General features: G+C 70.6%; 89 protein-coding genes, 1 pseudogene and 1 riboswitch (1 of these 91 cut by a window edge). Of the genes and pseudogenes, 41 read left to right on the top strand and 49 right to left on the bottom strand.

Annotated elements, in window-relative coordinates:
- Window positions 1-388, bottom strand: a pseudogene (locus ABE438_RS14425) (hypothetical protein); the annotation flags it as partial.
- 171 nt (window positions 389-559) lie between these two features.
- Here ABE438_RS14425 and ABE438_RS14420 point away from each other — a divergent pair.
- A complete protein-coding gene (locus tag ABE438_RS14420) occupies window positions 560-1,009 on the top strand; it encodes a nucleoside deaminase (RefSeq protein ID WP_346503329.1) in 450 nt (149 codons plus the stop codon).
- 270 nt (window positions 1,010-1,279) lie between these two features.
- Window positions 1,280-1,693 (top strand): peptidoglycan L,D-endopeptidase MepK, encoded by a 414-nt coding sequence (locus tag ABE438_RS14415; RefSeq protein ID WP_346503328.1) that lies wholly within the window; start codon window positions 1,280-1,282, stop codon window positions 1,691-1,693.
- A 21-nt stretch (window positions 1,694-1,714) separates the two neighbouring features.
- On the opposite strand, the gene ABE438_RS14410 is transcribed toward ABE438_RS14415, so the two are convergent.
- Window positions 1,715-2,464 (bottom strand): sulfite exporter TauE/SafE family protein, encoded by a 750-nt coding sequence (locus ABE438_RS14410; RefSeq protein WP_346503327.1) that lies wholly within the window; start codon window positions 2,462-2,464, stop codon window positions 1,715-1,717.
- A gap of 120 nt (window positions 2,465-2,584) precedes the next feature.
- Here ABE438_RS14410 and ABE438_RS14405 point away from each other — a divergent pair, with 120 nt between their 5' ends.
- Complete coding sequence (locus tag ABE438_RS14405) at window positions 2,585-3,373, top strand: ArsR/SmtB family transcription factor (protein ID WP_346503326.1); 789 nt, start codon at window positions 2,585-2,587, stop codon at window positions 3,371-3,373.
- On the opposite strand, the gene ABE438_RS14400 is transcribed toward ABE438_RS14405, so the two are convergent.
- The 3 genes from ABE438_RS14400 to purD form a co-directional block, all read right to left on the bottom strand.
- Window positions 3,333-4,199 (bottom strand): patatin-like phospholipase family protein, encoded by an 867-nt coding sequence (locus ABE438_RS14400; protein ID WP_346503325.1) that lies wholly within the window; start codon window positions 4,197-4,199, stop codon window positions 3,333-3,335. The two genes, ABE438_RS14405 and ABE438_RS14400, sit on opposite strands and share 41 nt — an antisense overlap.
- A 55-nt stretch (window positions 4,200-4,254) precedes the next feature.
- Window positions 4,255-5,166, bottom strand: coding sequence for an alpha/beta fold hydrolase (locus ABE438_RS14395; RefSeq protein ID WP_346503324.1), 912 nt, complete (start codon window positions 5,164-5,166; stop codon window positions 4,255-4,257).
- A 108-nt stretch (window positions 5,167-5,274) separates the two neighbouring features.
- A complete protein-coding gene (gene purD, locus ABE438_RS14390) occupies window positions 5,275-6,555 on the bottom strand; it encodes a phosphoribosylamine--glycine ligase (protein WP_346503323.1) in 1,281 nt (426 codons plus the stop codon).
- Between the two features lie 182 nt (window positions 6,556-6,737).
- Here purD and xseA point away from each other — a divergent pair, with 182 nt between their 5' ends.
- Window positions 6,738-8,255, top strand: coding sequence for an exodeoxyribonuclease VII large subunit (xseA, locus tag ABE438_RS14385; RefSeq protein WP_346503322.1), 1,518 nt, complete (start codon window positions 6,738-6,740; stop codon window positions 8,253-8,255).
- Window positions 8,256-8,352: 97 nt separating this feature from the next.
- Window positions 8,353-9,138, top strand: a complete 786-nt coding sequence (locus tag ABE438_RS14380; protein WP_346503321.1) for an SGNH/GDSL hydrolase family protein — start codon at window positions 8,353-8,355, stop codon at window positions 9,136-9,138.
- 10 nt (window positions 9,139-9,148) lie between these two features.
- Here ABE438_RS14380 and ABE438_RS14375 read toward each other — a convergent pair whose 3' ends face one another.
- Window positions 9,149-10,006 carry a dienelactone hydrolase family protein gene (locus ABE438_RS14375; RefSeq protein WP_346503320.1) on the bottom strand — a complete coding sequence of 286 codons (858 nt, stop codon included), beginning with the start codon at window positions 10,004-10,006 and terminating at the stop codon, window positions 9,149-9,151.
- 191 nt (window positions 10,007-10,197) lie between these two features.
- On the opposite strand from ABE438_RS14375, the gene ABE438_RS14370 reads away from it, so the two are divergent.
- Window positions 10,198-10,419 carry a DUF2093 domain-containing protein gene (locus ABE438_RS14370; RefSeq protein WP_346503319.1) on the top strand — a complete coding sequence of 74 codons (222 nt, stop codon included), beginning with the start codon at window positions 10,198-10,200 and terminating at the stop codon, window positions 10,417-10,419.
- A 19-nt stretch (window positions 10,420-10,438) separates the two neighbouring features.
- Here the strand turns inward: ABE438_RS14370 and lpxK are convergent, their stop codons facing one another.
- The 5 genes from lpxK to ABE438_RS14345 form a co-directional block, all read right to left on the bottom strand.
- Window positions 10,439-11,476, bottom strand: coding sequence for a tetraacyldisaccharide 4'-kinase (gene lpxK / locus ABE438_RS14365; protein WP_465248621.1), 1,038 nt, complete (start codon window positions 11,474-11,476; stop codon window positions 10,439-10,441).
- Window positions 11,477-11,478: 2 nt separating this feature from the next.
- A complete protein-coding gene (locus tag ABE438_RS14360; protein ID WP_346503317.1) occupies window positions 11,479-12,780 on the bottom strand; it encodes a 3-deoxy-D-manno-octulosonic acid transferase in 1,302 nt (433 codons plus the stop codon).
- Window positions 12,777-13,511, bottom strand: coding sequence for a lysophospholipid acyltransferase family protein (locus ABE438_RS14355; protein ID WP_346503316.1), 735 nt, complete (start codon window positions 13,509-13,511; stop codon window positions 12,777-12,779). Before ABE438_RS14355 ends, ABE438_RS14360 begins: the two co-directional genes overlap by 4 nt.
- A 21-nt stretch (window positions 13,512-13,532) precedes the next feature.
- Window positions 13,533-13,775, bottom strand: coding sequence for a DUF4170 domain-containing protein (locus tag ABE438_RS14350; protein ID WP_346503315.1), 243 nt, complete (start codon window positions 13,773-13,775; stop codon window positions 13,533-13,535).
- A 188-nt stretch (window positions 13,776-13,963) separates the two neighbouring features.
- Complete coding sequence (locus ABE438_RS14345; protein WP_346503314.1) at window positions 13,964-14,791, bottom strand: 3'(2'),5'-bisphosphate nucleotidase CysQ; 828 nt, start codon at window positions 14,789-14,791, stop codon at window positions 13,964-13,966.
- A gap of 246 nt (window positions 14,792-15,037) precedes the next feature.
- Between ABE438_RS14345 and ABE438_RS14340 the strand changes: the two genes are divergently transcribed.
- Window positions 15,038-15,553, top strand: coding sequence for a DUF6101 family protein (locus ABE438_RS14340; RefSeq protein WP_346503313.1), 516 nt, complete (start codon window positions 15,038-15,040; stop codon window positions 15,551-15,553).
- Between the two features lie 15 nt (window positions 15,554-15,568).
- Here ABE438_RS14340 and ubiA read toward each other — a convergent pair whose 3' ends face one another.
- Both ubiA and ABE438_RS14330 read right to left on the bottom strand, forming a co-directional pair.
- A complete protein-coding gene (ubiA, locus tag ABE438_RS14335; protein WP_346503312.1) occupies window positions 15,569-16,519 on the bottom strand; it encodes a 4-hydroxybenzoate octaprenyltransferase in 951 nt (316 codons plus the stop codon).
- A 25-nt stretch (window positions 16,520-16,544) separates the two neighbouring features.
- A complete protein-coding gene (locus tag ABE438_RS14330) occupies window positions 16,545-17,012 on the bottom strand; it encodes a hypothetical protein (protein WP_346503311.1) in 468 nt (155 codons plus the stop codon).
- 168 nt (window positions 17,013-17,180) lie between these two features.
- On the opposite strand from ABE438_RS14330, the gene ABE438_RS14325 reads away from it, so the two are divergent.
- The 4 genes from ABE438_RS14325 to ABE438_RS14310 all read left to right on the top strand — a co-directional run bounded on the left by ABE438_RS14325 (window position 17,181) and on the right by ABE438_RS14310 (window position 21,152).
- A complete protein-coding gene (locus ABE438_RS14325) occupies window positions 17,181-17,927 on the top strand; it encodes a 16S rRNA (uracil(1498)-N(3))-methyltransferase (protein WP_346503310.1) in 747 nt (248 codons plus the stop codon).
- 166 nt (window positions 17,928-18,093) lie between these two features.
- Window positions 18,094-19,266, top strand: coding sequence for a carboxylate-amine ligase (locus ABE438_RS14320; protein WP_346503309.1), 1,173 nt, complete (start codon window positions 18,094-18,096; stop codon window positions 19,264-19,266).
- 221 nt (window positions 19,267-19,487) lie between these two features.
- Window positions 19,488-20,879: a glutamate--cysteine ligase gene (locus ABE438_RS14315; RefSeq protein WP_346503308.1), complete on the top strand. Its 1,392-nt coding sequence runs from the start codon at window positions 19,488-19,490 to the stop codon at window positions 20,877-20,879.
- A gap of 96 nt (window positions 20,880-20,975) precedes the next feature.
- Window positions 20,976-21,152 (top strand): Flp family type IVb pilin, encoded by a 177-nt coding sequence (locus ABE438_RS14310; RefSeq protein ID WP_346503307.1) that lies wholly within the window; start codon window positions 20,976-20,978, stop codon window positions 21,150-21,152.
- 54 nt (window positions 21,153-21,206) lie between these two features.
- Here the strand turns inward: ABE438_RS14310 and ABE438_RS14305 are convergent, their stop codons facing one another.
- Window positions 21,207-21,437, bottom strand: a complete 231-nt coding sequence (locus tag ABE438_RS14305; protein WP_346503306.1) for a hypothetical protein — start codon at window positions 21,435-21,437, stop codon at window positions 21,207-21,209.
- Between ABE438_RS14305 and ABE438_RS14300 the strand changes: the two genes are divergently transcribed.
- Genes ABE438_RS14300 through ABE438_RS14290 form a run of 3 tightly spaced genes read left to right on the top strand, consistent with a single transcriptional unit; the run spans window position 21,436 to window position 23,488 of the window.
- Window positions 21,436-22,449 (top strand): TadE/TadG family type IV pilus assembly protein, encoded by a 1,014-nt coding sequence (locus ABE438_RS14300; protein WP_346503305.1) that lies wholly within the window; start codon window positions 21,436-21,438, stop codon window positions 22,447-22,449. The two genes, ABE438_RS14305 and ABE438_RS14300, sit on opposite strands and share 2 nt — an antisense overlap.
- 35 nt (window positions 22,450-22,484) lie before the next feature.
- Window positions 22,485-22,955, top strand: coding sequence for a TadE/TadG family type IV pilus assembly protein (locus ABE438_RS14295; protein WP_346503304.1), 471 nt, complete (start codon window positions 22,485-22,487; stop codon window positions 22,953-22,955).
- On the top strand, window positions 22,952-23,488 hold the full coding sequence (locus ABE438_RS14290) for a TadE/TadG family type IV pilus assembly protein (protein ID WP_346503303.1): 537 nt from the start codon (window positions 22,952-22,954) through the stop codon (window positions 23,486-23,488). The genes ABE438_RS14295 and ABE438_RS14290 overlap by 4 nt, the downstream gene beginning before the upstream one ends.
- A 12-nt stretch (window positions 23,489-23,500) precedes the next feature.
- On the opposite strand, the gene ABE438_RS14285 is transcribed toward ABE438_RS14290, so the two are convergent.
- Window positions 23,501-24,382 carry a LysR substrate-binding domain-containing protein gene (locus tag ABE438_RS14285; protein WP_346503302.1) on the bottom strand — a complete coding sequence of 294 codons (882 nt, stop codon included), beginning with the start codon at window positions 24,380-24,382 and terminating at the stop codon, window positions 23,501-23,503.
- Window positions 24,383-24,537: 155 nt separating this feature from the next.
- Here ABE438_RS14285 and ABE438_RS14280 point away from each other — a divergent pair, with 155 nt between their 5' ends.
- The gene (locus ABE438_RS14280) at window positions 24,538-24,945 is read left to right on the top strand and encodes a DUF1127 domain-containing protein (protein WP_346503301.1); all 408 of its coding nucleotides are present in this window, start codon (window positions 24,538-24,540) and stop codon (window positions 24,943-24,945) included.
- Window positions 24,946-25,016: 71 nt separating this feature from the next.
- Here the strand turns inward: ABE438_RS14280 and ABE438_RS14275 are convergent, their stop codons facing one another.
- On the bottom strand, window positions 25,017-25,925 hold the full coding sequence (locus tag ABE438_RS14275; RefSeq protein WP_346503300.1) for a DUF937 domain-containing protein: 909 nt from the start codon (window positions 25,923-25,925) through the stop codon (window positions 25,017-25,019).
- A gap of 56 nt (window positions 25,926-25,981) precedes the next feature.
- A complete protein-coding gene (locus tag ABE438_RS14270; protein WP_346503299.1) occupies window positions 25,982-27,337 on the bottom strand; it encodes an MATE family efflux transporter in 1,356 nt (451 codons plus the stop codon).
- A gap of 218 nt (window positions 27,338-27,555) precedes the next feature.
- Between ABE438_RS14270 and ispH the strand changes: the two genes are divergently transcribed.
- From ispH to ABE438_RS14250, 4 genes are all read left to right on the top strand, one after another.
- Window positions 27,556-28,533: a 4-hydroxy-3-methylbut-2-enyl diphosphate reductase gene (ispH, locus tag ABE438_RS14265; protein WP_346503298.1), complete on the top strand. Its 978-nt coding sequence runs from the start codon at window positions 27,556-27,558 to the stop codon at window positions 28,531-28,533.
- 7 nt (window positions 28,534-28,540) lie between these two features.
- Window positions 28,541-29,506, top strand: a complete 966-nt coding sequence (locus tag ABE438_RS14260) for a homoserine kinase (RefSeq protein WP_346503297.1) — start codon at window positions 28,541-28,543, stop codon at window positions 29,504-29,506.
- Window positions 29,507-29,597: 91 nt separating this feature from the next.
- Window positions 29,598-30,044 (top strand): ribonuclease HI, encoded by a 447-nt coding sequence (gene rnhA / locus ABE438_RS14255; protein WP_346503296.1) that lies wholly within the window; start codon window positions 29,598-29,600, stop codon window positions 30,042-30,044.
- 82 nt (window positions 30,045-30,126) lie between these two features.
- Window positions 30,127-30,942, top strand: a complete 816-nt coding sequence (locus ABE438_RS14250; RefSeq protein ID WP_346503295.1) for a hypothetical protein — start codon at window positions 30,127-30,129, stop codon at window positions 30,940-30,942.
- Window positions 30,943-30,985: 43 nt separating this feature from the next.
- Here the strand turns inward: ABE438_RS14250 and ABE438_RS14245 are convergent, their stop codons facing one another.
- From ABE438_RS14245 to ABE438_RS14235, 3 genes are all read right to left on the bottom strand, one after another.
- Complete coding sequence (locus ABE438_RS14245; protein ID WP_346503294.1) at window positions 30,986-31,435, bottom strand: GNAT family N-acetyltransferase; 450 nt, start codon at window positions 31,433-31,435, stop codon at window positions 30,986-30,988.
- A gap of 148 nt (window positions 31,436-31,583) precedes the next feature.
- Complete coding sequence (locus tag ABE438_RS14240; RefSeq protein WP_346503338.1) at window positions 31,584-32,069, bottom strand: peroxiredoxin; 486 nt, start codon at window positions 32,067-32,069, stop codon at window positions 31,584-31,586.
- Window positions 32,070-32,119: 50 nt separating this feature from the next.
- Window positions 32,120-32,956 (bottom strand): protein-disulfide reductase DsbD domain-containing protein, encoded by an 837-nt coding sequence (locus ABE438_RS14235; protein ID WP_346503293.1) that lies wholly within the window; start codon window positions 32,954-32,956, stop codon window positions 32,120-32,122.
- 244 nt (window positions 32,957-33,200) lie between these two features.
- Between ABE438_RS14235 and ABE438_RS14230 the strand changes: the two genes are divergently transcribed.
- Window positions 33,201-33,812 carry a YqgE/AlgH family protein gene (locus ABE438_RS14230; RefSeq protein ID WP_346503292.1) on the top strand — a complete coding sequence of 204 codons (612 nt, stop codon included), beginning with the start codon at window positions 33,201-33,203 and terminating at the stop codon, window positions 33,810-33,812.
- A 93-nt stretch (window positions 33,813-33,905) separates the two neighbouring features.
- Here ABE438_RS14230 and ABE438_RS14225 read toward each other — a convergent pair whose 3' ends face one another.
- The 12 genes from ABE438_RS14225 to coxB form a co-directional block, all read right to left on the bottom strand.
- Window positions 33,906-36,779: an EAL domain-containing protein gene (locus ABE438_RS14225; protein ID WP_346503337.1), complete on the bottom strand. Its 2,874-nt coding sequence runs from the start codon at window positions 36,777-36,779 to the stop codon at window positions 33,906-33,908.
- 130 nt (window positions 36,780-36,909) lie between these two features.
- Complete coding sequence (locus ABE438_RS14220; protein ID WP_346503291.1) at window positions 36,910-37,515, bottom strand: GNAT family N-acetyltransferase; 606 nt, start codon at window positions 37,513-37,515, stop codon at window positions 36,910-36,912.
- Window positions 37,516-37,519: 4 nt separating this feature from the next.
- Window positions 37,520-38,869, bottom strand: a complete 1,350-nt coding sequence (locus tag ABE438_RS14215) for a M16 family metallopeptidase (RefSeq protein WP_346503290.1) — start codon at window positions 38,867-38,869, stop codon at window positions 37,520-37,522.
- Entirely contained in the window at window positions 38,866-40,281 is a 1,416-nt protein-coding gene (thrC, locus tag ABE438_RS14210) for a threonine synthase (RefSeq protein WP_346503336.1), read from the bottom strand. Before thrC ends, ABE438_RS14215 begins: the two co-directional genes overlap by 4 nt.
- 91 nt (window positions 40,282-40,372) lie before the next feature.
- A complete protein-coding gene (locus tag ABE438_RS14205; RefSeq protein WP_346503289.1) occupies window positions 40,373-41,155 on the bottom strand; it encodes an SURF1 family protein in 783 nt (260 codons plus the stop codon).
- Entirely contained in the window at window positions 41,152-41,526 is a 375-nt protein-coding gene (locus ABE438_RS14200; protein ID WP_346503288.1) for a DUF983 domain-containing protein, read from the bottom strand. The genes ABE438_RS14205 and ABE438_RS14200 overlap by 4 nt, the downstream gene beginning before the upstream one ends.
- Before the next feature lie 74 nt (window positions 41,527-41,600).
- On the bottom strand, window positions 41,601-42,458 hold the full coding sequence (locus ABE438_RS14195) for a cytochrome c oxidase subunit 3 (protein WP_346503287.1): 858 nt from the start codon (window positions 42,456-42,458) through the stop codon (window positions 41,601-41,603).
- Window positions 42,459-42,505: 47 nt separating this feature from the next.
- Complete coding sequence (locus ABE438_RS14190; RefSeq protein ID WP_346503286.1) at window positions 42,506-43,087, bottom strand: cytochrome c oxidase assembly protein; 582 nt, start codon at window positions 43,085-43,087, stop codon at window positions 42,506-42,508.
- Window positions 43,088-43,091: 4 nt separating this feature from the next.
- Window positions 43,092-43,286 (bottom strand): hypothetical protein, encoded by a 195-nt coding sequence (locus ABE438_RS14185; RefSeq protein WP_346503285.1) that lies wholly within the window; start codon window positions 43,284-43,286, stop codon window positions 43,092-43,094.
- Entirely contained in the window at window positions 43,283-44,239 is a 957-nt protein-coding gene (locus tag ABE438_RS14180; RefSeq protein WP_346503284.1) for a heme o synthase, read from the bottom strand. Before ABE438_RS14180 ends, ABE438_RS14185 begins: the two co-directional genes overlap by 4 nt.
- Before the next feature lie 144 nt (window positions 44,240-44,383).
- Complete coding sequence (gene ctaD / locus ABE438_RS14175) at window positions 44,384-46,012, bottom strand: cytochrome c oxidase subunit I (protein WP_346503283.1); 1,629 nt, start codon at window positions 46,010-46,012, stop codon at window positions 44,384-44,386.
- Window positions 46,013-46,068: 56 nt separating this feature from the next.
- Window positions 46,069-46,953, bottom strand: coding sequence for a cytochrome c oxidase subunit II (gene coxB / locus ABE438_RS14170; protein WP_465248620.1), 885 nt, complete (start codon window positions 46,951-46,953; stop codon window positions 46,069-46,071).
- A 380-nt stretch (window positions 46,954-47,333) separates the two neighbouring features.
- Between coxB and ABE438_RS14165 the strand changes: the two genes are divergently transcribed.
- The 7 genes from ABE438_RS14165 (at window position 47,334) to ABE438_RS14135 (ending at window position 54,837) form a co-directional block, all read left to right on the top strand.
- Window positions 47,334-47,843 (top strand): invasion associated locus B family protein, encoded by a 510-nt coding sequence (locus ABE438_RS14165; RefSeq protein WP_465248619.1) that lies wholly within the window; start codon window positions 47,334-47,336, stop codon window positions 47,841-47,843.
- Window positions 47,840-48,490: a hypothetical protein gene (locus tag ABE438_RS14160; protein WP_346503282.1), complete on the top strand. Its 651-nt coding sequence runs from the start codon at window positions 47,840-47,842 to the stop codon at window positions 48,488-48,490. The genes ABE438_RS14165 and ABE438_RS14160 overlap by 4 nt, the downstream gene beginning before the upstream one ends.
- A 62-nt stretch (window positions 48,491-48,552) precedes the next feature.
- A riboswitch (glycine riboswitch) is annotated at window positions 48,553-48,652 on the top strand.
- 160 nt (window positions 48,653-48,812) lie between these two features.
- Window positions 48,813-49,967 carry a glycine cleavage system aminomethyltransferase GcvT gene (gene gcvT / locus ABE438_RS14155; RefSeq protein WP_346503281.1) on the top strand — a complete coding sequence of 385 codons (1,155 nt, stop codon included), beginning with the start codon at window positions 48,813-48,815 and terminating at the stop codon, window positions 49,965-49,967.
- Window positions 49,968-49,996: 29 nt separating this feature from the next.
- Window positions 49,997-50,371, top strand: coding sequence for a glycine cleavage system protein GcvH (gene gcvH / locus ABE438_RS14150; RefSeq protein WP_346503280.1), 375 nt, complete (start codon window positions 49,997-49,999; stop codon window positions 50,369-50,371).
- A gap of 160 nt (window positions 50,372-50,531) precedes the next feature.
- Window positions 50,532-51,872, top strand: a complete 1,341-nt coding sequence (gene gcvPA / locus ABE438_RS14145; RefSeq protein WP_346503279.1) for an aminomethyl-transferring glycine dehydrogenase subunit GcvPA — start codon at window positions 50,532-50,534, stop codon at window positions 51,870-51,872.
- Window positions 51,872-53,443, top strand: coding sequence for an aminomethyl-transferring glycine dehydrogenase subunit GcvPB (gene gcvPB / locus ABE438_RS14140; RefSeq protein WP_346503278.1), 1,572 nt, complete (start codon window positions 51,872-51,874; stop codon window positions 53,441-53,443). Before gcvPA ends, gcvPB begins: the two co-directional genes overlap by 1 nt.
- A gap of 131 nt (window positions 53,444-53,574) precedes the next feature.
- Window positions 53,575-54,837, top strand: coding sequence for a L,D-transpeptidase family protein (locus tag ABE438_RS14135; protein ID WP_346503277.1), 1,263 nt, complete (start codon window positions 53,575-53,577; stop codon window positions 54,835-54,837).
- A 118-nt stretch (window positions 54,838-54,955) separates the two neighbouring features.
- On the opposite strand, the gene ABE438_RS14130 is transcribed toward ABE438_RS14135, so the two are convergent.
- From ABE438_RS14130 to ABE438_RS14095, 8 genes are all read right to left on the bottom strand, one after another.
- Window positions 54,956-55,432 (bottom strand): F0F1 ATP synthase subunit B family protein, encoded by a 477-nt coding sequence (locus ABE438_RS14130; RefSeq protein WP_346503276.1) that lies wholly within the window; start codon window positions 55,430-55,432, stop codon window positions 54,956-54,958.
- Window positions 55,433-55,442: 10 nt separating this feature from the next.
- Complete coding sequence (locus ABE438_RS14125) at window positions 55,443-56,054, bottom strand: F0F1 ATP synthase subunit B family protein (protein WP_346503275.1); 612 nt, start codon at window positions 56,052-56,054, stop codon at window positions 55,443-55,445.
- Between the two features lie 83 nt (window positions 56,055-56,137).
- Complete coding sequence (locus ABE438_RS14120; protein ID WP_346503274.1) at window positions 56,138-56,365, bottom strand: F0F1 ATP synthase subunit C; 228 nt, start codon at window positions 56,363-56,365, stop codon at window positions 56,138-56,140.
- Window positions 56,366-56,429: 64 nt separating this feature from the next.
- Entirely contained in the window at window positions 56,430-57,191 is a 762-nt protein-coding gene (locus ABE438_RS14115) for a F0F1 ATP synthase subunit A (protein WP_346503273.1), read from the bottom strand.
- Between the two features lie 46 nt (window positions 57,192-57,237).
- Window positions 57,238-57,588 carry an AtpZ/AtpI family protein gene (locus tag ABE438_RS14110; RefSeq protein WP_346503272.1) on the bottom strand — a complete coding sequence of 117 codons (351 nt, stop codon included), beginning with the start codon at window positions 57,586-57,588 and terminating at the stop codon, window positions 57,238-57,240.
- Between the two features lie 221 nt (window positions 57,589-57,809).
- The gene (locus tag ABE438_RS14105; RefSeq protein ID WP_346503271.1) at window positions 57,810-61,265 is read right to left on the bottom strand and encodes a chromosome segregation SMC family protein; all 3,456 of its coding nucleotides are present in this window, start codon (window positions 61,263-61,265) and stop codon (window positions 57,810-57,812) included.
- Between the two features lie 56 nt (window positions 61,266-61,321).
- Window positions 61,322-61,942 (bottom strand): DsbA family protein, encoded by a 621-nt coding sequence (locus ABE438_RS14100; protein WP_346503270.1) that lies wholly within the window; start codon window positions 61,940-61,942, stop codon window positions 61,322-61,324.
- Between the two features lie 73 nt (window positions 61,943-62,015).
- Entirely contained in the window at window positions 62,016-62,522 is a 507-nt protein-coding gene (locus tag ABE438_RS14095) for a DUF721 domain-containing protein (RefSeq protein ID WP_346503269.1), read from the bottom strand.
- A 198-nt stretch (window positions 62,523-62,720) separates the two neighbouring features.
- Between ABE438_RS14095 and ABE438_RS14090 the strand changes: the two genes are divergently transcribed.
- Together ABE438_RS14090 and mutY are read left to right on the top strand one after the other, a co-directional pair.
- Entirely contained in the window at window positions 62,721-63,707 is a 987-nt protein-coding gene (locus tag ABE438_RS14090) for a sensor domain-containing protein (protein WP_346503268.1), read from the top strand.
- Complete coding sequence (gene mutY, locus ABE438_RS14085; RefSeq protein WP_346503267.1) at window positions 63,704-64,771, top strand: A/G-specific adenine glycosylase; 1,068 nt, start codon at window positions 63,704-63,706, stop codon at window positions 64,769-64,771. Before ABE438_RS14090 ends, mutY begins: the two co-directional genes overlap by 4 nt.
- 22 nt (window positions 64,772-64,793) lie before the next feature.
- On the opposite strand, the gene ABE438_RS14080 is transcribed toward mutY, so the two are convergent.
- From ABE438_RS14080 to ABE438_RS14070, 3 genes are all read right to left on the bottom strand, one after another.
- Window positions 64,794-65,996: a site-specific DNA-methyltransferase gene (locus ABE438_RS14080; protein ID WP_346503266.1), complete on the bottom strand. Its 1,203-nt coding sequence runs from the start codon at window positions 65,994-65,996 to the stop codon at window positions 64,794-64,796.
- A 275-nt stretch (window positions 65,997-66,271) separates the two neighbouring features.
- The gene (locus ABE438_RS14075) at window positions 66,272-66,892 is read right to left on the bottom strand and encodes a ribonuclease HII (RefSeq protein ID WP_346503265.1); all 621 of its coding nucleotides are present in this window, start codon (window positions 66,890-66,892) and stop codon (window positions 66,272-66,274) included.
- Window positions 66,893-66,983: 91 nt separating this feature from the next.
- Complete coding sequence (locus ABE438_RS14070; protein WP_346503264.1) at window positions 66,984-68,162, bottom strand: PA0069 family radical SAM protein; 1,179 nt, start codon at window positions 68,160-68,162, stop codon at window positions 66,984-66,986.
- Window positions 68,163-68,284: 122 nt separating this feature from the next.
- Between ABE438_RS14070 and ABE438_RS14065 the strand changes: the two genes are divergently transcribed.
- Window positions 68,285-68,779, top strand: coding sequence for a glycosyltransferase family A protein (locus tag ABE438_RS14065; RefSeq protein WP_346503263.1), 495 nt, complete (start codon window positions 68,285-68,287; stop codon window positions 68,777-68,779).
- A gap of 30 nt (window positions 68,780-68,809) precedes the next feature.
- Here ABE438_RS14065 and ypfJ read toward each other — a convergent pair whose 3' ends face one another.
- Both ypfJ and ABE438_RS14055 read right to left on the bottom strand, forming a co-directional pair.
- A complete protein-coding gene (ypfJ, locus tag ABE438_RS14060) occupies window positions 68,810-69,685 on the bottom strand; it encodes a KPN_02809 family neutral zinc metallopeptidase (protein WP_346503262.1) in 876 nt (291 codons plus the stop codon).
- Between the two features lie 174 nt (window positions 69,686-69,859).
- Window positions 69,860-70,654: a uracil-DNA glycosylase gene (locus ABE438_RS14055; protein ID WP_346503261.1), complete on the bottom strand. Its 795-nt coding sequence runs from the start codon at window positions 70,652-70,654 to the stop codon at window positions 69,860-69,862.
- 176 nt (window positions 70,655-70,830) lie between these two features.
- On the opposite strand from ABE438_RS14055, the gene ABE438_RS14050 reads away from it, so the two are divergent.
- The 3 genes from ABE438_RS14050 to ABE438_RS14040 all read left to right on the top strand — a co-directional run bounded on the left by ABE438_RS14050 (window position 70,831) and on the right by ABE438_RS14040 (window position 75,716).
- A complete protein-coding gene (locus tag ABE438_RS14050; protein WP_346503260.1) occupies window positions 70,831-72,510 on the top strand; it encodes an electron transfer flavoprotein-ubiquinone oxidoreductase in 1,680 nt (559 codons plus the stop codon).
- Window positions 72,511-72,964: 454 nt separating this feature from the next.
- Complete coding sequence (locus ABE438_RS14045; protein WP_346503259.1) at window positions 72,965-74,740, top strand: tetratricopeptide repeat protein; 1,776 nt, start codon at window positions 72,965-72,967, stop codon at window positions 74,738-74,740.
- 106 nt (window positions 74,741-74,846) lie between these two features.
- Complete coding sequence (locus ABE438_RS14040) at window positions 74,847-75,716, top strand: 4-(cytidine 5'-diphospho)-2-C-methyl-D-erythritol kinase (protein ID WP_346503258.1); 870 nt, start codon at window positions 74,847-74,849, stop codon at window positions 75,714-75,716.
- Window positions 75,717-75,730: 14 nt separating this feature from the next.
- Here ABE438_RS14040 and ABE438_RS14035 read toward each other — a convergent pair whose 3' ends face one another.
- The gene (locus ABE438_RS14035; RefSeq protein ID WP_346503257.1) at window positions 75,731-76,747 is read right to left on the bottom strand and encodes a polyprenyl synthetase family protein; all 1,017 of its coding nucleotides are present in this window, start codon (window positions 76,745-76,747) and stop codon (window positions 75,731-75,733) included.
- Window positions 76,748-76,816: 69 nt separating this feature from the next.
- Between ABE438_RS14035 and ABE438_RS14030 the strand changes: the two genes are divergently transcribed.
- Both ABE438_RS14030 and ABE438_RS14025 read left to right on the top strand, forming a co-directional pair.
- Entirely contained in the window at window positions 76,817-77,149 is a 333-nt protein-coding gene (locus ABE438_RS14030; protein WP_465248618.1) for a putative signal transducing protein, read from the top strand.
- Complete coding sequence (locus tag ABE438_RS14025) at window positions 77,142-77,927, top strand: tRNA1(Val) (adenine(37)-N6)-methyltransferase (protein WP_346503256.1); 786 nt, start codon at window positions 77,142-77,144, stop codon at window positions 77,925-77,927. Before ABE438_RS14030 ends, ABE438_RS14025 begins: the two co-directional genes overlap by 8 nt.
- Here the strand turns inward: ABE438_RS14025 and ABE438_RS14020 are convergent, their stop codons facing one another.
- A complete protein-coding gene (locus tag ABE438_RS14020) occupies window positions 77,928-78,212 on the bottom strand; it encodes a hypothetical protein (protein WP_346503255.1) in 285 nt (94 codons plus the stop codon).
- Between the two features lie 73 nt (window positions 78,213-78,285).
- Window positions 78,286-78,576: a hypothetical protein gene (locus tag ABE438_RS14015; RefSeq protein WP_346503254.1), complete on the bottom strand. Its 291-nt coding sequence runs from the start codon at window positions 78,574-78,576 to the stop codon at window positions 78,286-78,288.
- Between the two features lie 240 nt (window positions 78,577-78,816).
- On the opposite strand from ABE438_RS14015, the gene ABE438_RS14010 reads away from it, so the two are divergent.
- The 6 genes from ABE438_RS14010 (at window position 78,817) to upp (ending at window position 85,737) form a co-directional block, all read left to right on the top strand.
- Window positions 78,817-79,722, top strand: coding sequence for a glycine--tRNA ligase subunit alpha (locus tag ABE438_RS14010; RefSeq protein WP_346503332.1), 906 nt, complete (start codon window positions 78,817-78,819; stop codon window positions 79,720-79,722).
- A complete protein-coding gene (gene glyS, locus ABE438_RS14005; RefSeq protein WP_346503253.1) occupies window positions 79,722-81,860 on the top strand; it encodes a glycine--tRNA ligase subunit beta in 2,139 nt (712 codons plus the stop codon). The genes ABE438_RS14010 and glyS overlap by 1 nt, the downstream gene beginning before the upstream one ends.
- A 332-nt stretch (window positions 81,861-82,192) precedes the next feature.
- Window positions 82,193-82,354 carry a Thivi_2564 family membrane protein gene (locus ABE438_RS14000; RefSeq protein WP_346503252.1) on the top strand — a complete coding sequence of 54 codons (162 nt, stop codon included), beginning with the start codon at window positions 82,193-82,195 and terminating at the stop codon, window positions 82,352-82,354.
- Window positions 82,355-82,487: 133 nt separating this feature from the next.
- Entirely contained in the window at window positions 82,488-83,750 is a 1,263-nt protein-coding gene (locus ABE438_RS13995) for a GTP cyclohydrolase II (RefSeq protein WP_346503251.1), read from the top strand.
- A gap of 86 nt (window positions 83,751-83,836) precedes the next feature.
- Window positions 83,837-85,054, top strand: coding sequence for a URC4/urg3 family protein (locus tag ABE438_RS13990; RefSeq protein WP_346503250.1), 1,218 nt, complete (start codon window positions 83,837-83,839; stop codon window positions 85,052-85,054).
- A 41-nt stretch (window positions 85,055-85,095) separates the two neighbouring features.
- Window positions 85,096-85,737 (top strand): uracil phosphoribosyltransferase, encoded by a 642-nt coding sequence (upp, locus tag ABE438_RS13985; protein WP_346503249.1) that lies wholly within the window; start codon window positions 85,096-85,098, stop codon window positions 85,735-85,737.
- A gap of 70 nt (window positions 85,738-85,807) precedes the next feature.
- Here upp and ABE438_RS13980 read toward each other — a convergent pair whose 3' ends face one another.
- Window positions 85,808-86,217 carry the 3' portion of an ureidoglycolate lyase gene (locus ABE438_RS13980; RefSeq protein ID WP_346503248.1) on the bottom strand. 112 nt of this gene lie beyond the right edge of the window, so the window shows 410 of its 522 coding nt (coding positions 113-522); its start codon lies off the right edge, out of view; it ends in the stop codon at window positions 85,808-85,810.

The following is an 86,217-nucleotide window of genomic DNA, read 5'->3' as shown; positions in this document are numbered from 1 at the left end:
GGCCGCGCTCACCGCCGCTGCGCGGCGGCCGGGCCGGGCGCTCGCCGCCGCCATAGCCGCCCTCGGAGCGTCCGGTACGCGCCGGGCGCGCGCCCTCGTCGCGGTCCTGCCGCGGCCTGTCGCCATCCTTGCGCGGGAAGCGGCCGGGGCCGGCCGGGCGCTCGCCGAAGCGCTCGCGCGCGGGACCACGCTCGCCATCGGGGCGGAAGCGCGGTGGGCCGTCGCGGCGGGGCCGCTCGTCGCCGTCGCGGCCGCGCATCGGAGGACGGCCGGGGCCGCGTGCGCCGGGGCGACCGTCGCGCGGGCCTCCGTCGCGCCCGCCGCCGCCCTTGCCGCCACCGCCGCCCTTGCGCGGTCCCCGGTTCTTCTGGTTGTTGTCGTCGCTCATGATGGCTCCAGCGAGCGGGCGCGTCGCCAGAGGCGCCGCTTGCGCGGGCCGGGACGCTCGTCGTCTCGAAATCAGGTCGTAGCCGGCGCTTGTAGCAGGGCCGGCGCCGCGCCGCGAGCGGCAAAAGACGAGGCTGCGATGGTATCCGTCGACGCAGAGCGCATCGATCCCATGTCCGCAGCGCCTGCGCCGATGGCACTCGCCATGGCGGAGGCGCGGGCGGCGGCGGGGCGCGGCGAGGTGCCGGTCGGCGCGGTGGTGATGCGCGAGGGGCGCGTGCTGGCGCGCGCCGGCAACCGCACGCTCGAACTGAAGGACCCCACCGCCCATGCCGAGACGCTGGCCATCCGCATGGCCTGCGAGGCGATCGGCTCCGAGCGGCTGATCGGCTGCGATCTCTATGTCACCCTCGAGCCGTGCCCGATGTGCGCGGGCGCCATCTCCTTCGCCCGCATCCGCCGGCTCTATTTCGCCGCCTCCGACCCGAAGGGCGGTGCGGTCGAGAACGGCGTGCGCCTCTATGCCAGCCCGAGCTGCCATCACGCGCCCGAGGTCTATGGCGGGCTGAGCGAGCGCGAGGCGGCCGATCTGCTGCGCGAGTTCTTCCGCGAACGCCGGTGACCCTTACGGCGCGCGGCCGGATGTTCATCGATTCGATGTATTCGGCGCGTTTGACGCTTCCGCGTGGAAGACGATCGTTCTATTTTTTAGTTGATTTCGGTGAATTGGCGCGTTCGTAAGATGTAATCGGAAAGTCCGGTTTCTATGCTGGCGGCGTGCCATGTTTTCGCCTTTTGCGATGCGTAGATGCCTCGGCGCGTTGCTGGGCCAGACCAAGGATTGGTGGTTCCGGTATCCCCTCCCATCTCTGGTCATCGGTTCAGTACAGTCATGCGTCATGTTGCGTCGGTCGCGGTCATCGCGGCCTTCTGGTCCACTGCGTCCCTTGCCAACCTCCCGCTCGAGAAGATCGCGTTCCAGCCCCAGGTGAAGGGGCTCGCCTGCCTCAAGCCCGAGACGCTGGCGATGCTGAAGGAACTGATCGAGCGGATCGGCCCGATCCAGATCACCTCGACCTGCGGCGGGCGCCATGCCCGCAACTCCCTGCACTACAGCGGCAAGGCCGTGGATTTCCGGCCGCTCGGCACCTCGCCGCGCAAGGCGGCCGCCGTGGCGCGCTCCATGGCCAGCATCGGCGGCGTCGGCGCCTATTCGAACGGGCTCGTCCATGTCGACGTCGGCGAGCGCCAGGCCAACTGGTACGGCCACAAGCGCAGCCGCCGCGTCGCCTATGCCCGCCGCTGAGGCGGGCGCTCAGGCGGGCGCTCAGGCGGCCTGAAGCGTCGCCCGCGTCACCAGATAGACGCCGAGCGCCAGCAGGGCCGCGAAGAAGCAGAGCCGGAAGGTCGCGGGCGAGATGCGCGCCCGCAGCATCTGGCCGGCCCAGAGTCCGGCCAGCGCCGGCAGCAGGGCCAGCCCCGAGGCGCCGGCGACGTGCCAGTCCAGCGCACCGGCGCCGATCAGGCCGAGCGAGAGCGCCAGCGTCGAGACGAGGAATGACAGGCCGAGCGCCTGCACCATCTCGTCCTTGTCGAAGCCCAGCGCCTGCAGATAGGGCACGGCCGGCAGCACGAAGACGCCGGTCGCGGCGGTGGCGACGCCCGTCAGCACCCCGACCAGCGGGCCGAGCCAGGCCTCCCAGCCGGCCGGCACGCGCAGCTTCGCCGCCTTGAGGCCGACCAGCGCGTAGAGGATAAGCGCCAGGCCGAGCCAGAGCGTCGCCGAGCCGTCCCTGGCCTTCTCCAGCAGGCCGGCCCCGGCCCAGGTGCCGACGCAGGTTCCGGCCAGCATCGGCCAGAGTCGCCGGGCGATCGCGGGCAGCTTGGGCCCGAGCAGCTGCCAGCTATTCGTCACCAGGTTCGGGATCACGAGCAGGGCCGCGGCCTGGGCCGGCGACATCAGCACGCCGAGCAGGCCGACCGCGATGGTCGGCAGGCCGAGCCCGATCACGCCCTTGACGAAGCCGGCCAGCACGAAGATCGCGCCGATGACGAGGAACTGCGTGCTCTGGTCCATGTCGCGTCCCGCCTCGCCGTCCGGCCGCTCTTCGTCTCGCGATCCCTCTCTTGCCAGCCGCAGCGCGCCCTGTCTGCCGCGGACACTACGGCCGGCGCCGTAGTGTCCCTGCTTGCCCGCATGAGCGATCGCGCCATGATGGCGCTCTCATCGGAGGATCAGGCCATGGCGGCCGACGGCCCCTATCTCGCGCAGATCGCGCATCTGGTCGGCGATCCGGCCCGCGCCAACATGCTGCAGGCGCTGATGGACGGGCGGGCGCTCACCGCGAAGGAGCTCTCCTTTCTCGCCGGCGTCGCGCCGCAGACCGCGAGCGGCCATCTCGCGCGCCTGCTGGAGGGCGGCCTGCTCGCCGTCGCGGCGCAGGGGCGCCATCGCTATTTCCGCCTCGCCGGACCCGAGGTCGCGGCCGCGCTCGAAGGCATGATGGTGCTGGCGGCCGGGCAGGCGGGGCGCCGCCGCCTGACGGTGCGCGTCGAGGCCGATCTCGCCCGCGCCCGCACCTGCTACGACCATTTCGCCGGCCGCCTCGGCGTCGCGATCCACGACGCGTTGATGGCGCAGGGCCATCTCGTCGCCGCCGGCGATGGCTACGGCTTGTCGGCAGGCGGGCGCGAGGCCTTCGCGGCGCTCGGCATCGATCCGGATGTGGCGCGCGGGCGGCGCGCGCCGCTGCGCCCCTGCCTCGACTGGAGCGAACGCCGCCCGCATCTGGCGGGCTCGCTTGCCGCCGCGCTGGCCTGCCGCTGCTTCGAGGCCGGCTGGGTGGTGCGGCCGCGCGAGGGCCGGGCCGTGACGCTGACGCCGGCCGGGCGCGCCGCGCTCTCGGCCGCGCTGCCGGGCTTCCGCTGCGAGGATGCCGACGCGGTCAGCCAGCCCGTTCCAGAGCCTCGCCGAGCTTACGCCTGACCTCCTCGCGGACGGGTGCCGCCGCGTCGAGGATCGCCCTGGCGCGGAAGAAGTCGAGCCCGCCGAAGCCGTCGCCGCCGGCCCGGATCAGCAGGTCGGGCGGGCGGCGCTCGACCATGCGCTGCACCAGCGCGCGCGTCAGGATCTGCGAGACGCCGGCGATCGCCTCGAGCGGTTCCGGCACGCGGCTGTCGCTGATCGTGGCGGGCGCACTGGTATCGACCGCCAGCACCAGCCGGCCGGGCCCGAGCAGCCGGTCATAGGGCAGGGGATTGACCGCGCCGCCGTCGATCAGCACGCGCCCGCCGATCGTCACCGGCCGGACCAGGCCGGGAATGGCCAGCGAGGCGGCGACGGCAGGTGTCAGCGGGCCGGTGCCGAGCACCACCTCCTCGTGCAGGTGATAATCGGTCGCCACGGCGAGGAAGGGGATGGCGAGGTCCTCGAACCGGTCCGGCACTGCGCTCGGCCAGAACAGGTCGAGCAGGCGCTCGCCGTCGAGCAGCACCGGATTGCCGAAACCGCGCCAGAGATCGGCGAACTTGCCGACGCGCGCCTCCAGGAGCCGCGCGATCACCCGGGCGCGGTCGCGGAAGGTCGCCTCGACATGGGCGCGCAGCTCGGCGCCCGAGAGGCCGGCCGCATAGGCGGCGCCGATGATCGCGCCCATGGAGGAGCCGGCGATCAGCGCCGGCCTGACGCCGAGATCGTCGAGCGCCTCGAGGACGGGGATATGGCTCAGGCCGCGCGCGCCGCCGGAGCCGAGCACCAGCACGATCTCGGGCGTCTGACGAGCGGGGGAGGGCGTGTCGGGTAGGCTCGGCATGGCTCGCTTCTGGCGCGCGGCGATGGCTGCAGGATGACAGCGCCGGCGGCGGCCGTCAGTCCGCGGCGGCGAGGAAGGGCTCGACGGCGGCCAGCGTGTCGGCCGGGTTCTCCTCGGGGAGGAAATGGCCGCTGGCGATCGCCTGCCCCTGGGCCTGCGGCGCGAAGCTGCCGCGCCAGATCGCGAGCGGGCTCTCGCCCTTGGCCGGAATGCCGGCCTCGCCCCAGAGCACCAGCACCGGGCAGGCGATCTTGCGCCCGGCGTCGAGGTCGGCCCGGTCATGCTCGACATCGGTGGTGGCGCCGGCGCGATAATCCTCGCAGGCGGCATGGATGCGCGAGGGATCGTTGAACGAGTCGATATAGGAGCGTAGCGCCAGCGGGTGGAACGCCTTCAGCTCCTTGGCGCGCGTCCAGCTTGCGATGGTGTGGTCGAGCCAGCCGGCCGGATCTGCCTGGATCAGCTTCTCGGGGATGGGCTCGGGCTGGGCCAGGAAGGTCCAGTGATAGACCTGCATGGCGCGCGCCGCGTTCATGCCCTCCCACATCGCGATGGTGGGGATGATGTCGAGCAGCACCAGCCGCGCGACGCTGCCCGGCTCGTCGAGCGCCAGCCGGTAGCCGACGCGCGCCCCGCGATCGTGCCCGACCACGGCGAAGCGGACATGGCCGAGCGCCCGCATCAGCGCGATGATGTCCTGGCCCATGGCGCGCTTGGTGTAGGTCTCGCGGCCGCCGTCGCCATGCGGCGCCGACGACCAGCCATAGCCGCGCAGGTCCGGGCAGACGACGGTATGGGTCCTGGCCAGCGCTACCGCCATGACGTGCCATTCGGCATGGGTCTGCGGGAAGCCGTGGATCAGCACCACAGGCGGGCCCTCGCCGCCGACGCGCGCGAAGATGCGCCCCGCCGGCCCGTCGATCCAGCGCGCCTCGAAGCCGGGAAACAGCGTGTCGAGATTGGTCATGGCGGCGTCGCTCCCTCTCCGGTTTTGCGCCAGTCTAGAGCACGGCGCCGCAAAGTGGATCGGGGTTTTCCGGCATGGCCGCCGCGCGAAACCGCAGGGCGGCGCGGCTCAGCCCTCTTGCTCGCGCCGCACCGCCTGCCAGCCGATGTCGCGCCGGCAGAAGCCGCCCGGCCAGTCGATCGCGTCGACCGCCTCATAGGCGCGCTGCTGCGCCTCGGTGATGCTGGCGCCGAGCGCCACGACGTTGAGCACGCGCCCGCCGCTGGCCACGAGATCGGCACCCTTCAGCGCGGTGCCGGCATGGAAGACCATGACCTTGTCGCGGGCCTCGGCCTTGTCGAGGCCGCGGATCACGCTGCCCTTCTCGGGCGCCGCCGGATAGCCCTTCGCCGCGAGCACCACGGTCAGCGCCGCCTCCTGCGACCAGCGCAGATCGATCGAGCCGAGCACCCCGTCGCAGGCGGCGATCAGCGCCGGCAGGATGTCGCTCTTGAGGCGCGGCATCAGCACCTCGCATTCCGGATCGCCGAAGCGGACATTGTATTCGATCAGTTTCGGGCCCTGCTCGGTGATCATCAGCCCGGCGAAGAGCACGCCCTTGAACGGCGTGCCGCGCTGGGCGAGGCCGGCCAGCGTCGGGCGCACGATCTCGGCCATGACGCGCTCTTCCATCGCCGCGGTCATCACGGGTGCGGGCGAATAGGCACCCATGCCGCCGGTGTTCGGCCCGGTGTCGCCGTCGCCGACGCGCTTGTGGTCCTGCGCCGAGGCGAGCGCCAGCGCATGCGTGCCGTCGCAGAGCGCGAAGAAGCTCGCCTCCTCGCCGATCATCCACTCCTCGATCACCACCTCGGCGCCGGCCTCGCCGAGCCCGCCGGAGAACATCATGGCGAGCGCCTCGTCGGCCTGCTCGCGGGTCTCGGCCATCACCACGCCCTTGCCGGCGGCGAGGCCGTCGGCCTTGATCACCAGCGGCGCGCCCTTCTGCGCGACGTAGGCCTTCGCCGCGGTCTCGTCCGAGAAGCGGGCGAAGGCGGCGGTGGGAATCGCGAACTCGGCGCAGAGCTCCTTGGTGAAGCCCTTCGAGCCTTCGAGGCGGGCTGCGGCGGCGGACGGGCCGAACGCCTTGATGCCGGCGGCGGCGAGATCGTCGACGATGCCGGCGACCAGCGGCGCCTCCGGGCCGACGACGACGAAGTCGATCGCCATCAGCCGGCAGAAGGCGATGACGGCCTGATGGTCGGCGACGTCGACGACGACGTTCTCGCCGCAGGCGGCGGTGCCGGGATTGCCCGGCGCGATGAAGAGCTTGTCGCAGAGCGGCGAGGCCGAGATCGCCCAGGCGAGGGCATGCTCGCGGCCGCCGGAACCGATCAGGAGAATCTTCATCGCAGCCTCGTTCCGCTCGAAATTTGGGTGGCGCCGGCCGCATCGCCTCCGCCCGGCTTGCGCGCGAGCGCCCGGACGAGGGCGGGGCCGGGCGCGCCGCCGCGTCTGAGCCAGCGCAATAGCGGCCGCGGGCTGCGGGGGCAACGCTTCTGCCGGCGCCCGCCTGCGATTAAGCTTCGGCCATGGACAGCGAATCGTCAGTTCCCGCCGGCAATGCGCCGGAATGGTCGGTCTCGGACCTCTCCGGCGCGCTGAAGCGCACGCTGGAGGACGCCTTCGGCTTCGTGCGCGTGCGCGGCGAGATCTCGGGCTATCGCGGCCCGGTCGCCTCCGGCCATGTCTACTTCTCGCTGAAGGACGCCAACGCCAAGATCGACGCGGTGATCTGGAAGGGCGTGTTCGGCCGGCTGCGCACCAAGCCCCAGGAAGGGCTGGAGGTCATCGCCACCGGCAAGATCACCACCTTCGCCGGCAAGTCGAGCTACCAGATCATCATCGACTCGCTGGAGCCGGCGGGCATCGGCGCGCTGATGGCGCTGCTGGAGGAGCGCCGCAAGCGGCTGGCGGCCGAGGGCCTGTTCGCCGCCGAGCGCAAGCGGCCCATCCCCTTCCTGCCGCGGGTGATCGGCGTCGTCACCTCGCCGACCGGCGCGGTGATCCGCGACATCCTGCACCGGCTGGAGGACCGTTTCCCGCGCCATGTCCTGGTCTGGCCGGTGCGCGTGCAGGGCGAGACCAGCGCCGCCGAGGTCGCGGCCGCCATCGCCGGCTTCAACGCCCTGCCGGAGGGCGGGCCGATCCCGCGGCCGGACGTGATCATCTTGGCGCGCGGCGGCGGCTCGCTCGAGGATTTGATGGGCTTCAACGAGGAGGCCGTGGTGCGCGCAGCCGCCGCCTCGACAATCCCGCTGGTCTCCGCGGTCGGCCATGAGACCGACGTCACCCTGATCGACCATGCCGCCGACCTGCGCGCCCCGACGCCGACCGGCGCGGCCGAGAAGGTCGTGCCGGTGCGTGCCGAACTGCTCGCCCTCGTCGCCGATCTCGCGCGCCGCCATCGCGACGGCATGCTGCGCCTCGCCGACCGCCGCCGGGCCGATCTGCGGGCGCTGGCGCGCGCCTTGCCGGCGCCCGAGGCGCTGCTCGCCGGCCCGCGCCAGCGGCTCGACCTCGCCGCCGCCAAGCTCGGCCCGGCCTTGGCACGCAATGCCCGCGTCCACGAGCAGCGTCTCGCCCAGCTCGACCGGCGGCTGCACGGCCAGTCGCCGGCGGCACGCCTCGCCGCCCATGCCGAGCGGCTCGACGGTCTCGGCAAGCGCCTCGCGGCGGCGCGCGCCAATCTGGTGCAGCGCCAGCGCGACCGTGTCGCCCGCGCGGCCGATAGGGTCGAGGCGGTGGCCGGCCGGGCCGAGGCCGCCTTCGCCCGCCAGGTCCAGCGCCGGCGCGACCGGCTCGATTCGCTCTGGGCGCTGGCGTCCTCGCTCGGTCCGCAGGCGGTGCTGGCGCGCGGCTATGCGCTGGTGCGCGACGAGAGCGGCACGCTGCTGCGCAGCGCCGCCGCGGCGCGCCCCGGCATGGCGCTGAGCGTTGCCATGGCCGATGGCGCCTTCGGCGTCGTCGTGCCCGGCGGCGGCGCCCCGCCGGCCCGTCCCTCGGTGCGAAAGCCGTCGTCCGGCGGGACGCAGGGCGACCTGTTCTGAGCATGATAGCGGCCGGCGAGGGGCTTTTCCGGCCGTTCAGGAGGCATTCAGGAAACGCCCGCTAAGCGACGATGATCGCGGTTGGGGGATGCCCTAGATGCGGACTTGGTTCCGGACGGCCCATGCCTGTGCCTTCGCCTGCGCCGTCCTCCTGCTGGGACCGCTGTTCGCGTCTTCCTCCGCCATGGCGGCGTCCTTCGTCTGCCGTCCACGCCCCATCATCGCGGCCGATCCCGCTGCGGGTTCGGTGGCGACCGGCTGGCAGGGCGTGGTGCGGCCGCTGCGCATCCTCGCCATCGGCTCGTCCTCGACCGAGGGCGTCGGCGCCAGCGGCGGCGACAAGACCTATCCGGCGCGCCTGGCCGTGCTGCTGCGCGACGGGCTCTCCGGCCGCCAGATCGACATGGTCAATGCCGGCATCGGCGGCGAGATCGCGCCGCAGACCCTGCAGCGCCTCAAGGCAGCGCTCGCCGCTTCCCGCTACGATCTGGTGATCTGGCAGGTCGGCACCAACGACGCGGTCACCGGCGGCGACCTCGAAGCCTTCCGCAAGCTGGTCGCCGACGGCATCGGCGCGGCCAGGGCGGCCGGTACTCGCATGGTCGTGCTTGACCCGCAATTCTATCCCGGCATCAAGGAGACGGCGCGCTATCGCAGCTATGTCGAGGCGATCGCCGAGATCGCGCGCGGCGCCGGCGTGCCGGTGCTGTCGCGCTATGCCGCGATGCGCGAATGGTACGAGCGTGACGCGGAGGGCTTCATGGCCGCGCTCGCCGGCGACCGGTTCCACATGAGCGATGCCGGCTATGCCTGCCTCGCCCAGGACATCGCGATGTCGCTGCTCGGCAACCGGCCGACCGTCGCGGTCGCCGCTGGCGAATAGCGCCGCGGCCTCAGGGCGCGCCGAGAAAGGCCCGCACCCGCCGGATGGCGTCCTCGCGCGCTTCGGGATGGGTGCCCACCGTGGCGCTGCCGGTTCCCGTCGCCGAGAAGGCGATGTCCTTGCGCTGCTTCAACGCCAGCCGCGGATGGTCGAAATCATGGACCGCACCCGGATAGAGCACGAGCTCGACCGGCTCGCCGCGGGCGCGCGCCGCCTTGGCCAGCAGGTCGCAGGGCGTCGGCGGCGTCCAGTCGTCGGCCTCGCCGATCAGGATCAGTGCCGGCAGGCGCGCCGCGAAGTCGCGGGATTCGAGCTGGGTGCGGCAGCCCGGATAGAAGGCGACCGCCCGGGCGAAATCCGGTTTGCCGTCCGCAGGGCGACGGTCCTTTCGGATCGCGGCCAGGACGGTTGCGCCGCCGCCCGACCAGCCGAGCAGCGAGATCGCGTCGGGCTTGATCCCCGGCTGGCCCTGCAGCCAGCGTCGCGCGCTCGCCGCGTCGCCGACGCGCTCGCGGCTCGCCCGGACGGAGATGTCCCGCACGCCGCATTGCGAGCCGAGGCCGCGCGAGCCGTAACTGTCCGGCAGGAGCACGGCATAGCCGGCGGCGGTCAGGATCTGGGCCCAGTCGGCATGGCGGGCGGAGAGATTGCCGTCCTGCCGCCAGAGCCCGCCGCAGCCGTGCAGCGCCACCACGGCGGGGAACGGGCCGCGCCCGGCCGGGCGGAACAGTACGCCGTCGAGCCGCTGCTCGTCGCCGGCCGAGCCGATGCTCACCCGCTCATAGCTCGGCGAGCCCGCCGCGGCCGCGGGCAGCGGTGCGAGCGCGAGCAGGGTCAGGCAGGCGAGATGGCACAGGCGTTCCAGCATCGCCCTACGCTATCGCAGAAGCCAGGAATGCGCACAACCGCTTCTGGAACAAGAGGTTATCGGATCGCCAACGCCGGCCGCGGCCTGGTCCGCCGCCTTGCCCGCGTTGCGGTCGTGCCGGCATCGGCCTATCTAGGCCGGCGAGACGGGCGGTCGCGCGCGACCGTCGCCCCTGCGATGCGGACGAACCGATGAACATCAACGAGCGCCAGCCCTCCCTCGGCACGGAAGCGCAGCTCGACTATGGCGATGGGGACTTCAAGGTCCGCAAGCCCGGCGCCTTCGTGCGCTGCGCCGTCACGGGGGCGGCCATCCGCCTTGAGGATCTGCGCTACTGGTCGGCCGAATGGCAGGAGGCCTATGCCTCGCCGGAGGCCGTTCTGGAGCGGGTTAAGCGCGGCGGCCGGCCCTAGTAACTTCCTACGTCGGCGCTCAGGCGCCACGCAGCCGGCGATCTCGCCCGGAAGTTGCGCGGCCGGCGAGTGCACGCCGCAGCAGCGCGTCGAGCGCGGCGGGATCGCTCAGCTTGAGCGCGACCGGCACCGGGACCAGCCTGTCGCGCTCGGCCTGCGGCCAGAGCGGGCCGAGCTTCACCACATCCTTTTCCGTGACCGCAACCGCGCAGTCGTGCCGGCGCGCCTCGGCGATCAGCGCCGCGACATCCGACGCGGTGTAGGCGTGATGGTCGCCGAAGCGCCGCTCGATGAGGATGCGCGCGCCGGCCTGCGTCAGCGTGGCGGCGAATTTCTCCGGCCGGCCGATCCCCGAGGCCGCGATCACCGCAAGCCCCGCGAGCCTGGCCTGCAAGGCCTCCGGCACGGCCATCACGGCGTGCAGCACGGGATGGCCCCCGGCCATGGCGGTGCGGGTGAAGGCGTCGCCGGGCGCGCCGGCCCCGATCACCATGCCGGCATCGATCCGCGCCAGCTGCGCCTGCGCCGGAGCGCGCAGCGGGCCGGCGGGAAGGCACAGCCCGTTGCCCAGCCCGACCGCGCCGTCGACGACGGCCAGGCGCAGATCCTTGCGCAGCGACGGGTTCTGCAGCCCGTCGTCCATGACGATGACCGTGGCGCCCTCCGCCCGCGCCAGCGCCGCGCCGGCGGGCCGGTCGCGTGCGACGACGACGGGATAGCGGCTCGCCATCAGCAGCGGCTCGTCGCCGATATCGCCGGCGCCGTGACGCGCAGGATCGACGCGGAGCGGGCCGGGCTCGCGCCCGCCATAGCCGCGGCTGAGGATGAAGGGGGTTTCGCCGAGCGCCGTCAGCCGCTCTGCGACGGCGAGCGCGGTCGGCGTCTTGCCGGCGCCGCCCGCGACGAGATTGCCGACGCAGATCACCGGCAGGCCGGCATCGGCACCGGGCCGGGCCATCCGCGCCAGCGTCGCGGCGCCGTAGAGCGCGCCCAGAGGTTGCAGCAGCCGGGCGCCGAGGCCGGGCTCGGCCCGCCACCAGAAGCCCGGCGCGCGCAGGTTCATGCGTCGCTCTCGCGCTGGCCGATCACCGCGCGCAGCAGCAGCGGCTCCAGCGCCTGGACTGTGCGGTCGAGGGCGCCGCCGAGCTCGCTGCTGGTCTGGGCCGCGGCGCGCGCGGCCTGTCTGGCGGAGGCCGGATCGCTCAGCCAGCGATGCACCGCGCCGGCCAGCTCCTGCCGGTCCTGCACCTGCCTGGCGCCGCCACCGGCGTCGAAGGCGGCGAACAGGTCGGCGGATTTGTGCACCAGCGGGCCGTGCAGCAGGGCGCAGCCGAGCTTGGCAGGCTCGATCGGGTTGTGGCCGCCGATCGGCGCCAGCGAGCCGCCGATGAAGGCGACGGGCGCGAGGCGGTAGAACAGGCCGAGATCGCCCAGCGTGTCGGCGATGTAGAACTCGACATCGCGCTCCGGCAGCTCGCCGAGCGAGCGGCGCGCATGGCTGACGCCGTTGACCTGCGCCAGCGCCGCGACCTCCTCGCCGCGATGCGGATGGCGCGGCGCCACGATGGTCAGGAGCTTGGGCAGATGCGCCTTGACGCCGAGATGGGCGGCGAGCACGTCCTCTTCCTCGCCCGGATGGGTCGAGGCGGCGACCCAGACAGGGCGACCCGCCATCAGCCCGTCGAGCAGGGCGAGCGTCTCGGGCGCGGCCGGCGGGGCCGGCACGTCGAATTTCAGGTTGCCGGCGATGCTGACGCGCGGCGCGCCGAGCTGGGCGAGGCGCTGCCCGTCCTCCTGCGTCTGCGCCAGGCAGCGCTCGAAGCCCGAGAGCAGGTAGCGCGCCGTCTTCGGAAACCTGTACCAGCGCTGGAAGGAGCGCTCCGACATGCGCGCGTTGACCAGCACCAGCGGCACGCCGTGTTTGCCGGATTCGATCATCAGGTTCGGCCAGATCTCGGATTCGCAGATCAGGCCGAGATCGGGTCGCCAATGGTCGAGGAAGCGGCGCATATAGCGCGGCACGTCGAGCGGCAGGAACTGGTGGATCACCCCGGCCGGCAGGCGCTGCGACAGCAGCTTCGCCGAGGTCACGGTGCCCGACGTCACTAGCACCGCCAGCCCGCGCCGCTGCAGGCGGTCGATCAGCGGCAGCAGCGTCACCGTCTCGCCGACGCTGGCGCCGTGCAGCCAGACCAGCGTCTTCTGCGGACGCTCGGCGCTGGCGTGCCCGCGCCGCTCGGCGAGGCGCTGCGGGTCTTCCTTGCCGCGGCGCAGGCGCCAGAGCAGCAGCGCGGCGGCCGCCGGCTCGAGCAGGCGTGACAGGGTGCGATAGGCGTTGACCAGGAAGCCGCGCGCGATCATGGCCGTTGCCCCGCCGCAGCCGCCTCGCGCAGGCCGGCCCCCGGATCGCGGGCGCCGATCAGCGAATAGGCCCGGGCATGCACGGCGTCGAGCCCATCCTGGACCGCCAGCCGCGCCGCCTCCTGCGCCGCCTCGTCGGCGTCGCGCGGCACGGTGATGCCCTCGCCGACGACGATGGCGCCGCGCCCGAAGGGCAGGCCGATCGAGGCGCGGTCCCAGCTCTTGAAGTCGATGCGGCGGCTGGTCACCACCGCGATCGGGTGGATCGGCCGGCCGGAAGTGCGTGCCAGCGCGACGATGCCCGCGCCGCAGACGCGTGCCCGCTTGGGAATGTCGGCTGTCAGAACCATGGACTCGCCGGCGGCCAGCCGGCGCATCATCGCCAGGAAGGCCGGCGCGCCGCCCTTCTCGCGCACCTTCTTGCCCATGGCGCCCGAGCCGCGGATCGCGCCGATGCCGAGCTCGCGCAGCGCCACGGCGTTGAAGCCGCCGTCGCCATGACGCGAGACCAGCGAGCAGGCGGGCATCCAGTCCGGCCGCGCGAACGGGATCATGATGTGCTGGCCGTGCCACATCGCGATGATCAGCGGCAGCTCGGGGCGGACGCGCTCATAGATGTCGGCCGGCTCGACGACGAAGCGGTTCGTCCGGCGCACGAGGCGCAGATAGAAGGCCAGGCCGCGCCCGAGCGCTTCCTGTGCGAACCGTGTCTTCAGCAGCGAGAATCCCATCGGGCGGCCGGCCGTTCCGGCTCAGTTCTTGATGGTGGAAGGGTCGAGAAGCCGGTGCAGGTGGACGACGAAATAGCGCGTCTGCGCCTGGTCGACCGTGGCCTGCGCCTTCGCCTTCCAGGCGGTGTAGGCGGTGGCGTAATCCGGGTAGACGCCGACGATGTCGACTTTCGACAGGTCCTTGAACTCGACGCCCTCCAGATCGCTCAGCTCGCCGCCGATGACGAGATGGAGCAGCTGTTTACCGGCCTGACCGTCGCTCATGAACTCCCTCCGATGAGGTATGCGGGGCTCCCCGAAGCCGGGGAGGGCGGGACGCCGCCCGGAAACCGCTCCGGCCGGTACGTCGCTGCGCCTGTCGGCTGCTCAGATAAGCCATCCATGCCCCAGGCGCGAGGGGCGATTGGCCCCGCCGCGTCGATCTTTCGGGCAAGTCGCCCGGGCCTTGGGCGTCAGCCGGTGCCGGGGGTGCCGCGCAGCGCCTGCACCGCTTCCTGCAGGGGCGAGACGAGGCCGGGCGCCGCGGCCAGCAGCGTGCCGTGCACCGGCGTCGGCCGGTTGTACTGCACCGCCCCGCCATCGGCGGTGCTGAGCCGGCCGCCGGCCTCGGAGAGGACGAGATCGGCGGCCGCCAGGTCCCAGTCGCGCGAATCGGGCGAGACCAGCCCGGCGTCGATGCTGGCGTCGGCGATCCGGGTCAGGCGCAGCGCCAGCGAAGGGATCTTGTCCACCGCGACGAAGGGCTGCTGCCGCGCCAATGCGTCGAGCATCGGCTTTGGGCCGGCGAGGCGCGCCCGCGCGAGGTCGCTGATCGCGCTGGCGCGGATCGCCGTGCCGTTGCGGGTGGCGCCGCCGCCGGCCAAAGCCTCGTAGCTGGCGTCGCAGGCCGGGGAATGAACGACGCCGAGCACCGGCTTGCCCTCGTCGAGCAGCGCGACGCAGACCGCCCAGTCCGGCGAGCCTGCCATATAAGCGCGCGTGCCGTCGATCGGATCGACGACCCAGACCAGCCGGCGCGACAGGCGCAGCCTGTCGTCGGCGGTCTCCTCGGAGAGCCAGCCGGCCTCTGGCAGCAGGGCGGCGAGGCGCACATGCAGGAAGGTGTCGACGCCGATATCGGCCTCGGTGACCGGCGAACCGCCGGCCTTCGACCAGGTGCGGGCGGCGGTCTGCGCGCCGGGGCGGAACAGATCCAGCGCCAGCTGCCCGGCTTCGAGGCAGGCGGCGCGGATGGCGGGCATGAGCGCCCGCGCGGCGGGGGAGGGGCTGGCTGCGGTCATGGCCCCGTTATGATCCCTGCCGATGGCGGCACAAGGGGAAAATGCGCCAGGCCAGCGAAAGAAAACGTCAAGCATCACGCCGGAAACCCGGCCCGAAACGCCCCGAAACCCGCCCGATACCTTTGTTTAACCCAAGCTCTTAAGCGCTCGGACAGCCGCGCCGGCCAACTCTCGCCAGGCAAGCACGAGAGCCCCGCATCGACAGAGGGCTCCGGGCAGCAGGGACAAGAGAGAGGCGTTAATCCGATGGCCAGCGTCACGACGGCCGCCGGGGAGCTCGGCTTCCAGCCGATCATCTCCGGCGGCGCGACCGACCAGACAGACACCAGGCGGGCTGCGACCGCCGACACGCCCCGTATCGAACGGGTCGGCCCCGTGCGCATCCTGCGCGGCGGCGCCGGCTGGCGCGGCGTGGCGTTGCGGCTCGCCGGCGACGACGGCGAGGCCGACACGCGCTGCCAGCTGGCACTGACGGCGGGCGACGGCCGCTCGGTCACCGTCGCGGTCTTCGACGAGGACGAGGCGGTGGCGGCCTGGCGCTCCTTCGGGCGCACGAGCGGCCTGCCGCTGCTGCTCGAGACCGAGGACGGCAGCGTCAGCGAGCCCTATCCCCAGCTCGGCCGCGTCGCGCTCGGCCCGGTGCGCATCCGGCGGCGCTATGCGCTGCTCGCCGGCCGGCGCCCGCGTTTCCTGACCCGGCGCAAGACCGGGCGGCTCGCCGAGCGCCCCGTGATGGTCAGCGGCGAAATCCTCTCCGGCTGACGCAGCGGCGCCGCCTCAGGCCAGATGGCGGAGGATGGAATCCAGCGCGAAGCCGGCGGCGAGGATCAGTCCGGCATCGCGGTTGGAGCGGAACAGCATCAGCGCGGTCGGGCTGTCGACGCCCGACAGGCGCCTGACCTGCCAGCCGAGATGCAGCGCGAAGCCGGCGACGCCGAGATAGGCCGCGACGCCGCCGCCGGCCGCATGGCAGGCGAGGGCGACCAGCAGGACGGCGAGTGCGAAGCACAGCCCCACCGCCTGCTGCATCCAGTCGCCGAAATAGCGCGCGCTGGACTTGATGCCGGCGAGGACGTCGTCCTCGATGTCCTGCATCGCGTAGATCGTGTCGTAGCCGATGGTCCAGAGGATCGCGGCCGCATAGAGCAGGTAGGCCGGCGCGGCGAGGCTGCCGAACACCGCGCTCCAGCCGAGCAGCGCGCCCCAGGAGAAGGCGAGGCCGAGCACCGCCTGCGGCATGTTGGTGATCCGCTTCATGAACGGATAGATCGCCACGATGCCGAGCGAGGCGATGCCGGCCGCGACCGTGAAGCGGTTGAACTGCAGCAGCACCAGCAGCCCGACCAGCGACAGCCCCACCATGAAAAGCGCCGCGGCCCGCGCGCTCACCTGCCCGGACGGCAGCGGCCGGCCGCGGGTCCGCGCCACCTGCGCGTCGAGCTTGCGGTCGACGATGTCGTTGAAGGTCGAGCCGGCAGCGCGCATCACGACCGCGCCGACGAGGAAGAGCAGGCAGTGCCAAGGGTTCGGATAGGGCTGCCCGGCCGCGACGGCGGCGAGAGAGGCCGACCACCAGCACGGCAGCAGGAGCAGCCACCAGCCGATCGGCCGCTCCATGCGGGCGAGCTTAAGATAGGGGCGGATCGCCTGCGGGGCGCGCGTATCGACCCAGTGGCCGCTCAGCGCGTCGGGCAGCGGGGCGTGGGCGAGGTCGTCGCGCCTGGTCATGCCGGACCGTCCTGCCCGGACGGCGTCAGAGCGCGCCCTGCGGCACGCGCATCGGCCCGCCGGTGACCGCGTCGGGCCCGCCGAATGGGTTCTGGCTCTGCTGCTGCGCCTGCTGGCGGGCGCGACGCTCCAGTGTCGCCTGCTGCTTGGCGGCGTTGCAGGCCTGGCCGCGATAGCCGCCGGCCTTCTCGTTGTCGGCCTTCAGCCCGTCGATGAAGGAGGCGGGGATCTGACACCAGTCCTGGTTGGCGGTGGCGAACTTCACGGTGGCGTTGCCGTTGTTCACCAGCCGGCCGAGCAGGTTGCAGGCCTGGGTCGGCGTCAGCCTCTTCTTGCCCTTGCCGGATGTGTTGAGCTGCTGCACCAGCGCCTGGCGCTCCTGCATCAGCTTCTGGATGTTCTCGCAGCCGGACGGGGCCTGGGCGAGCACAGGGGACACAAGGCCCATGCCGGTCAGAACCGCCGCCAGCCTCAGGGTCGCGTATCGCCGCATCGTCCCGCTCCGCATCACACATCGCGCCGCCACCCTGCAGCGCGCACTGTCCATAACAGCGTCGCCGCGCGCCGCAAAGCGCCGGTGCCGCATTCGCTATCTTCCGGCTTGCTCCTAGCCGCCGATTGTGGCGACTTTCGCGGCCCGACAGCAAGGTATGCGGCCGCGATGCGCGAATTGCCCAAGCACAGACTCCATTCCGACGCCCCGCTGGCCGCCGGCGTCGCGCTGCCGCTGCCGCGCGAGCAGGCCAATTATCTCCTCAACGTGCTGCGCCTGCGCGAGGGCGACACCGTCGCCGTGTTCAACGGGCGCGACGGCGAATGGCTCTGCGCGCTGCACGCCGAAGGCCGCAAGCAAGCTTCGCTGGAGCCGGTCCGGCAGTTGCGGCCGCAGACGCGGCGGCCCGATCTGGTCTATCTCTTCGCGCCGCTGAAGCACGCCCGGCTCGACTACATGGCCCAGAAGGCGGTCGAGATGGGCGCCGGCGTGCTCCAGCCGGTGATCACCCGTTACACCCAGGTCTCGCGGCTCAATCTCGATCGTCTCGCCGCCAATGCCCGCGAGGCTGCGGAGCAGTGCGGCATCCTCGCTCTGCCCGAGATCAGGCCCGAGCAGCCGCTGGAGGCCGCGCTCGCCGGGCTCGAGCCCGAGCGCCTGCTGGTCTTCTGCGACGAGGCGGCGGCCTCCGCCAGCCCGGTCGCGGCGTTGCGCGAGGCGCCGCGCGGCCCGCTCGCCGTGCTGATCGGGCCGGAGGGCGGTTTCGACGAGGCCGAGCGCGCGCTGGTCATGGCACGCGGCCTGACGTTGCGTCTGTCGCTCGGTCCGCGCATCCTGCGGGCCGATACCGCTGCGGTCGCCGCCCTGGCCCTGGTGCAGGCGGTGCTCGGAGACTGGCAGGCCGACATAGGCTGACCTTGCGTCAGAATGCCGCCCGCCGGCCGCCGCGCGAATGGCGACGGCGGTGGAACGTGTCCCTCGCCGATACGTTTCCGTCGGGCTGTCCCGGTCGCAGTTCCGACTCATTGACGATCAGTCTGAGCGCCGACTCGCCGAGATGGCTCGATACGGGGGAGATGCCATGACCAGCCACGCCTATCGCTTCGGAATCGAGGAGGAGTATTTTCTGTCCGACGCGGACAGCCGCGGCGCCATGCGCAAGATCGCGCCGCGTTTCATGGACGCCGCGCAGGCCGCCTTTCCCGACGAATTGCAGCGCGAGATGCTGCAATCGCAGATCGAGGTCGCGACGCCGGTCTGCGAGACCATGCAGCAGGCCCGCGCCCGCCTCTCGCGGCTGCGATCCGGGCTCTCCGACATCGCCCGCGAGCACGGCATGCTGCTGCTCGCCTGCGGCACGCACCCGACCGCCGTCTGGGTGAACCAGCGCGTCACCGAGGCCAGGCGCTATGATTCGATCATGCGCGACCTGCAGATGCTCGGCAGCCGCAACCAGCTCTGCGGGCTGCATGTCCATGTCGAGCTGCCCGACGAGGACGAGCGGATCTCGATCATGGTCCGCATTCTGCCCTATCTGCCGCTGCTGCTGGCGCTCTCCACTTCATCGCCTTTCTGGCAGGGGCGCCGCACCGGGCTGATGGGCTACCGGCTCTGCGCCTATGCCGAGCTGCCCCGCACCGGCCTGCCGGAGCTCTTCGCCGACGCCGCCGATTATCGCGCCTATGTCGACACCATGGTCGCCTCGGGCGCGATCCGCGACGCCAGCTTCATCTGGTGGGCGATCCGGCCCTCGCTGAACCATCCGACGCTGGAACTGCGCGTCGCCGACAGCTGCACGCGGCTCGACGATACGCTTGCCGTCACGGCGCTCTATCGCTGCCTGGTGCGCCATCTCTCCCGCAAGCCGGCGCTGAATGCCGGGCTGACCGCGGCCTCGCGCGCCATCGCGGCCGAGAATATCTGGCGTGCCCAGCGCTACGGCCTGCATGGCGGCTTCGTCTGCGAGTCGCGCCGCAGCCTGCGCAGCCTGCGCGAGGTCCTCGACGAGGTGCTCGACATGCTGGCCGAGGATGCCGTGATCCTCGGCTGCAGCAGCGATCTCGCCGCCTGCCGCCGCATCGCCATCGAGGGCACCAGCGCCGACGCGCAGCTGGCCATCTTCGAAGAGGGCCGCGCGGGTCCCGGCGGGCAGGCGGCCGGCATGCGCGCCGTGGTCGACTGGCTGGCCTCGCAGACGCGGGCCGATGGCCACCATATGGGGCCGCAGGAGGAGGGCCTGCGCGGGGCGGCCTGAGCCCCGCCGCGCCATGCGCGATTTCCCGTCTGATCCTGCGCGGATCGTCGTTGTGGGAAGTCCGGTGCTCGCCTATGTCTGGCGCTTCGATGAGCGCATCGTCCCGGCACGCAGTCTCCTGAGGCCGGGAACAGCTCGAACGCCTTGATCCGGCGCGTCTTCCTGAAATCCCCGGCCGCAGCCCGGGGAAGGGGCGCCGGCCCCTGCCTGCCGGAGCTCCCATGGCACGCGACGTATCCGATTCGACACCTCTCGGTTCCAAGGCCGAGCTCATCGAATGGATCTCAGCCGGCGAAAAACCGGCGTCCGCCTTCCGGATCGGCACGGAACACGAGAAATTTCCCTTCCATCGCGACGATCTCTCGCCGGTTCCCTATGCGCCGGGCCCGGGCCGCAGCGGCGGCATCCGCGATCTGCTCGCCGGCATGCAGGACCGGCTCGGCTGGGAGCCGATCCTCGATGACGGACATGTGATCGGGCTCGCCGGCCCCGAGGGCGGCGGCGCAATCTCGCTCGAGCCGGGCGGGCAGTTCGAGCTGTCGGGCGCTCCCGTCGAGACCATCCACGAGACCGAAGCCGAGCTGCTCGGGCATCTCGCCGATCTCGGCGCGGTCGCCGCGCCGCATGGCATCGGCTTCCTCGGGATCGGCCATTCGCCGTTGTGGACGCGCGAGCAGACGCCGGTGATGCCGAAGCGCCGCTACGCCATCATGGCGAACTACATGCCGAAGGTCGGCACGCGCGGGCTGGACATGATGTTCCGGACCTCGACCGTGCAGGTCAATCTCGACTTCGCGACCGAGGCCGACATGGTGCGCAAGCTGCGCGTCTCGCTGGCGCTGCAGCCGCTGGCGACCGCGCTCTTCGCCGCCTCGCCCTTCACCGAGGGCCGGCTGAACGGCTTCCAGTCGATGCGCTCCGAGATCTGGCGGGACACCGATGCGGCGCGCTCCGGCATGCTCGCCTTCGCCTTCGATCCGGCGATGTCCTACGAGGCCTATGTCGACTGGGCGCTCGACGTGCCGATGTATTTCGTCAAGCGCGACGACACCTATCACGACGTCACCGGCGGCTCCTTCCGCGACCTGATGGCGGGCCGGCTGGCCCAGCTGCCGGGCGAGCGCGCCACGATGTCGGACTGGGCGAACCATCTCTCGACGCTGTTCCCCGAGGTGCGCCTGAAGCGCTTCCTCGAAATGCGCGGCGCCGATGCCGGGCCGACCGACATGCTGCTGGCGCTGCCGGCCTTCTGGGTCGGCCTGCTCTATGACCAGACCGCGCTCGACGCTGCCTGGGAGATCGTCAAGGGCTGGAGCGCCGAGGCCCGCCAGGGCCTGCGCGACACGGTGCCGAAGGCCGGCCTCAACGCCCGTATCGAGGGCCGGCCGCTGCGCGAGCTCGCCCGGGAGGTGCTGGCGCTCTCGCGCGACGGTCTCGCGCGCCGGGCCCGGCGCGACGGCGAGGGTCGCGACGAGACCCGCTTCCTGGAGCCGATCCAGGCGATCGCCGACAGCGGCCGCACGCTGGCCGAGCGCCTCGCCGTGCGCCAGCAGGGCGCCTGGGGCGGCAAGGTCGAGCCGGTCTTCGCCGAGCTGGCGTTCGCCGCGCATTAACCATGATCTGCGAGCGACCGGCCCGGAGGCCGGTCGACGCGGATTGAAGCGATCCGGTTAACCGATCGTCCGGGCTTTGGCGGCTACGGTCCCGGCATGAAGTCGCTCATCGCCCTTTCGCGTGATTTCCGCCGTGACGACCGTGGTGCCACCGCGATCGAGTACTGCATGATCGCGGCTGCGATCTCGCTGGCGATCGTGACCAGCATCACGACGATCGGCGCCAGCGTCCTCGGCTTCTTCCAGCAGGCCGCCGCCGGCTTCCCGTCCTGAGCCGCGCGCTCCGGCGCCCGGTCCGCGGCTCTGCTCCGCCACCTCCGATCCGCTTCAACCAATCTTTACCATGGGGCACGCCAAGCGGGCCCCCGAGCGCCGTTCTGCGCCCTTGACCATGGTTTTCGCCGATCGGCGCAAGGTTTCAGCAAGGCGGCGCTCGCTACCGTCCGCCTCGTCCCGGCCATCCGGCCGCACCCGTTTCACGTTCCTGCCCGAAAGGCTTTCGACGATGTCCCTGTTGCGATCTTTCCAGAAGGATGCTCGCGGCACGACGGCGGTCATGCTCGGACTGGCGGCGCCGGTCGTCCTCCTCGCGGTCGGTGGCGGCATCGACATGAGCCGTGCCGCGGCGCAGCGCCAGAAGATCGCCACCGCCCTCGAGCTCGCCTGCCAGCAGGCGACGCACGAAATCCGCTATCGCCAGAACCAGAGCGGGGCCGACCCCAAGGCCAATTACGAATCTGTCGTCACCAAGCTGGGGCAGGACAAGGTCGCGGCCGCCAACCTCACCGGCGTCGGCGTGACGACCACCATCGCCTCCGACGTGATCACCATCCGCGGCACCGGCACCAGCACGAACATGTTCGGCGGGGTGATCGGCTTCAACACCGTCTCGCTCTCCGCCTCGCGCAACTGCGCCAAGCCGCCTTTCCCGACCTCGCCGGGCTCGGGAACGCCGGGCACGGTGCTGATCGTCGAATCCTTCGAGACCAACCACAACGTCGCCTCGAACAGCTGGACCGTGCTGAACAACTGGAACGGCTGGTCGACGCAGTCGGGCAAGGGCGGCATCGAGATCAACGGCATCCCGCAGCTCTCCGGCAACGAGATCCGCTTCGGCAACTTCTTCGCCGAGCTCGACTCCCATTGCTACACCTCGAACTGCAAGACGAACTCGGCGATGTGGCGCGACGTGACGCTGCCCGAGACCGGCGACTACGAATTGCGCTACTGGTATATCTCGCGCGTCCGCAATCCCGACTACGCCGGCAAGGTCTTCTGCGCCTACAAGGATTCCTCCACCGCCGTGCGCAACGCCATGGAAGGGGCCAAGTGGGAAGGCCAGACCAACCGCATCGACGTCTACTTCGCCAAGACGAGCGGCTTCTCGGCTTCCTCGACCACCATGGTCGATTCCTGCGTGCACACCGATGTGTGGACCGAGCGCAGGATCCAGTTCAAGAACCTGAAGAAGGGCGACAAGTACCGCATGCAGTTCCAGGCGGCGGGCCGTGAGGACACCTATGGCGGCCTGATCGACTATATCCGCTTCTGCACCAAGACCTGCCCGTGAGCGGCGAGGGTGCGATGCATGGGGATCGGCCTGTGATGACGGCTCGCGCGACGGGGCGCCTGATGCGCCGCCTGCGCGGCTTCGCCGGCGACACGCGCGGCGTGGCGGCGGTCGAGTTCGCTCTGGTCGGGCTGGCTTTCATCACGATTCTGCTGGCGATCCTGCAGTTCGCCATGGTCTTCCTCTCGCAGATGCTGCTGCACGACGCGCTCTCCGACGCGGCCTCCGGCAACAGCGCGCAGACCTATGCGGGCAATCGCGGCGCCGTCGCGACGCAGATCTGCAGCCGCCTCGTGCTCGCGCCCAATTGCGTCGGCTCCATCCGGCTCGAGGCGCAGCCGCTCGCCGCATACGGGGCGGCGCGACAGCCCGTCGGCGGCACCTTCACCGCAGCGGCGGTCGGCACGCCGATGCTGATGCGCGCCCGCGTGCCAGTCGTCACCTTCGTCCCCGGCCTGCCGGACCTGAGCGTCTCCGGCGCCGCCCTTTATGCGAGGCAGTCATGAGCCGGTTCGCCGCTTGGCGCCGGCGCAGGGCCGGCAGCCTGCTGCGCGACGAGCGCGGCGTCGCCGCCATCGAGTTCTCGCTCATGGCGGTGCTGGTCTTCACCATGCTGGCGGCCGCCGTCGACATGACGCAGGCGCTGATCATCCAGCGGGATATCAACCGCTTCACCGCCGCGGCCGCCATGGTGCTGGCCACGGCCGACGACGACACCAAGGTCGCGCTGGCGGGTCTTGAGATCAACGCCAAGATCGCCAATGTCCTGCCGGGCTGGACCGGCGTCGAGGTCGGCTCGGCCTCGGTGGTGCGCGATGGCGCGGCGATCCGCGTCGGCGTCGGCACGATGACCTATATGCCGCCCGAAGCGAACGCCGCCGCGCTCGCAGCCCTGGCCGACAAGGACCATGGCGTCGTCGTGCGTGCGAGCTATCGCCACGAGCCGATCATCCTCGGCTTTGCCGAGCGCTTCGGCCTGACGACCCGCACCTTCGTCGCCACCACGGCGGCGCTGCGCCTGCGCAACGCGCAGTACTGACGGCGTCGGCGGCTATTCGGCCGCCGCCTTGAAGCTCTGCAGGTTGTCGAGGCTCTGGATGATGTGCTCGGCCAGCGCGTTGGAGAGCACCGAGGGATCGTGCCGCGTCCGCAGCAGGCCGATCTTGCAGGAGGGCAGGGCGCCGAAGCCCTCGGCCGGTCCAAGAATGCGCATGCCGGAGCGGATCGCGCTCTCGGGCAGCACAGAGACGGCGAGCCCCGCCACCACCGCGGCGCCGACCGCCGTCGAATTCCAGCTGGCATAGAGCACGCGGAAGCGCCGTCCCCGCGCCTCCAGCCCCTCGACAGCCGCCTGGCGCCAGTTGCAGGTCGGGCGGCCCAAAGCCAGCGGCAGCGGGTCCTCCTCATGCACGCAATGGCGCGCCGAGGTCACCCAGAGCAGCGGCTCGATGCGGATGATCTCGCCCTGGCCGCCACCCTCGACATGGGTGATGATCGCGAGGTCGATGTCGCCGCTGGCGATGCGCTGGGCCAGCATCGGCGTCGGCTCGCAGACGACCGTGACCTCCGAACGCGGATTGGAGCGGGAGAAGCGCGCCAGGATCTCCGGCAGGTAGCGATCGGCGTAATCGTCCGGCACGCCCAGCCTGATGCGCCCCTTGAGGTCGGCGTCGGTGAAGGTCGCGACGCATTCGAGGTTCAGTCGGACGATGCGGCGCGCATAGTCGAGTAGCCGCTCGCCATCCTCCGTGAGCCTGGCATGGCGGCCGTCGCGGCCGAACAGCGGCCGGCCGATGCGCTCCTCCAGCCGCTTCATCTGCATCGAGACGGCGGACTGGGTCTTGAACACCACCTCGGCGGCGCGGGTGAACGAGCCGGTATCGGCGATGGCGACGAAGGTCTTCAGCTGGTCGGCGTCGAGCACATGGGCCATGACCGGTCGCTCTCGTTATTCATCAAGAATGGTGACGTCGAACATCATAAGCATTCGTTTGGCTTATGAACAGTGCCGCGATACCTCAGGGCCACATCCGGCGGCCCGTGCCGTCGTCCCCGCGCCGGATGCCACCCGGTCCCCTGGAGGCCGTCATGCTCGCCGTGACCTATACCGCGAAGTCCCTGTCGTTCCTGGCCGCCCACGCGAATCGCGGGCTGCGCGGAGCCGGGCGCGCCGTGAAGGCACTGGCCGTCGCCATCGCCCATCGCCGCGAAGTCATGAGCCTCTCCGAGCTCGACGATCGCGGCCTGAAGGATATCGGGCTCGTCCGCTCCGATGTCGAGGGCGCGCTCGCCAGCTCCTGGCTGCGCGATCCGTCCAGCGTCCTCGCTGCCCGCTCGAACCAGCAGCAGCGCAGCGCCGCGGCGCGGCGCGAGGCCGGGCTTCGACGGGCTTCCGTGAATGCCGCATCCCAGAACACCGCGCCTCAGAATACCGCGAAGGAGCCTGCCCGCCCGGTCGTGCAGGTCCCCGCGATCCCGGTTGCGTGCAGCGCCTGACCCCTTGGCAGTCTGCACGTTCCTGCGGGCGGTGACTTCGGTCACCGCCCTTTTTCGTGGCGCGCCGCCAGTCAGCTCCGGCGCTGCCCGCCGCCCAGCATGGCGTCGAAGATCGAGCGCAGCGCGTCCTGATGCGAATCCTGCACCTTGCGCCCGTGCTCGAACATCTGGTTGAGCGCGTCGAGGCCGATCGATCCCGGCCCGGTCTCGCCGGACGGCGCCGGCATCTCCGGCTCCGGCGCGGGGCGGGAGGCGGGCGCGGCCTGCTGGCGCGGGGCGGGAGCGGCGGCGCCGCCCTGCTGGCCCGGCTGCTGGCCGAACATGCCGCCGAGAATCTGGCCGAAGACGCTGCCCATGTCGAGCGGGTTGCCCGCCGGGGCGCCTGCGCCTGCGCCGGTCGGCAGGCGGCCTGCGCCCGCCTGTCCGCCGAACAGCCCGCCGAGGATCGCCTCCAGCGGGTTGCCGGTGCCGGTGCCGGGCTGGCCGGCCGGGCGCGCGCCGCCCTGCGGCTGGCCGCCGCCCATCATCTGGCCGAGCTGGCCGAGAATGCCGCCGAGGCCCTGATTGCTCGCCGATTTGAACAGCCCACCCATCACCATGCTGGCGATCACCGGCAGCATCTGCTTGAGGATCGCCTGGCCGACGCCGCTGGTCGCGGCCGCCTGCGCGGTGACCGCGTTGCTGACCTCTTTGGAGCCGAAGATCTGGCTCAGCACGTCGTTGCCGAGCGGCACGGCGGTGTCGGGAATGCCGTCGCCGTTGGAATCGTACATCTGTCCGAAGGGCGTCGCGGTCATCATCCGCGCCAGGTTGCCGAAGCCGTAAGGGTCCTGCGTCTGCCGCTGCAGGCCCATGGAGAAGGCCGGCAGCAGCGCATCGAGCGCCGCCTGGGTCTGCTGCTGGCTGATGCCGTACTGGCGGGCGAGGTTCTCGACGGCCTGCCCGTTCTGGGCCGCCTGCATCATTTCGAACAGGTTCATGCGCTCATGCTCCGTGCGGCGGCTCCGATCGCGCCGACGATAGCAGTCGCGCCGGTTCAGGCAAGCGAGGCGCGCCGCGCCAGCCGGTCGATCGCCCGGTAGGCCAAAGCGAGCGCCAGGCTGCCGGCGACGACCGCGCCGACGACGGTGCCGAGCATCGCGCCCTCCGGGCCGCCGAGATGCGCGCCGAGCCAGGCGAGCGGCACGGTGCCCAGCGTGGCGCGGCCCCAGCTCAGCGCCGTGGCATGCAGCGGCATGCCGAGATTGTTGAAGGCGGCGGTGGCGACGAACAATGCGCCGATGAACAGCCACATCGGCCCGGCGATCAGGCAGAAGAAGGTCACGAGCTCGGCCGTGCGGCCCGTTGCGCCGAACAGCGCCGGCACCTGGTGGCGCAGCAGGAAGAGCAGCAGCGAGGCCACCACCACATAGATCGCGACGAAGCAGACCGCGTCGGTCAAGGCGCGGCGCATGCGGTCATAGCGGCCGGCGCCCCAGTTCTGCGCGATGATCGGCCCGATGGCGCCCGAGAGCGCGAAGAGCACGCCGAAGGCGACCGGCACCAGCCTGTCGACGATGGCACTCCCCGCCACGACCTGGTCGCCGAAGCGGGCGATGATCGCGAAGAAGCAGGCGTTCGCCAGCGGGTTGGCGAGATTGGTCATGATCGCCGGTGCGGCGATCGCGGCCGTGGGGCACAGGTCCTGCCGCAGCGCGGCGAGCGTCGGCCGGGTCAGCAGCCGGTGGACGCGCACCACGCCGTGCCAGCCGATCACCACGAAGACGATGCGCGAGAGCGCTGTCGCCCAGGCGGCGCCGTCCGGCCCGAGCCCGGCGCCGAAGATCAGCAGCGGGTCGAGCCCGGCCGTGACCACCGCGCCCGCGAGCGTGACGTACATTGCGCGCCGGGCATCGCCCGCGGCGCGCAGGATGCCGGACAGGCCCATGCCGAGCGCCATCACCATGTTGGCCGGCAGGGTGATCCACAGGAAGGAGGTCGCGATCGCCAGCGCTTCGCCGCGTGCGCCGAGCAGCGGCAGCAGCCAGGGCAGCAGCGGCAGCATCAGCAGGCCGAGCAGGAGCCCGCCCGTGGTCATCACGGCCAGAGACGAAGCGGCGATCCGGCGTGCGCCCTCGCGGTCGCGCGCGCCGAGCGCCCGCGCCGTCAGCGCCGTGACGGCGATCATCAGCCCGACATTGAAGGAGACCATGATGTAGAGCACGATCGTGGCGTAGCCGACGCCGGCCGTCGCCTCGGGCCGCCCCAGCCGCGAGACGTAGAGCAGCGAGAGCAGGTCGACCACGAAGACCGCGACGAGGCCGACCGAGGCCGTCGCGGTCATCACGGCGACATGGCGTAGCGTCGAGCCGCTGACGAAGACGGCCTCTCCGGACGAGACGGGACGGGTCACGCGCACCAGGCTCCGGTTTGGCTCGACGGTGCGGGACGAAAGAGGGCGGGCATGGCGGTCACTCGCATGGCGGGGGCGGGCGGCTCATGCGTCGCAGGCGGCCGACGGCCTTATGTAGGCCCTCTTCGCCTGTCATGCGAGCGCTGCGGTGCGCCCTTCCTTGACATCGCTTGCGGCACGCCGAAAGAAGACGGCTGATCCATGGAAGGCCCGTGCAGGTGACCGCCCCGAAACCGCCGCTCGAGATCCTGCTCTGCGCTCCGCGCGGCTTCTGCGCCGGCGTGGTCCGGGCGATCGACGCCGTCGAGAAGGCGCTGGCGCTGCACGGCGCTCCGGTCTTCGTGCGGCATGAGATCGTGCACAACAAATACGTGGTCGAATCGCTGAAGCGGAAGGGCGCGGTCTTCGTCGCCGAGCTGTCGGAGGTGCCCGACGCCAGCCGCCCGGTGATCTTCTCGGCGCATGGCGTGGCGAAGTCCGTTCCGGCCGAGGCGCGCGCCCGCGACTTCTTCGCCATCGACGCCACCTGCCCGCTGGTCACAAAGGTGCATCGCGAGGCCGAGGTCCATTACAAGCGCGGCCGCCATATCCTGCTGGTCGGCCATGCCGGCCATCCCGAGGTGATCGGCACCATGGGCCAGCTGCCCGAAGGCGCGATCACCCTGATCGAGACGCTCGACGACGTCGCCAGCCTCGCCCCGCCTGAGGGGCAGGACCTCGCCTATGTCACCCAGACCACGCTCTCGGTCGACGACACCCGCGAGATCGTGCTGGCGCTTCAGGCGCGCTTCCCGGCGCTGATCGCGCCGCACAAGGAAGACATCTGCTACGCCACGACCAATCGCCAGGAGGCGGTGAAGCGCGTCGCTCCGCTGGTGGACGGGCTGATCGTGGTCGGCTCGCCCAACTCCTCGAATTCGCAGCGCCTGCGCGAGGTCGCCGAGCGGGCCGGCTGCCCGATCTCGCGGCTCGTCCTGCGCACCGACGAGATCGACTGGTCGCTGTTCGGTGGCATCCGCCGCCTCGGCATCACCGCCGGCGCCAGTGCGCCCGAGGTGCTGGTCGAGGAGATCATCGACGCCTTCGCCGAGCGCTACGAGGTCACGGTCGAGACCGTCTCGACCGCCGACGAGAGCGTCTTCTTCCCCCTGCCGCGCGAGCTGCGCGCGGAGCCGGCCCGTTCCGCGGCCGAGTGAGCGATCCGTGGCCGTCTACACCGAAGTTCCCGACGACCAGATGGCCGCCTTCGTGGCGCGCTACGGCATAGGCGACCTGCTCTCCGCCAAGGGCATCGCCGAGGGCGTGGAGAATTCCAACTACCTGCTGCGCACCACGCAGGGCTCCTACATCTTGACGCTCTACGAGAAGCGGGTCGATCCGGCGGAGCTGCCCTTCTTCCTCGGGCTGATGGAGCATCTGGCCGGGCGCGGCCTGATCTGCCCCGTGCCGCTGCGCGACCGCGACGGGGCGCAGCTCGGCCGGCTGGCCGGCCGCCCGGCGGCGCTGGTGACCTTTCTTGATGGACTCTCGGTCCGGCGCCCTGGCGCGGCGCATTGCGCCGAGGTCGGGCGCGGGCTGGCGCTGCTGCACCAGGCCGGTGCCGATTTCGCGATGCGGCGCGTCAACGCGCTCTCGGTTCCCGGCTGGCGCCCGCTGGCCGAGCAGGCCGGCGCCCAGGCCGACAATGTCTCGCCGGGGCTCGCGGCCCGCGTGATGGCCGAGATCGAACGCCATGAGCGCGGCTGGCCGCAGGGCCTCCCGGGCGGCGTCATCCATGCCGATCTCTTCCCGAACAACGTCTTCTTCATCAAGGAGAAGCTGTCGGGGCTGATCGACTTCTATTTCGCCTGCAATGACGCCTATGCCTACGATCTGGCGATCTGCCTGAACTCCTGGTGCTTCGAGTCGGATTTCTCCTTCAACCTGACCAAGGGTCAGGCGATGCTCGCCGGCTATGAGAGCGTCAGGCGGCTGGAGCCGGCCGAGGTCGCGGCGCTGCCTGAGCTTTGCCGCGGCTCGGCACTGCGCTTTCTGCTGACCCGGCTGGTCGACTGGCTCAATGTGCCGCCCGGTGCGCTGGTCAAGCCGCACGATCCGCTCGAATACGACCGCAAGCTCGCCTTCCACCAGCGCGTCAGCGACGCGCGCGAATACGGGCTGCGGCGGTGAGCGAAGCGGTTTCGAGCGATCCGGTCGAGATCTGGATCCGCGCGCTTGGGGCTTGCCCCATTCGCGCCCCGCAAGCTGCCGGGCTTTCGGTATGAGCGATCCTGTGGAGATCTGGACCGACGGCGCCTGCTCGGGCAATCCGGGCCCCGGCGGCTGGGGCGCGATCCTGACCTATAAGGGCAAGGAGCGCGAGCTCTCCGGCGGCGAGGAGCCGACCACCAACAATCGCATGGAGCTGATGGCGGCGATCGCGGCGCTGGAGACGCTGACGCGGCCCTGCACCGTGGTGCTGCACACCGACAGCCAGTATCTGCGCCAGGGCATCACCAGCTGGATCCATGGCTGGAAGCGCAATGGCTGGAAGACGGCAGACCGCAAGCCGGTGAAGAATGAGGAGCTGTGGAAGCGCCTCGATGCCGCGCTGGGGCGCCACAAGATCGACTGGAAATGGGTCAAGGGCCATGCCGGCGACACCATGAACGAGCGCGCCGACGAGCTGGCGCGCGCCGGCATGGCGCCATTCAAGGGCGGGCGCTGACGCGGACGATCGCCCTCCGGCCTCGCGCGTGCCGCATCTGTCCGCTAGCCCGGCGGCCCGACAGGCAGACGAGGTCACGCCGATGACGCCGAGCCATATCGCCGCCAGACCGGGCCGCAGCGTATCGGTCGCCACGCTCATGGTCTGCGCCGGCGTGCTAGCCGGTACTGCCTCCGCGCAGGAGGTTGCGCCCGGAGCCGCCGACCTGACGATCGAGCTCGACGGCGACCTGCTGCGCCATGGCGGCGTCGTCACCGTCTACGCCATCCCGACGCCTGCGCCGCTCTGGGCCGAGGTCGCTGCCGGCGGGGTGGCGCGCACGATCCGGCTCGACCAGCGCTATGCCGAGGTCCAGCTGCGCTTTCCGGTCGGCGGCAAGTACGCCTACCGCTTCCGGCCGGCTGACGGACAAGCGCCCGGCGTGCCCCACCGCACCCAGGTTCTCTCGGTGATCGGCACCGATATGGAGGGCCGCGGTCCGCGGATGACGAGCGGCTTCGTCGATGCCGATTCCGATGGCGGGCGCGTGATCAGGGTGCCGTCCCTGACGGAGATCGCCGGAGACAGCGCGGCGCGTTGGGGCAGGACCGAGGGCAGGGATGCCGTGCCGCCGGCCGATAGCCGCAGCGCAAGGGTGCTGGCGGGGGTGATCCGCCAGGATCGCGACGCGCCGAAGCTCGCCTGCGAGGGCAGCGGTCCGGTCCGAGCCTGCACGCTGCCGCGCGGGGACTGGCCGGCGCTCGAACTGCTCTGGTGGCGCGGCATCGCCGAAAGCCGGCTCGAGCGGCTGGACCATTATGCGCTGCGCCGCTGCTACGACAGCGTCTGGTTCCGCGAGGGGCGCTGCGAGCCGGAGGCGGATTCGGACGAGCCGGCCTATCGTCACGTGCCGAAATAAGCGCTCGCCGCAATGAGCGCTTCAAGCTGTCCGGCCCGCCGCCTCAGGGCAGCGGCTGGCGATAGACGATGAAGCCGGATTTCTGCGCGACCTTGTCGTAGAGCGCCTGCGCCTGCAGGTTGCTCTCATGCGTCTGCCAGTAGACGCGGAAGCAGCCCTTCGCCTCCGCCATCGCCCGCACCGCCTCGATCAGCCGGCGCCCGACGCCGGTGCCGCGGGCCGCCTCGACGGTATAGAGATCCTGCAGGTAGCAGATCTCCTTCGGGCTCCAGGTGGTGCGGTGGAGCACATAGTTGACGATGCCGAGCGTCTCCTCGCCGCGCTGGGCGATGAAGCCGCCCATCGGCTCCTCGCCGCCGGTCAGGCGGGCGAAGGTCGTATCGGTGGTCTCGGGCGACAGCGACGCCTTGTAGAATGTCAGATAGCCCTGCCAGAGCGGCTCCCAGGCGGCGCGGTCGCCGGCGTCGAGCGGGCGGATGGTGATCTGCTGCATGGGCTGTCGCTCCTCCTGGCCGGAACGCTAGCGCCGGCGCCGGCACTTGTCCCATCACAAGCGCAGATCGATCCGATCGCGCCGGCTGCTGACATGACGAAGCCCGCGCCGTGCGGCGCGGGCTCGCGATAGACGTGCTTCTGTCGGCTCAGAGCTGGGAGATCAGCGCCTCGGCGCCGGAGGCCTCGGCCTTGCCGGCGGCCTCCTCGACATTGAGCGCGGTCACCACGCCGTCCTCGACGACCATCGAATAGCGCTGCGAGCGCGTGCCGAGGCCGAAGCCGGTGCCGTCCATCGACAGGCCGATCTCCTTGGCGAAGTCGCCATTGCCGTCGGCCAGGAAGGTGATGACGCCGGCGCCGCCGGTCGCCTTGGCCCAGGCGTCCATCACGAAGACGTCGTTGACGCCCGTGACGAAGATCTCGGAGATGCCCTTGGCCTTGATCTCGTCCGCCTTGGCGACATAGCCCGGCAGGTGGTTGCGATGGCAGGTCGGCGTGAAGGCGCCCGGCACCGCGAACAGGACGATCTTGCGCCCCTTGAACAGCTCGTCCGTGGTCTTCGCCGCCGGCCCTTCGGCCGTCATCACGCGGAACGTCGCCTGCGGAAGCTTGTCACCGACCTTGATCGCCATCATGTCCCTCGCCTGTTCACTCTCGCGGCACGCGCCGCCCCGGGGGAGGGTTACGGCCTCGCGGTGCCGATGTCGAGTTCGAGGCGCGCTTCCACGGCCTGCGGCTTGCCGCTGACGGTGACGATGAACGGCGTCGGCCCGCCGGCGCCGCGGGGGCGCTCGGTGATCCTGATCCTGGCCAGCGTGCTGCCGTCTGCCTGCGGGGTCAGCACGGGCCGCCCGAAGGCCCAGGCGCCCGGGCCCTCGACGAAGACGTCCTCGATCGCGCCCTCGGCCGGCGCCCGCAGGCCGAGTTCCAGCATGCGCTCGTTCTTGCGCATGTCGAGAATGGCGATCTGGTCGCCGGGCTGGCCCTGGCGCACCGGGACCGGCACCCGCGCCTCGTATTCCTCCAGCCGGGGCGACGTCACGGCGGTGACGCCGGGCTTGAGCCAGAGCCTGGCCTCGCCGGTGGCGGGAATGCAGATCTTCTCGCAGACCGCGTAGGCGAGCTTCAGCACCACTGTGACCGGCTTGTCGGGATCGACCGGCTGCACCGAGATCGGCACCACCACCTCGTCGATATAGCCGACACCATAGCCGTTGCCGGCCTCGAAGCGCTGCGGCGCCGGCCAGCGCACGTCGAGACCGCCGACATTGTCCGATCCGCTCCAGTCGAACACCGGGGGCACCCCGGAATCGCCGGGGCTGCGCCAATAGGTCTTGTAGCCCGGCGTCATCTTGATCTCGACGCCGACGCGCTGCTTGCCGGTCGGGGTGGTCGGTCCCGCGATGAGGCGCAATTGCGAATGCGAACCGCTCGACCAGGGCGACATGGCGGCCTCCTCGGCCTGCGCTTGGCAGCCGAGGGCGAGAAGGCAGAAGGCCGGGACGATGAGTGCTTTCACGGCAGGATATGTAGGCGATAACGACCGGGCTTGCGAGCGGGAAGCGCCCCGGCTGGGCCGGGCACGAGGAAACGTGATCCTGCCGGAGGATTGCGGCGCGATCAGGCCGCCGCGGCGGCGGATGCGGCGGAACCGCGCGCCGGGCCAGGCGGGGCCGGGCGATCGGCTATCGCGTTGTTATCGCCCCGGATTCCTTCGGGGAGACCGGATTCCCCTTTCGATCGGGATCGGCTAGCATGTCGGCATGGACTTTGGATCGAACCCGCGCATCGACGGTCGCAGCTATCTCGACGGGCAGTGCCTGATCGCCATGCCGGGCATGAGCGATCCGCGCTTCGCCCGCTCGGTCGTGTATCTCTGCGCCCATTCCGAGGACGGGGCGATGGGCATCATCGTCAACAAGCCGGCGATCGAGACCCGCTTTCCGGAACTCCTCGTCCAGCTCGAGGTGATCCCGGCTGACGAGGCGATCAGGCTGCCGAGCCAGGCTGAGAAGGTGCAGGTCCTGCGCGGCGGGCCGGTCGAGACCAAGCGCGGCTTCGTGCTGCACTCGGCCGATTTCTTCGTCGAATCGGCGACGCTGCCGGTCGATGACGGCATCTGCCTCACCGCGACGCTCGACATCCTGCGCGCCATCGCGGCCGGCAACGGGCCGGAGAGTGCGGTGCTGGCGCTTGGCTATGCCGGCTGGGGCGCCGGCCAGCTCGAAAGCGAAATCCAGTCGAATGGCTGGCTGCATTGCGAGGCCGACCACGCGCTGCTGTTCGACCACGGGCTCGACACCAAATACGCCCGCGCCTTGGCCAAGCTCGGCATCGACCAAGCGTTTCTCTCAGGCGAGGCCGGCCACGCCTGAGGCGGCCCGGCGGCAGTCCCGCCCGGCCTTCGCTTCAGTCCCACAATCGGTGAAGAGCCGGAACGGGCGAAGGCGCGAGCGCTGCGGCTGCGCTCACGCCATCTCGTAGGACGAGCCAGTGGCGCCGACGAGGCGCCGCGCCTCGGCCGCGGTCATCGGCTGGCCGAAGGTGTAGCCCTGCGCGTACTGGCAGCCGAGCTGGTAGAGCTCGATCGCGTCCGATTCCGTTTCGGCGCCCTCGGCGACCACATCCATGCGCAGATCGGCGGCGAGCTGGACGATCGAGCGCAGGATCACCGGCGGGCGGCCATTGGCCATCTGGCGCACGAAGCTCTGGTCGATCTTGATCGTGTCGAAGGGGAAGCGCTGCAGATAGGACAGCGAGGAATACCCCGTGCCGAAATCGTCGAGCGACAGGCCGGCGCCGAGATCGCGGATGCGCGACAGCATCTGCGCCGCATATTCCGGGTTCTCCATCACCAGGCTCTCGGTGATCTCGAGCTTGAGCGTGCCGGGCAGCACCCGGCGGCGGGCGAGAACGCTCTTTACGTCGCGCAGCAGGTCGTGGCGCAGCAGCTGGCGGCTGGAGACGTTGACGCTGGCGAAGATCGGCGGCTCGACCTCGAGCGCCGCCTGCCAGGCCGCGAGCTCATGCGCCGTGCGGTCCATCACATAGACGCCGAGATCGACGATCAGCCCGGTCTCCTCCGCGATGGAGAGGAAGTCCTGCGGCAGCAGCCTTCCCTCGCGCGGATGGTCCCAGCGCATCAGCGCCTCGAAGCCGGCGATGGTACGGTCCTCCAGCCGGACGATCGGCTGGTAGACCACCTGGATCTCGCCGCGCTCGATCGCGCGGCGCAGGTCGCTCTCCAGCGCGAGGCGGTCGTTACGGTCCTTGCGCATCGCCGGGACGAAGACCTCGACCAGATTGCCGCCCTGGTTCTTGGCGTGCGTCATGGCCAGTTCGGCGTTCTTCAGCGCGTCGTCCTGCCGGGCGGTCGGCGTGTCGTCGAACAGCGCCAGGCCGATCGAGGGCGTCAGTACGATCTCGCGCTCGGCGAAGGTGATCGGCGTCGAGACGGCGCGGCGCACCAGCTCGGCCAGCGCCAGGATGCGCTCCGGCTCGCGCTCCGAGACCAGGATCATCGCGAAGGTGTCGCCGCCGATGCGCGCCAGCGTGTCCTGTGCCCGCAGCAGCCGGCCGAGGCGGCGCGCCAGCGTCAGCAGGATCGAATCGCCGGCCGAGAAGCCGACCGACTCGTTGACCTGCTTGAAGCGGTCGATGTCGATGACCAGCACGGTCGGGCGGATGTTCTCGTCTGCCCGGCTGAAGCCGAACACGGCGGCGAGCCGGTCCTGGAACAACTCGCGATTGGGCAGGCCGGTCAGGTTGTCGTGCACGGCGTCGTGCAGCATGCGCTCCTGCGCCGTGCGCTGCTCGGTGATGTCGACCAGCGTGCCGATGACGCGCATCACCTCGCCGTCGCTGCCGACGACCGGGCGCGCCTTCAGGCTGAACCAGTGATAGGCGCCGCTCGCCGCGCGCAGGCGGAAATCGAGCTGCAGCCTGCCGCGGCGCTGTTCGATCACTGCGTCGAGGGTGATGCGATAGCGGTCGCGATCGGCGACGTGCATGTATTCCAGCCAGCGGGCGGCCGAGCCTTCCAGCGCGCCGCGCGGCAGGCCGAGCAGGCTCTCGGCCTGCGGCGAGACGAAGATCTTGTCGGCACTGACGTCCCAGTCGAAGACGAGGTCGCCGGCGCCGGCCAGCGCCAGCGCCCGGCGCTCCGAATCCGAGACCAGCCCCTGCGCCAGCGCGCCGCCCGCGAAGGCGTGCTGCACCACGGTGAAGCCGATCAGCAGCACGATCAGCACCAGTCCGCCGATCAGCGCCGGCGGCGCGAGGTCGCGCACCAGCTGGCCGGTGACGGTGAAGCCGGCCGCCGTGACCCAGACCAGCAGCAGGAACCAGGTCGGGATCAGCATCACCGCCCGCTCGTAGCCATGCGTGGCGAGGTGCAGCACCAGCACGAGGCCGATCGCCGCCACTGCCGCGATCGAGATGCGCGCGACGCCGGCCGCCATCGGCGCGTCGACCACCGCGAGCCCGACCAGCCCGGCAAGGCCGAGGATCCAGATCAGCGTGATGTGGCTGTAGCGCACATGCCAGCGCGACAGGTTGAGATAGGCGAAGAGGAAGACCAGCAGCGTCGCCGCCAGCACCACCTCGGCACCGGCGCGGTAGATGCGTTCGATCGCCGGCGTCAGCGGGAAGATGCGCTGGAAGAAGCCGAAGTCGAGGCCGGCATAGGCCAGCACCGCCCAGGCCAGCGCTGCCGCGGCCGGGAAGATCACCGCGCCCTTGACCACGAAGATGATGGTCAGGAACAGCGCCAGCAGGCCGGCGATGCCGATGATGATGCCCTTGTAGAGCGTCAGCCCGTTGGTCTTCTGGCGATAGGCCTCCGTCTCGTAGAGATAGAGCTGCGGCAGGTTGGGCGATTTCAGCTCGGCGACGAAGGTGACGGTCGTGCCGGGATCGAGCGTGATCTGGAACACGTCGGCATCGGGCGAGTCCTCGCGTTCCGGCCGCAGGCCCTGGCTCGCGGTGACCGCCTCGATGCGCCGGTCGCCGAGATCGGGCCAGATCACGCCGGAGCCGATCAGCCTGTGGAAGGGCGCGACCAGCAGGCGGTCGATCTGCTCGTCGGAATCGTTGGTGAGCGCGAAGACGATCCAGTCCGGCCGCGCACCGGATTCGCGGGCGCGCACCGCGATGCGGCGTACGATGCCGTCCGGGCCCGGCGCGGTCGAGATCTGGATGACGTCGCCGTCCGACTTGTTGCGCTCGACCACGTCGGTGAGGTCGAGCACAGGCGCCTCGATCGGCACGCGCTGGGCTTCCACCGCCTGGGCCGGCCGCAGCAGCGCGGGCAGGGCCAGGAGCAGGAGGCCGCAGATGGCCATGCCAAGCCGGAGGAAGCGGAGCGAGGGCGACAAGGGGGGCTCGGTCTTGTGAGGCGGGGTCTTGTGACGAGTGTCGAGGCCAGTGGTATCGGCCGGGCGTGGCGAGGGCAAGGCGGCCGGCGCCCTGCGCTCAGCCGGCATCGCGCCGCTCGGGAAGCGGGTCGGAGGCCAGGATTCCGTAGAGAAGATGCTCCGCCCACGCCCCGTTGATGCGCAGATAGCCCCGGGCGCGCCCTTCCAGCCGGAAGCCGACGCGCTCGAGCAGGCGGCGCGAGGGCTCGTTATGCGGCAGGCAGGCGGCCTCGACCCTGTGGAGAGCCAGCTCGGTGAAGGCGAAGCGGACCGCGCCGCGCACCGCCTCGGTCATGTGGCCCTTGCCGGCATGGCGCTGGCCCATCCAGTAACCGAGTGTGCAGGTCTGGGCGACGCCGCGGCGCACCAGCCCCATGGTCAGCCCGCCGACCAGCGCGGCCGTGCGGGTCTCGAACAGGAACAGCGAATAGGCCTCGTCCGCCGCGATCTCACGGGCGGCACGCTTCACCCGCTGCCGGAAGGAGTTGCGGGTCAGGTCTTCCTCGGCCCAGGTCGGCTCCCAGGGGGTCAGGAATTCGCGGCTCTCGATCCGCAGCGCCGCCCAGGCCGCGTAGTCGTCGGCCTGCGGCGGTCGCAGCGTCAGGGTCTCCGTTCGGATCAGCGGCCTCGCCGAGGGCTCTGTCGCGAAACGGAAGAGGGCCATGGCCTCAGCGCTTTCCGGCGCGGAGCCTGGCCCGCAGCGCATCGGCCGGGGGCAGCTCCTCCAGCGGGCCGACGGCGGCCACCGTCGCGTGCCCTTCGAGCAGCGAGCGGCCGGCGGCGCGGACATCGGCGAGGCTGACGGCGTCGAGCCGGCCGGCGAGTTCCTCGCGCGGGATGGCGCGGCCAAAGACCAGCACCTGCCGCGCCATCTGCTCCAGCTTGCCGCCGGGGCTCTCCAGCGAGGCGAGCAGCCCGACCTTCATCTGGGCGCGGGCACGGGCGACCTCGACCTCGCTGACGTCCTCTGCCGCCTGGCGCAGGCAGTCGAAGGCGACGTCGACCAGCTCGTCGACATCCTCCGGCGCCGTGCCGGCGCTGATGCCGAAGATGCCGGAATCGGAGAAGGGCCAGTGGAAAGCGTCGACCGCATAGGCGAGGCCGCGGCGCTCGCGCACCTCCTGGAACAGGCGCGACGACAGCCCGCCGCCCAGCACCGCCGAGAAGATCTGCAGCGGATAGTGCTCGCCGTCCTGGAACGGCTTGCCGGGGAAGCCCAGCACGATGTGGACCTGCTCCTCGTCGCCGTCGATGCGGGCTTCGCCGCCGCGATAGACCGACGGTGAACGCGGCTGCAGCGGGCTCGCCGGGCGCTCGGGCAGGGCGGCCAGCGCCTCGCTGGCAAGCGCCACCAGCTCGGCATGATCGACGGCGCCGGCGGCCGCCAGCACCATGTTGCCGGCGTGATAGTGCTGGCCGAGATAGGCGCGGATCGCCTCGGGCGTGAAGCCGTTGACCGTCTGCGCCGTGCCGAGGATAGGCCGGCCCAGCGGCTGGTCGGGGAAGGCGGCCTGCAGGAAGCGATCGTAGACCAGGTCGTCGGGCGTGTCCTGCACCGCGCCGATCTCCTGCAGGATTACGCCCTTCTCGCGGGCGAGCTCCTCCTCGCTGAGCGCCGGGGCGGTCAGGATGTCGGCGAGGATGTCGACGGCCAGCGGCAGGTCGCGGCCGAGCACGCGCGCGGTGTAGCAGGTGTACTCGACGCTCGTCGCGGCGTTGAGGTCGCCGCCGACGCTCTCGATCTCCTCGGCGATCTGGCGGGCCGAGCGGCGCGCCGTGCCCTTGAACGCCATGTGCTCGAGCAGATGGGCGAGCCCGTGTTCATGGGGCAGCTCGTCGCGCGCGCCGGCGCCGACCCAGATGCCGAGCGACACGGTCGCGGCGTGGTTCATCCGCTCGGAGACGATGCGCAGGCCCGACGGCAGCGTCGTGAGCTCGACGGCGGGGTCGTGCGGCAGGGCGAAGGAGTCGGCCTTTGCGGCGGGCTTGGTCTCGGTCTTGGCGCGGATCCCGCTCATGCCGTCGTGCTCCGGACGGCGCGGGCCCGCTCGGTGACGAAGCGCTCCAGCGCGCCCTGGTCGTTGGGCAGGCGCGAGACGCGCTCGGCCCGCGTCATCAGGTCGGCGAGATGCGGCGGCAGGGCCGGGCGCACGCCGCAGGCCGCCTCGACAGCGGCGGGGAACTTGGCGGGATGGGCGGTGCCGAGCGCGACCACGGGCGTGGCCGGGTCCTTCGCCAGGCTGCGGCGGGCGGCCGCGACCGCGATCGCACTGTGCGGATCGAGCAGATAGCCGGCCTGCTGCCAGGTGGTGCGGATCTCGGCGGCGGTGTCGGCCTCGCTGACGGCGGTCGCGTCGAATTCGGCGCGGATGCGCGCCAGCGGCGCGGCGGCGATCTCGAAGCGCCCGGATTGCTGCAGCGACTGCATCAGGCGGCGCACGGCCTCTGCGTCTCGGTCATGCGCCTCGAACAGCAGGCGCTCGAAATTCGACGAGATCTGGATGTCCATGGAGGGTGAGGTGGTCGCCGCCACGCCGCGCATCTCGTAGACGCCGGTGGCGAGCGTGCGCGCCAGGATGTCGTTGCTGTTGGTGCCGATCATCAGCCTCTCGACCGGCAGGCCCATGCGCTTGGCGATCCAGCCGGCGAGCACGTCGCCGAAATTGCCGGTCGGCACCGCATAGGAGATCGGGCGATGCGGCGCGCCGAGCGAGACGCCGGCCGTGAAGTAGTAGACGACCTGTGCCGCGATCCGCGCCCAGTTGATCGAGTTCACGCCCGACAGGCGCAACTCGTCGCGGAAGCGGTGATGGTTGAACAGCGCCTTCACCAGCGCCTGGCAGTCGTCGAAGGTGCCGTCCACCGCGATGGCGTGGACGTTGCCGGCGTCGACCGTGGTCATCTGGCGGCGCTGCACCTCGGAGACGCGCCCCTCCGGGTAGAGGATGAAGACATCGACCCGCTCGCGCCCCTTGAAGGCGTCGATCGCGGCGCCGCCGGTGTCGCCCGAGGTCGCGCCGACGATGGTGGCGCGCTCGCCGCGCGCGGCCAGGACATGGTCCATCAGCCGGCCGAGCAGCTGCATCGCCACGTCCTTGAAGGCCAGGGTCGGGCCGTGGAAGAGCTCGAGCGCGAACAGATTGTCGCCGAGCTGGACCAGCGGGCAGACGGCCGGGTGGCGGAAGGTGGAGTAGGCATCCGCGATCATCGCCGAGAGCGCGTCGGGCGCGATGTCGCCGCCGCTCAGCGCGCCGACGACGCGCTCCGCCGCCGCCGCATAGGGCAGCCCGGACAGGCCGGCGATCGCGGCCTCGTCGAGCGTCGGCAGCGTCTGCGGCAGATAGAGCCCGCCATCGCGCGCCAGCCCCGCCAGCAGGGCATCGGAGAAGGAGAGATGGGGCGCGTCGCCGCGGGTCGAAATGTGAAGCACGGTCATGGTCCAGCAGGTCTCGAGCGATCCTATAGGCCCCTTGCCCCGGGAGGGTAAAGCCGGACGCCCGTTTCCGGGGCGCCGCGAGGACTCAGGGCGCGGCCGGGCGGCGCCAGCGCGCCTGCAGGGCATAGGCGACGAACACGCCGATCAGGGTCAGGGCCAGCCCGTACCAGGTCAGCGCGTATTGCAGGTGATTGTCCGGGATGCGGGCGATCAGCTCGCGCGGGTCGACGCCGGCCGGCGGCGTCAGGCCGTCGCCCTGGCGCTCGGCCTCCAGATAGAACGGCGCCACGGCGCCGAGCCCGAGCGAGGCGGCGATCCCGGCCGGATCGCGGGTGTAGAACTCGCGGCGCTCCGGCAGGTCGGCCGGGGTGAAGCTGCCGCGCGCTTCCGGCGCGCGCAGGAAGCCGACGATGGTGGCTTCGCCGGCGGCCGGGCGGATCTCGCCATAGCGCTCCTCCGGCACGAAGCCGCGATTGACCAGCACGGTGCCGCCGTCGTCGAGCGCGAAACCCTGGAAGACCCAGCGCCCGAAGCCGGAGAGCTGGCGCGAGCCGGGCGGCCCGCCGGCCACCGTGGTGCGCACGCCGGCGACGGGACCGTCGACATAGCGGCCCTTGGCGACGACGCGGCTGAGGTCGAGCGCCGCCGGATCCAGCCCGGCCCAGCCGGACGCGGCCGGCATGGCGGCGGGCGGCGCCACCGCCTGCGCCTCCAGCCGGTTGATGAAGGCGTGCTTCTCCTGCATGCGCAGGATCTGCCAGGTGCCGAGCGTGCAGAGCACCGCCAGCGACACCAGGGTGAACAGGGCGGGCAGCAGCAGCCGCGGCGCTCGGCTGGCGTCCGGGAGCCGGTTCGTCTCGTGCGTCACTTCCCGTGCCTGCCTTCCTCGGCGCGGTTGGCGTATTGCAGCGCCACCGCCAGCCCCTTCATCGGACGCAGCAGCGCCAGGCAGGTGATCAGCGCCAGCGGCAGCCAGATCACCAGATGCAGCCAGATCGGCGGCTCGTAGGCAATCTCGACATAGAGCGCCATGCCGAGCACCGTGAAGCCGGCGATCAGCATGATGAACACCGCCGGGCCGTCGGCGGAATCGGCGAAGGCGTAGTCGAGGCCGCAGGCGGCGCAGCGCGGCCGCACCTTGAGATAGCCGTCGAAGAGCTTGCCCTCGCCGCAGCGCGGGCAGCGTCCGGCGAGCCCGGTGGAGAAGGGCGAGGGCGGGGTGATCGGCTGGTCGGCCATGGCGGATCTCCGAAACGCAACGGGGCGGCCTCGCGGCCGCCCCGGGATGACAGCGGCCGCGACGGGCCAGCGGCTCAGTGCGCCGCGGGCGTCCCGGCGCCCCAGACGTAGATGGCGGCGAACAGGAACAGCCAGACCACGTCGACGAAGTGCCAGTACCAGGCGGCGAACTCGAAGCCGAGATGCTGCTCCGGCTTGAAGTGGCCGAGATAGACGCGCCATAGGCAGATCGCGAGGAAGATCGTGCCGATGATCACATGGAAACCGTGGAAGCCGGTCGCCATGAAGAAGGTCGAGCCGTAGATGTGGCCTTTGAAGTCGAAGGTGGCGTGGGCGTACTCGTAGCCCTGGCAGATCGTGAAGATCACGCCGAGCACGACGGTCAGCCACAGCGCCTGCTTCAGGCCCTTGCGGTCGTTCTGGAGCAGCGCGTAATGCGCCCAGGTCACGGTGGTGCCGGAGGTCAGCAGGATCAGCGTGTTCAGCAGCGGCAGGTGCCAGGGATCGAAGGTCTCGATGCCCTTCGGCGGCCAGTGGCCGCCGGTGAACTCGGCGCGCTGGTACTGGATCGTCTCGCCGGCGAACAGGCTTACGTCGAAATAGGCCCAGAACCAGGCGACGAAGAACATCACCTCGGAGGCGATGAACATGATCATGCCGTAGCGGTGATGGAGCTGCACCACGCGGGTGTGGTGGCCCTCCTTCTCCGCCTCGCGGATGACGTCCATCCACCAGGCCAGCATCGTGTAGAGCACGCCGAGCAGGCCGACGCCGAAGACCAGCGGGCCGACATGCATGCCGGCGACCGGCAGCGCCTTCATCCACATGATCGCGCCGATCGCGAGGACGGTGGCGCTGGCCGAGCCGACGAGCGGCCACGGGCTCGGATCGACGAGGTGGTAGTCGTGGTTCTTGGTATGGGCCTCGGCCATCGTGCTCGGTCTCCGCGTCCGATGATGCGCAGCGCTCGCGCGCAGTCTTATAGTTTCGAAGGGGCAGCGTCACCCTTGCGCTCCGCCACCGGCTGCCCGTTCTTGGACGGGAAGTAGGTGTAGGACAGGGTGATCGATTTCAGCGTGGCGAGCTCTTTGTTCGCCTCGATCTCGGGGTCGATATAGAACACGACCGGCGCCTCGATGCTTTCGCCGGGCTGCAGCGTCGTCTCCGTGAAGCAGAAGCACTGGATCTTCACGAAATGCGCGCCGGCCTGGCTGGGCTGGACGTTGTAGGTCGCGATGCCGGTCATCGGCTTCGAGGAGGTGTTGGTGATGCGGTAGAAGACCGTCTTGGTCTCGCCGACCCGTGCGGTCACCTCGGTCTGCTCGGCGTCGAAGCGCCAGCCCAGAGCCGGGGAGACGTTGGCGTCGAAGGTCACGCCCATCACACGCTCGCCGATGCGCCCGGCGCCCGCAGTGCCGATGATCGGCGTGCCGCCGAAACCGGTCACTTTGCAGAACATGTCGTAGAGCGGCACTGCCGCGAAGGACAGGCCGGTCATGCCGACGGCGACGGCGCTGCAGATCAGCACGGTACGGCGGTTGCGGGTTCTGGCGTCGGTCATGGCGTCAGAGCGGCCGGTTGAGGATCGCCGGGCCGGTTTTGGCCAGGGTCACCACGAAGAAGAAGATCACCAGCCCGGCGAGGACCAGCGCCAGCGCGACCGAGCGACGGTTGCGGCGCGCCATGTCCTCGGGCGAGAAGGCGGCGGGGGGCGCGGGCGGCTTCGGCGCCACGGCCTTGCTGTCGGGCTCGCCGCTCATCCGATCACCACGGGCAGGGCCCACATCAAGCCCAGGCCGTGCTCGGCGAGCAGCACGGCGAAGAGCAGGAAGAGATAGAGGATCGAGAAGCCGAACAGGGCATAGGCCGCCTTGGTCGCCGGCTCACCCTCGGTGACGCGCAGGACACGCAGCGTCAGGGCGACCATCAGCAGCCCGCTGATCGCCGACACCGCGAGATAGATCATCCCGCCGAAGCCCATCAGCGCCGGCAGCACGCCGACCGGCGCGAGCAGCAGCGAATAGAGGATCATCTGGCGGCGCGTCGCAGCCGGGCCGGCGACGTTCGGCATCATCGGAATGCCGGCGCGGGCGTAGTCGGCCGACTTCACCAGCGCGAGCGCCCAGAAATGCGGTGGGGTCCACAGGAAGATGATGGCGAACAGCACCAGCGAGCGGATGCCGAAATCGCCCGTCACCACCGCCTCGCCGATCATCGGCGGGAAGGCGCCGGCGGCGCCGCCGATCACGATGTTCTGCGGCGTCGAGCGCTTCAGCCACATCGAGTAGACGACGGCGTAGAAGAAGATGGTGAAGGCGAGCATCGCCGCCGCCAGCAGGTTGGCGACGAGGCCGAGTACCAGCACCGAGCCGATCGACAGCGTCAGCCCGAAGGCCAGCGCCTCGGAGGGCGTGATGCGGCCGGCGGGGATCGGGCGGTCGACGGTCCGGCTCATCACCGCGTCGATATCGGCGTCCCACCACATGTTGAGGCAGCCCGAGGCGCCGGCGCCGACCGCGATCGCCAGCAGCGAGGCGAAGCCGATGATCGGATTGACCGAGCCCGGCGCAACCATGAGCCCGCCGAGCGCGGTGACGATCACGAGGAACATCACGCGCGGCTTGAGCAGCACGAAGAAGTCGCGCGCCTCACCGGTGGAGGGCAACGCGGCGCCGTCGTGGCGGGGGTCGATCTGGTCGAACGCGGCGGACATGGCGACTACGTCAGGTTCTTTCAGGGGCCTCGCTGAGGCGGTTGCATCGGGGTGGCTGGTGCCGCCCGTCTCCGGAAGACCCCGGCGCGGAGGTCTTCGGGGGAGGGGCGGCGGCGGGCCGGATCGGGCCCGCCGCCGTCGTCGTCAGTGATCCGAGCCGGTGATGCGCGGCAGGGTCTCGAACTGGTGGAAGGGCGGCGGCGAGGACAGGGTCCACTCCAGCGTGGTCGCGCCTTCGCCCCACGGGTTGTCGCCGGCGAGCTCCTTGCGGGTGAACGCGACCACGACGCCGTAGAGCCAGATCAGCAGGCCGAAGGCGAAGATGTAGGAGCCGATCGACGACCAGAAATGCCAGCCCGCGAACGCGTCGGGATAGTCGACATAGTGGCGCGGCATGCCGGCCAGGCCGAGGAAGTGCTGCGGGAAGAACAGCAGGTTCGCGCCGATGAAGGCGACCCAGAAGTGCAGGCGGCCGATCCAGTCGGGCATGATGTAGCCGCTCATCTTCGGGAACCAGTAGTAGAAGCCCGCGAAGATGCCGAACACGGCGCCGAGCGACAGCACGTAGTGGAAGTGCGCCACCACGTAGTAGGTCGCGTGCAGCGAGCGATCCAGGCCGGCATTGGCCAGGACGACGCCGGTGACGCCGCCGACGGTGAACAGGAAGATGAAGCCGATCGCCCAGACCATCGGCGCGGTGAAGCGCAGGCTGCCGCCCCACATCGTCGCGATCCAGGAGAACACCTTCACGCCCGTCGGCACCGCGATGACCATCGTCGCGAAGACGAAGTAGCGCTGCGTGTTGAGCGACAGGCCAACCGTGTACATGTGGTGGGCCCAGACGATGAAGCCGACCACGCCGATCGCCACCATGGCGTAGGCCATGCCGAGATAGCCGAAGATCGGCTTGCGCGAGAAGGTCGAGATGATGTGGCTGATCATGCCGAAGGCCGGCAGGATCATGATGTACACCTCGGGGTGGCCGAAGAACCAGAACAGGTGCTGGTAGAGCACCGGGTCGCCGCCGCCGGCCGGATCGTAGAAGGTCGTGCCGAAGTTGCGGTCCGTCAGCAGCATGGTGATGGCGCCGGCCAGGACGGGCAGCGACAGCAGCAGCAGGAAGGCGGTGACCAGCACGCCCCAGGCGAACAGCGGCATCTTGTGCAGGGTCATGCCCGGCGCGCGCATGTTCAGGATGGTGGTGATGAAGTTGATCGCGCCCAGGATCGAGGCCGCGCCCGCGAGATGGAGCGAGAGGATCGCGAAGTCGACCGACGGGCCCGGATGGCCCGAGGAGGAGAAGGGCGGATAGACCGTCCAGCCGGTGCCGGCACCCTTGGCACCGGGCGCGCCGTCGACGAACAGCGAGATGACCATCAGGGTCATCGCGGCGACGGTCAGCCAGAACGAGATGTTGTTCATCCGCGGGAACGCCATGTCGGGCGCGCCGATCATCAGCGGGACGAACCAGTTGCCGAAGCCGCCGATGACCGCGGGCATGACCATGAAGAAGATCATGATCAGGCCGTGGGCCGTGACGAAGACGTTGTAGCTCTGCCCGTTGGCGAAGATCTGCAGGCCAGGCTGCTGCAGCTCGATGCGCATCATGATCGACAGGAAGCCGCCGATCAGACCGGCGATCACCGAGAAGATCAGGTAGAGCGTGCCGATGTCCTTGTGGTTCGTCGACAGCAGCCAGCGCCGCCAACCGGTCGGATGGGCGTGGGCGTGGCCGTCGTCATGTCCATGGGCGTGGGGTGCCGCGGATGCCATGGGGTGGTCTCCTCCTGCGAAATCGTTCGCGTGAGTTCGTGTCAATCGGGTGCCGGTCAGCGGGCGGCGGCGGCGAACTTGCCGCCCGCGTCGCTCGCATTGGCGAACTTCTTCTTGGCCTCGGCGAGCCAGGCGTCATAGCGCTCCTGGCTGACCACGCGGAACGCGATCGGCATGAAGGCGTGGTTCTGGCCGCAGATGAACGAGCACTGGCCGTAATAGATGCCCTCGCGGTCGGCGCGGAACCAGGTCTCGTTCAGGCGCCCGGGAATCGCGTCGATCTTCACGCCGAAGGCCGGGACCGTGAACTTGTGGATGACGTCGGCGGCGGTGACCTGCACTCGCACGATCTTGCCGACCGGGACCACCGCCTCGTTGTCGACGGCGAGCAGGCGAGGAGCTTCGGCCGCGGCGATCTTGTTGCTGCTGATCGCCTCGGCGCGCTGCTTCTCGTCCAGCATCAGCGAATCGAAGCCGAGCGCCTCGCCTTCCTTCTGCGGGTACTCGTAGCTCCAGTACCACTGCTTGCCGGTCACCTTCACGGTGATGTCGGACTTCGGCACCTCGAGCTGCAGCTTGAGCAGACGGAAGGACGGGATGGCGACCACGACGAGGATCAGCACCGGGACGATGGTCCAGGCCACCTCGAGCAGAGCGTGGTGGGTGGTCTTGGACGGCACCGGGTTGCGGCGCTCGCTGAAGCGCCAGGCGACGTAGACCAGCAGCGCCAGGACGAAGATCGAGATCGCGAAGATCAGGACGTTCACCCAGTCATGAAACCAGTGGATATAGGCCGAAACCTCGGTCGCGGCCGGCTGCAGGTTCATCTGGTAGGGCTGCGGCATGCCGTTCTGGGCCGATGCGATGGCCGGGAAGAACGCGGCGAACGCAGCGGCGGCGACCGCTCCGGCGTTCTGGAAGAAAGAGGTCACAAAGCGCATCGGTCCGACATAGCTCCTGTAATGCCGCGCCGGAGCCCCGGGTCCGACTGGGCTCCCCCGCGCATGCCGAAGCGACCATTGGCTGGTCCGCCCCGGTTGTTCGGGATTGCGATAAATCAAAGATCACGCTTGCGCCAGTGGTACAATGAGAGGCTGGCCTGCACGCTGTGCGGCATAAGTTCGCGAGCCTGCCGCGATCCCGCCGCGCCAGCGCCCCGCAAAAGCCCCCGGCGGGCCGCCTAAAAGCCGGCCGCCGGCCGGTCCGTCGCCTTGACAGGGACGGGGCCGCATGGTCCCAACACAATCCTCGCCACGTCTATATGGCCGGCCCTGGCCGCAGTCCCGGACATGGCAGGCCAGACGGAAGAGGAAGGATACGGATGCGCCATCTCATCGGCCCCGTCGCGGCGGTCATGGCCGCGTTCGGCTGGCTCGCGGCCACGCCGGCGCCCGCGCAGGCGCAGGGTGCGGTCCGCGCCACCCATGGCGACTGGCAGATGCGCTGCGAGACGCCGCCCGGTGCCAAGGCCGAGCAGTGCGCGCTGGTCCAGAACGTCGCCGCCGAAGACCGCCCGAACCTGACTCTGCTGGTGATCGCGCTCAAGACCGCGGACCAGAAGAGCCAGCTGCTGCGGGTCGTGGCGCCGCTCGGCGTGTTGCTGCCCTCCGGCCTCGGCCTGAAGATCGACGACAAGGATATCGGCCGCGCCGGCTTCGTGCGCTGCCTGACCACCGGCTGCGTGGCCGAGGTGGTGATGGACGAGACGCTGCTCGGCCAGCTCAAGGCCGGCAAGACCGCGACCTTCATCGTCTTCCAGACGCCTGAGGAAGGCGTCGGCATCCCGGTCTCGCTGAACGGATTCGGCCCTGGCGTGGAGAAGCTGCCGTGATCGCATCGTCCTCGGCCCGCCGGGCCCTGTTCGTCCTGCCCGCTCTGGCCGTGCTGCTCGCCGGCTGCGGGTCGTCGTCCTCCTCCTCGACGGGGGAGCCGAGCGGCCTGCAGAAGTTCGGCAACATCGTCGCCTTCCAGTCGACCACGCCGCCGCCGGCCAACCAGCTGCCGGAGGACGAGGACGTCTATTTCACCTGCCCGTCGGTGATCATCGCCGATGGCGGCGCCGCGATCCGCGCCCAGTCGGGGCCGGACAGCAGCAGCCTGCGCCACCAGGTCTCGATCACCAATGTCGCGCGCGAGTGCACCAACGTCGACAGGAACGGCGGCTTCACGCTCAAGGTCGGCGTCGAGGGCCGCGTGCTGATTGGCCCGGCCGGCGGCCGCGGCAACTATGGCGCGACGCTGGTCACCCACGGCCGCGGCAACTATGGCGCGACGCTGGTCACCCAGGTGCTGCGCAACCAGCAGGTCATCGCGCGCCGCTCGGCGCGGGTCGGCAGCACGGTGCCGGCCGGCCAGACGGGCGCCGACTTCGCCCATGTGGAGGAGCACATCGTCGTGCCGCCGGGCTCCGGCGACGTCGAGGTCGTGGTCGGCCTGAACATCGGCGGTGGCGAGCCGGCGCGTCGTCGCCGTCGCTGAGCCGAGGCTTGCCGGCGCTCGATTGACTCGCCGGCCGGCTCGTCTATTGCTGGACGGGCCGCATCATCCCCGCGGGAGAGACCGGGACCGGAGCCATCCGGTGCCGGCGCCGAAGGCGCAACCGCCCCGGAAACGCTCAGGCAAACGGACCGCGCGGGATTTGGCACTCTGGAAAGCGGCGGAGCCTCGCTCCGCCCACCGACGGGGGTAACCCGCCTCAGGCCTTCGGGCCGGCGGGGAAATCTCTCAGGTCCCAGGACAGAGGGGGCGCACTCCGGACGATTCCGTCCGGGGTTCGCGCTCGACTCTGGAAGGGGACATCATGGCAGCCGAGGCCGCAGACGCCGCTAGCGCCGAACGACCGCTCGACAGGACGCCGCTCCATGCCCGCCATGTCGCGCTGGGTGCGCGCATGGTCCCCTTCGCCGGCTATGACATGCCGGTGCAGTATCCCGCCGGCATCCTCGCCGAGCACAGCTGGACCCGCGAGAGCGCCGGCCTCTTCGACGTCTCCCATATGGGCCAGGCCTTCCTCGTCGGCCCCGATCACGAGACCACCGCGCGCGCCCTCGAAGCCCTCGTCCCGGCCGACATCGTCGCGCTGGCGCCCGGCAAGCAGCGCTACACCCAGCTCCTGAACGCCGAAGGCGGCATTCTGGACGACCTGATGGTGACGCGCTCGGCCGATCCCGAGGAGGACGGCGCGCTGCTGCTCGTCGTCAACGCGGGACGCAAGTACGCGGACTACGCCCATATCGCCGCGCATCTGCCGGCCGATGTCTCGTTGGTACAGGCGGCCCATCGCGGCCTGATCGCCCTGCAGGGGCCAAAGGCGGCCGAGGTGCTCGCCGCGCTGGCGCCCGAGGTGGCAGAGATGGGCTTCATGACCCTGCGCAGCGTCAAGCTCGGGGGCGGGCCGGCCAATGTCAGCCGCTCCGGCTACACCGGCGAGGACGGTTTCGAGATCTCGGCGCCGGCCGCGCGCATCGGCGCGATCTGGGACGCGCTGCTGCTCGATTCGCGCGTCCGGCCGGTTGGTCTCGGCGCGCGTGATTCGCTGAGGCTCGAGGCGGGGCTGTGCCTTTACGGCCACGATCTCGACGAGACCACCACGCCGGTCGAGGCCGGACTGACCTGGTCGATCCAGAAGCGCCGCCGCGCCGAGGGCGGCTTCCCCGGTGCAGAGCGCATCCAGGCCGAGCTCGCCGGCGCCCCGAAGCGCGTGCGCGTCGGCCTGCTGCCCGAGGGGCGGGCGCCGGCGCGCGAGGGCGCCGAGATCGCCACCCCGGACGGCACCGTCATCGGCGTGCTTACCTCCGGCGGCTTCGGGCCGAGCCTGAACGGCCCCTGCGCTATGGGCTATGTCCCGCCCGATTTCGCCGCCTCCGGCACGCGGCTCGACCTGATCGTGCGCGGCAGGCCGCTGCCGGCAACCGTCGCGGCCATGCCCTTCGTCCCCCATCGCTACAAGCGCTGAACCCCGTTTCGCCGTCCGGAGGATCCCCCATGTCTGAGACCCGCTACACCAAGGACCACGAATACATCCGCATCGACGGCGAGATCGGCACGGTCGGCATCACCGATTATGCCCAGAGCCAGCTCGGCGACGTCGTCTTCGTCGAGCTGCCGGCCGTGGGCAAGACCGTCGCCAAGGGCGGCGAGGCCGCAGTGGTCGAGAGCGTCAAGGCTGCGTCCGAGGTCTATGCGCCGGTCTCCGGCGAGGTGGTCGAGGTCAACGCGGCGCTCGAGGGCGCGCCCGGCACCGTCAACGAGGATGCCGCCGGGGCGGGCTGGTTCGTCAAGCTGAAGCTGGCCGACAGCGGTGAGCTCGAGGGCCTGATGAGCGAGGCCGAGTACCAGGACTACATCAAGACGCTTTGAAACCGTCTTTCCGGGGCGGCCTCAGGCCGAGCCCGGAACCCATGACCACGCCGCCTGGGAATGGGCGGCGCAGGTCGGGCTGGCTTTCGACGACCTGAGTTCATGGGCTCCGGGCTCCTCGCTGCGCTCGGCCCCGGAATGACCCGAGGATGTTCTGGCAATGCGCTATCTTCCCCTGACGGACCAAGACCGCGAGGACATGCTCGCCCGGATCGGCGTGCCGGATATCGACGCGCTGTTCTCCGACGTGCCGGCGGACAAGCTGCTCAAGGCGCCGCTCGATCTGCCCCGCGCCAGGGGCGAACTCGAGGTCGAGCGCATCCTCGGCCGCATGGCCGGGCGCAGCGTTGCCGCCGGCTCGGTGCCCTTCTTCGTCGGCGCCGGGGCCTATCGCCATCATGTGCCGGCGACGGTGGATCACCTGATCCAGCGCTCGGAATTCCTGACCAGCTACACGCCCTACCAGCCCGAGATCGCTCAGGGCACGCTGCAATATCTCTTCGAGTTCCAGACCCAGGTCGCAGCCCTCACCGGCATGGAGGTGGCCAACGCCTCGATGTATGACGGCTCGACCGGCACGGGCGAGGCGGTGCTGATGGCGCATCGCGTCACCCGGCGGCGCAAGGCGGTTCTGTCGGGCGGCCTCCATCCCCATTACGCCGAGGTGGTGCGCACCCTGTCGCGCATGGCGGGCGACGCGGTTGTCTCGCTGCCCCCCGACCTGCGCGCGCAGGAGGACATCCTCGCGGCGATCGACGACGAGACCTCCTGCGTCGTGGTCCAGTCGCCCGACGTCTTCGGCAATCTGCGCGACCTGCGGCCGATCGCCGAGAAGGCCCATGCCCATGGCGCGCTGCTGGTTGCGGTCTTCACCGAGGTGGTCTCGCTCGGTGCCGTCGAGCCGCCGGGCGCGCAGGACGCCGACATCGTCGTGGGCGAGGGCCAGTCGCTCGGCAATGCGCTCAATTTCGGCGGCCCCTATGTCGGCCTGTTCGCCGCCAAGGCGAAATATCTGCGCCAGATGCCGGGCCGCCTCTGCGGCGAGACCGTCGACGCCGACGGGCGCCGCGGCTTCGTGCTGACGCTCTCGACCCGCGAGCAGCATATCCGCCGCGACAAGGCGACCTCGAATATCTGCACCAATTCGGGCCTGTGCGTGCTGGCCTTCACCATCCACATGACGCTGCTCGGGCAGGAGGGGCTGACGCGACTGGCCGAGGTCAACCACGCCAATGCGGTGCTGCTGGCCGACCAACTCGCCGGCGTGAAGGGCGTCGAGGTGCTGAACGACACGTTCTTCAACGAGTTCACCGTGAAGCTGTCGAAGCCGGCGGCTCAGGTGGTCGAGGCGCTCGCGGCGAAGGGCATCCTCGCGGGCGTGCCGGCCTCGCGCCTGCTGCCGGGCGCCGGCCTCGACGACCTGCTGATCGTCGCCAATACCGAAGTGAACACGGATGAGGACCGGGCTGCCTTCGTCGCGGCCCTGAAGGAGGTATTGTGATGCTGAACCGTCAGGGACGTCCCACCGGCACGGGCGAGGGCGGTGCCGGCGATCGCGAGACCTTCACCGGAAACCGCGCGCTGGAGCAGCTCGAGCCGCTGATCTTCGAGATCGGCCGGGCGGAAACCAGCGGCGTCGACATTCCCGCCGCGCCGAAGGTCGCGAGCCGCCTCGGCGGCCATGCGCGCAAGGCGCCGATCGGCCTGCCCGGCCTGTCCGAGCCCGAGGCGATGCGCCATTACGTCCGGCTCAGCCAGAAGAACTACGGCATCGACACTGGGCTGTTCCCGCTCGGCTCCTGCACGATGAAGCACAATGCCCGCCTGAACGAGAAGATGGCGCGGCTGCCGGGCTTCAGCGACGTCCACCCGCTGCAGCCGCTCTCCACCGTTGCCGGCGCGCTCGAAGTGATGCTGGAACTGGCGCGCTATCTGATGACCCTGACCGGCATGCCGGCGGTGGCGCTGTCGCCCAAGGCGGGCGCTCATGGCGAGGCCTGCGGCATGATGGCGATCAAGGCGGCGATCGCGGCGAAGGGGGAGGGGGCGACGCGCAATGTCGTGCTCGTGCCCGAATCGGCCCACGGCACCAATCCCGCGACCGCGGCGCTGATCGGCTTCTCGGTGAAGGCCGTGCCGGCCCGGCCCGACGGGACGGTCGCGGTCGAGGACGTCAAGGCGCTGCTCGGCCCCGAGGTCGCGGCGATCATGCTGACCAATCCGAACACCTGCGGCATCTTCGAGCCGCAGATTGTCGAGATTGCCGCGGCGATGCACGAGGCCGGCGCCTATTTCTATTGCGACGGCGCCAATTTCAACGCGATCGTCGGTAGGGCGCGGCCGGGCGATCTCGGTGTCGATGCCATGCACATCAATCTGCACAAGACCTTCTCGACGCCGCATGGCGGCGGCGGGCCGGGCGCCGGCCCGGTGGTGCTCTCGCAGCGTCTGGCGCCCTATGCGCCGGTACCGTTCATCCATGTCGAGGCCGGCGAGCCCGTCCTCGTCGAGCATCGCGAGGCGGCGCCGGAGGGCACGGCGCCCTTCGGCCGGATGACCGCCTTCCACGGCCAGATGGGCATGTATGTCCGCGCGCTGGCCTACATGCTCAGCCACGGTGCCGACGGCATGAAGCAGGCGTCGGAGGATGCGGTGCTGAACGCCAACTATGTCCGCGCCGGCCTCGCCGACCTGATGTCGCTGCCCTTCCCGGACCATCCCTCGATGCACGAGGTGCTGTTCGATGACAGCTGGCTCAAGGGGACCGGGGTGAGCACGCTCGATTTCGCCAAGGCGATGATCGACGAGGGCTATCATCCGATGACGGTGTATTTCCCGCTGGTCGTGCACGGCGCCATGCTGATCGAGCCGACCGAGTCGGAATCGAAGGCCTCGCTCGACCTGTTCGTGGCGACGCTGCGCGATCTCGCCATGGCGGCGAAGGGCAACGACAAGGAGCGCTTCACCGCGGCCCCGCACCACGCGCCGATCCGTCGCCTCGACGAGACGCGCGCGGCGCGCCAGCCGGTGCTGCGCTGGACGAAGCCGGCGCCGGGCGCGCCGGCCTCCTGAACGCGGCCGGGCCCGCATGGCGCTGGTCCGGTTCCTTTTCGTTACGCGCCGCAGTGCCGCCTTAAGATTTCCTTGACCATATGCGGGAGATGCTCGCTTCGGCGTGTATTCTCGCGCGTTGGGACAGGTTCATGCAGTGCGTTCGTCTTCGCCGCTCCCTGGTCGCCGCCGTCAGCTTGCTGGCGATGGCGTCGGCGGCCCTCGCCCGCGAGCCCGGTTACGGGCCGAAGACCTATGACCGCACGCTGGAAGCCCTGATCGCGCATGAGGACATCGCGATGCGCGGCGGCTGGCCGAAGGTCCAGGGCGGCGTCACCGCGCTGAAGCCGGGAGCGGAAGGCGCGCTCGTCGCTGAGCTCAAGCACCGCCTGATGATGAGCGGGGATCTCTCGCCGGAGACGCTGCCGGGCGAGGTCTATGACGAGGCGGTCGTCGCGGCGGTGAAGCGCTTCCAGGCCCGCCACGGCCTGTCCGAACTCGGCACCGTCGGCCGGCTGACGCTCAAGGCGCTCAACGTGCCGGTCGAGATCCGCCTCAACCAGCTGACCGCGACGCTGGAGCGGCTCAAGGGCAACGGCTTCAACTTCGCCGAGCGCTATGTCGTGGTGAACATTCCCGGGGCCAGCGTCGAGGCGGTCGAGAACGGTTTGGTGCAGAAGCGGCATCTCGCGGTGGTCGGGCGGCCGGATCGGCCGTCCCCCGTGCTGCAGACATCCATCACCGCGGTGAACCTGAATCCGTACTGGACGGTGCCGACCTCGATCGTGAAGGCCGACATCATTCCCAAGATGCGCAAGGATCCGGGCTTCCTGGCCAAGTCCGGCATGCGCCTCCTCGGCGCCGAGAACCGCGAGATCGACCCGGCCAGCGTCAACTGGACCACGATCACCTCGCCGTATTTCACCGTGCGGCAGGATCCCGGCCCGCTGAACGCGCTCGGCCGCATGCGCATCGACATGCCGAACGCCGAGGCGGTGTTCATGCACGATACGCCGTCGAAATCCTTCTTCCGCTCGGATATCCGCTTCAACTCCTCGGGCTGCGCCCGCGTCGAGGGCGTGCGCGATCTCGCCGCCTGGCTGCTCGAGGGCACGGAATGGACGCTGCCCGCGCTGGAGGCCGGCATCGAGACCGGCGAGCGCAAGGACATCAGGCTGAAGAAGCCGGTGCCGGTCGCCTGGGTCTACATGACCGGCTGGCAGGATGCGCAGGGCCTCGCCCAGTTCCGCGACGACATCTACGGGCTCGACACGCCGCAGGGCATCGTCACCTCGACCATCCAGCCGCGCAAGCCGCGCGCGAAGCCGCCGGTCGATGGCGGCAGCGTCAGGGACACCGTGATCCCGATCCCGGTGCCGCGCCCCTCCAGCCTCACCACGGCCTCGGCGCAATAGGGCCGCAGGCAGCGCCAAAGACGCACAAGGCCAGCCCGAACGAAAAACGCCGCATCCGAGAGGATGCGGCGTTTCTCTTGGACGGTTCGTCACGCGCCGGGGCGCGGGACGAGGATGATCAGTTCAGCTTGGAACGGACGTCGTTCAGGCCGGAGGCGATCAGGTCGGCACCGGCCTTGCCGGCGACCTGGCCGCGCAGGATTGCCTCGGCGGCCAGCGTGGCGGCATCCGCGACGGCGGCCCGGACCTCGGAGGTCGCCTGGCTCTCGGCCTGGGCGATCTTGTCCTCGGCCGCCTTGGTGCGGCGCGCGACGAAATCGGCGAGCTTCTCCTCGGCGTCCTTGGCGAGGCGCTCGGCCTCGTCCTTGGCGGCGGCGACGATCGACTCGGCCTCGGCCTCGGCGGCCTTGCGCTTGGCCTCGAACTCGGCGAGCAGCGTCTCCGCCTCGTGACGGAGGCGGCGGGCCTCGGCCAGCTCCTTGGCGACCAGCTCACCGCGGGCGTCGAGCGCGCCGATGATCTTCTTGTGCGCGCCGGTGTAGACGACGATGCCCACGAAGATGAAGAAGGCGACGGCGACCCAGACAGTATCCATCTCGTCCTCCTCAGCGCGCCAGTACGCTGTCGACGGCCTTGGCGGCCTCGGCGGCGTTCGGCTCGATGCCGGTCAGCTTGGCGACGATCGCGGCGGCGGTCTCGGAACCGAGGCTGCGCACGTTCTCCATCGCCTTGGCCTTCGCGGCCGTGATCGACGCTTCGGCCTGGACGGCCTTGGCGGCGAGATCGGCCTCGACCGCCTTGCGGCGCTCGTCGGACTGCCGCGCGCTCTCGGCGCGGGCGCCCTGGGCGATGGCCTGGGCGCGGGAGCGGGCGCTGGCGAGCGCCTCCTCATAGGCCGCGGCGCTTTCCTGCGCCTTGGCCTGGGCCGCGTTGGCCTCGTTCAGGTCGCGCGAGAGCGTCGCCGAACGCTCGGCGAGGATCTCGCCGACGCGCGGCAGCGCGATCCTGGACATCAGCCAGTAGAGCGTGCCGAAAGTCAGCGCGAGCCAGAAGAGCTGCCCTGGATAAGTCTTGCTGTCGAAGGGCGGGAAAGCGCCCTTTGCCGCACCGGCCTCGCTCGCGGCATGCGCCGCTTCGGGCAGGACGAGGATCAGGCCGGCGCCGAGCGCCGCCCAAGCCGTCGTCCGGGCGAGGTTCGTGGCAATGCCGATCTGCATCGCGACGCCTTTCAGGCTGGTCGGGAAAGAAGGCGCTCCCGCACGGCCCTGTGGCCCTGCGGGAGCGAACGGAGAAGCCGTCTTCAGACCACGAACAGCAGGATCAGCGCGACGACGAAGGCGAAGATGCCCAGACCTTCCGCCAGCGCGGCGCCGATGAAGGCGCGGCCGAACTGGCCGTCGGCGGCCGACGGGTTGCGCAGGGCGCCCGAGAGGAACTGGCCGAAGATGTTGCCGACGCCGATGGCGGCGAGGCCCATGCCGAGACAGGCGATACCGGCAGCGAGGAACTTGGCCGCAGTGAAGTCCATGGTCTTTCTCCGAGTGTGAACGAGGCGTTGGGGGTGTTGAACTCTCGCGATACCTGCGTGGCCGTCAGTGGCCGGGATGCAGGGCATCGTTGAGATAGACGCAGGTCAGGATCGCGAAGACATAGGCCTGCAGGAAGGCGACGAGGAACTCGAAAGCCGTGAGCGCGATCGCCAGCAGCATCGGCAGCGGCGCCAGCACCATGCCGATGCCGAGCGAGCCGGTCAGCATCACGACGAAGCCGCCGAACACCTTGAGGGCCACGTGGCCGGCGAGCATGTTGCCGAAGAGACGCAGGCTCAGCGAGATCGGGCGCGAGACGAAGGACACCGCCTCGATCAGCACCATGAAGGGCAGCAGCCAGCCCGGCGCGCCCTTCGGCACGAACAGGCCGAAGAAGTGGCTGCCATGCTTGGCGATGCCGTACACCAGCACCACGCCGATCACCAGGAAGGCGAAGGCGGCGGTGACGACGATGTGGCTCGTGACGGTGAAGGAGCCCGGGATCATGCCGAGCAGGTTCGCCGTCAGCACGAACATGAAGAGCGAGAAGACGAAGGGGAAGAAGCGCATCCCCTCCTTGCCCATCACGCCGGTGACCGTCGAGGCGACGAACTCATAGGCCATCTCGGCGAGCGACTGCAGGCGGCCGGGGACGACCGCGCGCTGGCTCGAGCCGTAGATCATCAGGCCGGTGACGACCGCGACCGTCAGCGCCATGAACAGGGACGAGTTGGTGAAGGAGAGGTCGAGATTGCCGAGCCTCAAGCCGACGAGGGGCTTGAGCTCGAATTGGTGGATCGGATCGATACCGCCGCCGGCCGCCATTCTCACACCCTCTTCACGCGGCCTCATCGCGCCGCAAAAGCCATCTTCAATCCTTGGGAGCCTGCCGCGTCCGTTCCACGGTCGGGCGCGCCCCCAATCGGTAGACCGAGCGGAAACCGGCAATGGTCCCGACCGCCAGGAAGGCGATCAGCAGGAACGGCGACGTCCCCAACCACCGATCTCCCAGATACCCGATCAGGGCACCTGCGATGACGCCGCCGGTCAGATCCGCCGCCGCGCGCAAACCCGACGACAGGGCCCCGCTCAGGGCCTTGTCGTCTCCCGACGCCTTCGCTTCGGCCTCTTCGGCCTTGGCGGTCTGCCGCAACGCGGAAGACAGCGAGTCGAGTCTCGCCCGCAACTCAGGATCCGTGGCGTTTTTCTCCGGGTCGGACATGCAAAAGGCCTCTTCTGTGATCGCAATGGTGCGCGATCGCGGCAAAAACCTTCGCAGCCTCGTCCCGGCCCGCTCATCGAGCCATCGTCAGCACGGCCTCCTTTATTGCCCGCCCCGGATGCTGTCAAGGCGGGTCGATTGGTTATAACTCTTTGAAATAACGCGATATTTGGCGTGCATGCGACATTTTTGCCGCATTGCGGGACGGATTCTGCCGGGATTCACGCCACTTCGCGGATGCGTTCGGCCGTGGCGAGGTCCACCGAGACCATCTGGCTGACGCCGCGCTCGGCCATGGTGACGCCGAACAGCCGGTCCATCCGGGCCATGGTGATCGGGTTGTGCGTGATCAGGATGAAGCGCGTCGCGGTGCTGCGCGCCATCTCGTCGAGCAGATCGCAATAGCGCTCGACATTGGCGTCGTCGAGCGGCGCGTCGACCTCGTCGAGCACGCAGATCGGCGAGGGATTGGTCAGGAACACTGCGAAGATCAGCGCGGTCGCGGTCAGCGCCTGCTCGCCGCCGGAGAGCAGCGTCATCACCTGTGGCTTCTTGCCCGGCGGGCGGGCGATGATCTCCAGCCCGGCCTCGAGCGGATCGTCCGAATCGACCAGCGAGAGCTCGGCCGTGCCGCCGCCGAACAGCACCCCGAAGAGATGGCGGAAATGCCCGTCGACGATCTCGAAGGCCGCCAGAAGCCGCTCGCGTCCCTCGCGGTTGAGCGCGCCGATCGCGTGGCGCAGCCGCCGGATCGCCTCGGTGAGGTCGTCGCGCTCGGCGGAGAGGCCGCTGCGCCGGCCCTGGATCTCGGCGAGCTCATCCTCGGCGCGCAGATTGACCGCGCCGAGACGGTCGCGCTCGGCCTTGAGCCCGGCAAGCCGGCGCTCGACCTCGTCGGCTTGGGGAAGGGGCTCGTCGGCGCGCAGGGCGGCCATCGGGCGCAAACCGGCGACATCGCTGTCGAGATCCTCGGCGATGCGCTGCAGGACGGTGGCGAGGCGCTGCGCAGCGGCTTCGAGACGGGCCTCGGCCCCGGCGCGGGCCTCGCGGGCGGCGGACAGGGCGTCCAGCGCGGCGCGCGCCTGCCCGTCCGCCTGCGCCTGCGCCGCCTCGCCTTCGGCCAGCCGGGCGGCGGCCTGCATGCGGGCGGTCTCGGCCGCCTCGATCGCGGCGAGCAGCCGGCGGCGCTCGACCAGATAGGTGTCGGGAGCGCCCAGCAGGCGCGTGTGCTCTTCGGTCGCCTCGGCGATTCGCGTCGTGATCTGCGTTGTGGCCTCGGCGCTGCCGGCGGCACGCTGGCGCCAGGCCGCGATCTCGCGGGCGATGGCCGCGCGGCGGTCGGCGCGCAATTCGCTCTCGCGGGCCCGCGTCTGCATCCGGGCGCGCGCCTCCGACGCCGCCTGCCGGCGTTCGGCGAGATCGGCGCGGGCCGCGAGCATGGCGGCGTCCAGCGCCGGGGCGGCGGCGAGCGCCTGCCGCTCGCCCTCGGCCTGGGCGATTTCGGCGCGGATTACGGCGATGGCGCGCCCGAGGCGACCGCTCGCCTCCGCCAGCGCCGAGCGGCGGGCCGAGAGTCGCGCATCCTGACGTTCGGCCAGCGCCAGCGCCTCCCGGGCCCGGTCGAGCCCGGCCCGGGCGCCGCGGACGGACTCCAGCGCAGCGGCCTCGGCCGCCGTCGCGTCCTTGCTGCGCGCAGTCGCCTCCGCCAGCGCCTCGCCGGCGCGTGCCAGGGCGCCGCGGGCCTGCTCCGCCAGCGCTTCCAGCTCTGCCAGCCGGTTGCGCTCGGCCAGCCGTCGCGCCGCGGCGCTCGGGGCCTCGGCCGCGCTGGTGAAGCCGTCCCAGCGCCAGACGTCGCCCTCGCGCGAGACCAGACGCTGGCCCGGCCGCAGCCCGCCGCTGAGCCGTTCGCCATCTGCGCGCGCCACCAGGCCGATCTGGCGCAGGCGGCGCAGCAGCAGGGCGGGCGCCCGCACATACTCCGAGAGCGGTTCCGCGCCGGCCGGGAGCGGCGGGTCCTCGTCCCCGAGACCGGTATCGCGCCAATGCACCGGCGCTGCGGCATCGTCCGAGGCGTCTAGATCGTCGCCGAGCACCGCACCGAGCGCGGTTTCGAGCCCCTTGCCGGTCGAGACGTCGTCGAGCAGCGCGTGCCCGCCCTGGCCGGGCGCCGGGGCGAGAAGCTTGCGCAGCGTCGCGATCTCGGTCTCCAGCCGCTGCATGGCGCGGTCGGCCTGCGCCAGTGGCGCGCGCCGGCGGGTCTCCTCGTCGCGGGCTGCAGCGACCGTGCTGCGCGCCGCAGCCGCGGCGGCGTCCGCCTCGGCCAGGGCCAGCGTCGCCGTGGCGACCGCCTCGCGCAGCGCGGCGAAGCCCTTGCCGCCGCCTTCCGCGGTCAGGGAGGCGGCCTCGGCCTCGACCTGCGCCAGCTCAGTGGCGCTGCGGCGCTCGCGCTCGCCGGCGTCGCGCAGCGTTTTCTCCACGGCGGCACGCCGGGCCGCCTGCTCGGCGAGGCGGGTCTGGAGCGCGCCATGGGCGGCCTCGCTCTGCGCCAGCGCCGCCTCGGCCGCCGTCAGCGTCGCCGCGATATCCTCATCCGATTCCGCCCCTGCCTGCGCCTCGCGCGCCAGGGCGTCGTCCTCGGCCGCGAGCCGGGCGAGGCTGTCGGCAGCGTCGGTGCCGAGCCGCGCCTGCGCCTCACGGTCGGTCGCCAGCTCGGACAGCCTCTTGGCCAGTTCCTCGACGCGGCGCTTGGCCCGGCGGTTCTCGGCCTCGATCTCGTCGAGCCCGCGCTGCAGCCGCACCAGTGCCGCGGCCGCCGCGGCGTCAGCCTCGCGCAGGCCGGGCATTGCATGGGCCGCGATCGCCTGGAGCCGGGCCGCGTCCGCCTGTGCCGCGTTGCGCTGCTCCATCGCGGCGCTGGCCTCGTCGAGCAGGCGGCGGGCGGTCTCGCGCTGCGAGCGCGCCTCGGCTTCGGCGATCAGGGCCAGCACGGCCTCGGCGCGGCGGATCTCCGCGGCCACCGTGCGATAGCGCCCGGCCTGTCGCGCCTGGCGCTGCAGCGAATCGAGCTGCCCGTCGATCGCGGTGAGCACGTCCTCCAGCCGGGTGAGATTATCCTCGGCGCCGCGCAGACGCAGCTCCGCTTCGTGACGGCGGCTGTAGAGTCCCGCGATGCCGGCGGCGTCTTCCAGGATGCGCCGGCGCGATTGCGGCCGCGCGGCGATCAGGTCGCTGATCTGGCCCTGGCGCACCAGCGCCGGCGAGCGGGCGCCCGTCGCCGCGTCGGCGAAGAGCAGTTGCACGTCGCGCGCCCGCACCTCCTTGCCGTTGACGCGGTAGGTCGAGCCCTCGGCGCGCTCGATGCGCCGGGTGACCTCGAGCACGTCGCTGTCGTTGAAGGCGGACGGGGCTTTGCGGTCGGCATTGTCGAGGGTGAGGGCGACCTCGGCCATGTTGCGGGCCGGACGCTCGGCCGAGCCGGCGAAGATCACGTCGTCCATGCCGGCGCCGCGCATGTTCTTGAACGAGCTTTCGCCCATCACCCAGCGCAGGGCTTCCACCAGATTGGACTTGCCGCAGCCATTGGGGCCGACGATGCCCGTCAGCCCCGGCTCGATCGGAAACTCCGTCGGTTCGACGAAGGTCTTGAACCCCGCGAGCCTGAGGCGCGTCAGCTGCATCGGCGCGTCTCGGGCGGGGCGTCTGGACAGGCGGGAGGCAAGGCCACCCGCCGGGCTCAGCTGCCGACCAGCGGCGCCAGGATCTTGTCGAACTCGGCCATGCTGAGCGCGCCCGAGCGCTTCTGCCCGTTGATGAAGAAGGTCGGGGTGGAATCGACGCCGGCCTGCGTGCCGCCTTCCTTGACCTTGTTGACCGCGTCGTAGAGGTCCTGGCGCTGCAGGCAGGCGTTGAAGGATGCCTCGGTGTAGCCGGCCTGCTTGACGAGGTTCTGCAGCGCCACGCGCGGGTTTTCGGTGAAGGCCCAGTTGCGCTGCTGGTCGAACAGCAGGTCGGTCATCGCGTAGTATTTGTCGTTGCCGTTGCAGCGGGCGAGCATGAAGCCGGCGGTGGCGTAGGGGTCGAGCGGGAACTCGCGCAGCACGAAGCGCACCTTGCCCGTGTCGATGTACTTGGCCTTCAGCGCCGGCCAGGTGTCGCGGTGGAAGGTGGCGCAGTGGCCGCAGGTCAGCGAGGCGTATTCGACGATCGTGACCTTGGCGTCGGGGCTGCCCAGCCAGACGTCGCCCATCGGGTTGGCCGTGCCGGGCACGGTCTGCGCCAGCGCGCCACGGACGGAGAGGACGGGCGCGAGCGCCAGGCTGGCAGTGCCGAGCAGGATGGTGCGGCGGCTGGTCATCGATGCAATTCCTGATGGTGTCGACTGGGTGCGGACCATAGTGGCGCGCAGGATTGTGGCAAGATCGGTTCGGTCACATGCCGTCACGAAGCCGTGTCTTCGCGGCGCTGCGATGCCGCGACAGCACGCCCCGGCCGAGCCGCGCCAGCGCCGCGCGCAGGCCGTCACCGGTGACCGCAGTGGTCAACTGCTCGATGCGCGCCAGCGCGGCGGGGTCGAGCGGCGGTGGTGGCGGCGCGGCGGGCGGCGGCGCCACCGGCCCCTGCTTCAGTACCAGCTTGCCGACCGCGCGCCAGCCGAGATGGGTGTTGACCCGCTCGATCACCAGCGGGCCGAGCTGCTGCATCTCCAGCGCGAAGGCGCCTTCGACCCGCACCACCAGCGTCGCGGGATCGGCGACCTCGCCCGGCGCATTGCGCCGGCGCGGCCAGTCGATCTTGAGCGGCCGCGTCCGGTCGGCCAGGCGCTCGCCGACGATCTCGGGCCAGAAGGCCACGACGGAACGGCCGGCGAAGCCCTGCGCGGCGAGCGCGGGAGCCAGGCAGTCTTCCACCAGATCGGCGAGGGGTTTGGGCGCCATCGCGGTATCTGCGCCCGCCGGGCCGGCGGGTGCAAGAGCCGATTGCAACGGGCGATTGCGACAGCCGATAGGAAGAGCCGATCTGCGGTGGATTGCAGCCGCCGGCTTCAGCGAACGTTAAGAGGGCAGGCGCGACCATCGCCCGGTCTCCACCGTCGGCGCCGTCGCGCCCGGCCCTGATGAACCGGCTTAGCGTCCATGGTCTCGAAGGAAGTCATCGATCTCGTGCTCGACGATCTGTTCGAGCTGTCGCCGGTGGCCTTCTCGCTGTCCACGATCGACGAGCAATCCCGCTACCTAAAGGTCAACCGGGCCTATCTGGCCCTGGTCGGCCGGGATTGCGGCGAGGTGCTGGGCCGTCCGCTCTGCCAGGATCTGCCCTATGCCATGGACGATCCGGCCCGGATGCGCCGCATGGCCCTGCTCGACGGCCAGGGCCATTACGAGCAGGCCGAGATCGACATGCTGCATGTCAGCGGCCGCATCGTCCCGACCCTGATCAGCGCCCAGCGCCGCCGCGTCCATGGCGAGAGCGTCGATATCGAGATCGTCACCGACAATGCGCAGCGCAAGGCCTTCGAGCGGTCGCTGCTCGACGCCGCCCTGCGCGATGCCATGACCGGGCTGCACAACCGGGCCGCCTTCGAGAGCCATCTCGCCCGGGTGCTGGCCGAGCGGCGCGGCGAGCGCGTCCTCCTCGCCTATATTGACCTCAACGGCTTCAAGGCGGTCAACGACCGCTACGGCCACGCCATCGGCGACGAGGTGCTGCGCGTCGTCGCCGGCCGGCTCGAGGCCTGGCGCGGCTGCGGCGATCTCGTCGCGCGCCTCGGCGGCGACGAGTTCGCCGTGGTCTCGCGCCATGACGCGGGCGACGATCTCTCGCTCGCGCGCTACCGGGCGCTCGGGGCCCGCATCGCCGAGCCGATCGCCATCGGCGAATGCGCGCTGCAGGTCGGGGCCGCGATCGGCGTGGCCGAAGCGCCTTCGCGGACGACCGTCGACGCGCTGCTCGGCCAGGCCGACATGCTGATGTACGCCGCCAAGGCCGGCGGCGAGCCGGTCGCCCTGCGGGCGCGGCTGGCGTGCCCCGCCGGTCTGGCACCGAGTTTCCCCGGTCCGCATGGCGAGCCGGTTCCGCTTCTGCTTGCAGGCGGATGGGGCCGCGCTAAACCGGGGGCATGAGCGCCTCCGCCCGTCCCGACGCCGCCGACCTCCTCGCCTGGTACGACCGCCACCGCAGGGTGCTGCCCTGGCGGGCGCTGCCCGGCGAGCAGGCCGATCCCTATCGCGTCTGGCTCTCGGAGATCATGCTCCAGCAGACCACGATCGCGGCGGTAAAGCCCTATTTCGAGCGCTTCCTCGCCCGCTTTCCCAGCGTCGAGGCGCTAGCTGCGGCGCCGTCCGAGGCGGTGATGCAGGCCTGGGCCGGGCTCGGCTATTATTCCCGCGCTCGTAACCTCCACGCCTGCGCCCGCCTCGTCGCGGAGGCGCATCACGGGCGCTTCCCCGATACGGAAGAGGGGCTTCGCGCCCTTCCGGGGATCGGCGCCTACACCGCCGGGGCGGTCGCGGCGATCGCCTTCGGCCGGCCGGCGGCGGCCGTCGACGGCAATGTCGAGCGGGTGATCACCCGCCTGTTCGCCATCGACGCCGAGATGCCGGCGGCCAAGCCGCTGGTGCGCGAGCGGGTGCTCGCCCTGCTGCCGGCCGACAGGCCCGGCGATTTCGCCCAGGCGCTGATGGATCTCGGCGCCACGATCTGCTCGCCGCGCACGCCGGCCTGCGGACTCTGCCCCTGGATGGCGCCCTGTGCCGCGCGAGCGGCGGGCACGCAGGAAACCTATCCGCGCAAGGCGCCGAAGAAGACCGGTGCGACCCGCTATGGCGCCGCCTTCGTCGGCCGGCGCGAGGATGGTGCGGTGCTGGTGCGCACCCGGCCCGCCAAGGGGCTGCTGGGCGGGATGGTCGAGGTTCCGGGCAGCGCCTGGAGTGCCGATCATCGCGAGAGCGAGGCGCTGCGTCACGCGCCGCTCGCCGCGAACTGGCGCCGGGTGCCCGCACCGGTGCGCCATGTCTTCACGCATTTTCCGCTGGAACTGAGCGTCTATGCCGCGTCGCTGCCCATGGACGCGCTGGCGCCGGACGGCATGCGCTTCACGCCGTTCGCGCGGCTGGGCGAGGAAGCGTTTCCGACCGTCTTCCTCAAGGCGCTGGAAGCGGGGCTGGCGGCGCTGGGCGACCGCTAGCGGCAGGTCTCGCGGCGGCGGCTCAGGCCGCCGCCATCCGGGCGCGGATCTCGCCGCGCAGGCGGTCGATCAGCATGGCTTCGCCGTCGCGCTCGACATGCCAGAAGGTCCAGCCATTGCAGCTCGGAAGACCCTGCGCCAGCGCCCCGACCTTGTGGATCGAGCCGATGGCCGGGCCGAGCACCAGCGTGCCGTCGGCGCGGATCACCGCGCTGTGGCGCTGCTTCTCGTCGAACACCGTCTCGCCGGCCCTGACCAGCCCCGCCTCGATCAGCGAGAGGAAGGGCACGCGCGGCTCGCTGCGCTTCGAAGGCGCCGTCGAGAAGGCTTCCGGCGGCAGCGGCTCGACCGCGGCGATGCGCCGGCGGGCCGCCTGGGCGTAGCTCTGCTCGCGCTCGATGCCGATGAAGCGGCGGCCCAGCGCCTTGGCGACGGCACCGGTCGTCCCGGTGCCGAAGAACGGATCGAGCACCACGTCGCCGGGATTGCTGGCCGAGAGGAGAACGCGCGCCAGCAGCGATTCGGGCTTCTGGGTCGGGTGGACCTTGCTGCCCTTGTCGTCCTTCAGGCGCTCATCGCCGGTGCAGAGCGGCAGATACCAGTCCGAGCGCATCTGCAGGTCGTCATTGCCGCCCTTCAGCGCCTCGTAATGGAAGGTGTATTTCGACTGCGGGCCGCGGGCGGCCCATATCAGCGTCTCATGCGCATTGGTGAAGCGCCGGCCGCGGAAGTTCGGCATCGGATTGGCCTTGCGCCAGACGATGTCGTTCAGCATCCAGAAGCCGAGATCCTGCAGCGTCGCGCCGACGCGGAAGATGTTGTGGTAGGAGCCGATCACCCACAGCGCCCCGTCCGGCTTCAGCACGCGGCGGCAGGCGGTGAGCCAGGCGCGGGTGAAGGCGTCGTAATCGGCGAAGGAGGCGAACTTGTCCCAGTCGTCGTCGACGGCGTCGACGAGGCTGTCGTCCGGCCGGCGCAGATCGCCGCCGAGCTGGAGATTATAGGGCGGATCCGCGAAGATCAGGTCGACGCTCGCAGGCGGCAGGGCCTCGATCGCAGCGACGCAATCGCCGACGATCACCTGGTCGAGCGGCAACTCCGCGGAGATGCCCGTGAGGGTGGGAAGGCCCTTGGCCTTCATCCGGGCCCCCAGTGCTGGCCGTCCGGTACGCGAAACCTGAATCCGGACGGGAGCACTGGCGGTCCCGGTACGCGAGGTACTCATGACGCCAAGACCGTTACGCAACTTCAACGATCGCGATCTTGGCCGGACAGGGTAAAGGCGGAGTTTCCCGATTGAAAAAAATCTGTCCCGTTCTGGGGCTGCAGATTTTGCCTATTCCATTGTATTGATTGATGAATTCGACCTGATGGTTAAGGCGCGTTAAGGCTCTGCCGCCGGGTCGGGCGGGGCAGGCCGAAAACAGTGACGATTGGGTGCCGTCATGCGCGCCGCGCATGAAAGAACATGGTGCCGGTGCGCGCGCTCGGCGGCCTGCGTCAGCCCGCGGGCCGCGTCCAGACACCCTTGATCGGCGCGAAGGAATAGCGGTGGGCCGGGCAGGGGCCGTACGCCGTCAGCGCCGCGCGATGGGCGGCGGTGCCGTAGCCGGCATGCGCAGCGAAGCCATAGGCGGGGTGGACCAGCGCGAGCCGCGCCATCATCCGGTCGCGCATCACCTTGGCGACGATCGAGGCTGCGGCGACCGAGCAGAGCAGCCGGTCGCCGCCGATCACCGCCTCGCAGGCGCAGGGCAGCTCCGGCGGGTCGTTGCCGTCGACGAAGACCATGTCCGGTGGTTGCGGCAGGGCCGCGGCGGCGCGCCGCATCGCGAGCAGCGTCGCCTGGCGGATGTTGAGCCGGTCGATCTCGGCCGCCGAGGCGCTGCCGATGCCGACGCCCTCGGCACAATCGAGGATCTGGCCGAACAGCGCCTCGCGGCGGCGCGCGGTCAGCGTCTTGGAATCGCCGAGGCCGGGCGGGATCCGTGCCGGATCGAGCACCACGGCGGCGGCGACCACCGGCCCGGCCAGCGGTCCGCGGCCGACCTCGTCCATGCCGGCGACCCGAGCATGCCCGGCTGCCATCGCGGCCAGTTCGCGCTGGAAATCTGCTGCCATGGCGAGGCCTATGCCAGATCGTCCCGGCGCGGTCTGCATGGCCGGCCCGGCATCCACAGCAAGCGCGCGCGCGTGCCCGAACCGCTCCTGCTCAGAACAGGCTGAGCTGGGCCTTCTCACGCTCGGGCCGCAGGAACAGGTCGGTGCGCAGGCGCTGCCGGCTGGTGTTGAAGCCCAGCCGCTCGGCCGCCATCTCGAAGCGCCGCCCGATCATCCAGGCATAGGGACCGGTGCCGACCTGCCGCTGGCCCCAGGCCGCGTCGTAATCCTTGCCGTCGCGGGTCGAGCGGATCAGCGAGACGACATGGCGCAGCTTGTCGGGGTGATGGGTCAGCAGCCAGTCGTGCACCAGCTCCTTCACCTCGAGCGGCAGGCGCAGCAGCACATAGCCTGCCTCGCGGGCGCCGGCCGCGCGGGCGGAATCGAGGATGCGCTCGATCTCGTGCTCGTTGATCGCCGGAATGATCGGCGCGACCAGCACGGTGACCGGGATGCCGGCCTCGCTCAGCTTGCGGATCGTCTCCAGCCGCTTGGCGGGCGCGGCGGCGCGCGGCTCCATGGTGCGCGCCACCTTCGGGTCGAGCGTCGTCACCGAGAGCGCGACCTTGACCAGCCCCTTCGCCGCCATCGGCGCCAGAATGTCGATGTCGCGCTGGACCAGCGCCGACTTGGTAACGATGCCGACCGGATGGTTGAAGCGCGACAGCACTTCGAGGATGCCGCGCATGATCCGCAGCTTGCGCTCGATCGGCTGGTAGGCGTCGGTGTTGGTGCCGATCGCCATGGTCCGCGGCTGGTAGCCTGCCGCCGACAATTCCTTTTCCAGCAGCGCCGCGGCGTCGGGCTTGGCGGTCAGCTTGCTCTCGAAATCGAGCCCGGGCGACAGGCCGAGATAGGCGTGGCTCGGCCGCGCGAAGCAGTAGACGCAGCCATGCTCGCAGCCGCGATAGGGATTGATCGAGCGGTCGAACGAAATATCGGGCGAATCGTTGCGCGTGATGATGGTGCGCGCCTTCTCGACCGTCACCTCGGTCTCGAAGGGCGGCAGCTCGCCGAGCGAGCCCCAGCCGTCATCCGCCTCCTGGCGCTGCTCGCTCTCGAAGCGGCCGCCGGGGTTGAGCGTCGCGCCGCGCCCGCGGCGCCGCTCCGGGTCGATACGGTGGCCGGCATTGGCGAGCGGGTCGGTCGGCGCGACCTGCGGGGTGGCGAGGCTCCCGGCGACACGCTGGCGCTGCGGCTCCGGCCGCGCCGTGGGTCTGGTGAGAATCATGGCTGGGCTCCGCCCGTCTGGTATCTCCGTGACTGATGTGAACATATAGGGAACAAAATGCAAGGGGCCTGAGATCGGCCGTCGCCATTGCCGCATGCTGCGCTGCGGCATAGCCTAGCCGCATGATCACGGCCGTCATCCGTTCGACAGGCGATGCCGCGGCGCTGGCCGCGACGCTGGCCTTGCTGATTCCCGCCGTCGCGGAGGGCGTTCTCGGCCATGCCGTGCTGGTCGGCGATGCCGAGGACGACGTGGCGGCGCGCTTCGCCGACGAGACGGGCGCCAGCTATGTGCGAGCCGGGCCAGCCGCCGCCTGGCGGCAGGGGGCGGAGGCTGCGCGCGGCGACTGGCTGCTGCTGCTCGATGCCGGCGACCTGCCCGAGCCGCATTGGCTGGCGGCAATCGAGCGGCATCTGCTGGCGGCCCCCGGCGCGCCGGCGCTGCTGCCGCTTTCGGGCTTCGGCGCGCTGCCCGAGCGGCTCGCTCTCCTGCTCGCCGGCCGCGCCCTCAGGGCCGGCCTGCTCGCGCCGAAGCCGCAGATTCTCGCGGGCCGTCTGGCGCGCGTGCCCCGGCGCCTGCGCGTCCGGCGCGAGCGTGCCGCGGCCGGCGGCGTCTGAGCGGGCGCGGCGCCCGACTCTTTGCGCGGCTCAGAGATTGTCGGTGCGGAAGGTGTCGCAGCTCTGCAGCGAGCCAGAGCGGAAGCCGGCATTGAACCAGCGCATGCGCTGCGCCGAGGAGCCGTGCGTGAAGGAATCCGGCACCACCGTGCCGCGCCCGGCCTGCTGCAGCTTGTCGTCGCCGATCGCCTCGGCGGTACGCATCGCCTGCTCGATGTCGTTGGGCTCGATCCGGTCCATCGCCTTGACATTGTAGGCCCAGACGCCGGCGAAGCAGTCGGCCTGCAGCTCGACGCGCACCGAGAGCTGGTTCGATTCGCGCTCCGAGACGCGCTGGCGCAGCTCGTGGACCTTGGGCAGGATGCCGAGCAGGTTCTGGATGTGGTGGCCGACCTCGTGGCCGATCACATAGGCATAGGCGAACTCGCCGCCGCCGCCGAGCCGGCGCCGCATCTCCTGGAAGAAGGAGGTGTCGAGATAGACCCGCTGGTCGTTCGGGCAGTAGAACGGGCCCATCGCCGATTGCGCGGTGCCGCAGCCGGAACGGGTGACGCCGTCGAACATCACCAGGCGCGGCGCCTGATAGCGGCGGTTGCCCTGCTGCGGCAGCACCTTGGTCCAGACGTCCTCGTTCATCGCCAGCACGGTCGAGACGAAGCGGCCGATATCGTCCTTCGGCGGGCCGGAGCTCTGTTGTTGCGTCGGCGCGCCGCCGCCGAGGCCGCCGATCATCTCGGCGCCGCCGATCAGGATGCGCGGATCGATGCCGAGCGCCCAGCCGAGCAGGCCGAGCGCCACCATCGTGCCGATGCCGAGTCCGCCGCGCCCGCCCGGAACGCCGGCGAACTGGCCGCCGCCGCGGCGGTCTTCGAGATTGTCGGACTGGCGGTAATCGTCCCAACGCATCGAGAGAGTCCTGATCCTGAGGCCGCGCACCGGCCGGCTGGTCCCGGTGGGGCCGATCCGGCCGATATCAGATAGAGGCGCCAGCGTGAACGCATGCCGACCGCGCCGGTTCCGGCACTGTCCGCGAGCGGCCGGTGGAACTCAAGAGCGGTCGCGTGTGGAAAACGGCGCGCCTCAGCCGCCGTCGAGCGCCGCCTTCAGCGTGCGCAGGTCGCGCCAGGCCAGGCGCTTGTCGAGCGGCTTGCGCAGCAGATAGGCCGGGTGGAGCATCGGGATCGCCCGGATCATCCGGCTGCCGGTGTCGTAGTCCAGCCAGCGCCCGCGCGTGGCCATGATGCTGGTGACGCCGAGCAGGCCCTGCGCAGAGGGCTTGCCGATGCAGACCAGGAAGTCGGGATCGGCGAGCTGGATCTGGCGCTGGATGAAGGGCAGGCAGATCGCAACCTCCTGCGGCGTCGGCGTGCGGTTGCCGGGTGGGCGCCAGGGCACGGTGTTGGCGATGTAGACATGCTCCTTCCGCGTCAGGCCGATCGCCGCCAGCATGCGGTCGAGCAACTGGCCGGAGCGGCCGACGAAGGGCAGGCCGGCGCGGTCCTCGTCGGCGCCGGGTGCTTCGCCGACGATCATCACCCGGCCTTCGGGATTGCCGTCGGCGAAGCAGAGATTCTTGGCGGTGGCCTTCAGCGCGCAGCCTTCGAAGCCGGCGAGCGCGGTGCGCAGCGCCTCGAGCGTCTCGGCGGAGGAGGCGAGTTCGCGGGCGGTGACCGCGGCCTCGTCCGGCGGCGCGATCGCCACGACGGCCGGCTTGCGGATCTGTTGCTGGCCCTGGCCGGGCAGGCGCTCGGGCGCGCTGCGTACCGGCGCAGGCGCCGCGAAATGATCGTGCGGCGTTTCGTCCAACGCCTCGGTCACGCCCATCTCGGCGTACCAGGCGATCAGTTCGGCTGCGAGGGCGGCGTCCAGCGACATGCATGCATGATATCGCGCGTTCCGGCGCGATGCGAGGCTGTTCGCTGTTGCAAAAATACGCGGACGCCCGGATAGAGGGGTTCCAATCTGCCCGTGGCGAGCCCGGGCGCGATAGGCTAGTTTGTTTGCATACAAACAAACTGCCGGTTCGATCACGGCGCGGTTCGGAGGCCAGCATGAATCTCGAGGAAGCCCGGAGCACGCCGCGCGAGAGCATGGATTACGACGTCGTGATCGTCGGGGCGGGCCCGGCCGGCCTCGCGGCCGCGATCCGGCTGAAGCAGCTCGACGAGAACGTCTCCGTCGTGGTGGTCGAGAAGGGCTCCGAGGTCGGCGCCCATATCCTCTCGGGTGCGGTGATCGACCCGATCGGCCTCGACCGGCTGCTGCCGGACTGGCGCAGCGACGAGGCCCGGCCGCTGACCACCGAGGTCAGCGAGGACTTGTTCTACTTCCTCGGCCCGGCCGGCGGCGTGCGCCTGCCGAACTTCGCCATGCCGAAGCTGATGAACAATCACGGCAACTTCGTCGGCTCGCTCGGCCTGGTGGCGCGCTATCTCGCCGCGCAGGCCGAGGCGCTCGGCGTCGAGATCTATCCCGGCTTCGCCGCCGCCGAGCTGCTGTTCAACGAGGACGGCTCGGTCGCCGGCATCGCCACCGGCGATATGGGCATCGCCAAGGACGGCAGCGTCAGCGACCGCTTCACCCGCGGCATGGAGCTGCGCGGCCGCTACACCCTGCTGGGCGAGGGCGCCCGCGGCTCGCTCACCAAGATCGCGATGAAGCGCTTCGCGCTCGCCGAGGGGCGCGAGCCCCAGAAGTTCGGCATCGGCCTGAAGGAGATCTGGCAGGTCGCGCCGGAGAAGTTCCGCAAGGGGCTGGTGCAGCACTCCTTCGGCTGGCCGCTCGACATGTCGACCGGCGGCGGCTCCTTCCTCTATCATTTCGACGACAACCTGGTCTCGGTCGGCTTCGTCGTCCACCTCAACTACACCAACCCGACGCTCTCGCCCTTCGACGAGTTCCAGCGCTTCAAGACGCACCCGATGATCCGGGACGTCTTCGAGGGCGGCAAGCGCCTGGCCTATGGCTCGCGCGCCATCACCGAGGGCGGTTTCCAGTCGGTGCCGAAGCTGACCTTCCCGGGCGGGGCGCTGCTCGGCTGCGCCGCAGGCCTGGTCAACGTCCCGCGCATCAAGGGCAGCCACAACGCCATCCTGTCGGGCATGCTGGCGGCCGAGCATCTCGTGCCGGCGCTGCAGGCGGGCCGGGCCCATGACGAGGTCCGCGAGATCGAGGATGGCTGGCGCGTCTCCGAGATTGGCCGCGACCTGCGGCCGGTGCGCAACGTCAAGCCGCTCTGGTCGAAGTTCGGCACGATCGGCGGCGTCGTCCTCGGCGGCGTCGACATGTGGATGAACCAGCTCTTCGGCTGGTCGCCCTTCGGCACCATGGGCCACGGCAAGCCCGACCATGCCACGCTGAAGCCGATCGCCGAGGTCAAGCCGATCGTCTACCCGAAGCCCGACGGCAAGATCTCCTTCGACAAGCTCTCCTCGGTCTTCCTCTCGGCGACGAATCACGAGGAGGACCAGCCGGCGCATCTGAAGCTCGCCGATCCGAGCGTGCCGGTGACGCAGAACCTGCCGCTCTATGGCGAGCCGGCGCGGCTCTACTGCCCGGCGGGCGTCTACGAGATCGTCTACGAGAATCCCGAGGCCAAGACCGACCCGCGCTTCGTGATCAACGCGCAGAACTGCGTCCACTGCAAAACCTGCGACATCAAGGACCCGGCCCAGAACATCACCTGGACCGTGCCGGAAGGGGCGGGCGGCCCCAACTACTCGAACATGTGATCGACGCTCCGCCGACAGGCGTCTGACCGAAAGGCCGCGTGATCCGTCACGCGGCCTTTCGCGTCTTGGCAAGCTCGCCGGCCGGCGCGGCTCTCGGCGACAGGGCGCGACAGAGCGGTTCTCGCAGCCGCGAAGGCAACGCGCGTGCGGGCGGTGGTGACGGTGCGGGGCCCCGGGGCGCAGGCCTTACGCGGCGGCCGGATCAACTATCGAAACCGTCGCGCCGGAGCGTATTTCCAGGCGGAGAGACTTGCGCGGGTCTTGCGGCTGGATCGCGTTCGACAGTGTGGCCCAGCTGCCGCGCAGGCCGCTTTTGGGCCTTGGCGGCGTCGTTGCCGCACTTGTCCCGCTGCCCGGAAACGGCCATGGTGCGCGCTTAACCGGTCAGGCGCGGTTCGGTCGGCGGAACGGCTCCGGCGCAAGCTCGGGAGCGGGCCGAGGGAGTATGGCGAAGGTGAGGTTCAAGAGCGACGGCCGCAAGCATGGCGTCCTGCGGACGCTGGCTTTGCTGGCGATTCTCCATGCGGGTTCGCCCGCCTTCGCGCGCGACACAGCCGACGCCGACGACGAGCGTTTCGTGCCGGCCGAAAGCCTCGAGGGCAATTACCTCGCGGCCGTGGTCGCCGGCTCGGCGCGCGATCTCTCGGCCGCCTCGCTCTATCTGCGCGAGGCGATCCGCAACGATCCCCGCAACGAGGAATTGCTGGAGCGTGGCTTCATCGCCTTCCTCGCCGACGGCTCGATGCGCGACAGCTTCCGCGCCGCCGAGCAGCTGGTGCGCAACGATCCGACCAACGGGCTGGCCCAGCTGGTGCTCGGCGTGCGGGCGATCGGCCAGAAGCAGTACGGGACGGCGCGCCGCCATTTCCAGCGCGGCGGCCGTGGCCGGGCGGCGGACCTGACCGCGACCTTGCTCGCCGCCTGGGCGCATCAGGGCTCGGGCCAGACCAAGAGCGCTCTCGACACGGTCGAGCGGCTGCGCGGCGAGCCGAGCTTCGACCGCTTCCGCGATTTCCATTCCGGCCTGATTCTCGACGTCGCCGGGCGTCGCAAGGAGGCGGCCCGCCGGCTCCAGGCGGCCTATGAGGCCGAGAAGACCAATCTGCGCCTCGTCGATCTCTGGGCCCGCTTCCAGGCGCGCCAGGGTGACCGCAAGGCGGCGCTGGCGACGCTCGACGAGTACGAGCGCACTGTCCGCCCCGACCATCCGATCGTGAAGGCCGAGCGCGAGCGGCTGCTGGCCGACCAGCCCCTGCCGCGCGGCGTCGCCAATGTGCAGGAGGGCGCCGCCGAGGTGCTCTACGGTCTCGCCAGCGCCGGCATCATGCAGGGCGACGAGGCGACCGCGCTGCTCTACCTCCAGCTCGCCGTGCATCTCGACCCGGGCCACGATCTCGCCGTGCTGACGCTGGGCGACATCCTAGAGCGCGCCAAGCAGACCGCCGACGCCGTCGAGGTCTACCGCAAGATGCCGGCCACCTCGGCGCTGAAGCCGGTCGCCGACATCCAGATCGGGCTTGGCCTCGAATCGCTCGGGCGCTCGGAAGAGGCGGTGAAGCATATGGAGGCGCTGATCGCGGCGCGTCCGGACGACATCGACGCGATCTCTGCGCTCGGCAACATCTATCGCTCGCGCAAGCAGTTCGCCGAGGCCGCCGCGGCCTATGACAAGGCGGTGGCCAAGCTGCCGTCGCCGCCGGAACGCAGCCAGTGGTCGTTGTTCTACGCGCGCGGCATCGCCTACGAGCGCACAAAGCAGTGGAGCAAGGCCGAGGCGGACCTGCGCAAGGCGCTGGAGCTGCTGCCGGAATCGCTTGGCCGCGAGCGCGCGCTGGTGCTGAACTATCTCGGCTATTCGCTGGTCGACCAGCACATGAAGCTCGATGAGGCGCTCGGCATGCTGCGCCGCGCCGTCGAGCTGCGCCCGCGCGACGGCTACATCACCGATTCGCTCGGCTGGGCCTTCTACCGGCTCGGCCGCTTCGACGAGGCGGTGGTCGAGCTCGAGCGCGCGGTCGAGCTGCGCCCGGCCGATCCGGTGATCAACGATCATCTTGGCGACGCCTACTGGCGCACCGGCCGCGAGCGCGAGGCCCGCTTCCAGTGGAACCATGCCCGCGATCTCGGGCCGGAGCCCGAGGACAAGCCGAAGATCCTTCGCAAGATCGAGAAGGGCCTCGACGACGGTCCCTCGGCGAATGCGGCGGAGCCGAAGAAGGAGGGAGGCTGAGCCTCCCTGCCGGGCCGTCCGTGCATGACCGCCAGCGCCAGACCGCGCCCGGCCCGCGCGCGGGCGTCGCTCGCGTGAGGGCCGCTCGCCGACCGGGCCGTCCCGGATGCTGACCGCCCGCGCACCGGCCAAGGTCAACCTGACGCTGCGCGTGCTCGGGCGCCGTGCCGACGGCTATCACGCGCTCGAAAGCCTGGTGGCCTTCGCCGGCACCGGCGATTCGCTGACGCTGCATCCCGGCGAAGACGGGTCGATGACGCTGGCGGGGCCGTTCGGCGCGGCCCTTTCGGCCGGGCCGGACAATCTCGTGCTCAAGGCCGAGCGCGGCCTGCGCGCGGCGCTGCCCGGCCTGCGCTCCGGCCGTTTCCATCTGGTCAAGCGCCTGCCGGTGGCCTCGGGCATCGGCGGCGGTTCGGCCGACGCGGCCGCCGCGCTGCGCCTGCTCGCCCGGCTCAACGGCCTGCGCCTCGACGATCCCGTTCTCCTCGCGGTCGCGGCCGCGATCGGCGCCGATGTGCCGGTCTGCCTGCAGCCGCGGGCGCGGATGATGCGCGGCATCGGCGAACGGCTCGGCGCGCCGCTGCGCCTGCCGCGGTTGTTCTCCGTGCTGGCCAATCCGGGCGTGCCGGTCGAGACCGCCGCGGTCTTCTCGGCGCTCGGGCTGGCGCGGGGGGCCATGCGCGCTGACACGGAGAAAGGTGATCCCACCGTCGACAGCGGTGATCCGACCGCGTTTCACGCGGCGCTGGCGGGCGATCGCAATGATCTGGAAGCGCCGGCCTGTAGGGTCGCACCGGTGATCGCAGAGGTCGTTGCAGAACTCTCCGGCCTGCCTGGCTGCCGGCTTGCGCGCATGTCGGGCTCGGGCGCCACCTGCTTCGGCCTGTTCGACGACTGCGGGCAGGCGGCCGACGCGGCGCGCACGCTGGCGCGCGCCCGGTCGGGCTGGTGGGTGAAGGCGACGATGCTGTCCTGAAGGCCGCGCGGGCCTCAGTGGGCCCGCGAGACGCAGAAATCGACCGCGTCGTCGAGCGCCTGCTTCATCGGCGAGGCCGGGAAGAGGCCGAGCGCATCCTTGGCCATCTTGGCGTAGTGCCGCGCCCGTTCGACCGTGTCCTGGATCGCGCCATGGCGGCGCATCAGCGACTGGGCATGCTCCAGATCGCCGTCGCGGACATCGCCATCCTGCAGCACGCGGCGCCAGAAGCCGCGCTCGGTCTCGTCGCCGCGGCGGAAGGACAGCACCACCGGCAGCGTGATCTTGCCCTCGCGGAAATCGTCGCCGACATTCTTGCCGAGCTGGCCGGCGGAGCCGCCATAGTCCAGCGCGTCGTCGACGAGCTGGAAGGCGATGCCGAGGTTGAGCCCGTAGCTGCGGCAGGCGGCGGCATGGGCCTTGGAGGCGGCCGCGATCACCGGGCCGACCTCGCAGGCGGCGGCGAAGAGCTCCGCCGTCTTGCCGCGGATCACCGCGAGGTATTCGTCCTCGCTGGTCTCGGTGTTCTTGGCGGCGGCGAGCTGCATCACCTCGCCTTCCGCGATCACCGAGGCGGCGGTGGAGAGAATGTCGAGCGCGCGCAGCGAGCCGACCTCGACCATCATCTTGAAGGCTTGGCCGAGCAGGAAGTCGCCGACCAGCACGCTGGCCTCGTTGCCCCAGACCATGCGGGCGGCGAGCTTGCCGCGGCGCATGTCGCTCTCGTCGACCACGTCGTCGTGCAGCAGGGTCGCGGTGTGCATGAACTCGACCGAGGCGGCGAGCTTGACATGGCCTTCGCCGGCATAGTCGCACAGGGCGGCGGTGGCGAGCGTCAGCATCGGCCGCAGCCGCTTGCCGCCGGAAGAGATCAGGTGGTTGGCGACCTCCGGGATCATCGTCACGTCCGAGCCGGTGCGCGACAGGATCATCGCGTTGACGCGCTCCATGTCGGCGCGGGTCAGCCCGACCAGCGCCTCGATCCCGGCCTTTCCGGCTTCCTTGTCCTCGAAGGCCACGACAACGCCCACGCTCAAGCTCCGACTGTCTCTCCGGGCGACGCTTCCGCCCGCGCTTTGCATTGCCAGACCGTCGCATGCGTGGCCAGCCCCCGCAATCATCACAAGCCGGTGCAATTTGCCGCGACCGCGGGCGCGGCGGCGATTTTTGCGCTTGCGTGCCCTTCGTGCCATGGGCTCCATGGCGGCATGCATGAACTGCTCCGCTCGAACGATCTCGTGCTGCTCGGTGCCGTCGAGGCGCTGCTGTCTGCGGCGAATCTGGATTGCCTGATCGCCGACGAACACATCAGCGCGCTGGAGGGCATGATCGGCGCATTCCCGCGCCGGCTGCTGGTGCGCGAGGCCGATAGCCAGCGCGCCCGTGCCCTGCTGGTCGAGGCCGGCTTCGGCGCGGAGTTGCGCCATGGCTGACATCGCGGCGGACGGCGAGGTGCTGCCCGGTCTCGGGCCGGTGGCGGAGGATCGCGTGCTCGGCGGCGCGCTGCGCCTGCTCCAGCCCTGCCGCGGCCATCGCGCCGGTTCGGATGCGATCCTGCTCGCGGCGGCGATTCCTGATCTCGGCGGCGGCACGCTGGCGGATTTCGGTGCCGGCGCCGGCACGGTCGGGCTCGCGGTGGCGCTGCGCCAGCCGGCGCTCTCGGCGATCCTGGTCGAGCGCGATCCCGAACTGGCGGGGCTCGCGGCCCGCAACGCCGCACTCAATGGTCTTGGCGAGCGGGTCGCCACGGTCACAGCCGCGATCGGCGGCACGGGCGCGGGCAGCCTGAGGGCGGCGCTGCCGGGGCAGCAGGCCAATTGGGTGGCGATGAACCCGCCCTTCTTCCAGCCGGGCGAGGCGCGCATCTCGCCGGTGCCGAACCGCGGTGCCGCCCATGTCGCCGACACCACGCTGGCGAGCTGGCTCGCCGATGCGCGCCGCATCCTGAAGCCGCGGGGCGGGGTGACGATCATTCATCGTGCCGAGGCGCTGGGCGAGATCCTCGCCGGGCTGGGCGCGGGCTTCGGCGCGGTGTCCATCCGCCCCGTGCATGCGCAGGCCGGGAAGCCGGCGATCCGCGTGCTGGTCTCGGCGCTCTCCGGCAGCAGAAAGCCGGCAGAGATCCTGCCGGCTTTCGTTCTCAACGACGATGACGGGCGGTTCACGCCGCAGGCCGAGGCGGTTCACCGCGGCGCGGCGCTGCTCGCCTGATCAGCGGCAGACGCGGCGCTCGCGCACCACCCAGCCCCAACCGTCCCAATAGCGCACCGGCCGGTAGAAGCAGCGCGGGCCGTAATAGGGGCGGCCATAGCCGTAATACGGGCGGCCATAGCCGCCATAGCGCGGCGGCGGGGGCGGCGGCGGGCCGAAGCGGAAGCCGGGGCCGGAGCCGTCATAGCCGTAAGGGTAGGGCTGCGCCGCGGCCGGAACGGCCGTCAGGCTGGAGGCCCCGAGGACGATCGCCGTGGCGACGGCGGGAAGAAGCGTGCGAAGCATGGAACCTGTCCTTCGCTGTGGCTCCGGCCGGCCCGGGTCGGGCCGGCCGGTCTCGTCTCGTGCGCCTGCGCGATCAGCGGCAGACGCGGACCGGGCGGACCACCCAGCGATGGCCGTTCCAGACGCGGCGGTCCTGGAAGAAGCAGCGCGGGCGATAGACCGGACGGCCATAATGATGCGGGCGATGGCCGCGGTAATGCGGACGGCCGCGATGCCAGGCCTGCTGGACGAGATCGCCCTGCGCCTGCGCGACGGGCAGGCCGCCGGCGGCCAGCGGCGCGGCGGAAGCGGGCGCCGTGGCGAGGCCGGCGGCGAGAAGGGCGCCGGCGCCGAACAGGGCGGCGGTGATACGGTTCGACAGCATGTCGTCTCTCCTGCTGCTGGATGGGCACTTGCCCGGGCATCTCCCTTGCGGAAGACAGAACCGGTCTCGCCCGATGGATCACGAGATTAGCGATCTCTCCTGAACGCGATCCCGGCCGTCGGGTTCACATGGCGTTCATGCGCCGGAACTTGACCGGGGCCGTCGCGAGCCCCTAATCACCGCGCCTGTTTCCTCCCTGTCCGAAGGCTTGAGCCCGTGGCCGCGTCTGCCTCAGATCCGCTGAACCCGACCCGCTCCTTCCAGGGGCTGCTGCTGACGCTGCAGCGCTTCTGGGCCGAGCGGGGCTGCGTCGTCCTGCAGCCCTACGACATGGAGGTCGGCGCCGGCACCTTCCATCCGGCCACCACGCTGCGCGCGCTCGGGCCGAAGCCGTGGAAGGCCGCCTATGTGCAGCCCTCGCGCCGGCCCAAGGACGGGCGCTATGGCGAGAACCCCAACCGGCTCCAGCACTATTACCAGTTCCAGGTCATCCTGAAGCCGTCGCCGCCGGACCTGCAGCAGCTCTATCTCGACTCGCTTGCCGCGATCGGCGTCGATCTCGCGCTGCACGATGTGCGCTTCGTCGAGGACGACTGGGAGAGCCCGACGCTCGGCGCCTGGGGGCTGGGCTGGGAGTGCTGGTGCGACGGCATGGAGGTGAGCCAGTTCACCTATTTCCAGCAGGTCGCGGGCGTCGAATGCGCCCCCGTCGCGGGCGAGCTCACCTATGGGCTCGAGCGGCTGGCCATGTATGTCCAGGGCGTCGAGAACGTCTACGACCTCAACTTCAACGGCCAGGAGGGGGCGGACCGCGTCTCCTATGGCGACGTCTTCCTGCAGGCCGAGCAGGAATTCTCTCGGCATAATTTCGAGCACGCCGACACCGCGATGCTGTTCCGCCACTTCGCCGACGCCGAGGGCGAGTGCAAGGCGCTGCTCGCCGCCGGCGAGAGCGAGGAAGGCCGCCATGCGCTCGCCCTGCCGGCCTATGACCAGTGCATCAAGGCGAGCCACGTCTTCAACCTGCTCGATGCGCGCGGCGTGATCTCGGTCACCGAGCGCCAGAGCTACATCCTGCGCGTGCGCGAGCTCGCCAAGGCCTGCGGCGCCGCCTGGCTCAAGACGGCCGGCGGGGGAGCGAACTGATGCCTGATCTCCTGCTCGAACTTTTCTCCGAGGAAATTCCGGCGCGCATGCAGCGGCGCGCGGCTGACGACCTCAAGAAGCTCGTCACCGACGCGCTGGTCGAGCGTGGCCTCGTCTATGAGGGCGCCATGGCCTTCGCGACGCCGCGGCGGCTGGCGCTGCACGTCGCCGGCCTGCCGGTGCGCGGCAACGATGTTCGCGAGGAGCGCAAGGGCCCGCGCGTCGGCGCGCCCGAGGCTGCGGTCCAGGGCTTCCTCAAGGCCGCCGGCCTGTCGTCGCTCGACCAGGCCACCATCGTCAGCGACCCCAAGAAGGGCGATTCCTACGTCGCGGTGATCGAGAAGCCGGGGCAGGAGACGCTGGCCGCGATCGCCGAGATCGTGCCGGCGGTGATCCGCGCCTTTCCTTGGCCGAAATCGATGCGCTGGGGCGCGGCCTCGGCCGCCGGCGCCAGCCTGCGCTGGGTGCGCCCGCTGCATTCGATCCTCTGCACCTTCGGCGCCGAGACCGAGGATACCGAGATCGTGCCCTTCGAGGTCGACGGCATCCGCTCGGGCAACGTCACCTATGGTCACCGCTTCCATGCGCCCGGCCCGATCACGGTCAAGCGCTTCGACGACTATGTCGCCTCGCTGGAGAAGGCGAAGGTCGTGCTCGACGCCGACCGGCGCAAGGAGATCATCGCCACCGACGCCCAGACGCTGGCCTTCGCCGCCGGGCTCGAACTGGTCGAGGATGAGGGGCTGCTCGAGGAGGTCGCCGGCCTGGTCGAATGGCCGGTGGTGCTGATGGGCGAGTTCGAGGAGCGCTTCCTCGCAATTCCCGGCGAGGCGATCCGCGCCACCATCCGCGCCAACCAGAAATGCTTCGTGCTGCGCGATCCCGCCACCGGCGCGCTGGCCAACCGCTTCATCCCGGTCTCGAACCTGATAGCCAGCGACGGCGGCAAGGCGATCACCGCCGGCAATGGCCGCGTCGTGCGGGCACGGCTCTCCGACGCCGCCTATTTCTGGCAGACCGATCGCGGCCCGCTGCCGGATCTCGACACGCTGCAGGAGAGCGCCGGCGATCTCGGCCTCGACCTTGCCAAGCCGCTCGACCAGCGCATGGCCAAGCTCGACCGGCTCGGCGTCGTCTTCCATGCCAAGCTCGGCACGCAAGGCGAGCGCGTTCGGCGCATCGCAGCACTGGCGAAGGAGCTGGCCCCGATCGCCGGCGCCGACCCGGCGCTGGCGGAACGTGCCGCCAAACTCGCCAAGGCCGACCTGCCGACCGAGATGGTCGGCGAATTCCCCGAATTGCAGGGCCTGATGGGCCGCAAATATGCGGAACTGCAGGGCGAGCATCCTTCCGTCGCCGCGGCGATCGAGGAGCACTACAAGCCGCTCGGCCCGTCAGACCGTGTCCCGAGCGATCCCGTTTCGGTGGCCGTCGCCCTCGCCGACAAGCTCGACACGCTCACCGGCTTCTGGGCGATCGACGAGAAGCCGACCGGCAGCAAGGACCCCTATGCGCTGCGCCGCGCGGCGCTGGGCGTGATCCGGCTGGTGGTCGAGAACGGGGTGCGGTTGGGGTTGGCCGCGATCGCGACCGATGCCGACCTCCTCTCCTTCTTCCACGACCGCCTCAAGGTCATGCTGCGCGAGCAGGGTGCGCGGCACGATCTCGTCGATGCGGTGCTGGGCGAGGGCGCGTCCGCCAATGACGACTTGCTGCTGATCACCCGCCGGGTCGCGGCGCTCGGCCGCTTCCTCGAGACCGAGGATGGCAGGAACCTGCTCGCGGGCTTCCGCCGCGCCGCCAACATCCTCAAGGCCGAGGAGAAGAAGGATGGCGAGGGCGCCTTCGCCGCCGCCGCCGACCTACAGCTCATCGCCGAGGCCGGGCTGATCGAGGAGAAGGGGCTCGCGGTCGCGCTGAGCCAGGCCGCGCCGAAGGCCGAGGCCGCCATCGCCGCCGAGGATTACGAGGCCGCCATGGCCGCGCTCGCCGAATTGCGGCCGGCGGTCGACGCCTTCTTCGACAAGGTGACGGTCAACGATCCCGACCCGGCGCTGCGGGCCAACCGCCTGCGCCTGCTCAACCAGCTGCGCGAGGCCACCCGCTCGGTGGCGGATTTCTCCCGCATCGCCGGCTGATGTTTCTGGCTCGGCGTGCCGCGATCCGGCACGCCGCGCTCTCCGCGCTCGCCCCGAAGGGCGGCGCCTGCCTGCCATGGCGGTCAGTGGTGCTGGAAGGCGCTGCCAGCTGGGTCCGGCTCCATCATGCCGTGAGTGCGTCCGCCGCTCGTGGCGGCGCACGACGCCGGTCACGCCTCCCCGTCGGCATTCCGCCTCAGGCGGCCGCCGGCTCCCGTACCGGAACCTTTTGCCGATCCGCGACGTTCTGCTGCCTGAGATCGCTGCCGGCGAATGCGTCGCCGTCTGCGCATCGGGGGGCCGGCTTCCGGCCGTGTCGGAGGATTTCAGGCATGAACATTCTGATTTCGCTTTTCATCACCGTGCTGGTGATCGGTCTGGTGCTGTATCTGGTGCGCATGCTGCCGCTCGACGGCAACATCAAGAACGTGCTGCAGATCATCGTCATCATCATCGGCATCATCTCGCTGCTGCGCTATCTGGCGGTGTTCTAGCCCTGGCCGCCGCGCGCGGCGGGACATGCGCCCGATTGACGAATATTCGGCGCTGATCCAGACTTCGCGAGGTCCAAGGGCCCCGGACGCGAAACCGTCCCGGGGCCCTTTCCCGTTGTCAGGGCCCCTCGCGATGACTGCGCAGAACCGCACGACGCATATCCGCCTGACCTCCCATCCCGAGCCCGGCAGCGCCGCCACGCGCTTCCCCGTCCGCTGGGGCGCCGAAACCGCGCAGGAGCGCGGGCCGATCATCGCCTCGACCACCGCGCCCGGCGACCGCAACGTGATCGGCGCCCATGGCGGCTCCTATTCGGTCTACCGGGCGCTGGCGATCTCGGCCCGCGCCATGAACCCGTCGCAGCGGCCGGACCTGACCAACACCCATCCGACCTCCGACATCCTGCCGCAGCCGCAATGGTCGGCGCCGGGCAAGATCGTCTCGCTCGATCCCTTCGGCCACCGCGTCGCCCAGGATTTCGGCCGGCTGATCGGCGAGGGCGTCGATATCCGCCCGACCATCGCGGTGACCAAGGCGCGGCTGAACCTGCCGGAGATCCTGGCCGCGATGGCAGCCCACCGGCTCGCGGCCGACGGGCACATCCTCCACGCCTCGGGCGACATCAGCGTCACCAAGATCGCGGTCGATCCCGTCTGGCACCTGCCCGGCATCGCCGAGCGCTTCGCCACCAGCGAGACGGAGCTGCGCCGCACGCTCTTCGAGCAGACCGGCGGCATGTATCCCGAGTTGGTGACGCGGCCGGACCTCAAGGTCTTCCTGCCGCCGATCGGCTCGATCACCGCCTATGTCGTCGGCGAGGTCTCGGCGATCGCCGATCCGCGCAAGCGCCTGGCCTGCCGCGTCCATGACGAGTGCAACGGCTCGGACGTGTTCGGCTCCGACATCTGCACCTGCCGGCCCTATCTGGTGCACGGCATCGAGGAGGCGGTGAAGGAAACGCAGGGCGGCGGCGTCGGCCTGATCGTCTACAACCGCAAGGAGGGCAGGGCGCTCGGCGAGGTCACGAAGTTCCTCGTCTACAATGCCCGCAAGCGCCAGGAGGGCGGCGATTCCGCCGCGACCTATTTCGAGCGCACCGAATGCGTCGCCGGCGTGCAGGACGCACGCTTCCAGCAATTGATGCCGGACGTGCTGCACTGGCTCGGCGTCACCCGCATCGACCGGCTGATGTCGATGTCGAACATGAAATACGACGCCATGGTCGAGAGCGGGATCGAGATCGGCGAGCGCGTCGCCATCCCGCCCGAGCTGATCCCGCCCGACGCCTCGGTCGAGATCGAGGCGAAGAAGGCGGCGGGCTATTACTCGCCGGACGGCACGCCCGGCGACAACGCCCTCAAGGCGACGGTGGGGCGCGATCTGGAAAAGTTCTGAGCTGTGGACGCGGCGGGGGCGGCGTGAGATGAGCGGAGGGACGATTTCATGGCCGCCAGCGGCCGGCCCAGCGAGCGGTCGACGACATGCCTGACACCAATCCGGACGCGATCCGCCGCCTGCTGAAGCCCGATGCCGTGCGCCAGCGGGCGCAGGAGATGCTGGCGCTGGCCCGCGCCGGCCGCCTCGGCCATTTCGCGCTGGACGAGACGCGACTGCCGGCCTGCGCCGACTATGTGCTCGAGACCATCCGGCAGAACTATCCCTCGCTCGACATTCCCTTCCATGCCCGCTGGCGGCACTTCACCGTCGTGGGCGTCGACCGCTGGGCGGCGCTGGCGGCGAAGGCGGCTTTTCCCGACGCGGCGGCGCGCGGGCGCGCGGCCTATGACCTCGCGGTGGTCAGCGTGCTGCTCGACGCCGGTGCCGGCGCCGACTGGCGCTATCGCGACGCGCTGACCGGCGACGACGTTCGCCGTTCGGAAGGGCTGGCGCTGGCCTCGCTCGACATGTTCGCCGCCGGCGCCTTCTCGGCGCGGCCGGAGGATCCCTATCGCGTCGACGCGGCCGCGCTGCGGCGGCTCGACGCCGACGCGCTGGCGGCGGGCTTCCAGGCCGGCCCCGGCAATCCGCTGATCGGGCTCGACGGGCGCGCCGCCCTGCTGAACCGGCTCGGCGAGGAGCTGAAGCGACAGGGCCTTTCGCGCCCGGGCGATCTGTTCGACCGGCTCTCGGCCGCCGCCGAGGGGCGCTCGCTGCGCGCCTCCTACATCCTGGCACAGGTGCTCGAGGTACTGGGCGGCATCTGGCCCTCGCGCCTCGTCGTGGCGGGCATCCCGCTCGGCGACAGCTGGCGTCATCCGCTGATCGGCGGCGCCGACGGCACGGCCGGCATCGTGCCCTTCCACAAGCTCTCGCAATGGCTGAGCTATTCGCTGATCGAGCCGCTGCAATGGGCCGGCATCGAGGTGATCGGCATCGACGAGCTGACCGGCCTGCCGGAATACCGCAATGGCGGCCTCTTCCTCGACATGGGCGTGCTCGTGCTCAAGGACCCCACCGATGCGACGCGCGCGCACGAGGTCGGCTCGCAGCTCGTGGTGGAATGGCGCGGCTTGACGGTTGCGTTGCTCGACGAGGTCGGCGAACTGGTTCGCCAGGCGCTGGGCATGACGACCGAGCAATTGCCGCTGGCCAAGGTGCTGGAGGGCGGGACCTGGGCGGCCGGCCGGCGGATCGCGCGCGAGCGGCGGCAGGGCGGCGGGCCGCCCTTGACCATCGTCAGCGACGGCACCGTATTCTGACCGGCGACACCGCGGCGGCACGACGAAGGGAACAGGGCTACATGACCACGAGCGCAAACGGCGTCACCGTCGTCGACCACCCGCTGGTGCAGCACAAGCTGACGCTGATGCGCGAGAAGGACCGGTCCACCAAGAGCTTCCGGCAGCTGCTGAACGAGATCGGCATGCTGCTCTGCTACGAGGTGACGCGCGACCTGCCGACCGAGCTGGTCGAGATCGAGACGCCGCTCCAGACCTCGATGCAGCCGGTGATCTCCGGCAAGAAGCTGGTCTTCGCGCCGATCCTGCGCGCCGGCGTCGGCTTCCTCGACAGCATGCTGGCGCTGGTGCCGGCGGCGCGCGTCGCCCATATCGGCCTCTATCGCGACCCCGACACCCTGCAGGCGGTCGAATACTACTTCAAGGCGCCGTCCGACATCGCCGACCGCCTCGTCGTGGTGATCGACCCGATGCTGGCGACCGCCAATTCGGCGGTGGCGGCGATCGACCGGCTCAAGGAGCGCGGCGCCAAGGATCTGCGCTTCGTCTGCCTGCTGGCGGCGCCCGAGGGTATCGCCCGCATGCGGGCCGCCCATCCCGACGTGCCGATCTGGACGGCGGCGATCGACGAGCGCCTGAACGACCACGGCTACATCGTGCCGGGCCTGGGCGACGCCGGCGACCGGATGTTCGGCACCCGCTGAGGCGTGCCGGCCGACTTTAGCCCCGCCGATCAACCGCCCTCGGACTACGGCCGGCCCCGAAGGCCGCCGCTCAGCCTGCGATCGTCACCGTGATCCCGGCTGCGTCGAAGTCGTGGACCTGGGTCCGCCGCGGCGGCACGCCCGGATTGGCGAAGAGCTCGTTCACCGTCGCCTCTTCCGAGAGGAAGAGGAAATCGGCATGGGCCGCGCCCTCCGGATAGGCGTCGATCGCGTGCCAGGTGCCGCGATGGAACATCACGCCCTGGCCTGCGAGGCGGAAGGCCTTCAGCGTCTCCGGTGCCGGCGGCACCTCGCCGGGCGGAGCCACCACGACGATGGCCGGCACGGAGGAGAGCGGCATGCGCGCCTCGCTGACGTGGAGATGCCGTTCGACCAGCCGCACCGCGAAGGGGCGCGCGTGATAGCGCACGATCTGCAGGCGCGGCGCCAGCTCGGCCGCGAAGGGCTGGAGCCAGATGT

The sequence above is a fragment of the Allobosea sp. TWI1241 genome, assembly GCF_039673065.1.
GTDB lineage: Bacteria > Pseudomonadota > Alphaproteobacteria > Rhizobiales > Beijerinckiaceae > Allobosea.
Note: the sequence above shows the minus strand (reverse complement) of the source record. Positions and strands in the feature narration are given on the sequence as shown.

Excerpts from the sequence above, each read along its gene's own strand:
- ABE438_RS14420 (WP_346503329.1), top strand. The coding sequence starts at position 560 with ATGTCCGCAGCGCCTGCGCCGATGGCACTCGCCATGGCGGAGGCGCGG.
- ABE438_RS14415 (WP_346503328.1), top strand. The coding sequence starts at position 1,280 with ATGCGTCATGTTGCGTCGGTCGCGGTCATCGCGGCCTTCTGGTCCACT.
- ABE438_RS14410 (WP_346503327.1), bottom strand. The coding sequence starts at position 2,464 with ATGGACCAGAGCACGCAGTTCCTCGTCATCGGCGCGATCTTCGTGCTG.
- ABE438_RS14405 (WP_346503326.1), top strand. The coding sequence starts at position 2,585 with ATGAGCGATCGCGCCATGATGGCGCTCTCATCGGAGGATCAGGCCATG.
- ABE438_RS14400 (WP_346503325.1), bottom strand. The coding sequence starts at position 4,199 with ATGCCGAGCCTACCCGACACGCCCTCCCCCGCTCGTCAGACGCCCGAG.
- ABE438_RS14395 (WP_346503324.1), bottom strand. The coding sequence starts at position 5,166 with ATGACCAATCTCGACACGCTGTTTCCCGGCTTCGAGGCGCGCTGGATC.
- purD (WP_346503323.1), bottom strand. The coding sequence starts at position 6,555 with ATGAAGATTCTCCTGATCGGTTCCGGCGGCCGCGAGCATGCCCTCGCC.
- xseA (WP_346503322.1), top strand. The coding sequence starts at position 6,738 with ATGGACAGCGAATCGTCAGTTCCCGCCGGCAATGCGCCGGAATGGTCG.
- ABE438_RS14380 (WP_346503321.1), top strand. The coding sequence starts at position 8,353 with ATGCGGACTTGGTTCCGGACGGCCCATGCCTGTGCCTTCGCCTGCGCC.
- ABE438_RS14375 (WP_346503320.1), bottom strand. The coding sequence starts at position 10,006 with ATGCTGGAACGCCTGTGCCATCTCGCCTGCCTGACCCTGCTCGCGCTC.
- ABE438_RS14370 (WP_346503319.1), top strand. The coding sequence starts at position 10,198 with ATGAACATCAACGAGCGCCAGCCCTCCCTCGGCACGGAAGCGCAGCTC.
- ABE438_RS14360 (WP_346503317.1), bottom strand. The coding sequence starts at position 12,780 with ATGATCGCGCGCGGCTTCCTGGTCAACGCCTATCGCACCCTGTCACGC.
- ABE438_RS14355 (WP_346503316.1), bottom strand. The coding sequence starts at position 13,511 with ATGGGATTCTCGCTGCTGAAGACACGGTTCGCACAGGAAGCGCTCGGG.
- ABE438_RS14350 (WP_346503315.1), bottom strand. The coding sequence starts at position 13,775 with ATGAGCGACGGTCAGGCCGGTAAACAGCTGCTCCATCTCGTCATCGGC.
- ABE438_RS14345 (WP_346503314.1), bottom strand. The coding sequence starts at position 14,791 with ATGACCGCAGCCAGCCCCTCCCCCGCCGCGCGGGCGCTCATGCCCGCC.
- ABE438_RS14340 (WP_346503313.1), top strand. The coding sequence starts at position 15,038 with ATGGCCAGCGTCACGACGGCCGCCGGGGAGCTCGGCTTCCAGCCGATC.
- ubiA (WP_346503312.1), bottom strand. The coding sequence starts at position 16,519 with ATGACCAGGCGCGACGACCTCGCCCACGCCCCGCTGCCCGACGCGCTG.
- ABE438_RS14330 (WP_346503311.1), bottom strand. The coding sequence starts at position 17,012 with ATGCGGCGATACGCGACCCTGAGGCTGGCGGCGGTTCTGACCGGCATG.
- ABE438_RS14325 (WP_346503310.1), top strand. The coding sequence starts at position 17,181 with ATGCGCGAATTGCCCAAGCACAGACTCCATTCCGACGCCCCGCTGGCC.
- ABE438_RS14320 (WP_346503309.1), top strand. The coding sequence starts at position 18,094 with ATGACCAGCCACGCCTATCGCTTCGGAATCGAGGAGGAGTATTTTCTG.
- ABE438_RS14315 (WP_346503308.1), top strand. The coding sequence starts at position 19,488 with ATGGCACGCGACGTATCCGATTCGACACCTCTCGGTTCCAAGGCCGAG.
- ABE438_RS14310 (WP_346503307.1), top strand. The coding sequence starts at position 20,976 with ATGAAGTCGCTCATCGCCCTTTCGCGTGATTTCCGCCGTGACGACCGT.
- ABE438_RS14300 (WP_346503305.1), top strand. The coding sequence starts at position 21,436 with ATGCTCGGACTGGCGGCGCCGGTCGTCCTCCTCGCGGTCGGTGGCGGC.
- ABE438_RS14305 (WP_346503306.1), bottom strand. The coding sequence starts at position 21,437 with ATGACCGCCGTCGTGCCGCGAGCATCCTTCTGGAAAGATCGCAACAGG.
- ABE438_RS14295 (WP_346503304.1), top strand. The coding sequence starts at position 22,485 with ATGACGGCTCGCGCGACGGGGCGCCTGATGCGCCGCCTGCGCGGCTTC.
- ABE438_RS14290 (WP_346503303.1), top strand. The coding sequence starts at position 22,952 with ATGAGCCGGTTCGCCGCTTGGCGCCGGCGCAGGGCCGGCAGCCTGCTG.
- ABE438_RS14285 (WP_346503302.1), bottom strand. The coding sequence starts at position 24,382 with ATGGCCCATGTGCTCGACGCCGACCAGCTGAAGACCTTCGTCGCCATC.
- ABE438_RS14280 (WP_346503301.1), top strand. The coding sequence starts at position 24,538 with ATGCTCGCCGTGACCTATACCGCGAAGTCCCTGTCGTTCCTGGCCGCC.
- ABE438_RS14275 (WP_346503300.1), bottom strand. The coding sequence starts at position 25,925 with ATGAACCTGTTCGAAATGATGCAGGCGGCCCAGAACGGGCAGGCCGTC.
- rnhA (WP_346503296.1), top strand. The coding sequence starts at position 29,598 with ATGAGCGATCCTGTGGAGATCTGGACCGACGGCGCCTGCTCGGGCAAT.
- ABE438_RS14250 (WP_346503295.1), top strand. The coding sequence starts at position 30,127 with ATGACGCCGAGCCATATCGCCGCCAGACCGGGCCGCAGCGTATCGGTC.
- ABE438_RS14245 (WP_346503294.1), bottom strand. The coding sequence starts at position 31,435 with ATGCAGCAGATCACCATCCGCCCGCTCGACGCCGGCGACCGCGCCGCC.
- ABE438_RS14240 (WP_346503338.1), bottom strand. The coding sequence starts at position 32,069 with ATGGCGATCAAGGTCGGTGACAAGCTTCCGCAGGCGACGTTCCGCGTG.
- ABE438_RS14230 (WP_346503292.1), top strand. The coding sequence starts at position 33,201 with ATGGACTTTGGATCGAACCCGCGCATCGACGGTCGCAGCTATCTCGAC.
- ABE438_RS14225 (WP_346503337.1), bottom strand. The coding sequence starts at position 36,779 with ATGGCCATCTGCGGCCTCCTGCTCCTGGCCCTGCCCGCGCTGCTGCGG.
- ABE438_RS14220 (WP_346503291.1), bottom strand. The coding sequence starts at position 37,515 with ATGGCCCTCTTCCGTTTCGCGACAGAGCCCTCGGCGAGGCCGCTGATC.
- ABE438_RS14215 (WP_346503290.1), bottom strand. The coding sequence starts at position 38,869 with ATGAGCGGGATCCGCGCCAAGACCGAGACCAAGCCCGCCGCAAAGGCC.
- ABE438_RS14200 (WP_346503288.1), bottom strand. The coding sequence starts at position 41,526 with ATGGCCGACCAGCCGATCACCCCGCCCTCGCCCTTCTCCACCGGGCTC.
- ABE438_RS14195 (WP_346503287.1), bottom strand. The coding sequence starts at position 42,458 with ATGGCCGAGGCCCATACCAAGAACCACGACTACCACCTCGTCGATCCG.
- ABE438_RS14190 (WP_346503286.1), bottom strand. The coding sequence starts at position 43,087 with ATGACCGACGCCAGAACCCGCAACCGCCGTACCGTGCTGATCTGCAGC.
- ABE438_RS14185 (WP_346503285.1), bottom strand. The coding sequence starts at position 43,286 with ATGAGCGGCGAGCCCGACAGCAAGGCCGTGGCGCCGAAGCCGCCCGCG.
- ABE438_RS14180 (WP_346503284.1), bottom strand. The coding sequence starts at position 44,239 with ATGTCCGCCGCGTTCGACCAGATCGACCCCCGCCACGACGGCGCCGCG.
- ctaD (WP_346503283.1), bottom strand. The coding sequence starts at position 46,012 with ATGGCATCCGCGGCACCCCACGCCCATGGACATGACGACGGCCACGCC.
- coxB (WP_465248620.1), bottom strand. The coding sequence starts at position 46,953 with ATGCGCTTTGTGACCTCTTTCTTCCAGAACGCCGGAGCGGTCGCCGCC.
- ABE438_RS14165 (WP_465248619.1), top strand. The coding sequence starts at position 47,334 with ATGCGCCATCTCATCGGCCCCGTCGCGGCGGTCATGGCCGCGTTCGGC.
- gcvT (WP_346503281.1), top strand. The coding sequence starts at position 48,813 with ATGGCAGCCGAGGCCGCAGACGCCGCTAGCGCCGAACGACCGCTCGAC.
- gcvH (WP_346503280.1), top strand. The coding sequence starts at position 49,997 with ATGTCTGAGACCCGCTACACCAAGGACCACGAATACATCCGCATCGAC.
- gcvPA (WP_346503279.1), top strand. The coding sequence starts at position 50,532 with ATGCGCTATCTTCCCCTGACGGACCAAGACCGCGAGGACATGCTCGCC.
- gcvPB (WP_346503278.1), top strand. The coding sequence starts at position 51,872 with ATGCTGAACCGTCAGGGACGTCCCACCGGCACGGGCGAGGGCGGTGCC.
- ABE438_RS14135 (WP_346503277.1), top strand. The coding sequence starts at position 53,575 with ATGCAGTGCGTTCGTCTTCGCCGCTCCCTGGTCGCCGCCGTCAGCTTG.
- ABE438_RS14130 (WP_346503276.1), bottom strand. The coding sequence starts at position 55,432 with ATGGATACTGTCTGGGTCGCCGTCGCCTTCTTCATCTTCGTGGGCATC.
- ABE438_RS14125 (WP_346503275.1), bottom strand. The coding sequence starts at position 56,054 with ATGCAGATCGGCATTGCCACGAACCTCGCCCGGACGACGGCTTGGGCG.
- ABE438_RS14120 (WP_346503274.1), bottom strand. The coding sequence starts at position 56,365 with ATGGACTTCACTGCGGCCAAGTTCCTCGCTGCCGGTATCGCCTGTCTC.
- ABE438_RS14115 (WP_346503273.1), bottom strand. The coding sequence starts at position 57,191 with ATGGCGGCCGGCGGCGGTATCGATCCGATCCACCAATTCGAGCTCAAG.
- ABE438_RS14110 (WP_346503272.1), bottom strand. The coding sequence starts at position 57,588 with ATGTCCGACCCGGAGAAAAACGCCACGGATCCTGAGTTGCGGGCGAGA.
- ABE438_RS14105 (WP_346503271.1), bottom strand. The coding sequence starts at position 61,265 with ATGCAGCTGACGCGCCTCAGGCTCGCGGGGTTCAAGACCTTCGTCGAA.
- ABE438_RS14100 (WP_346503270.1), bottom strand. The coding sequence starts at position 61,942 with ATGACCAGCCGCCGCACCATCCTGCTCGGCACTGCCAGCCTGGCGCTC.
- ABE438_RS14095 (WP_346503269.1), bottom strand. The coding sequence starts at position 62,522 with ATGGCGCCCAAACCCCTCGCCGATCTGGTGGAAGACTGCCTGGCTCCC.
- ABE438_RS14090 (WP_346503268.1), top strand. The coding sequence starts at position 62,721 with ATGGTCTCGAAGGAAGTCATCGATCTCGTGCTCGACGATCTGTTCGAG.
- mutY (WP_346503267.1), top strand. The coding sequence starts at position 63,704 with ATGAGCGCCTCCGCCCGTCCCGACGCCGCCGACCTCCTCGCCTGGTAC.
- ABE438_RS14080 (WP_346503266.1), bottom strand. The coding sequence starts at position 65,996 with ATGAGTACCTCGCGTACCGGGACCGCCAGTGCTCCCGTCCGGATTCAG.
- ABE438_RS14075 (WP_346503265.1), bottom strand. The coding sequence starts at position 66,892 with ATGGCAGCAGATTTCCAGCGCGAACTGGCCGCGATGGCAGCCGGGCAT.
- ABE438_RS14070 (WP_346503264.1), bottom strand. The coding sequence starts at position 68,162 with ATGATTCTCACCAGACCCACGGCGCGGCCGGAGCCGCAGCGCCAGCGT.
- ABE438_RS14065 (WP_346503263.1), top strand. The coding sequence starts at position 68,285 with ATGATCACGGCCGTCATCCGTTCGACAGGCGATGCCGCGGCGCTGGCC.
- ypfJ (WP_346503262.1), bottom strand. The coding sequence starts at position 69,685 with ATGCGTTGGGACGATTACCGCCAGTCCGACAATCTCGAAGACCGCCGC.
- ABE438_RS14055 (WP_346503261.1), bottom strand. The coding sequence starts at position 70,654 with ATGTCGCTGGACGCCGCCCTCGCAGCCGAACTGATCGCCTGGTACGCC.
- ABE438_RS14050 (WP_346503260.1), top strand. The coding sequence starts at position 70,831 with ATGAATCTCGAGGAAGCCCGGAGCACGCCGCGCGAGAGCATGGATTAC.
- ABE438_RS14040 (WP_346503258.1), top strand. The coding sequence starts at position 74,847 with ATGCTGACCGCCCGCGCACCGGCCAAGGTCAACCTGACGCTGCGCGTG.
- ABE438_RS14025 (WP_346503256.1), top strand. The coding sequence starts at position 77,142 with ATGGCTGACATCGCGGCGGACGGCGAGGTGCTGCCCGGTCTCGGGCCG.
- ABE438_RS14020 (WP_346503255.1), bottom strand. The coding sequence starts at position 78,212 with ATGCTTCGCACGCTTCTTCCCGCCGTCGCCACGGCGATCGTCCTCGGG.
- ABE438_RS14015 (WP_346503254.1), bottom strand. The coding sequence starts at position 78,576 with ATGCTGTCGAACCGTATCACCGCCGCCCTGTTCGGCGCCGGCGCCCTT.
- glyS (WP_346503253.1), top strand. The coding sequence starts at position 79,722 with ATGCCTGATCTCCTGCTCGAACTTTTCTCCGAGGAAATTCCGGCGCGC.
- ABE438_RS14000 (WP_346503252.1), top strand. The coding sequence starts at position 82,193 with ATGAACATTCTGATTTCGCTTTTCATCACCGTGCTGGTGATCGGTCTG.
- ABE438_RS13995 (WP_346503251.1), top strand. The coding sequence starts at position 82,488 with ATGACTGCGCAGAACCGCACGACGCATATCCGCCTGACCTCCCATCCC.
- ABE438_RS13990 (WP_346503250.1), top strand. The coding sequence starts at position 83,837 with ATGCCTGACACCAATCCGGACGCGATCCGCCGCCTGCTGAAGCCCGAT.
- upp (WP_346503249.1), top strand. The coding sequence starts at position 85,096 with ATGACCACGAGCGCAAACGGCGTCACCGTCGTCGACCACCCGCTGGTG.